This is a genomic window from Niveispirillum sp. KHB5.9, assembly GCF_048066115.1.
Classification (GTDB): domain Bacteria; phylum Pseudomonadota; class Alphaproteobacteria; order Azospirillales; family Azospirillaceae; genus Niveispirillum.
The window spans coordinates 1-112,197 of sequence record NZ_JBLTYX010000011.1 but is presented as its reverse complement, the minus strand read 5'-3'; the positions used below and the strand labels follow the sequence as shown (position 1 = coordinate 112,197).

The 112,197-nt window shown below is 65.8% G+C and carries 103 protein-coding genes, 1 tRNA gene, 1 pseudogene and 1 riboswitch (1 of these 106 only partly in view); of the genes and pseudogenes, 42 read left to right on the top strand and 63 right to left on the bottom strand.

Annotated elements, in window-relative coordinates:
- Positions 1-143 carry the 3' end of a flagellar protein export ATPase FliI gene (gene fliI, locus ACM9HJ_RS18320; RefSeq protein WP_416573204.1) on the top strand. It extends 1,183 nt beyond the left edge of the window, so 143 of the gene's 1,326 nt are visible here — the last part of the coding sequence; its start codon lies beyond the left edge, outside the window; its stop codon occupies positions 141-143.
- Positions 143-583 carry a hypothetical protein gene (locus ACM9HJ_RS18315; protein WP_416573203.1) on the top strand — a complete coding sequence of 147 codons (441 nt, stop codon included), beginning with the start codon at positions 143-145 and terminating at the stop codon, positions 581-583. Before fliI ends, ACM9HJ_RS18315 begins: the two co-directional genes overlap by 1 nt.
- A gap of 141 nt (positions 584-724) precedes the next feature.
- On the opposite strand, the gene ACM9HJ_RS18310 is transcribed toward ACM9HJ_RS18315, so the two are convergent.
- Entirely contained in the window at positions 725-1,642 is a 918-nt protein-coding gene (locus tag ACM9HJ_RS18310; protein ID WP_416573202.1) for an SRPBCC domain-containing protein, read from the bottom strand.
- Positions 1,639-1,995, bottom strand: coding sequence for an ArsR/SmtB family transcription factor (locus tag ACM9HJ_RS18305; protein WP_416573201.1), 357 nt, complete (start codon positions 1,993-1,995; stop codon positions 1,639-1,641). Before ACM9HJ_RS18305 ends, ACM9HJ_RS18310 begins: the two co-directional genes overlap by 4 nt.
- 122 nt (positions 1,996-2,117) lie before the next feature.
- On the opposite strand from ACM9HJ_RS18305, the gene ACM9HJ_RS18300 reads away from it, so the two are divergent.
- Positions 2,118-3,347, top strand: coding sequence for an SLC13 family permease (locus ACM9HJ_RS18300; protein WP_416573200.1), 1,230 nt, complete (start codon positions 2,118-2,120; stop codon positions 3,345-3,347).
- A 74-nt stretch (positions 3,348-3,421) separates the two neighbouring features.
- Here ACM9HJ_RS18300 and ACM9HJ_RS18295 read toward each other — a convergent pair whose 3' ends face one another.
- The 3 genes from ACM9HJ_RS18295 to ACM9HJ_RS18285 form a co-directional block, all read right to left on the bottom strand.
- Entirely contained in the window at positions 3,422-4,693 is a 1,272-nt protein-coding gene (locus tag ACM9HJ_RS18295) for a CobW family GTP-binding protein (protein WP_416573199.1), read from the bottom strand.
- 84 nt (positions 4,694-4,777) lie between these two features.
- On the bottom strand, positions 4,778-5,275 hold the full coding sequence (locus tag ACM9HJ_RS18290) for a Fur family transcriptional regulator (protein ID WP_416573198.1): 498 nt from the start codon (positions 5,273-5,275) through the stop codon (positions 4,778-4,780).
- A gap of 69 nt (positions 5,276-5,344) precedes the next feature.
- The gene (locus ACM9HJ_RS18285; protein WP_416573197.1) at positions 5,345-5,893 is read right to left on the bottom strand and encodes a UbiX family flavin prenyltransferase; all 549 of its coding nucleotides are present in this window, start codon (positions 5,891-5,893) and stop codon (positions 5,345-5,347) included.
- A 294-nt stretch (positions 5,894-6,187) separates the two neighbouring features.
- Between ACM9HJ_RS18285 and ACM9HJ_RS18280 the strand changes: the two genes are divergently transcribed.
- Positions 6,188-6,355, top strand: a complete 168-nt coding sequence (locus ACM9HJ_RS18280; protein WP_416573196.1) for a YdcH family protein — start codon at positions 6,188-6,190, stop codon at positions 6,353-6,355.
- Positions 6,356-6,423: 68 nt separating this feature from the next.
- Here the strand turns inward: ACM9HJ_RS18280 and thiC are convergent, their stop codons facing one another.
- The 5 genes from thiC to lspA form a co-directional block, all read right to left on the bottom strand.
- On the bottom strand, positions 6,424-8,265 hold the full coding sequence (thiC, locus tag ACM9HJ_RS18275) for a phosphomethylpyrimidine synthase ThiC (protein ID WP_416573195.1): 1,842 nt from the start codon (positions 8,263-8,265) through the stop codon (positions 6,424-6,426).
- Positions 8,266-8,332: 67 nt separating this feature from the next.
- Positions 8,333-8,461, bottom strand: a riboswitch (TPP riboswitch).
- Between the two features lie 150 nt (positions 8,462-8,611).
- On the bottom strand, positions 8,612-10,159 hold the full coding sequence (gene ubiB / locus ACM9HJ_RS18270; protein WP_416573194.1) for a 2-polyprenylphenol 6-hydroxylase: 1,548 nt from the start codon (positions 10,157-10,159) through the stop codon (positions 8,612-8,614).
- A 2-nt stretch (positions 10,160-10,161) separates the two neighbouring features.
- Positions 10,162-10,965, bottom strand: coding sequence for a class I SAM-dependent methyltransferase (locus ACM9HJ_RS18265; RefSeq protein ID WP_416573193.1), 804 nt, complete (start codon positions 10,963-10,965; stop codon positions 10,162-10,164).
- Between the two features lie 183 nt (positions 10,966-11,148).
- Positions 11,149-11,652, bottom strand: a complete 504-nt coding sequence (locus tag ACM9HJ_RS18260) for a DUF3035 domain-containing protein (RefSeq protein WP_416573192.1) — start codon at positions 11,650-11,652, stop codon at positions 11,149-11,151.
- Between the two features lie 86 nt (positions 11,653-11,738).
- Positions 11,739-12,290, bottom strand: a complete 552-nt coding sequence (gene lspA, locus ACM9HJ_RS18255) for a signal peptidase II (protein WP_416573191.1) — start codon at positions 12,288-12,290, stop codon at positions 11,739-11,741.
- Between the two features lie 214 nt (positions 12,291-12,504).
- Here lspA and efp point away from each other — a divergent pair, with 214 nt between their 5' ends.
- Together efp and ACM9HJ_RS18245 are read left to right on the top strand one after the other, a co-directional pair.
- On the top strand, positions 12,505-13,071 hold the full coding sequence (efp, locus tag ACM9HJ_RS18250) for an elongation factor P (RefSeq protein ID WP_416573190.1): 567 nt from the start codon (positions 12,505-12,507) through the stop codon (positions 13,069-13,071).
- Positions 13,072-13,189: 118 nt separating this feature from the next.
- Positions 13,190-14,023: an inositol monophosphatase family protein gene (locus tag ACM9HJ_RS18245; protein ID WP_416573189.1), complete on the top strand. Its 834-nt coding sequence runs from the start codon at positions 13,190-13,192 to the stop codon at positions 14,021-14,023.
- A 55-nt stretch (positions 14,024-14,078) separates the two neighbouring features.
- Here the strand turns inward: ACM9HJ_RS18245 and glcF are convergent, their stop codons facing one another.
- From glcF to ACM9HJ_RS18230, 3 genes are read right to left on the bottom strand one after another with little or no spacing between them, the layout of a single operon-like run.
- Positions 14,079-15,362 (bottom strand): glycolate oxidase subunit GlcF, encoded by a 1,284-nt coding sequence (gene glcF, locus ACM9HJ_RS18240; RefSeq protein WP_416573188.1) that lies wholly within the window; start codon positions 15,360-15,362, stop codon positions 14,079-14,081.
- Positions 15,362-16,540: an FAD-binding protein gene (locus ACM9HJ_RS18235; RefSeq protein WP_416573187.1), complete on the bottom strand. Its 1,179-nt coding sequence runs from the start codon at positions 16,538-16,540 to the stop codon at positions 15,362-15,364. The genes glcF and ACM9HJ_RS18235 overlap by 1 nt, the downstream gene beginning before the upstream one ends.
- Before the next feature lie 17 nt (positions 16,541-16,557).
- On the bottom strand, positions 16,558-17,220 hold the full coding sequence (locus tag ACM9HJ_RS18230; RefSeq protein WP_416573186.1) for an alpha/beta hydrolase: 663 nt from the start codon (positions 17,218-17,220) through the stop codon (positions 16,558-16,560).
- Positions 17,221-17,532: 312 nt separating this feature from the next.
- On the opposite strand from ACM9HJ_RS18230, the gene ACM9HJ_RS18225 reads away from it, so the two are divergent.
- Together ACM9HJ_RS18225 and ACM9HJ_RS18220 are read left to right on the top strand one after the other, a co-directional pair.
- A complete protein-coding gene (locus ACM9HJ_RS18225) occupies positions 17,533-18,642 on the top strand; it encodes a cysteine desulfurase family protein (protein WP_416573185.1) in 1,110 nt (369 codons plus the stop codon).
- 5 nt (positions 18,643-18,647) lie between these two features.
- Positions 18,648-19,199: a hypothetical protein gene (locus tag ACM9HJ_RS18220; RefSeq protein WP_416573184.1), complete on the top strand. Its 552-nt coding sequence runs from the start codon at positions 18,648-18,650 to the stop codon at positions 19,197-19,199.
- 56 nt (positions 19,200-19,255) lie between these two features.
- On the opposite strand, the gene ggt is transcribed toward ACM9HJ_RS18220, so the two are convergent.
- Together ggt and ACM9HJ_RS18210 are read right to left on the bottom strand one after the other, a co-directional pair.
- Positions 19,256-21,022, bottom strand: coding sequence for a gamma-glutamyltransferase (gene ggt, locus ACM9HJ_RS18215; RefSeq protein WP_416573183.1), 1,767 nt, complete (start codon positions 21,020-21,022; stop codon positions 19,256-19,258).
- 218 nt (positions 21,023-21,240) lie between these two features.
- Positions 21,241-21,864 (bottom strand): cold-shock protein, encoded by a 624-nt coding sequence (locus ACM9HJ_RS18210; RefSeq protein ID WP_416573182.1) that lies wholly within the window; start codon positions 21,862-21,864, stop codon positions 21,241-21,243.
- A gap of 473 nt (positions 21,865-22,337) precedes the next feature.
- On the opposite strand from ACM9HJ_RS18210, the gene ACM9HJ_RS18205 reads away from it, so the two are divergent.
- From ACM9HJ_RS18205 to ACM9HJ_RS18160, 10 genes and pseudogenes are all read left to right on the top strand, one after another.
- A complete protein-coding gene (locus ACM9HJ_RS18205; RefSeq protein WP_416573181.1) occupies positions 22,338-23,279 on the top strand; it encodes an SAM-dependent methyltransferase in 942 nt (313 codons plus the stop codon).
- A 138-nt stretch (positions 23,280-23,417) separates the two neighbouring features.
- A complete protein-coding gene (gene ykgO / locus ACM9HJ_RS18200) occupies positions 23,418-23,543 on the top strand; it encodes a type B 50S ribosomal protein L36 (protein ID WP_029014073.1) in 126 nt (41 codons plus the stop codon).
- A 156-nt stretch (positions 23,544-23,699) separates the two neighbouring features.
- Positions 23,700-25,178 carry an FAD-linked oxidase C-terminal domain-containing protein gene (locus ACM9HJ_RS18195; RefSeq protein WP_416573282.1) on the top strand — a complete coding sequence of 493 codons (1,479 nt, stop codon included), beginning with the start codon at positions 23,700-23,702 and terminating at the stop codon, positions 25,176-25,178.
- A 150-nt stretch (positions 25,179-25,328) separates the two neighbouring features.
- Positions 25,329-26,909, top strand: coding sequence for an ABC transporter substrate-binding protein (locus ACM9HJ_RS18190; RefSeq protein WP_416573180.1), 1,581 nt, complete (start codon positions 25,329-25,331; stop codon positions 26,907-26,909).
- A gap of 58 nt (positions 26,910-26,967) precedes the next feature.
- Entirely contained in the window at positions 26,968-27,978 is a 1,011-nt protein-coding gene (locus tag ACM9HJ_RS18185; protein WP_416573179.1) for an ABC transporter permease subunit, read from the top strand.
- Positions 27,975-28,860 (top strand): annotated as a pseudogene (locus tag ACM9HJ_RS18180) (ABC transporter permease subunit). The gene ACM9HJ_RS18185 and the pseudogene ACM9HJ_RS18180 overlap by 4 nt, the downstream one beginning before the upstream one ends.
- A gap of 8 nt (positions 28,861-28,868) precedes the next feature.
- Positions 28,869-29,828 carry an ABC transporter ATP-binding protein gene (locus ACM9HJ_RS18175; RefSeq protein WP_416573178.1) on the top strand — a complete coding sequence of 320 codons (960 nt, stop codon included), beginning with the start codon at positions 28,869-28,871 and terminating at the stop codon, positions 29,826-29,828.
- Positions 29,828-30,793: a dipeptide ABC transporter ATP-binding protein gene (locus ACM9HJ_RS18170; protein WP_416573177.1), complete on the top strand. Its 966-nt coding sequence runs from the start codon at positions 29,828-29,830 to the stop codon at positions 30,791-30,793. The genes ACM9HJ_RS18175 and ACM9HJ_RS18170 overlap by 1 nt, the downstream gene beginning before the upstream one ends.
- Positions 30,794-31,178: 385 nt before the next feature.
- Positions 31,179-32,060, top strand: coding sequence for an SPFH domain-containing protein (locus ACM9HJ_RS18165; protein WP_416573176.1), 882 nt, complete (start codon positions 31,179-31,181; stop codon positions 32,058-32,060).
- A 106-nt stretch (positions 32,061-32,166) separates the two neighbouring features.
- Positions 32,167-32,352: an Arc family DNA binding domain-containing protein gene (locus tag ACM9HJ_RS18160; RefSeq protein ID WP_416573175.1), complete on the top strand. Its 186-nt coding sequence runs from the start codon at positions 32,167-32,169 to the stop codon at positions 32,350-32,352.
- A 47-nt stretch (positions 32,353-32,399) separates the two neighbouring features.
- Here ACM9HJ_RS18160 and ACM9HJ_RS18155 read toward each other — a convergent pair whose 3' ends face one another.
- From ACM9HJ_RS18155 to rplU, 12 genes are all read right to left on the bottom strand, one after another.
- Entirely contained in the window at positions 32,400-34,088 is a 1,689-nt protein-coding gene (locus ACM9HJ_RS18155; RefSeq protein WP_416573174.1) for a methyl-accepting chemotaxis protein, read from the bottom strand.
- Between the two features lie 153 nt (positions 34,089-34,241).
- A complete protein-coding gene (trmB, locus tag ACM9HJ_RS18150; RefSeq protein ID WP_416573173.1) occupies positions 34,242-34,952 on the bottom strand; it encodes a tRNA (guanine(46)-N(7))-methyltransferase TrmB in 711 nt (236 codons plus the stop codon).
- Positions 34,953-35,049: 97 nt separating this feature from the next.
- Positions 35,050-36,219, bottom strand: coding sequence for a methionine adenosyltransferase (gene metK, locus ACM9HJ_RS18145; RefSeq protein ID WP_416573172.1), 1,170 nt, complete (start codon positions 36,217-36,219; stop codon positions 35,050-35,052).
- A 259-nt stretch (positions 36,220-36,478) separates the two neighbouring features.
- Entirely contained in the window at positions 36,479-36,928 is a 450-nt protein-coding gene (locus tag ACM9HJ_RS18140) for a helix-turn-helix domain-containing protein (protein WP_094457220.1), read from the bottom strand.
- A 162-nt stretch (positions 36,929-37,090) separates the two neighbouring features.
- Positions 37,091-38,686, bottom strand: coding sequence for an apolipoprotein N-acyltransferase (gene lnt / locus ACM9HJ_RS18135; protein WP_416573171.1), 1,596 nt, complete (start codon positions 38,684-38,686; stop codon positions 37,091-37,093).
- 75 nt (positions 38,687-38,761) lie between these two features.
- On the bottom strand, positions 38,762-39,694 hold the full coding sequence (locus ACM9HJ_RS18130; protein ID WP_416573170.1) for a hemolysin family protein: 933 nt from the start codon (positions 39,692-39,694) through the stop codon (positions 38,762-38,764).
- Entirely contained in the window at positions 39,694-40,371 is a 678-nt protein-coding gene (gene ybeY / locus ACM9HJ_RS18125; protein ID WP_416573169.1) for an rRNA maturation RNase YbeY, read from the bottom strand. The genes ACM9HJ_RS18130 and ybeY overlap by 1 nt, the downstream gene beginning before the upstream one ends.
- Before the next feature lie 3 nt (positions 40,372-40,374).
- A complete protein-coding gene (locus tag ACM9HJ_RS18120) occupies positions 40,375-41,361 on the bottom strand; it encodes a PhoH family protein (protein WP_416573168.1) in 987 nt (328 codons plus the stop codon).
- Positions 41,358-42,755, bottom strand: coding sequence for a tRNA (N6-isopentenyl adenosine(37)-C2)-methylthiotransferase MiaB (miaB, locus tag ACM9HJ_RS18115; RefSeq protein WP_416573167.1), 1,398 nt, complete (start codon positions 42,753-42,755; stop codon positions 41,358-41,360). The genes ACM9HJ_RS18120 and miaB overlap by 4 nt, the downstream gene beginning before the upstream one ends.
- 239 nt (positions 42,756-42,994) lie before the next feature.
- Positions 42,995-44,050: a GTPase ObgE gene (gene obgE, locus ACM9HJ_RS18110; RefSeq protein ID WP_416573166.1), complete on the bottom strand. Its 1,056-nt coding sequence runs from the start codon at positions 44,048-44,050 to the stop codon at positions 42,995-42,997.
- Positions 44,051-44,271: 221 nt separating this feature from the next.
- Positions 44,272-44,556, bottom strand: a complete 285-nt coding sequence (gene rpmA / locus ACM9HJ_RS18105; RefSeq protein ID WP_416573165.1) for a 50S ribosomal protein L27 — start codon at positions 44,554-44,556, stop codon at positions 44,272-44,274.
- 35 nt (positions 44,557-44,591) lie between these two features.
- Positions 44,592-44,903, bottom strand: a complete 312-nt coding sequence (gene rplU / locus ACM9HJ_RS18100; protein ID WP_416573164.1) for a 50S ribosomal protein L21 — start codon at positions 44,901-44,903, stop codon at positions 44,592-44,594.
- Between the two features lie 345 nt (positions 44,904-45,248).
- On the opposite strand from rplU, the gene ACM9HJ_RS18095 reads away from it, so the two are divergent.
- Positions 45,249-45,338 (top strand) — tRNA-Ser (locus ACM9HJ_RS18095).
- Between the two features lie 177 nt (positions 45,339-45,515).
- Here the strand turns inward: ACM9HJ_RS18095 and ACM9HJ_RS18090 are convergent.
- Both ACM9HJ_RS18090 and ACM9HJ_RS18085 read right to left on the bottom strand, forming a co-directional pair.
- Complete coding sequence (locus ACM9HJ_RS18090; RefSeq protein ID WP_416573163.1) at positions 45,516-45,785, bottom strand: hypothetical protein; 270 nt, start codon at positions 45,783-45,785, stop codon at positions 45,516-45,518.
- 256 nt (positions 45,786-46,041) lie between these two features.
- The gene (locus tag ACM9HJ_RS18085; RefSeq protein WP_416573162.1) at positions 46,042-46,473 is read right to left on the bottom strand and encodes a hypothetical protein; all 432 of its coding nucleotides are present in this window, start codon (positions 46,471-46,473) and stop codon (positions 46,042-46,044) included.
- Positions 46,474-46,532: 59 nt separating this feature from the next.
- Between ACM9HJ_RS18085 and ACM9HJ_RS18080 the strand changes: the two genes are divergently transcribed.
- Positions 46,533-47,069, top strand: coding sequence for a hypothetical protein (locus ACM9HJ_RS18080; protein WP_416573161.1), 537 nt, complete (start codon positions 46,533-46,535; stop codon positions 47,067-47,069).
- 44 nt (positions 47,070-47,113) lie between these two features.
- Here the strand turns inward: ACM9HJ_RS18080 and hslU are convergent, their stop codons facing one another.
- Positions 47,114-48,436: an ATP-dependent protease ATPase subunit HslU gene (hslU, locus tag ACM9HJ_RS18075; protein ID WP_416573160.1), complete on the bottom strand. Its 1,323-nt coding sequence runs from the start codon at positions 48,434-48,436 to the stop codon at positions 47,114-47,116.
- On the bottom strand, positions 48,436-48,996 hold the full coding sequence (gene hslV, locus ACM9HJ_RS18070; RefSeq protein WP_416573159.1) for an ATP-dependent protease subunit HslV: 561 nt from the start codon (positions 48,994-48,996) through the stop codon (positions 48,436-48,438). Before hslV ends, hslU begins: the two co-directional genes overlap by 1 nt.
- Before the next feature lie 110 nt (positions 48,997-49,106).
- Between hslV and ACM9HJ_RS18065 the strand changes: the two genes are divergently transcribed.
- Positions 49,107-51,584 (top strand): ATP-binding protein, encoded by a 2,478-nt coding sequence (locus ACM9HJ_RS18065; RefSeq protein ID WP_416573158.1) that lies wholly within the window; start codon positions 49,107-49,109, stop codon positions 51,582-51,584.
- Positions 51,585-51,683: 99 nt separating this feature from the next.
- Here the strand turns inward: ACM9HJ_RS18065 and ACM9HJ_RS18060 are convergent, their stop codons facing one another.
- The gene (locus ACM9HJ_RS18060; protein ID WP_416573157.1) at positions 51,684-52,583 is read right to left on the bottom strand and encodes an NAD(P)/FAD-dependent oxidoreductase; all 900 of its coding nucleotides are present in this window, start codon (positions 52,581-52,583) and stop codon (positions 51,684-51,686) included.
- Positions 52,584-52,684: 101 nt separating this feature from the next.
- Between ACM9HJ_RS18060 and ACM9HJ_RS18055 the strand changes: the two genes are divergently transcribed.
- Positions 52,685-53,131, top strand: coding sequence for an Rrf2 family transcriptional regulator (locus ACM9HJ_RS18055; protein ID WP_416573156.1), 447 nt, complete (start codon positions 52,685-52,687; stop codon positions 53,129-53,131).
- A 176-nt stretch (positions 53,132-53,307) separates the two neighbouring features.
- The gene (locus ACM9HJ_RS18050; RefSeq protein WP_416573155.1) at positions 53,308-53,931 is read left to right on the top strand and encodes a Smr/MutS family protein; all 624 of its coding nucleotides are present in this window, start codon (positions 53,308-53,310) and stop codon (positions 53,929-53,931) included.
- On the opposite strand, the gene ACM9HJ_RS18045 is transcribed toward ACM9HJ_RS18050, so the two are convergent.
- The 3 genes from ACM9HJ_RS18045 to ACM9HJ_RS18035 form a co-directional block, all read right to left on the bottom strand.
- Positions 53,932-54,726: a lysophospholipid acyltransferase family protein gene (locus tag ACM9HJ_RS18045; protein ID WP_416573154.1), complete on the bottom strand. Its 795-nt coding sequence runs from the start codon at positions 54,724-54,726 to the stop codon at positions 53,932-53,934.
- Positions 54,727-54,759: 33 nt separating this feature from the next.
- Positions 54,760-55,578, bottom strand: a complete 819-nt coding sequence (locus ACM9HJ_RS18040; protein ID WP_416573153.1) for a GNAT family N-acetyltransferase — start codon at positions 55,576-55,578, stop codon at positions 54,760-54,762.
- 348 nt (positions 55,579-55,926) lie between these two features.
- Positions 55,927-56,349 carry a MucR family transcriptional regulator gene (locus ACM9HJ_RS18035; RefSeq protein ID WP_416573152.1) on the bottom strand — a complete coding sequence of 141 codons (423 nt, stop codon included), beginning with the start codon at positions 56,347-56,349 and terminating at the stop codon, positions 55,927-55,929.
- A 55-nt stretch (positions 56,350-56,404) separates the two neighbouring features.
- On the opposite strand from ACM9HJ_RS18035, the gene ACM9HJ_RS18030 reads away from it, so the two are divergent.
- Positions 56,405-56,695: a sulfurtransferase TusA family protein gene (locus ACM9HJ_RS18030; RefSeq protein WP_416573151.1), complete on the top strand. Its 291-nt coding sequence runs from the start codon at positions 56,405-56,407 to the stop codon at positions 56,693-56,695.
- A 10-nt stretch (positions 56,696-56,705) separates the two neighbouring features.
- Here the strand turns inward: ACM9HJ_RS18030 and ACM9HJ_RS18025 are convergent, their stop codons facing one another.
- On the bottom strand, positions 56,706-57,188 hold the full coding sequence (locus ACM9HJ_RS18025) for a GNAT family N-acetyltransferase (protein ID WP_416573150.1): 483 nt from the start codon (positions 57,186-57,188) through the stop codon (positions 56,706-56,708).
- Between the two features lie 5 nt (positions 57,189-57,193).
- Positions 57,194-57,886 (bottom strand): tRNA (adenosine(37)-N6)-threonylcarbamoyltransferase complex dimerization subunit type 1 TsaB, encoded by a 693-nt coding sequence (gene tsaB / locus ACM9HJ_RS18020; protein ID WP_416573149.1) that lies wholly within the window; start codon positions 57,884-57,886, stop codon positions 57,194-57,196.
- A 170-nt stretch (positions 57,887-58,056) separates the two neighbouring features.
- On the opposite strand from tsaB, the gene ddpX reads away from it, so the two are divergent.
- On the top strand, positions 58,057-58,632 hold the full coding sequence (ddpX, locus tag ACM9HJ_RS18015) for a D-alanyl-D-alanine dipeptidase (RefSeq protein ID WP_416573148.1): 576 nt from the start codon (positions 58,057-58,059) through the stop codon (positions 58,630-58,632).
- On the opposite strand, the gene truA is transcribed toward ddpX, so the two are convergent.
- The 5 genes from truA to ACM9HJ_RS17990 all read right to left on the bottom strand — a co-directional run bounded on the left by truA (position 58,563) and on the right by ACM9HJ_RS17990 (position 62,279).
- The gene (truA, locus tag ACM9HJ_RS18010) at positions 58,563-59,366 is read right to left on the bottom strand and encodes a tRNA pseudouridine(38-40) synthase TruA (RefSeq protein WP_416573147.1); all 804 of its coding nucleotides are present in this window, start codon (positions 59,364-59,366) and stop codon (positions 58,563-58,565) included. The two genes, ddpX and truA, sit on opposite strands and share 70 nt — an antisense overlap.
- Positions 59,367-59,368: 2 nt before the next feature.
- Positions 59,369-60,193 (bottom strand): carbon-nitrogen hydrolase family protein, encoded by an 825-nt coding sequence (locus ACM9HJ_RS18005; RefSeq protein WP_416573146.1) that lies wholly within the window; start codon positions 60,191-60,193, stop codon positions 59,369-59,371.
- Positions 60,194-60,198: 5 nt separating this feature from the next.
- A complete protein-coding gene (gene grxC, locus ACM9HJ_RS18000) occupies positions 60,199-60,468 on the bottom strand; it encodes a glutaredoxin 3 (protein ID WP_416573145.1) in 270 nt (89 codons plus the stop codon).
- Between the two features lie 129 nt (positions 60,469-60,597).
- A complete protein-coding gene (locus ACM9HJ_RS17995) occupies positions 60,598-61,407 on the bottom strand; it encodes a double zinc ribbon domain-containing protein (RefSeq protein ID WP_416573144.1) in 810 nt (269 codons plus the stop codon).
- Positions 61,404-62,279, bottom strand: coding sequence for a hypothetical protein (locus ACM9HJ_RS17990; protein WP_416573143.1), 876 nt, complete (start codon positions 62,277-62,279; stop codon positions 61,404-61,406). The genes ACM9HJ_RS17995 and ACM9HJ_RS17990 overlap by 4 nt, the downstream gene beginning before the upstream one ends.
- 147 nt (positions 62,280-62,426) lie before the next feature.
- On the opposite strand from ACM9HJ_RS17990, the gene ACM9HJ_RS17985 reads away from it, so the two are divergent.
- Positions 62,427-63,086 (top strand): glutathione S-transferase family protein, encoded by a 660-nt coding sequence (locus ACM9HJ_RS17985; protein ID WP_416573142.1) that lies wholly within the window; start codon positions 62,427-62,429, stop codon positions 63,084-63,086.
- 4 nt (positions 63,087-63,090) lie between these two features.
- Here ACM9HJ_RS17985 and ACM9HJ_RS17980 read toward each other — a convergent pair whose 3' ends face one another.
- Both ACM9HJ_RS17980 and ACM9HJ_RS17975 read right to left on the bottom strand, forming a co-directional pair.
- Entirely contained in the window at positions 63,091-63,705 is a 615-nt protein-coding gene (locus ACM9HJ_RS17980; RefSeq protein ID WP_416573141.1) for a GNAT family N-acetyltransferase, read from the bottom strand.
- 329 nt (positions 63,706-64,034) lie between these two features.
- Positions 64,035-67,238, bottom strand: coding sequence for a glycoside hydrolase family 15 protein (locus tag ACM9HJ_RS17975; RefSeq protein ID WP_416573140.1), 3,204 nt, complete (start codon positions 67,236-67,238; stop codon positions 64,035-64,037).
- A gap of 73 nt (positions 67,239-67,311) precedes the next feature.
- On the opposite strand from ACM9HJ_RS17975, the gene malQ reads away from it, so the two are divergent.
- Positions 67,312-68,889, top strand: coding sequence for a 4-alpha-glucanotransferase (malQ, locus tag ACM9HJ_RS17970; protein ID WP_416573139.1), 1,578 nt, complete (start codon positions 67,312-67,314; stop codon positions 68,887-68,889).
- Positions 68,890-68,900: 11 nt separating this feature from the next.
- Here the strand turns inward: malQ and ACM9HJ_RS17965 are convergent, their stop codons facing one another.
- A complete protein-coding gene (locus tag ACM9HJ_RS17965) occupies positions 68,901-69,866 on the bottom strand; it encodes a pseudouridine-5'-phosphate glycosidase (protein ID WP_416573138.1) in 966 nt (321 codons plus the stop codon).
- Positions 69,867-70,063: 197 nt separating this feature from the next.
- On the opposite strand from ACM9HJ_RS17965, the gene ACM9HJ_RS17960 reads away from it, so the two are divergent.
- Together ACM9HJ_RS17960 and ACM9HJ_RS17955 are read left to right on the top strand one after the other, a co-directional pair.
- The gene (locus ACM9HJ_RS17960) at positions 70,064-71,029 is read left to right on the top strand and encodes an NAD(P)H-dependent flavin oxidoreductase (protein ID WP_416573137.1); all 966 of its coding nucleotides are present in this window, start codon (positions 70,064-70,066) and stop codon (positions 71,027-71,029) included.
- Between the two features lie 130 nt (positions 71,030-71,159).
- Complete coding sequence (locus ACM9HJ_RS17955) at positions 71,160-71,831, top strand: sensor histidine kinase (protein WP_416573136.1); 672 nt, start codon at positions 71,160-71,162, stop codon at positions 71,829-71,831.
- Positions 71,832-71,874: 43 nt separating this feature from the next.
- Here the strand turns inward: ACM9HJ_RS17955 and ACM9HJ_RS17950 are convergent, their stop codons facing one another.
- Positions 71,875-72,342 carry an OsmC family protein gene (locus ACM9HJ_RS17950; protein ID WP_416573135.1) on the bottom strand — a complete coding sequence of 156 codons (468 nt, stop codon included), beginning with the start codon at positions 72,340-72,342 and terminating at the stop codon, positions 71,875-71,877.
- A 109-nt stretch (positions 72,343-72,451) separates the two neighbouring features.
- Positions 72,452-73,291: a substrate-binding periplasmic protein gene (locus tag ACM9HJ_RS17945; protein ID WP_416573134.1), complete on the bottom strand. Its 840-nt coding sequence runs from the start codon at positions 73,289-73,291 to the stop codon at positions 72,452-72,454.
- A gap of 180 nt (positions 73,292-73,471) precedes the next feature.
- Here ACM9HJ_RS17945 and pyrC point away from each other — a divergent pair, with 180 nt between their 5' ends.
- Positions 73,472-74,524, top strand: coding sequence for a dihydroorotase (gene pyrC / locus ACM9HJ_RS17940; RefSeq protein WP_416573133.1), 1,053 nt, complete (start codon positions 73,472-73,474; stop codon positions 74,522-74,524).
- A 71-nt stretch (positions 74,525-74,595) separates the two neighbouring features.
- Complete coding sequence (locus tag ACM9HJ_RS17935) at positions 74,596-75,270, top strand: orotate phosphoribosyltransferase (protein ID WP_416573132.1); 675 nt, start codon at positions 74,596-74,598, stop codon at positions 75,268-75,270.
- Between the two features lie 94 nt (positions 75,271-75,364).
- Here the strand turns inward: ACM9HJ_RS17935 and ACM9HJ_RS17930 are convergent, their stop codons facing one another.
- Both ACM9HJ_RS17930 and ACM9HJ_RS17925 read right to left on the bottom strand, forming a co-directional pair.
- Positions 75,365-75,988: a hypothetical protein gene (locus ACM9HJ_RS17930; RefSeq protein WP_416573131.1), complete on the bottom strand. Its 624-nt coding sequence runs from the start codon at positions 75,986-75,988 to the stop codon at positions 75,365-75,367.
- A 437-nt stretch (positions 75,989-76,425) separates the two neighbouring features.
- Entirely contained in the window at positions 76,426-78,147 is a 1,722-nt protein-coding gene (locus ACM9HJ_RS17925) for a methyl-accepting chemotaxis protein (RefSeq protein ID WP_416573130.1), read from the bottom strand.
- Between the two features lie 477 nt (positions 78,148-78,624).
- Here ACM9HJ_RS17925 and ACM9HJ_RS17920 point away from each other — a divergent pair, with 477 nt between their 5' ends.
- Positions 78,625-78,939 carry a hypothetical protein gene (locus tag ACM9HJ_RS17920; protein ID WP_416573129.1) on the top strand — a complete coding sequence of 105 codons (315 nt, stop codon included), beginning with the start codon at positions 78,625-78,627 and terminating at the stop codon, positions 78,937-78,939.
- A gap of 61 nt (positions 78,940-79,000) precedes the next feature.
- Here ACM9HJ_RS17920 and ACM9HJ_RS17915 read toward each other — a convergent pair whose 3' ends face one another.
- Together ACM9HJ_RS17915 and ACM9HJ_RS17910 are read right to left on the bottom strand one after the other, a co-directional pair.
- On the bottom strand, positions 79,001-80,275 hold the full coding sequence (locus tag ACM9HJ_RS17915) for a serine hydrolase domain-containing protein (RefSeq protein WP_416573128.1): 1,275 nt from the start codon (positions 80,273-80,275) through the stop codon (positions 79,001-79,003).
- 32 nt (positions 80,276-80,307) lie between these two features.
- Positions 80,308-80,730 (bottom strand): RT0821/Lpp0805 family surface protein, encoded by a 423-nt coding sequence (locus tag ACM9HJ_RS17910; RefSeq protein WP_416573127.1) that lies wholly within the window; start codon positions 80,728-80,730, stop codon positions 80,308-80,310.
- A 302-nt stretch (positions 80,731-81,032) separates the two neighbouring features.
- Here ACM9HJ_RS17910 and ychF point away from each other — a divergent pair, with 302 nt between their 5' ends.
- The 3 genes from ychF (at position 81,033) to ACM9HJ_RS17895 (ending at position 86,053) form a co-directional block, all read left to right on the top strand.
- Positions 81,033-82,130 (top strand): redox-regulated ATPase YchF, encoded by a 1,098-nt coding sequence (gene ychF / locus ACM9HJ_RS17905; RefSeq protein WP_416573126.1) that lies wholly within the window; start codon positions 81,033-81,035, stop codon positions 82,128-82,130.
- 437 nt (positions 82,131-82,567) lie between these two features.
- Positions 82,568-83,839, top strand: a complete 1,272-nt coding sequence (locus ACM9HJ_RS17900) for a hypothetical protein (protein WP_416573125.1) — start codon at positions 82,568-82,570, stop codon at positions 83,837-83,839.
- A 339-nt stretch (positions 83,840-84,178) separates the two neighbouring features.
- Complete coding sequence (locus ACM9HJ_RS17895; RefSeq protein WP_416573124.1) at positions 84,179-86,053, top strand: autotransporter domain-containing protein; 1,875 nt, start codon at positions 84,179-84,181, stop codon at positions 86,051-86,053.
- Between the two features lie 69 nt (positions 86,054-86,122).
- Here the strand turns inward: ACM9HJ_RS17895 and ACM9HJ_RS17890 are convergent, their stop codons facing one another.
- The 7 genes from ACM9HJ_RS17890 to ACM9HJ_RS17860 all read right to left on the bottom strand — a co-directional run bounded on the left by ACM9HJ_RS17890 (position 86,123) and on the right by ACM9HJ_RS17860 (position 98,408).
- A complete protein-coding gene (locus ACM9HJ_RS17890; protein ID WP_416573123.1) occupies positions 86,123-87,010 on the bottom strand; it encodes a hypothetical protein in 888 nt (295 codons plus the stop codon).
- Complete coding sequence (locus ACM9HJ_RS17885) at positions 87,007-87,924, bottom strand: hypothetical protein (protein WP_416573122.1); 918 nt, start codon at positions 87,922-87,924, stop codon at positions 87,007-87,009. Before ACM9HJ_RS17885 ends, ACM9HJ_RS17890 begins: the two co-directional genes overlap by 4 nt.
- A 143-nt stretch (positions 87,925-88,067) precedes the next feature.
- Positions 88,068-90,440, bottom strand: a complete 2,373-nt coding sequence (locus ACM9HJ_RS17880) for an efflux RND transporter permease subunit (RefSeq protein ID WP_416573121.1) — start codon at positions 90,438-90,440, stop codon at positions 88,068-88,070.
- Positions 90,441-90,493: 53 nt separating this feature from the next.
- Positions 90,494-91,468: a WD40/YVTN/BNR-like repeat-containing protein gene (locus tag ACM9HJ_RS17875; protein WP_416573120.1), complete on the bottom strand. Its 975-nt coding sequence runs from the start codon at positions 91,466-91,468 to the stop codon at positions 90,494-90,496.
- Between the two features lie 91 nt (positions 91,469-91,559).
- The gene (locus tag ACM9HJ_RS17870; RefSeq protein WP_416573119.1) at positions 91,560-92,897 is read right to left on the bottom strand and encodes a DUF1329 domain-containing protein; all 1,338 of its coding nucleotides are present in this window, start codon (positions 92,895-92,897) and stop codon (positions 91,560-91,562) included.
- A 46-nt stretch (positions 92,898-92,943) separates the two neighbouring features.
- Positions 92,944-95,178 (bottom strand): DUF1302 domain-containing protein, encoded by a 2,235-nt coding sequence (locus ACM9HJ_RS17865; RefSeq protein ID WP_416573118.1) that lies wholly within the window; start codon positions 95,176-95,178, stop codon positions 92,944-92,946.
- 329 nt (positions 95,179-95,507) lie between these two features.
- Positions 95,508-98,408 (bottom strand): EAL domain-containing protein, encoded by a 2,901-nt coding sequence (locus ACM9HJ_RS17860; protein WP_416573117.1) that lies wholly within the window; start codon positions 98,406-98,408, stop codon positions 95,508-95,510.
- 290 nt (positions 98,409-98,698) lie between these two features.
- Between ACM9HJ_RS17860 and ACM9HJ_RS17855 the strand changes: the two genes are divergently transcribed.
- The 5 genes from ACM9HJ_RS17855 to ACM9HJ_RS17835 all read left to right on the top strand — a co-directional run bounded on the left by ACM9HJ_RS17855 (position 98,699) and on the right by ACM9HJ_RS17835 (position 103,654).
- The gene (locus ACM9HJ_RS17855; protein WP_416573116.1) at positions 98,699-99,619 is read left to right on the top strand and encodes a ketopantoate reductase family protein; all 921 of its coding nucleotides are present in this window, start codon (positions 98,699-98,701) and stop codon (positions 99,617-99,619) included.
- Positions 99,620-99,861: 242 nt separating this feature from the next.
- Positions 99,862-100,791, top strand: a complete 930-nt coding sequence (locus tag ACM9HJ_RS17850) for an ABC transporter permease subunit (protein ID WP_416573115.1) — start codon at positions 99,862-99,864, stop codon at positions 100,789-100,791.
- A gap of 3 nt (positions 100,792-100,794) precedes the next feature.
- The gene (gene livM / locus ACM9HJ_RS17845; RefSeq protein ID WP_416573114.1) at positions 100,795-102,087 is read left to right on the top strand and encodes a high-affinity branched-chain amino acid ABC transporter permease LivM; all 1,293 of its coding nucleotides are present in this window, start codon (positions 100,795-100,797) and stop codon (positions 102,085-102,087) included.
- Complete coding sequence (livG, locus tag ACM9HJ_RS17840; protein WP_416573113.1) at positions 102,084-102,938, top strand: high-affinity branched-chain amino acid ABC transporter ATP-binding protein LivG; 855 nt, start codon at positions 102,084-102,086, stop codon at positions 102,936-102,938. Before livM ends, livG begins: the two co-directional genes overlap by 4 nt.
- Before the next feature lie 2 nt (positions 102,939-102,940).
- Positions 102,941-103,654: an ABC transporter ATP-binding protein gene (locus ACM9HJ_RS17835; RefSeq protein WP_416573281.1), complete on the top strand. Its 714-nt coding sequence runs from the start codon at positions 102,941-102,943 to the stop codon at positions 103,652-103,654.
- Between the two features lie 47 nt (positions 103,655-103,701).
- On the opposite strand, the gene ACM9HJ_RS17830 is transcribed toward ACM9HJ_RS17835, so the two are convergent.
- Together ACM9HJ_RS17830 and ACM9HJ_RS17825 are read right to left on the bottom strand one after the other, a co-directional pair.
- Complete coding sequence (locus tag ACM9HJ_RS17830) at positions 103,702-104,067, bottom strand: hypothetical protein (RefSeq protein ID WP_416573112.1); 366 nt, start codon at positions 104,065-104,067, stop codon at positions 103,702-103,704.
- A 34-nt stretch (positions 104,068-104,101) separates the two neighbouring features.
- Positions 104,102-105,013 (bottom strand): SDR family oxidoreductase, encoded by a 912-nt coding sequence (locus ACM9HJ_RS17825; protein ID WP_416573111.1) that lies wholly within the window; start codon positions 105,011-105,013, stop codon positions 104,102-104,104.
- A 76-nt stretch (positions 105,014-105,089) separates the two neighbouring features.
- Here ACM9HJ_RS17825 and ACM9HJ_RS17820 point away from each other — a divergent pair, with 76 nt between their 5' ends.
- Positions 105,090-105,692: a TetR/AcrR family transcriptional regulator gene (locus tag ACM9HJ_RS17820; protein WP_416573110.1), complete on the top strand. Its 603-nt coding sequence runs from the start codon at positions 105,090-105,092 to the stop codon at positions 105,690-105,692.
- Between the two features lie 132 nt (positions 105,693-105,824).
- Here the strand turns inward: ACM9HJ_RS17820 and ACM9HJ_RS17815 are convergent, their stop codons facing one another.
- From ACM9HJ_RS17815 to ACM9HJ_RS17805, 3 genes are all read right to left on the bottom strand, one after another.
- Entirely contained in the window at positions 105,825-108,473 is a 2,649-nt protein-coding gene (locus ACM9HJ_RS17815; protein WP_416573109.1) for a TonB-dependent receptor, read from the bottom strand.
- A 283-nt stretch (positions 108,474-108,756) separates the two neighbouring features.
- Positions 108,757-109,401: a class I SAM-dependent methyltransferase gene (locus ACM9HJ_RS17810; protein WP_416573108.1), complete on the bottom strand. Its 645-nt coding sequence runs from the start codon at positions 109,399-109,401 to the stop codon at positions 108,757-108,759.
- Between the two features lie 29 nt (positions 109,402-109,430).
- The gene (locus ACM9HJ_RS17805; RefSeq protein WP_416573107.1) at positions 109,431-110,924 is read right to left on the bottom strand and encodes a hypothetical protein; all 1,494 of its coding nucleotides are present in this window, start codon (positions 110,922-110,924) and stop codon (positions 109,431-109,433) included.
- 247 nt (positions 110,925-111,171) lie between these two features.
- Here ACM9HJ_RS17805 and ACM9HJ_RS17800 point away from each other — a divergent pair, with 247 nt between their 5' ends.
- Positions 111,172-112,194, top strand: coding sequence for a glycoside hydrolase family 3 N-terminal domain-containing protein (locus tag ACM9HJ_RS17800; RefSeq protein WP_416573106.1), 1,023 nt, complete (start codon positions 111,172-111,174; stop codon positions 112,192-112,194).
- The last annotated feature ends 3 nt before the right edge of the window (positions 112,195-112,197 follow it).

The window sequence follows — 112,197 nt, the reverse complement described above, 5'->3', positions numbered from 1 at the left end:
GCAAGGGCAACGACCCGCAGGTGGACGAGGCCATCCACTATAATCCGGCGATCGAGGCCTTCCTGCGCCAGGGCAAGGGGGAGCGCAGCACGCTTGACCAGGGCTATGCCGAACTGGCCGCCATCCTGGGTAGTGCCGGCTGATGCAGGACCTGAAGCCGCTCATCCGCCTGAACCAGCGCGAGGTGGACCAGCGCCGCCGCGTGCTGGTGCAGTTGCAGGAGGCTTTGGCCAAGCTGCTGGAGGAGCGCGAGGCGTTCGAGCGCCAGGTGGTGGCGGAACGTGAACTGGCCTTCACCGACCTGATGCTGGCCCGCTCCTACCCCGCCTTCGCCCGGCTGGCGGAGATGAAGCGCGAGGAATATGAACGCCGGGCCGCCACCCTGCGCCTGGAGGCCGAACGCGCCGAGGAAGCGGTGGCCGAGGCGTTTCGCGAGCTGAAAAAGTTCGAACAGGTCCAGGAACAGCGCGACCAGGCCGCCAAGGCCGCCCGCAAATACCGCGAAACCCAGATGTTCGACGAGGTCGCCTCCATCCGCTTCTCCCGCCAGCAGGGTGCGGCGGAGGAAGAGGGGGAGGGGTAGTTCGTTCCCGTAAAACTCTGGCCCGTAAAAGTCTGGGCCGTGAGGTTTCCAGCAATATCCACCGTCACCCCGGCTTCCGCCGGGGTGACGGTAGAGAGTGGAAAACCCTCTCAGCCCAAACTCACGCAGGGATGCTTTCCCTCACCCCCACCCCTTTGCCGCCTCCACCAGCTGATCGATCGCCGTCGACCAGCCATCATAGAAGCCCATCTCCGCATGGCTGCTCGCCCCGGCCGCGTCCAGGTGCATGGCGCGGGCCGTATAGCGCGTACCGCCCAGATGGTCCTCGAACGTGATGTCGGCGGTAAAGGCCAGGAAGCCCGGCGCCACCGGCCGAAAGCCCGGCGCCATGGTGTTGGTGAAGACCAGCCGCTTGCCCTCCTCCACCAGCAGATAGATGCCGGGATTGTCCGACACCCCGCCATCGGGCCCTTCCATGCGCGTATAGAATTCCCCGCCGGCCCGCAGGTCCATGCGGACCTCCTTGGTCGCCCAAGGGCGCGGGCACCACCATTGCTTCAGATGCTCCGGGCTGGTCCAGGCCTTCCACACCAGGGCGCGCGGCACGTCCAGAATGCGCGTGATCCCCAGGTCGCGGTCGGCGAACAGCACCCGCTGCTCCAGCCTGGCCAGGGTCTGGTTGCCGCCGGCTTCCGCCCCCATCTTGCGCTTTTCGGCCAGATCCTCGGCACTTTGCAGGATCATGGTCAGCGTCACCTGGGTCTTGTCCGTTCCCACCTCCTCCAGCCGGATGGAGGCATTGAACAGGCAATGGTCGGGATCGTCGCCGCCATGCTCGTACTCCAGCAAGGCCGGCGCCTGCACGGTGCGATAGCGGATCCAGTTCTCGAAATCCTGGCCCCATCCATGCATCGTGTAGCGCCAGGTGCCCCCCACCCGCACATCCATCTCATGCACGGTGGTGGAGAACCCGTCCGGTCCCCAGAAGAACGGCACATGCCGTGGATCGGTCAGCACCTTCCACACCATCGGGCGCGGGGCGTTCAAGGTACGGGTGATCACCATGCTGCGATCGGCGGGCGGCGGGGTATGGATCATGGCTTCTGTTCCTCCTCATTCTTCAAGATCTGCAAATAGGCATCCAGCCGGTCGAAGCGGGCCTCCCATACGGCGCGCTGCCGGGCGATCCATTCGCTGGCGGCGTCCATGGCGTGCGGCTCCAACCGGCAAGTCCGCACCCGCCCCACCTTCTCCGTCCGGATCAGGCCGCAACCTTCCAGCATCCGCAGATGCTGCATCAGGCTGGGCAGAGCCATGGAGAACGGCCGGGCCAGCTCCCCGACACTGGCCGGCCCCTCCGCCAGCCGCTCCAGCACTGCGCGGCGCGACGGATCGGCCAGGGCCAGGAACATGCGGTCGAGATCGGGTGGGGGGGCGTGAATATTAGGCATAAGCCTAAGTATCAGGGTGGCAGGGTGGTGACAAGTGGATAGTTTGGCAAAAGCCTAACTATTGCATCGGCATAAACCGCGTTGTACGCCATCAGAGAATACCCACCTGCTGGTCCGCCCCCATGACCCTCCTGATCCTCACCATCTTCGTGCTGGTCTATCTGGGCATGGCCGTGGGCCGGTTCCCCGGATTGCAGATCGACCGCACCGGCATCGCCCTGCTGGGCGCCGTCATCCTGGCCCTGGCCGGTGCCATGCCGGGCGATGCGCTGGCCGGCGCCATCGATTACCCGACCCTGTTCATCCTGCTGGGCCTGATGATCCTGTCGGCACAGTTCGAACTAGCGGGATTCTATGGCTGGTGCGCGGTACGCCTGGCCCAGGCCGCCTACAGCCCCACCGCCCTGCTGGGTCTGGTCGTGGTGGTGGGCGGGGCCTTGTCGGCGGTGCTGGCCAATGACGTGGTGGTCTTCGCCATGACGCCCCTGCTCTGTGCCGGGCTGGTGGCACGCGGATTGGATGCGCGGCCCTATCTGATCGCGCTCGCCGGGTCTGCCAACGCCGGATCGGCGTCCACCATCATCGGCAACCCACAGAACATCCTGATCGGGCAGCTGGGCGGGCTGGAATTCTGGCCCTTCCTGGCCGCCTGCCTGGTCCCGGCCCTGCTGGGCATGGGGTGCGTCTTCGCCACCGTCGCCATCGTCTGGCGCGGCCGCCTGGAAATCCCTGACGCTCCGCCTTTGCCGCTCGCCCCGCCCGACCTGGATCTCTGGCACCTGAAGAAGGCCCTGTTCGCCACGGCTGCCCTGTTGATCTTCTTCGCCACCCCGCTGCCGCAGGAGGAAGGGGTGCTGGCCGTGGCCGCCGCCATGCTGGTCAGCCGCCGCTTCGCCAGCCGGCGCATGCTGGGGCTTGTCGATTGGCACCTGCTGGTGCTGTTCGCCGCCCTGTTCGTGGTGACGGCCGCACTCGCCCGTACCGGCCTGCCGGGCGAAATGGTCACCGCCCTGGCCAGCAGCGGCTGGCCCATCGACCGGCTGTCGGTGCTGGCCCCCCTGTCGCTAGCCGCCAGCAACAGTATCGGCAATGTGCCGGCCGTGCTGCTGCTGATGCAGGTCTGGCCCAACCCGTCGGAAGGCGCACTTTATGCCTTGGCCGTGCTGTCCACGCTGTCGGGCAATCTGCTGCTGCTGGGTAGCCTCGCCAACCTGATCGTCGTCGAACGCGCCGCCGCCAGTGGCGTCACCCTGGGCTTTGCCGAGCATGCGAAGTGCGGTGTGCCGATGACGCTGGCCTCACTGGTCCTGGCCATCGGATGGCTGTGGGCGATGGGTTATGTGGGATGGTGACGCCTGTCTCTATCGTCATCCCCTACCCCGTCGTCCCGGCGTTCGCCGGGATGACGGAAAGAGAGGTGACGAAATTACGCCGCGTTCACGCCCACCACACTGTCGAACAGCTCCTGCACCGTCTCGCGCTTCAAATCCTTGACGATGAACACGATGCGGGTGCTGTGGTCGGCCGTCGGCCAGGCGTCCAGCTGGACCGGCGGGTGGAACAGGTGCTGGACGCCATGGATGACGATGGGGCGCTCGGCCTCCTCGACATTCAGCAGGCCCTTCACGCGCAGGATATTGTCGCCCTGCGCCTTGGCCACCGTCTCGAAGAAGGTGACCAGCCCGTCCCAGGGCAGCGGCTTGTCCGACCGGATCACGAAGGACGAGATCTTGTCGTTATGGCGGTTCACGTCATGGTGATGGTGGCCATGCCCATGCGCGTGATCATGGCCATGGTCATGATCGCAGTGCCCATGATCATGGTCGCAATGGGCGTGGTCGTGATCATGCCCATGATCGTGCCCGTGGGCGTCATCATGGTGGTGATGGTCATGCCCGTGGTCGTGCGCATGATGCTCGTGCCCGTGATCATGATGGCAATGACCATGGTCATGGTCGCAATGGGCATGGTCGTGATCATGGTGATGATCGTGCCCACCCTCATACGCCTCGGCCTTCAGCCAGCGCTGCACGTCCAGCGACTTGGTGTTGGGGTTGTACAGGCCGGCATCGAACAGCAGCACCGGCAGCCCCTCATCCTTCTGCGCATCCACATGGGTGGCACCGGGATTCAGGTCATGCAGGCGGCGGCGCAGCGCATCCACCGTGGCGCCATCGGCGATGTCGGTCTTGGTGAGCACCACGCGGTCGGCCACGGCCGCCTGCTTCAAACTCTCTTCATGCTCGTCCAGCTGGCCCATGCCATGGACGCTGTCGATGGTAGTGACCACCCCGTCCAGACGGAAGCGCGACGCGATCAGCGGATCGGTCATCAGCGTGTGCAGGATGGGTGCGGGATCGGCCAGACCGGTGGTCTCGATCACCACCCGGTCGAACTCCGGAATGTCGCCGCGCATGCGCTTCATGTACAGGTCGCGCAGGGTCTCGGCCAGGTCGGACCGGATGGTGCAGCATAGGCAGCCGCTATCCATCAGCACCATGTTCTCGTCCGACTGCTCGACCAGCAGATGGTCCAGCCCGACCTCACCGAATTCATTGATGACGACGGCGGTGCGCACCATGGCCGGGTCGCGGATCAGGCGCGACAGCAGCGTGGTCTTGCCGCTGCCCAGAAACCCGGTCAGGACGGAGATGGGCAGGCGGGGCGGCGGGCTGGGCGGGGTCTGTTGCGTGGACAAGGCAGGATTCCTAAGGCGTGGAATGGTGGGGCCGGGTCTCCCGGCATGCATGGGGCAACATGTGGGGCGGCAATGCCCCCCTCGTCAATGGTCGCGGCAATCGGGGCAGATGCCCGTTACCTCCACCGTCTGGCGCTGAACGGTGAAGCCCTGGGCCGCCGCACTCTCGGCGATGGTCGCGGCGATGGACGGGTCGGTCAGTTCCTGGGCATTGCCGCAGCAGGAGCAGACCAGGAACTGGCCCGTATGGAGGGTGCCCGGATCGGGGCAGCCGACAAAGGCGTTCTGGCTTTCGATGCGGTGGATCAGCCCCTGTTCCAGCAGGAAATCCAGCGCGCGATAGACGGTCAGGGGCGCCACCCGCTTCCCGTCGGCCGACAGGTCTTCCAGGATGGCATAGGCGCCGCGCGGCTTGTGGCTGGACCAGACCAGCTCCAGCACGCGGGCCCGCTGCGCCGTCAACCGCACGCCGCGTTCGGCGCACAGCGCATCGGCGCGGCCCAGCGCATCCTTGACGCAGGCGCCATGGTCGTGGCGCACCGCATGGTCATGGGAATGGTCGTGATGGTGATGGGCGGACATCGGGGCCGGGCCTTCGGGGAACGACAGCGCCAATGTAGGGATGCGGGCGGGGAAAGGAAAGCGGCCCCGTCACTCGCCCCAGCGCCGCACCAGCCCGGTATCGATGTCGAACAGGTCCAGCACCCGGCCGATACTATGGTCGACCATGTCGTCCAGGCTCTGCGGCATGGCGTAGAAGGCGGGGACCGGCGGATAGACCACGGCCCCCATCTCCGTCACCGCCGCCATGCTGCGGATATGGCCCAGATGCAGCGGCGTCTCGCGCAGCATCAGCACCAGCCGGCGTCGCTCCTTCAGCACCACGTCGGCGGCGCGGGTCAGCAGCGTGCTGGTGACCCCCGTCGCGATCTCCGACATCGACCGCACCGAACAGGGTGCGACGATCATGCCCATGGTGCGGAAGCTGCCGGACGCGATGGCCGCACCGATATCGGCAGGGGCATAGACCGTATGGGCTATCGCCTTTATATCGGCGGGCTTCAGCCCCGACTCGTGCGCACAGGTCACCTCTGCAGACCTGCTCATTACGAGGTGGGATTCGATGCCAAGCCGGCGTAACGTTTCCAGCAGGCGTATGCCGTAAACAACGCCCGATGCCCCGCTGATCCCGACGATCATCCGTCGGGGCGGTGGTACCAAAGGGTGCTGGTCAGGACCGGATGAACCGGCCGGCTGTGGGAGGTGATCTGCCATGGAGGTGATGTAACGCCCCCGATGGTTTTCGTCCAGGGTGGTAGTCCGCCCCTCGAAAAACCCGTTCGACCTATCCATATGCGTAGCACGGGCGTGACGATTCCATGTCAGGATCGTGACCCCGTGGTTAACGGATTTAAGGAAGGCCCCAGCCGCGTTTCAGGTACCAACAACCTAGACTGGTCAGTTGTTCCATCGCAGAATCGAAGGAGAGGCCGTATGTTGTTCCCCGAGCGTGTTGAATCCCTGCGTAGCAAGCACGAGACCCTGGATCGGGAGGTGCGGATGGAATCTCGCCGTCCCCTGCCGGACACAACGACCCTGACCCGCCTGAAAATGGAAAAATTGCGCGTGAAGGAGGAGATGGATCGTCTGGCCCGCGCCTGACGGCATCTCCGGCCTGATCGGCCTTGGGAAAGGCCCCCGTCCGCACGCCGGACGGGGGCTTTTTCGTCTCAGTGATGATCTTCCGGGATCGGCTTGTCCGACAGGTAAACCTGCCCACCGGCCTCCTTGAACTGGGCCGACATCGCAGCCATCCCCTCCTGGGCGGCGGCATAATCCCGCACTTCCTGCGTGATCTTCATGGAGCAGAATTTCGGGCCGCACATGGAGCAGAAATGGGCCAGCTTCGCCCCTTCCGCTGGCAGGGTCTGGTCGTGGTATTTCTCCGCCGTCTCCGGGTCCAAAGACAGGTTGAACTGGTCCCGCCAGCGGAACTCGAACCGCGCCCGGCTTAGGGCGTCGTCCCGCTCCTGTGCCCCCGGATGGCCCTTGGCCAGATCGGCGGCATGGGCGGCCAGCTTGTAGGTGATGACCCCGACCTTCACATCGTCGCGGTCGGGCAGGCCCAGATGTTCCTTGGGCGTGACATAGCAGAGCATGGAAGTGCCGAACCAGCCGATCATGGCCGCACCGATGCCGCTGGTGATGTGGTCGTACCCCGGCGCGATGTCGGTGGTCAGCGGCCCCAGCGTATAGAAGGGGGCCTCGCCGCAGACCTTCAGCTGCTTGTCCATGTTGGCCTTGATCTTGTGCATGGGCACATGGCCCGGCCCCTCGATCATCACCTGCACGTCATGCTTCCAGGCGATCTGGGTCAGCTCGCCCAGCGTGTCCAGCTCCGCGAACTGCGCGGCGTCATTGGCATCGGCGATGCTGCCGGGCCGCAATCCGTCACCCAGCGAGAAGGCGATGTCATACGCCTTCATGATCTCGCAGATCTCCTCGAAATGGGTGTAGAGGAAATTCTCCTTGTGATGGGCCAGGCACCATTTGGCCATGATGGAGCCGCCACGGCTGACGATACCCGTCACGCGCTTGGCGGTCAGCGGGATATGGGCCAGGCGTACGCCGGCATGGATGGTGAAATAATCCACCCCCTGCTCCGCCTGCTCGATCAGCGTGTCGCGGAACAGCTCCCAGGTCAGGTCCTCGGCCTTGCCATTGACCTTCTCCAGCGCCTGATAGATCGGTACGGTGCCGATGGGCACGGGGCTGTTGCGGATGATCCATTCGCGGATCGTGTGGATATTGCGGCCGGTGGACAGGTCCATCACCGTATCCGCACCCCAGCGGATGGCCCAGACCAGCTTGTCCACCTCGTCGGCGACCGAGGAGGTGACGGCCGAATTGCCGATATTGGCGTTGATCTTCACCAGGAAGTTCCGGCCGATGATCATCGGCTCCGTCTCCGGGTGGTTGATATTGTTGGGGATGATGGCCCGGCCGCGCGCGATCTCCTCCCGCACGAATTCCGGGGTCACGTAATCGGGAATGCTGGCCCCGAAATCCTCTCCATCCCGGACCGCCTGCTCCGCCATCCGCTTACGGCCCAGATTCTCGCGGATGGCGACATACTCCATCTCCGCGGTGATGATGCCCTGGCGGGCATAATGCAGCTGGCTGACATTGGCCCCCGGCCGGGCCCGCAGCGGCCGGCGGCCGGCACGGTCGAACAGCGGCACGGGGCTCTCCTGCCCCTCGCGCAGCCCATTATCCTCCGGCTTCACCTCGCGGCCCTCATAGGCCTCGACATCGTTGCGCCCCACCACCCAGAAGCGGCGCAACTCGGGCAGGCCCAGGCGGATATCGGTGCGCACGGCGGGGTCGGTATAGGGGCCGGACGGATCATAGACCCGCACCGGCGCCTCGTTGGCGCTGGGTGAAAGGTCGATCTCGCGCATGGCCACGCGGATGCCGGGGAATTGCTCCCCGGCCACATGGATCTTGCGGCTGGCCGGCAGCGGGCCGGTGGTGACCCGGAATTCGGGATCGGTAATGTTGGTATCTGGCATCTGGACCTCCCTTGATATGGAGATCCGGGCATGCGCACGGGGTGCGGCGGCACGAGCGGGGCAGATCAGGCCCCTATGCTTCCATCCCTACGCCGGTACGACCCGGATCAGGTTCGAAGGGTTCCCGCGCCGGTGCCGCCTGCTGGCGGTCCATGCGGTGTCTCAGCCCCTTGCCGGGGTTCCCCTTGGACGGGAGGGAAGGTGCGTGTGAAGGGGGTGGCGTGTCAAGCCGGATGGTTCGCCAGGACGGCCTACAGCCGTCCTGGCGGCGACCGCCGCCGCGCCGCTCGTGCGGCGTAAGCCAAGCCCACGGATGTGGGCGCCGGCGATTGAGGAATACGAAAAACTAAAGAAGGGCGGCCATCAGACCGGCCGCCGCCAGCAGCAGCCCAGCCCAGCCCAGCCGGCGCCAGCGGCGGCCTTCCCGCTCGCGCGATGCGGCCAGAACCGCCACCGACTCGGGATGTAGGCGCATGCCGCCGCCTTCGACCAGCACGTTGGCCGCATGCTCCAGGTCGCGGACCAGAGTGGGCAACCGCCGCGCGATGCCGGCGACATTGGTCAGCAGGTCGGCGACGCGCGCCTCCGGCCCCCTATTCTCGATCATCCAGCTGGTGATCAGGGGTCGGGCCAGTTCCCACATGTTCACATGCGGGTTCAGGACGCGGCCCATGCCTTCCGCCGTCAGCATGCTTTTCTGCAGCAGCAGCAGCTGGGGCTGCGTCTCCATCTGGAACTTCTCGGTGACGGCGAACATCTGGGCCAGCAACCGGCCAACCGAGATGTCGGACAGGGGGCGTCCATGCAGCGGTTCGCCGATGGAGCGGACAGCCTGCTTGAACAGTTCCTGGTCCTGGCTGGCCGGCACGAAGCCGGCATCGAAATGCACCTTGGCCACCAGGTCATAATCGCGGTTCAGGAAGCCGATCAGCATGTCGGCCAGATAGAGCCGCGTCTGCCGGTCGATCCGGCCCATGATGCCGAAATCGACCGCGATCAGCCTTCCTTGCTCTGTCACGAACATGTTGCCGGGATGCATGTCCGCATGGAAGAAGCCGTCGCGGAACACTTGGTTGAAGAAGGCGTCCGCCGCATGGGCCAGCAGCCGATCCGCCTGCAGCCCGGCCGCCCTGATCTCTTCCACCCGGTCGATGGAAAAGCCGATGACGCGCTCCTGGGTCATCACCCGCCGGGCCGTGCGGTCCCAGTCGATGGCGGGCACGCCGAACGTTTGGTCGCCCTTGAAATTCTCCGCCAGTTCGGACGCGGCCGCCGCCTCCATCCTGAGATCCATCTCCAGCGCCACGGTGCGGGCGAAGGTCTCCACCACCGCCACCGGCTTCAGCCGGCGCAGCTTGGGCTGCACCCGCACGGCCCAGCCGGCCAGCCACAGCAGCAGGTCGATATCCCGCTGGAACGCCGCCTCGATCCCCGGCCGCAGCACCTTCACCGCGACAAGGCGGCCATCATGGGTCTCGGCGAAATGCACTTGGGCGATGCTGGCCGCCGCCACGGCATTGTCGTCGAAGCGGGCGTAAAGCTCGGCGATGGTCCGGGCCAGTTCCGCCTCGATGATGGCGCGGGCATCGGCGCCGGGAAAGGCCGGCAACCGGTCGCGCAGTTCGGCCAGATCCTCGGCCACCTGATCGCCCACCAGATCGGCGCGGATGGACAGAACCTGACCCAGCTTGATGAAGCTGGGTCCCAGCGCTTGAAGGGCGGCCGCCAGACGCTGGCCCGGACGGCCCGGCACTTTGCTGCGGTTCAGGCAGCCCATGACCAGGGCCAGGAACGGGCTGGCGTCACGGAACAGCTCGACCGGCAGGGCACCATGGCGGCCCAGGGTGCGGCCGATGCCGGCCAGGCGCAGCAGATTGCGGGTGGCGCGCAGCATGCCTAGACGCGCCAGCCGGAATGGATGCAGGCGATGCCGCCCGACAGGTTGCGCGCCTTGGCCCCGGTGAAGCCCGCCGCCTCGATCCGGGCGCACAAAGCCTGCTGCTCGGGGAAGCGGCGGATGCTTTCCACCAGATACTGGTAGCTGGAACGATCGCCGGCCACCATGCCGCCCAGCCGGGGCAGCAGGTGGAAGGAATAGCTGTCATAGATCTCCCGCACGACGGGGATCACCACATGGCTGAATTCCAGGCAGAAGAAGCGTCCGCCGGGCTTCAGCACGCGCCGCGCCTCGGCCAGCGCCTTGTCGATGCGCGTGACGTTGCGCAGGCCGAAGGCGATCGTATAGGCGTCCATGGACCGGGACGGGAACGGCAGATCCTCGGCATTACCGACCGTCCAGTCGATACCGGTCAGCACGCCGTCATCGATGCCGCGGTCACGCCCCACCCGCACCATGGACAGGGTCAGGTCGCAGACGGTGACATTGGCGCCGGGTGCGCGCTTCTTCAGACGGAAGGCGATGTCGCCCGTGCCGCCGGCCACATCCAGCAGCGCCTCACCCTCGCGCGGGCGGACCAGATCGACGAAGGCATCCTTCCACAGCCGGTGGATGCCCATCGACATCAGGTCGTTCATCAGGTCGTACTTGCCGGCCACGCTGCCGAACACGCCCTGGACCAGGGGCGCCTTCTCCGTCGGGTCGATCTCCCGGAAGCCGAAGAAACGCCCCTCCTCCCCGGCGGGGGGACGCGGGGGAATGCCCTGAGGGGCGGCGGTCGGGGTCTGGCGTGCGTCGGTCATGGCCGGAACATAGGCCGGACGGGGACGGTTGGGAAGCGGGTGCGATGCCTTGTCCCAACATGCGTGCCCCCGAAATGACGAAGCCCCGCCGGTAAGGGCAGGGCTTCGATCAACACAGAGGCGATGTCCTTGGACATCGCAGGCCGGCGACTGCCGGCCCGGCGCCTGAGGGAACTCAAAAACTTACTTCCCGCTCTCGCGCGTCGTGGACAGCGTGCCGCCGGGCGGGGGCAGAACTTCCGGGTTCTGCTCGTCCTTCCAGAACATCAGCTTGTCCAGGAAGCCGGGCGTGCCGACGACGACGCCGGGATTCTCCCGGTCGACGATGGCGCGGATGTCGGGGCTGGCCTGATCGGCGCCGGCCTGGGCCAGCAGGGCGCCTTCGCCGTTGGACTGCTGCGGGCTGGTGCGCGGGTCGATCAGGGCGCCGCTGCCGGCAGCACTGGCGCCGAACACGCTGGACTGCGAGCGGGTGTCACGCTCCATCTCCTGCGGGCGCGGACTGCCGGGCTGCGGCGGGCGCAGCGAGAAGTCGGGCGGCACTTCCAGCGGCGCGCGGGCCACGACCATGAACTCATCCGGCGCATCATGGCCGCCGAACAGGCCGCAGCCCGACAGCAGGCCGCCCATGGCGATAATGGTGATGGCCGGCACGGCCGCCTTGCGCACTTGCTTCAACACACCCATGGTCCGATCCGTACCCTTTGAACGAGGAGCAGAGTCTCAATACCGCGATTCAGTGTTCAAACGACCTCGTTCGAACCGACCGCACTCTAGCGCCGCTCCGCCCCGGAGAACAGCCCGTCGATCAACAACAGGCACACTCCGACGACGATGCAGCAATCCGCCACGTTGAATGCCGGCCAGTGCCAGCCCGCGACATGAAAGTCAAGGAAATCGGCGACGGCCCCGAAACGGAACCGGTCGATGACATTGCCGACGGCGCCCCCCACGACCATGCCGGTGGCCAACGCCACCAGCCCCTTGTCATTGTGACGGCCCCACCAGAGCAGCCCGGCGCAGATGATCACGGCCAGCAGGCTGAGGGCCAGGGGCATCAGGTCATGCTCGCTGTAGAACATCGAGAAACTGACCCCGAAGTTCCAGGCCACCACCATGTTGAAGAAGCCCGTGACCTCGATGAAGGGCGAATTCACCGCGCAGCCGGGACCCGGCGGCCCCGACAGGCAGGGCAGCAGGCTGGTCAACACCCATTGCTTGCTCACCTGGTCCAGGACCAGGGCAAACAGGGCGACGATGCCCGTCACCATGCGCAGCTTCTTCACCATGGCCACCGGAGCGGCCCCCTCACCCACAACCATCATCCATCCGCGTCTTCGGCCCGATCAACGCTGCCTTATAACCCAAACACGGCCAAATGGCGGCAAATGGTCGGGCTTCATGCTAAAATTCCGTCACGCGGCCCTTGCACGGCCCGCCGGTTGCCTATGCGGCGGGCGGGGACACGGGGCATTTGCCTCAGACCGGGCAACCTGTTAGGTTCCGCGCCGCTCGATTCCTGAAAGTTTGAGAAGCGTCATGAAGGTCAATGCGAACACCATGCGCAAGGGTCATATCCTTGAGCATAACGGCCGTCTCTATGTCATCACCGGCACCCAGATCGTGCAGCCCGGCAAGGGCGGCGCCTTCATCCAGCTGGAAATGAAGGACGTGAAGTCGGGCAACAAGAATATCGAGCGCTTCCGCACCGGCGAAGCGGTCGAGCGTGCCCGTCTGGACGATCATGAGATGACGTTCCTGTTCGCTGAAGATGACAATTTCACCTTCATGGACAAGGAGACCTTCGAACAGGTCACCATCTCCGGCGACATCATCGGCGACGGCAAGATCTTCCTGCAGGACGGCATGGAAGTCGTCGTGCAGTCCTTCGAAGGCTCGCCCCTGTCGGTCGAACTGCCGCAGTCCGTGGTCCTGATGATCACCGAGGCTGATCCGGTGGTGAAGGGCCAGACGGCCTCTTCCTCCTACAAGCCGGCCGTTCTGGAAAATGGCGCCCGCGTCCTGGTTCCGCCGCACATCGAGGCCGGCACCAAGATCGTCGTCAATATCGAGACCGGCGAGTATATGGAGCGGTACAAGGACTGATCTGTCCCTGACCTTCCCGCTTTCGAGCGCCCGCGCGGATCGACACGCGCGGGCGTTTCGCTTTTAAATAGGCGGGCTTCGATCCCGCGGTTTCTTCGTCATTGTGGAGTGTTCAACCATGGCAGCCCGTTCGGCCATCCTGAACGTCATGACCCGTGCGGCCGAGAAGGCCGGCAAGGCCATCCTGCGCGATTTCGGCGAGGTCGAGCATTTGCAGGTGTCCCGCAAGGGCCCGTCGGACTTCGTCTCCGCCGCCGACCAGAAGGCCGAGCGTATCGTGCGCGAGGAACTGTCCAAGGCCCGCCCCGATTTCGGCTTCCTGATGGAAGAATCGGGTGAGATCAAAGGCAAGGACGCCTCCCACCGCTTCATCGTCGATCCGCTGGACGGCACCACCAATTTCCTGCACGGCTTGCCGCATTGGGCCGTTTCCATCGCGCTGGAGCGCGAGGGCGAGATCATCGCCGGCGTCATCTACGAACCCGTGCATGACGAGATGTTCTGGGCGGAAAAGGGTGCGGGCGCCTTCCTGAACCATACCCGCCTGCGCGTTTCCTCCCGCCGCGCGCTGGCCGACAGCCTGATCGCCACCGGCATCCCCTTCAAGGGCCATGGCAACGCGCCGGTGTTCCTGCAGCAGCTGGAGGCCCTGATGGGCCAGGTGGCGGGCACGCGCCGCTGGGGTGCGGCATCGCTGGATCTGGCCTATACGGCGGCCGGCCGCTTCGACGGTTTCTTCGAAGCCGACCTGAAGCCCTGGGACATGGCCGCCGGCCTGCTGCTGGTCACCGAAGCCGGCGGCTTCGTCAGCGAGATCGGCCCCGGCAAGTCGCCGCTGGCCAGCGGTTCCATCCTGGCCGCCAACGCCAACCTGCATTCCCATCTGGCCATGGTCCTGCGCAATGCCGGCAAGCCCAAGGTGGCCTCCCCGGCGGAAAAGCCCAAGGCGTAAGGTTTGGACCTGAATGTCGAAGAAGGCCGCATGGTGCTGAACCGCGCGGCCTTTTTCATGTCAGCCCGTCGGGCGTCGGCCCACCCGTGGCCCAGTCCAGAAGCTGCACCGTATGCACGATGGGTAAAGGCGTGCCCGACCCGATCTGGGTCATGCAGCCGATATTGCCGGCGGCGATGATATCGGGCCGGGTGCTCTCGATCGCCGCCACCTTGGCATCGCGCAACTGCCCGGCCATCTCCGGCTGCAGTAGATTATAGGTGCCGGCCGATCCGCAGCACAGATGCCCGTCCGGCACGTCCAGCAATGTGAAGCCCGCCGCCCGCAGCAGATCGCGCGGCGGTTCCTTCACCTTCTGCCCATGCTGAAGCGAGCAGGCGGCATGATAGGCCACGCGCAGCGGCCGGGGCGCCTGGGTCCCCGCCGGCAGGCCCAGCATGGACAGCACCTCCGTCACGTCGCGCGCCAGGGCCGACACCTTGGCCGCCGGGGCCGCCATGTCCGCATCTTCGCGGAACATGTAGCCGTAATCCTTCACGGTGGTGCCGCAACCGCTGGCCGTGACGATGATGGCGTCCAGCCCCGCCCCTTCCAATTCCGCCATCCAGGCTTGGATATTGGCCGTCGCGAATCCGTGCCCGTCATGGCCCATATGATGGGTCAGCGCTCCGCAGCAGCCCACGCCCTTGGCCACCACCACCTCGGCCCCCAGCCGGTTCAGCAGGCGGATCGCCGCCGCGTTGATGGCGGGGTCGAGTGCCGGCTGCACGCAACCGGGCAGCAGGGCCACGCGCATCCGCCGCTGCCCCTGCGCCGGAAATGTCGCCGGTCCCTCCTGCGCACTGCGCGGATGCACGCGGTCGGGCGCCAGGTCCAGCATGGCCCGCAGGTCGGGCGGCAACAGGGCGCGGAAGGGCCTTGCCGCCTTCGCCAGCCCCATCGCCGCCCGGAACCGCCCCGCATGCGGCAGCATCAGGCGCAGGGCCAACCGCTTCAGCTGTACCTTCACAGGCCGCTTGCCCGTACGTTCGATATGGGCGCGGGCATGGTCGACCAGATGCATGTAATGCACGCCCGACGGGCAGGTGGTCATACAGGACAGGCACGACAGGCAGCGATCGATATGGTGGGTCTCTACCTCTCCCGCCGGCCGGCCCTTCTCCAGCATGTCCTTGATCAGATAGATGCGGCCCCGTGGGCTGTCGCGCTCATCCCCCGTCAGACGATAGGTGGGGCAGGTCGCCGTGCAGAAGCCGCAATGCACGCACGTGCGCAGGATCTTCTCCGCCTCTGCCGTGCCACTGTCGGCCAGTTGCGTCAGGGTAAAATGGGTCTGCATCAGCCCCCCATGATCCCGGGATTGAGGATGCCGGCCGGATCGAACTGAGCCCGCACCCGTTGCGACAGAGCCGCCACCGCCGCCGGCTGCGGATGGAAGACGGGGATCACCGCTTTCACCGCATCGGGTGCCCGCATCAGCGTGGCATGTCCATCGCCGCCCACCGCCGCCCGCACCACGCCAGCCCAGGCATCCGCCATACCACCCGGCACGCCCACCCAGACCAGCCCTCCACCCCAATCCAGCCAGCCCAGCGCCCGCGGGATCGCCGCCCTGACGGAAGCCAGCACCCCCATCCCCGCCATCGGCGGCACAGACAGGCGCCAGACATCCAGGTCGGGCCGCTCCGCCAGCGGCGTGGCATCGCGCAGACAGGCCCAGAGTGCCGCCGATTCGTCCCCGTCCAGCACCGCCATGGCCGCCCGCCCGCCCAGCAGGCTTTCCAGAGCCGACAGCCGCTCCGCCACCGACACGGCCACCCCCTCCAGCCGCAGCAGCACGCAGGGCGTACGGTCGGGCAGCAACCCATCCAGCGGCAGGTATGACGGGGTCCAGGCCGCCGCCCCCACCTCCGCCGCCGATCCCAGCGCATCGGCCAGGGCCCGGCTCGCGTCCTCCCCCTCGATCCCCGCCAGGACCAGGGTCTTGGAGACAGGCGGCGCCGGCAGCACCTTCAGCACGATCTCCGTCATGATGCCCAGCGTGCCATGGGCGCCGGTCAGCAGCTTGGGCAGGTCGAAGCCGGTGACATTCTTCACCACCTTGCCGCCCGACCGGAACAGCCGCCCGTCGCCCGACAGGGCCGTCATGCCCAGCACATGATCCCGCACCGCACCCGCCCGCACCCGCGCTGGCCCCGACAGGCCCGTGGCCACGGTGCCGCCGACGGTGCCGCCGCCAGCGGGCCGGCCATAGAGCGGCCCCAGGTCCGGCGGCTCGAACGCCAGTGCCTGCCCTTTGGTGGCCAGTAGAACCTGTGCCTCGACCAGGGGCAGGCCGGGTTCGGCCACCAGGATCAGTTCGGAGGGATCGTAGGAGATGACGCGCGACAGGGGGGCCAGCGACAGCGGTGCCCCCGTGACGGCATGGCCCAGGCCGGGCTTGCTGCCGCCCGCCGTCAGGCGCAAGGGCTGCCCGGCGCGCACGGCGTCGATGAGGGGGGCGAGCGTGCTATCCACCACTCTACCCACCGCTCTTAAACCGCGTTCGGCCCCATCGGCTTGGTCAGGGCCACATCCAGATAGTCGTCAACGATCTTGCCCAGGTCATCGGCCTTCTCGTTGAAGAAATGGTTGGCCCCTTCCAGACGGCGATAGTCGATCTTGATGTCCTTTTGCGAGGACAGTTTGTTGACCAGACGGGTCACCGACGCCTCGGGCACGATCTCGTCCCGGTCGCCATGCACGATCAGGCCAGAGGCCGGGCACGGGGCCAGGAAGCTGAAATCGAACATGTTGGCCGGCGGGGCGATGGACAGGAACCCGTCCAGTTCCGGCCGGCGCATCAGCAGCTGCATGCCGATCCAGGCGCCAAAGCTGAACCCGCCGATCCAGCAGGCCGACGCGTTGGGATTGTAGGTCTGCAACCAGTCCAGCGCGCTGGCCGCATCGGACAGTTCGCCCTCACCCCGGTCATAGGTGCCCTGACTGCGGCCCACCCCGCGGAAATTGAAGCGCAGCGAGGAGAAGCCCCGCTTGGTGAAGGCGTGGAACAGCGTATAGACGATGCGGTTATTCATCGTCCCGCCATGCTGCGGATGCGGATGCAGCAGCAGGGCAATGGGCGCGTTCGGCACTTTGCTGTGGGAGTAGCGACCTTCCAGACGGCCGGCGGGGCCGTTCATGATCACGTCAGGCATGGATTCACCGGTCCCGATCAGACATGCGTGGGGCGAGCGTCAACAGGCGGGCGGCAGCGACGATAAAACGACCCAGGGCCGGGCGGCCATGGGCGGGGGGCGATTCTTGACCGTCCATCCCTGTCATTCTATAGGACTGCCTCAGGCGTTGTGGGCCGTCGGACCGCACCCGGAACGGGCACGCCCCGCCGTCCACGGGACTGTCCCGTCGCGTTAACCGCGATGGGACGGGGGCGGACTATATCACAGCGCCCATATTCGTATTCAAGCCTCTTCGCAGGGAAATTCAAGCCTTTGGCGGAAAAGCAGCCCATGCGCACCCCACTTTACCTCGACTGGAACGCCACTTCCCCCCTGCGGGCACCGGCGCGCGACGCCATGGTGAACGCCCTGGATGTACTGGGCAACCCGTCCTCCATCCATGGTTTCGGCCGCAAGGCCCGCCGTCTGGTGGAGGATGCCCGCGAGCAGGTGGCCGCCTTGGCCGGCTCAACCGCCGCCCAGGTCACCTTCACCGGCGGCGGGACGGAGGCCAACAACCAGGCGCTTTCCCTGGCTGCTCACCATGGCCGCCGCCTGCTGCTGGGTGCCACGGAGCACCCGTCGGTGCTGGAATGCATCGGGCCGGGGGCCGGGATCATCCCGGTCGGCCATGACGGGTGGATCGACCTGACGGCCTTGGAAAGCCTTCTGGCGGAAGGCCCCGCCCTGGTCAGCGTGCAAGCGGTGAACAGCGAGACGGGGATCATCCAGCCACTGGCGGAGATCGCAGCGCTGGTCCACCGGCATGGCGGTTGGCTGCATAGCGACGCGGTGCAGGCGGTGGGGCGCATTCCCTTCGACATGGCGGCACTCGGCCTCGACCTCGTCACCCTGTCGGCGCACAAGCTCGGCGGACCACAGGGTGTGGGTGCCCTGCTGGCCGCCCCCTCGGTGCCGCTGGCCCCGCTGCTGCGTGGCGGCGGGCAGGAGCGGCGGATGCGGGCGGGAACAGAGAATGTCGCCGGCATCGCCGGATTCGGGGCCGCATCCCAGGCGGCCAAGCAAGGGTTGGAAGGTTATGCCACCATCGCCAATCTGCGTGACCGGCTGGAGGCAGCGGTACGACAGGCCGCCCCGCATGTGCGGATCATCGGCGCCGACGCCCAGCGCGTGGCCAATACCAGCTGCCTCGCCCTGCCCGGCATCGGTGCCAACAGCCAGTTGATGGCCTTCGATCTGGCCGGCATCGCCGTCAGCGCCGGATCGGCCTGTTCATCGGGCAAGGTCAAGGCTTCGCCCGTCCTGACCGCCATGGGGTATGGGGAGGATGTGGCGGGATCGGCGATCCGCGTCAGCCTGGGTTGGGACAGTGCCGAGGCCGATATCGACCGGTTCCTGGCCTGCTATCTGCCGCTCGCCGCCCGCGCCGTGAAGGAATGATGTCCATGGAAACCACCCTGCCCTGCTGGCATTGCGCCGGTGCCGTTTCCCCCCGCGCCCTGTTCTGCCATGGCTGCGGGTCGATCCAGCCGCCGGGGGATGTCGATCCCTTCACCCGCCTGGGTCTGGGAGCATCGTTCGAGCTGGATCTGGCCGCCATCGACCGGCAGTTGGCCGGATTCGCCCGCATCCTGGCGCCCGCCCGGTTCCAGGCCAAGGGGGAGAGGGCGGTGGAACTGGCCCAGGCCCACCGCACAGCGCAGGAAAAGGCGGCCGCCACCCTGCGCGATCCGGCGGCCCGCGCCCGTGCCCTGCTGGAACTGGCGGAAGCCGCCCCGGCACGCCCCACCAATGGCGGACAATGGGAGATCGCCATCGCCGCCGCACCCGTCACCACCCACGCCCGCGCGGTGAAGGGCGTGAAAGATGAGATGGCGGCGGAACTGCGCCTGCTGCTGGACGCGTTCCGTCTGGGTGACCTGACCCTGGCCGCCACGCGCCTGTCGCGGGTGGAAGCCATGGCCGTGGCTGTCGAGGCTGCACGGAAACTGGGATGATTTTTGGGTTGCCGTGCGATTCACGGTCCAAACGGAACGGTTTGAACCGATCGCACTCAATCCCCCATCGCCACCCCGTCGCGGCGGGGATCGGCGCCGCCCTGGATGCCGGTGGGCGTGATGCGGATGGCGTGGATGCCGCTGTTCACCGCGTCGCGCTTCACCTCATGCCCCATGGCGGCCAAGGCGCTGGCCAGCCCGTCGGCGGCGGGGCTGGATTCGATCTGGGTGGCGCCGTTGCGGTTCAACAGGATGGGCAGGCTGACGGCGGCCTGTGGGTCCAGGTCCCAGTCCAGCATGGCCACCAGGGCTTCGGCCACATAGCCGATGATGGCGGTGCCGCCGGGGGAGCCAACGGCCAGCACGGGGCGACCGTCCTTGTCGAACACCACGGTGGGCGCCATGGAGGAACGCGGGCGCTTGCCCGGTGCTGGGGCGTTGGCCACCAGCTTGCCATCCTTGGTCGGCACGAAGGTGAAATCGGTCATCTGGTTGTTCAGGACGAATCCACCGGCGATCAGGCCGGAGCCGAAGGCGAATTCCACCGAACTGGTCATCGACACCATCCGCCCGTCATCATCGACGATGGAGAAATGGGTGGTCGAGGGCACATCCGGCCCGTCGGCGGCGGGGAACAAGGCACCCGTGCGGAAGGGCGGCTCGCCCGGTGGTACCGGGCCGGTGGCGGCGCGGGCCGGATCGATACCGGCGGCACGGGATGCGATATAGCCGCCATCGATCAGGCCACGGGTCGGCACCGCCACCTTGTCCGGATCGCCGACATGCGCCTCCCGGTCGGCATGGGCGCGGCGGCTGGCCTCCATCAGCAGATGCCAAGCCTTGGGATCATCCTTGCCCATGGCGCGCAGGTCATACTGGGACAGCATGCCCAGGATCTGGAGGATCGCCACGCCGCCGGCCGAGGGCGGGGCCATGCCGCAAACCTTCCAGACGCGATAGGGCACGCAGATGCCGTCACGCTCCACGGCCCGGTAATTCGCCATATCCTCCAGGGTCAGCACCGGCGTGCCGCTATCACCCGCCGCTTGGCTCAACCGGGTGACAATGGCCTTGGCGATGGGGCCACGATAAAAGGCGTCGGGACCGGCAGCCGCCAGCAGGCGCAGGCTGACCGCCTGTTCCGGCATGGGTACGCGTTCTCCCAAGGCCGGCGGCCCGGCACCGTCGCGGTAATAGACATGGTTCATGTCCGCCGACTTGCCCAGCATGCGGCGCCAGTCGGTCAGCACCCCCACCATGCGCGGCCAGGCGGGTACCCCGGCATCAGCCAGATCGATGGCGGGTTTGAACAGCCCGGCCCAGGGCAGCTTGCCATGGGCGGCATGGGCCTGGGCCAGCATGGCCACCACGCCCGGTACGCCCACGGCGCGGCCCTGGGGCAAGGTGTCCAGGAAACCCATGGGCTTGCCGTCGGCACCGATGAACAGGTTGGGCGTCACGGCGGCGCCCGCCACCTCCCGCCCGTCATAGGTGGTCAGTTTGCCGCCCGGTTCGGCCAGCAGCATGAAGGCGCCGCCCGCCATGCCGGACGATTGCGGTTCCGCCAGCCCCAGCACCGCCTGCACCGCCACTGCGGCGTCCACGGCATTGCCGCCCTGGCGCAGCACATCCAGCCCCGCCTGCACGGCCAGCGGATTGGCGGCCACCACCATGTGGCGCCGCGCGGTGACCAGTTGCTTGGCCTTGGCCGCCGATGCAGGTTCCGGTGCCTGCTGGGCCGGAACGGCGGGAACTGCCAGACACAGGGTCAGCAGACCCGCGGCAAGGCGGCGGGAAATCGTTGGGATATGGGGGGATCGCATTGCCTGTCCGGGGCCTCATGTTTTTCACATGGTCGCCCGGTGGAATAGAAGATGGCAAGGCTTGATTGGCAGGACAGCCCCAGAAGCCCCTGCAATCGGCGAATCGCCAGAAACATTGACGCAGAAAAAAGAAAGGCGACGCCGCCCGTTGGGGCAACGTCGCCAAACTTTCAACCACGTGACGCAAGAGCAGCGTCAGGACAAACGCGGATCAGAGATCAGAGGATCTCGACGCGGTTGGCCTGCGGGCCCTTCTGACCCATGCTGGTCTGCAGACGCACGCGCTGCTCCGGGGTCAGCGCACGGACGCCCGAACGCTCCAGGGCGGTGATGTGGACGAACACGTCCTTGCCACCGCCATCGGGGGTCACGAAGCCAAAGCCCTTGTCGGCGCTGAAGAACTTGACCACGCCCTCGATCGTCTCCGTCGGGCCGTTGTCGAAGCTGCGCGCAACGCGCGGGGCGCGGGGGGCGTCACCATAGCGGTCGCCACCGAAGCGGTCCCCACCGCCGAAGCGGTCGCCGCCGCCACCAAAGCGGTCACCACCGCCCGGGCCACCCGGGCCACGGCGGGCCGGCTGAGCCGTCGAGGTGTCGACGCTGTGGATCGAAGCAACCTGCGGACCCTTCTGACCCTGCGACAGATCGCAGACGATGGTCGTGCCATCGGCCAGGGCGTCATGACCGACGGCCTGAACGACCGAGGCATGCAGGAAGGCATCGGGCGACCCGTCGGACAGGGTCACGAAGCCGAAGCCCTTCGTGGGGTTGTACCATTTGACCGTGGCGGTGACGCTGCGGCGGGTGATCTGCGGGCTCTGCGGAGAACGGCGCTCGTACATGTGGTCTCGAACTCGACTGTCATAGTGTAGGGAACTTCACCGGTGGGACCGGCTGCAAGGACAGTACCCGGTTCTGCGCCACGCGGAAAGCATATCCGCGAGGTGCCGGTCCAGCAGCCATCCCAACATGACCCTACACTGGATATTGGCGGGATGCACTATCAAAGCCGTGGATTGTTACCAAATGATAGCAGGGCTGAGGGCCCGCCCACGCACGCAACGCATGGCGCGAAGGGGGCAAATACCCCGTCACAACGCGGCATTTCTCCATGTTTGGAATGGAGAATACCAGGGCTGGTGGCTGACCTTGCTATGGGCAGCTATTAGGGCCGCATTATTCAGGATGCATATTCCGTGCGAGATGTCTCATGCAAGACTGTTTCCCCTGAAACGCATAAGAGGTAATCTCCACGACGTCGCAACATGGACAGCGCCTTATCGATCGCATGGCCGCTACCCGCAGCACCGATGACGTGTCCGCCCCCCCTCCGACGCTCAAGGATCGATTCCTGGCGTGGTGGGAAGGTATCGACGTCCAACGCCGCGCCGGCGAAGCCGGCGAGGATGCGTATGCGTCCCATGCAGGCGTCGGTGGTGGTGGTAGCGCCCAGGGCGACGCCAAGCACCTGAACCGCCGCGGCAAGCCGCTCTGGACCGCTACCCGGATCGAGGTGGTGGAGAAAATCTGGGGTCCCGGCTTCTCGTCACCCGGCGGGGACGAGTTCATTCCCACCATCGTGAAGCCCCTGGGCCTGAACCCGGCGATGAGCGTGCTGGATATCGGCGCCGGGCTGGGCGGGGCCACCCGCGCCATGGCCAAGCAATACGGCACCTGGGTGACGGGGGTGGAGGGCAATCCCGTGCTGGCTGAGGCCGGGATGTTCCGGTCGCAGAAGTCGGGTCTGGCCCGGCAATCGCCGATCCTGTCCACGGATTTGGAGAATTTCGCCTGGAGCAAGCGGGTGGATGCCATCTTCTCCAAGGAGACCTTCTATAATATCCGCAACAAGGACCGGTTGATCGACGGTATCGAGGCGGTGCTGAAGCCCAAGGGCCAGCTGCTGTTCACCGATTACGTGATCGATCCCGGCCATGCCCGCGGCCGCGATTTCGACGGCTGGATCCATGCAGAGCCGGTGGAGCCCTCGCCCTGGACGGTGGAGCAATATGTGGGCGCGCTGGCCCAGCGCAACCTGGATATCCGCATCACCGAGGATAATACCGACAACCACCGCGCCCTGATCCTGAACGCCATCCAGGAACTGGTGAAGCATCTGGAAACGGTCAGCATGGATCACGACACCAAGCTGGCCGTGGTGGAGGAGGTGGAGATGTGGGCACGACGGGTCGCAGCCCTGTCATCGGGCCTGCGTTACTACCGATTCTATGCCCTGAAGCCCGCTGAGTTGAGCTGATTAGGCTTCAGAATCGGGCTTTCAGCGGCGCGGGTGGGGGTTGCATGGCGGAAAAGCGCCTGTCCGGTTGACAGGGGGGCAACCCGCGACTATGTTCCGCGCCTCGCAAAGAACGCCTCCAGCGCCAGAGTGCTTATCATGAAGATCGTGAATTCGCTGAAGTCGATGAAGACCCGCCACAAGGCTTGCCGCGTCATCCGCCGCAAGGGCCGTGTCTACGTCATCAACAAGCTGAACCCGCGTTTCAAGGCCCGCCAGGGCTGAGTTACCGGTAAGGTTTGGCCGGGGCGGTTTCGTCCCGGCAGGCAGGAACCGCGCCTCTGGGCGCGGTTTTCGCATTTGGGGGTTCCGCATCCCCCTTGCTTTGCCGCATGGTTGGCGCCTGTTGCCCCCATCCGGTGAAGTGCACCCATGCCGACCATGCCCCCGCCCGACCCGACAGCCTTCACCAAACGGGGTGAATTGCTGCGCCGGCTGAAGGGGGCAATTCCCGGCGGCGTCATCGCCGACGAAGCGTCGCTGCGCGCCTATGACACCGACGCCCTGGCCGCCTATCGCCAGATGCCGATGCTGGTTGTCCTGCCCCGCAATACCAGGGAGGTCGCAACGGCTTTGCGTATCTGCCACGAGATGGGGGTGAAGGTCGTGCCGCGCGGGGCCGGTACGGGCTTGTCGGGCGGTGCCCTGCCGCTGGCCGACGGGGTGCTGCTGGTCCTGTCCAAACTGTCGCGCATCCTCGACATCGATTACGACAACCGCGCCGTCGTGGTGCAGCCCGGCGTCACCAACCTGGCCATCAGCCAGGCGGTGGGCGAGCGCGGCTTCTATTACGCCCCCGATCCGTCATCCCAGATCGCCTGCTCCATCGGCGGCAATGTCGCGGAGAATTCCGGCGGCGTGCATTGCCTTAAATATGGTGTCACCGCCAACAACCTGCTGGGCATCGAGTTCGTCACCATGGCGGGCGAGGTGCTGCGCCTGGGCGGCAAGCATCTCGATTCGGGTGGCTACGACCTGCTGGGCGTGGTCACCGGATCGGAGGGGCTGCTGGGTGTGGTGACGGAGGTGACGGTGCGCATCCTGCCAAGGCCACAGGTGGCGCGCGCCCTGCTGGTCGGGTTCGACTGCACCGTCGATGCCGGTGACGCCGTGGCCGCCATCATCGCCGCCGGCATCATCCCGGCCGGGATGGAGATGATGGACCGGCCGGCCATCCATGCGGCGGAGGATTTCGTCCAGGTGGGCTATCCGCGCGATGTCGAGGCGCTGCTGATCGTGGAACTGGACGGGCCGGCGACGGAGGTCGATGCGCTGATCGCCCAGGTCGCGGAGATCACCACATCCCACCGTGGCCGCCCGCCGCGCATATCGACCAACGAATCCGAACGGCTGGCCTTCTGGGCCGGGCGCAAGGCCGCCTTCCCCGCCGTGGGCCGGATCAGTGCCGACTATATGTGCATGGATGGCACCATCCCGCGAAAGGCCCTGCCCCGGGTCCTGTCCCGCATGGCGGAGATGGAGGGGGAATTTGGGCTGCGGGTCGCCAATGTCTTCCATGCCGGTGATGGCAATCTTCATCCCCTGATCCTTTTCGATGCCAACAAGCCGGGCGAACTGGAGCGGGTGGAGGCGTTCGGGGCCGCCATCCTGCGCCTGTGCGTGGAGGTCGGTGGGGTGCTGACCGGCGAGCATGGGGTGGGGATCGAAAAGCGCGACCTGATGCCGGACCAGTTCAGCGAAGCCGACCTGGAACAGCAGACGCGGCTGAAATGCGCCTTCGACCCCGATGGGCTGCTGAATCCCGGCAAGCTGTTCCCCACGCTGCATCGCTGTGCCGACAGCGGCTGGATGCGGGTCGGCGGTGGGCAACTGCCCTTCGCGGAGCTTCCCAGGTTCTGACCCCTAAGGTTCTGACCATTGACCCCTGCCCTGCCCCCTGTTCTACTGCACCGCAATGCACGGCGCGCAGGGCGGACATTCCCTGACGACGCCACACAATAAATATGGCGGACGGGGTTCAGCATGGGTCGTATGGCGTGGCGGACAGCCATGGTTGCGTGCGCGTTGGCGGGTTTCGGGGCCGTGCCGGCCCTGGCGGCGCCCAAGACACTGGTCTATTGCGCCGAAGGCAGCCCGGAGAATTTCAACGCGGCGCTGAACACCTCGGGCACCACCTTCGATGCCACCCGCCCCCTCTATGATGGGCTGGTGAAGTTCGAACGGGGGACGACCAAGATCGTGCCCGCACTGGCCGAGCGCTGGGAAATCTCGCCTGACGGGCTGGTCTATACCTTCTTCCTGCGCAAGGGCGTGAAGTGGCAATCCTTCAAGGATTACAAGCCCACGCGCGATTTCAACGCCGATGACGTGCTGTTCAGCCTGAACCGGCAATGGAAGGCGGACCATCCCTTCCATTCCGTCTCCGGCGGCGGCTATGCCTTCTTCAAGAGCATGGGGCTGGGCGACCTGCTGAAAGCCGTGGAGAAGCTGGACGACTATACCGTCCGCGTCACGCTCGCCAAGCCTGAAGCCCCCTTCCTGGCCGATCTGGGCATGGACTTCGCCAACATCACGTCGGCCGAATATGCCGACTTCCTGAAGAAGAAGGGCACGCCGGAACGGTATGATCAGGACCCGGTCGGCACCGGCCCCTTCCGCTTCGTCACCTATCAGAAGGATGCCCAGGTCCGGTATCGCCGCTTCGACGAACATTGGGGCGGCAAGACCCCGCTGGACAATCTGGTCTTCGCCATCACGCCCGATGCGGCCGTACGCTATGCCAAGCTGAAGGCCGGGGAATGCCACATCATCCCCTATCCCAACCCGCCCGACCTGCCCGCCATTGCCAAGGACCCGGCCCTGACCCTGATGGAGCAGGAGGGGTTGAATGTCGGCTATCTGGCCTTCCAGACCCAGAAGAAGCCGTTCGATGACAAGCGGGTGCGCCAGGCGCTGAACATGGCCATCGACCGCAAGGCCATCCTGGACCAGGTCTTCCAGGGCAGCGGCAAACCGGCGAAGAATCCCATCCCACCGGGCGTGTTCGGCTATCTGGCCGACAACAAGGAATATCCCTACGACCCCGCCAAGGCTAAGGCGCTGCTGGCCGAGGCCGGGTTCCCCAACGGGTTCGAGAGCGACCTGTACGCCATGCCCGTCCAGCGCCCCTACAACCCCAATGCCCGGCGCATGGCGGAGATCATCCAGGCCGATCTGGCCAAGGTCGGCGTGCGGGTCAAGATCGTCAGCTTCGAATGGGGCGAATATCGCAAGCGCATCCAGGACGGCGACCATCAGATGGCGCTCTATGGCTGGACGGGCGACAATGGCGACCCGGACAATTTCATGTACAACCTTCTGGGCTGCGCGGCGGCCAGGACCAGCGGCAGCAACATCGCCAAATGGTGCCACCAGCCCTATGAGGATCTGGTCCTGAAGGCCAAGCAGGTGCCCGACCAGGCGGCCCGCGCCAAGCTTTATGAACAGGCCCAGCGCGTCTTCAAGGAAGAGGCCCCCTGGGTCACCATCGCCCATTCGGTGGTGTTCGAGCCGGTGTCGAAGAAGGTCGTCGGCTATAAGCAGAGCCCGTTCAACCGGCATCAGTTCGATGGGGTGGATATGGTGGAGTGAGCCCCGACCCCCGTTCCGCAACCCGTCCCCCCCAGGGTTTGGAAGCTGCAGCCATTCCATGCTGAAATTTATCGCGACCCGCATCGCCCTGCTGATCCCCACCTTCTTAGGCGTGACGCTGCTGGCCTTTTTCCTGATCCGTCTCGTCCCCGGCGACCCGATCGAGGTGCGGCTGGGCGAGCGCGGAATCGATCCGGCGCGGCTGGAGGAGCTGCGGGCGCAACTGGGTCTGAACAAGCCGTTGCTGGAACAATATGGCGACTATCTGGGCGGCGTGCTGACCGGTGACCTGGGAAAGTCGCTGATCACCCAGACGCCGATCCTGCATGAATTCGCCGAGCTGTTCCCCGCCACCATCGAGCTTTCGCTCTGCGCCATCCTGTTCGCGCTGGTCATCGGGCTGCCGGCCGGGGTGCTGGCGGCGGTGAAGCGGGGCGGGCCGCTGGATCATGGGGTGATGGCGGCCAGCCTGACCGGATATTCCATGCCCATCTTCTGGTGGGGCCTGCTGCTGATCCTGTTCTTCTCCGTCATCCTGGGCTGGACGCCGGTCAGCGGCCGGCTGTCGGCCGCCTATTATGTGGAACCGGTGACCGGGTTCCTGCTGATCGACAGCCTGATGTCGGAGGAGGAAGGGGCGTTCCTGGATGCGCTGCATCATCTGGTCCTGCCATCCATCGTCCTGGGCACCATCCCGCTGGCCGTCATCGCCCGCATGACGCGGTCATCGATGCTGGAGGTGCTGGGTGAGGATTATATCCGTACCGCGCGGGCCAAGGGGCTGGGTCTGGGCCGGGTGGTAGGGATACATGCGCTGCGCAACGCCATGATCCCCGTGGTCACCGTCATCGGTTTGCAGGTCGGCACCCTGCTGGCCGGGGCCATTTTGACGGAGACCATCTTCGCCTGGCCCGGCATCGGCAAATGGCTGATTGAAAGCATCAACCGGCGTGATTATCCGGCCCTGCAGGGCGGCATCCTGCTGGTGGCCGGGGTGGTCATGCTGGTCAATCTGGCCGTCGATCTGCTGTACGGCCTGCTCAACCCCCGCATCCGGCACGCGAAATGACCGATATCGTCCTGAAGGCACCGCCGGGTCCATGGCCCGAGTTCTGGTCCCATTTCCGCCGCAACCGGGGGGCCGTGCTGGGGCTGTTCATCGTCCTGCTCCTGTCCATCACCGCCATCTTCGCCGAGCTGGTGGCCCCGCATCCGCCGGCCGAGCAGTTCCGCGATTTCGTGCTGCTGCCCCCGGCCTGGATCGAGGGTGGAAGCTGGGCCTTCCCGCTGGGCACCGATGATATCGGGCGGGACATGCTGTCCCGGCTGATCCATGGGGCCCGGCTGTCCTTGTTCATCGGGTTGCTGGTCGTCACCCTGTCGCTGGCGGTGGGGGTGGCGCTGGGGCTGGTCGCCGGGTTTTATGGCGGGGCGTTGGATACGCTGATCGCGCGGTTCATGGATATCCTTCTCTCCCTGCCCTCCCTGCTGCTGGCCATCGTGGTGGCGGCGATCCTGGGACCGGGGCTGGTGAATGCGGCGGTTGCCGTGTCGGTGGTCATCGTCCCGCATTATGCCCGCCTGACCCGGGCGTCGGTGATGGCGGAACGGAACCGGGAATATGTGACGGCGGCGCGATTGGCCGGGGCCAGCGATAGAAGGCTTATGCTGGTCACCATCCTGCCCAACTGTGCGGCCCCGCTGATCGTGCAGGCCACTTTGGGCTTTTCCACCGCCATCCCTGGATGCGGCGGCCCTGGGTTTCCTGGGGCTGGGGGCGCAGCCGCCGACGCCGGAATGGGGTACCATGCTGTCATCCTCTCTCCAGTTCCTGCAGCGCGCCTGGTGGGTGGTGACCTTTCCGGGGCTGGCCATCCTGATCACGGTGCTGGCCTTCAACCTGATGGGCGACGGGTTGCGCGACGCGCTTGACCCCAAGCTGAAGCGCTGAGGACGCCCATGCCGCTTCTCGACATCAAGGACCTGTCGGTCACCTTCGCCACCGGGCGCGGCCCCTTCCGTGCCGTGGATGGCATCGACCTTTCCATAGAGCCCGGCGAGGTGCTGGGCATCGTGGGGGAAAGCGGGTCGGGCAAATCCGTCACCTCCCTGGCCGTGTTGGGCCTGCTGGCCGACAATGCCAGCGTCACCGCCCGGACCATGGCGTTCGACGGGCAGGATTTGCTGACCCTGCACCCCAAGACCCGACGCCGCCTGAATGGCGGGCAGGTGGCCATGATCTTCCAGGAACCGATGAGCAGCCTGAACCCCTGCTTCACGGTCGGGTTCCAGATCGGCGAGACCCTGGCCCAGCATGAAGGCTTGTCGGGCAAGGCGCTGCGCAAACGGTCCATCGACCTTTTGGAACAGGTGGGTATCCCCGCCCCGGAAACCCGCCTGTCGGCCTTCCCGCACCAGCTGTCTGGCGGGATGAGCCAGCGGGTGATGATCGCCATGGCCATCGCCTGCAACCCGCGCCTGCTGATCGCCGATGAACCGACCACGGCCCTGGACGTCACCATCCAGCGCCAGATCCTGGACCTCTTGCGCGATCTTCAGCGCCAGCGCGGCATGGCCATGATCCTGATCACCCATGACATGGGCGTCGTCGCCGAATGCGCCCACCGGGTACAGGTGATGTATGCCGGCCAGGTGGTGGAGAACCGGCCGGCGGACCAGCTGTTCGACCAGCCCCGCCACCCCTATACGGCGGCCCTGCTGGACGCGCTGCCCGAGCGGGCGGTGGGGCGGCGGCGCCTGCCCACCATTGCCGGCACCGTGCCCGGCGTGGGCGACCGGCCCGCGGGCTGTTTGTTCCAGCCGCGCTGTACCCTGGCGGAGGATCGCTGCGGGACGCGGCCGGCGGTGGTCCCCGACGGGGCGGGCTGGACACGCTGCGTGCGAGCGGAGGTCGCGTGATGAACCGGAACAAGACCATCCTGGAAGCCCACGCGCTGCGCCGCCATTACCAGGTCAAACGCGGCCTGTTCCGCGCGCCCGCCATCGTGAAGGCCGTGGATGGCGCCAGCTTCACCGTCACGGCCGGCAGGACCCTGGCCGTGGTGGGCGAGAGCGGATGCGGCAAGTCCACCCTGGCCCGCCTCTTGACCCGGATCGAGGCGCCAACCGACGGCGCCCTGCTGTTTGCGGGACGCGACGTCACCGCCGTGCCCAAGACGCAGGAAAAGGCCCTGCGCCGGGCCGTGCAGATGGTGTTCCAGAACCCCTACGGATCGCTGAACCCCCGCCAGAAGGTGGCGGATATCCTGGCCGAACCGCTGCTGATCAATACCGGGATGCCCAGGGCGGAACGCCGCGACCGGGCCGTCGCCATGATGGCGAAGGTCGGCCTGCGCCCCGATCAGGCCGACCGCTATCCGCACATGTTCAGCGGCGGGCAGCGCCAGCGCATCGCCATCGCCCGCGCCCTGATGCTGGACCCGCGCGTCGTGGTGGCGGACGAGCCGGTATCGGCACTCGACATCTCCATCCAGGCCCAGGTGCTGAACCTGATGATGGACCTTCAGGACGAGCTGGGCCTGGCCTATGTCTTCATCAGCCACGACCTGTCCGTCGTCCGCCATATCGCCGACGAGGTGATGGTGATGTATCTGGGCCGGCCCGTCGAACAGGGACCCAAGGACGCCATCTTCGCCGATCCGCGCCATCCCTATACAAAGGCCCTGCTGGCCGCGATGCCCCGCGTCCACCGGGGCGGGGCGCCGGAGGTCACGCCGCTGACCGGCGAGTTGCCCAGCCCCATGGACCCGCCACCCGGCTGCACCTTCCACAAGCGCTGCCCCCTGGCACAACCGCGCTGCGCGGCGGAAGTGCCGGAAGCACGGGCGCTGGACGGGCGGGTGGTGGCCTGCCATCTGGCGTAAATGCCGTAGGTCAGGTCGAGCCGTAGGCGAGCCCTGACAGATAAAGCTTTCAATCCATTGCTGTCAGGGCTCGGCTCACGCCTCGACCTGACCTACGTGACGCCGCCTGTGAAACGCCATGCGACATGAAATCGCCGGCGTTTCAGAGCGCCCGGGGGCAGTCGCTCCGAATGGGTCGGCCGCCGCGCAACATCGTGCAACGCAAACACGCCCCTGTTTCGGAGCCGGGGCAATGTCGGCTCCGACCCGGTGCGGGCATGGCAGTGGCTTGATTGGAACCAGCATAACAGGCTGCCGGCCGGATTTACAGAATCACGAATCCCCTTGCGTCGTCGCCTCAATATGATATCAAAATTATATCACTTTGAAGCATGGGAGGGTCAGGATGCAAAAACCACAACAGATCGGTGACCGGGCCGTAACGCCGCGCAGCGGCCTGGCGATGCTGGGTATCGGGTTCATCATCGCCATTCTGGGCATCGCGCTGACCATCATGAGCTTCAAGGCCGGCAACGGTATCGTGTCGCTGCTCTGGGTGCTGCTGGTCCCGGTGGGCCTGTTCGCGATGCTGGGCCTGTTCATCGTGCAGCCCAACCAGGCGGTGGCGCTGACCCTGTTCGGCGATTACCGGGGCACGGTGACCGCACCCGGCCTGCGCTGGGTCAACCCGTTCTACAGCAAGCACCGCGTCTCGCTGCGGGTGCACAATTTCGAGACGGGAACGTTGAAGGTGAATGACGCCGATGGCAGCCCCATCGAGATCGGCGCCATCATCGTCTGGCAGGTGACGGACGCCGCCGAGGCGCTGTTCAATGTCGAGGATTACAAGGGCTATGTGGCGATCCAGGCCGAATCGGCCCTGCGCCTGATCGCGACATCATATCCCTATGACGATCATGGCGGCGAGGTCATCTCACTGCGCGGCAATGGCGAGGAGATTTCCAACCATCTGCAGGTGGCCGTGCAGGAGCGGCTGGCCCAGGCCGGTATCCGGGTGATCGAGGCGCGGATCAGCCACCTGGCCTATGCGCCGGAAATCGCCGGCGCCATGTTGCAGCGCCAGCAGGCCAACGCCGTCGTCGCCGCCCGCGCCAAGATCGTGGAAGGGGCCGTGGGCATGGTGGAAATGGCCCTGGACCAGCTGGCCGCGCGCGCCGTGGTGCATCTGGACGATGAGCGCAAGGCGCACATGGTGTCCAACCTGCTGGTCGTGCTCTGTGCCGACCGGGCGACGCAGCCGGTGGTGAATACGGGGTCGTTGTATTGATGTTTCTGTCGTAGGTCAGGTCGAGCCGAAGGCGAGCCCTGACAAACGATGGTGCCAATGAATGTCAGGGCTCGCCTTCGGCTCGACCTGACCTACGGGAAGTAGAATGGCAGAGAAGAAGGCATATCCCCTGCGCATCGGCGCGGACGTGCTGGAGGCCATGCAGCGCTGGGCCGATGATGATCTGCGCAGCCTGAATGCCCAGATCGAGTACGTGCTGCGGGCCCAGCTGCGCCAGGCGGGACGGTTGAAACCGCCCGGCCCGACGCCGGCGGTGGAGGAAAAAGAATAAGGGGCGGACCGGCACATACCAGCCCGCCCCTTACCCTCACAACGCTATCACGCCGCGATGATGGTCTTCACGAACAGGTCGACCTCGGTGTTCAGCACCACGGACTGGCGCGTCACGTCCGATGCCGTGCCATGCACGGTGCTGGCGGCACCGCCGGTATTGGCGGCGGCCTGGCTGACGCCCTGGACCGCGTTGCACACGGCCTGGGTGCCGTTGGCCACGTCCTGGACGGTGCGGGCGATCTCGTTGGTGCTGGCCTGCTGTTCCTCAATGGCCGCGGCCAGGGCCGTGGTGATCTCCCCGATCTTGTCGATGGTGTTGGCGATGCGGGCGATGGCGGTGACGGCGGCCGTGGTCTCGCGCTGGATGCTGCCGACCTGGGAGGTGATGTCCTCCGTCGCCTTGCCGGTCTGCATGGCCAGGGCCTTCACCTCCGACGCCACGACGGCGAAGCCCTTGCCGGCCTCCCCGGCGCGCGCCGCCTCGATCGTGGCGTTCAGGGCCAACAGGTTGGTCTGGGCGGCGATACCCTGGATCAGGCCCACGACCTCGGAAATGCGGCTGGCCGCACTCTGCAGCCCGTCCATGGTGCGGCTGGTCTCGCCAGCATCCTCCACCGCGGCACGGGCGACATTGTTGGCCTCCACCACCTGGCGGGCGATTTCGGAGATCGACGCGTTGATCTCCTCCGTCGCGGCGGCAACGCTCTGCACGCCGGCCGCACTCTCATCCGAGGCATTGGCCACTTCGGCGGCCTGGCTGGCGGCGGCCTTGGCGGCACCGGTCAGCCCCTCCGCACTGTCGCGCATATCCTGGGCCGAACGGGCGAGCGCGGTGGACACGGCACCCAGCTTGCCGGCGAAATCGGCGGTCAGCTTCTCCAGCCGGCGCTGGCGTTCCTCCTTGGCGGCCTGTTCGGCCTTCTGTACGGCCTCCAGGCGCTTGGCCTCCAGCAGGCCGCGCTTGAACATTTCCAGCGCCTGGGCGATCTGCCCGATCTCATCGGCGCGGTTGGTCTCCGGAATGGCCACTTCCAGCTTGCCGTCGGCCATCTGGCGCACGGTGCCCGTCACCGCGGCCAGCGGGCTGGTCACCCGCTGCGACACCAGCCAGACGGCGAAGCCCACCGACAGCAGGATGCCCAGCACGGCAACGGTCATCATGATCATCTGCTGGCGCTGACCGAAACTATCCATCTCCTGGATGCCCTTCAGCACCTCGCCCACCTGCAGGGCCGACAGCTTGACCATGACGTCGTTGAAGGCCTTGCGGTTGGCGCGGTTGGCGTCATTGTCGCCGATCACGCGGGCGGCAGCGGCACCCTCGGCCCGGCCGGCATTCATCATGTCGGTGCGGAAGGTGATGAATTCGCGCCCGCGCTTCACCGCGTCGCGCATGTCGGCCGCCACGGCGGGATCGACCACCGCTTCATACTCATCCAGCCGCTTGCCCAGCAGATCCAGGCTGGTGGTCATGGTCTTGGCGAACTTCTCCAGTTCGGCAGCGTCGCGGGCCATGTAGATGCCGCGGCTGTCCATGACGACGGCGTTGATCAGGCCATTGATCTGTTCGGAGAGCACGGCGCGCTTCGTGTCCTGGCCCATCTCCTCCACCTTGGTCTGATAGACCGACATGGCGGACAGGCCCATCACCGCCATGACGATTGCGACGACGGCCAGCATGCCCATGGCAAGGTTGACCTTCATACCGATGCGCAGATCACGGAGCTTCACCATTCATCCCTCCCCTTCCGCATTCGCGGGCTCCGGGCACCGTTTCACCCGGAACGGAAATCATAAGGTTGGAATGATGGCGCGAAGCCCCGCGATTTTGGCGAGTGCAAAGGGTTAGGTACCGTTAAAATCGCCTATGCTGGTGTGTTCAAAAGATCAGGCCGGCCGCGACTTGCGAATGAAGCGCAGAAACATGGGCACACGACCCGCTTCCAGTGCTTTCATCTCATATCGGGTCTGCGGCCAGTCTTCGGGACGCACGCGCCAATCTTCGGCCACCCTTGCCGTCCATTCGAAATCCGGATGGCGCCAGGTATGTTCCAGCATCCAGCGCTGCAACTGCGGATCGTCGGACGCGATACGCAGTTCCGCCCCGTCCTTCAGCACACGGGCGAGGCGCGGCAGGTTGACGGGCCCGATGAACCGGCGGAAGGCGTGGCGTGCCTTGGGCCAGGGGTCGGGGAACAGCACGAAGGCGCGGCCGACGCTGGCATCGGGCAGCGCGTCCAGGATGGGGCGCGCATCATCGGGCACGACGCGGATATTGGTCTGCCCCCCCTCCTCCACATGCTTCAGCAGGGAGGAGACGCCGTTGACGAAGGGCTCGCACCCGATGAAGCCGATATCGGGATTGCGCGATGCCTGCCAGGCCAGATGCTCACCCCCGCCGAACCCGACCTCGAACCACAGGTCGCGCTTGGGGGCGTCGAACAGGGAGGCGGGGTCCAGCCGCCCGTCTTCCGCCGGGGCCGTCAGCTTCATCTTCGGCAACAGCGTATCCATCACCTCCTGCCGGTGCTTGCGCAGCGGCCGGCCGTGACGGCGGCCATAGAGAACCTTGCGATGGGGAATGCTGTCGTCGGACATGGGAGCGACTCGGGAGCTGAACGGGAATGACAAACGGCCCGCCGGTGAGGCGGGCCGTCGCTTCAGTTGGTCGGGCGGCAGGCCGCCCGGGGCGGGATCAGGCGCCGAAGGCCGACTTCAGGTCGGCGACCAGATCGGTCTTTTCCCAGCTGAAGCCACCATCCGCATCCGGGTCGCGGCCGAAATGGCCATAGGCGGCGGTGCGGGCATAGATGGCGCGGTTCAGCTTCAGATGCTCACGGATGCCGCGGGGCGACAGGTTCATCAGCTGGCGCAGCACGTCGGACAGCTTGTCCTCGTCCACGCGGCCGGTGCCGGCCGTGTCGATATAGACCGACAGCGGGTGGGAGACGCCGATGGCGTAGCTGAGCTGGATCGTGCACTTATCGGCCAGGCCGGCGGCGACGACATTCTTGGCCAGATAGCGCGCGGCATAGGCGGCCGAACGGTCGACCTTGGTCGGGTCCTTGCCGGAGAAGGCGCCGCCGCCATGCGGGGCGGCACCGCCATAGGTGTCGACGATGATCTTGCGGCCGGTCAGGCCGGCATCGCCATCGGGGCCGCCGATGACGAAACGACCGGTCGGGTTCACATAGAACGCCTCTTCCGGGCACATCCAGCCTTCCGGCAGGAAGGACAGCACGTGGCGGCGCGCCGTCTCGCGGATCTCTTCCTGGGCCACGCTCTCGCTATGCTGGGTGGACAGCACGATGGAGGTGGCGCCCACGGGCTTGCCGTCGCGGTACTGGAGCGAGAACTGGCTCTTGGCGTCGGGGCCCAGCCACGGGGTGGCGCCGGAATGGCGCACTTCCGCCAGGCTCTTCAGCAGCTTGTGGCTGTAATAGATCGGGGCCGGCATCAGGGCCGGGGTTTCCGTGCAGGCATAACCGAACATGATGCCCTGGTCGCCAGCACCCTCGTCCTTGTTGCCGGCGGCGTCGACGCCGACGGCGATGTCGGCGGACTGGGCATGCAGATGGACCGCGACCTCGGCATTCTTCCAGTGGAAGCCGTCCTGCTCGTAGCCGATATCCTTCACGGCGGCACGGGCCACATCCTCGACCTGCGCCAGCAGGCCGGCCGGGCCGCGCACTTCACCGGCGATGACGATGCGGTTGGTCGTGGCCAGCGTCTCGCACGCCACGCGGGCATAGGGATCCTGGGCCAGGTACAAATCGACGACGGCGTCGGAGATACGGTCGCACACCTTGTCCGGATGGCCTTCGGACACGGACTCGGACGTGAAGACGTAGTTCGATTTGGCCACTTGGATCGCCTCGGCTGAACGGTTGTAAAAAGCAAAACACGCCGCCCCCGTTTTCACCGGGGCAGCGTGTTTGTCGCAATCTTTTCCTACAGGGTCAAGCACGGCGCATGCGAAATACGGCCCACGAATGGCTGTATTCCGCCCACCGCTGATCTTCGCCCGCCCTCAGGCGCCGGGCGCCGCCCTCCGGCGGCTTGGCTTGCGCGCCACGAGGTGCCGGGCCGGCCGTCGCCGGCCCGCAACGGCCGTAATGCCGTTGTTACGCCGCGTCGGCCGGACCAGCCACAGCCTTCGTCAACTCGAAGATGCGCTTGCGCACGGCCGGGTCGGTGATGCGGTAATAGGCGCGCACCAGCTCTAGCGTCTCGCGCTTGGCCATCGGGTCGGGCTCACCCGCCTCCGGCACCGGCGTCGGGGCCGGGTTGGGCGAGCCGTCGGGATGCGGCATGTCGTCGAAGAAGAAGGAGACCGGCACGTCCAGAACGCGGGACAGGTCGAACAGGCGGGACGCACCGATGCGGTTGGCCCCACGCTCGTATTTCTGCACCTGCTGGAAGGTCAGGCCGATCGCCTCCCCCAGCTTTTCCTGGCTCATGCCCAGCAGGGTGCGGCGCAGCCGGACACGCGTACCGACATGAACATCGATGGGATTCGGCTTACCCAGCTTTGGGCGGCCGCCACCACGACGGCCACGGGTCTCGGTTTGCATAAGGACAACCTCCAGAATGGCTCTGGCATGATCCTGCGACATACGTTTGCATGTCGTCAAGCGATTTGCCGCTATTCTTTGGTATGGATAAGCATCCACCTATGCATCCACAAGGATACATGACCCGATCAAGGTCGGCAGGCGAACAGCGGCTTGCAGCCGTCAAGTGGGTCGGGGACGGAATGCGGCGATCCCCAACAACAGCGCCAGCCAGATCACGACCGGAACCGCATCTCCATAGTCTGCATACAATGGCACGGTTTCAGCGCGTTGCGGTAGTGAAATATCAAGGTTTCCGCTATCGCCAAGCGGTAAAGCACCCCTCACCCGCCCGTAGGCGTCGATGACACCGGAAATGCCGGTATTGGCCGCGCGTACCAGCGGCACGCCTTCCTCCACCGCGCGCACAGCGGTGATGGCGAAATGCTGGTGCGGGCCGGCCGTCTGTCCGTACCAGGCATCGTTGGTGAGGTTCAAAAGCCAGTGCGGGCGCTCCCCTTCGCGCGGCATGACGGCACCGGGGAAGATCACCTCGTAACAGATCAGCGGGCTGGCGGCCGGCGCACCCGGCAGGGACACCGCCCGCGGACCGGGGCCGGCGGAGAAGTCGGCGGCCGCGGCCACGGCCTTCACCCCCTTGGGCAGCAGACCGCGCAAGGGCAGATACTCGCCGAACGGCACCAGATGCGCCTTGTCGAAACTGGCCACCACCGTGCCACCTTGGGTCAGGGCGAACAGGCTGTTGAAATAGATATAGTCGCCAGCTTCGTTCGTGGCCAGCCGGTTGGCGCCGGTGATCAGGGCGCCGCCGGGCGGGGCGATCTGGGTCAGCAGGCGGGTCAGGGGCGCCTGATCGGGATTGTCGCTGTCCGACGACAGGAAATAGGGCACGGCGGTTTCCGGCCAGATGACATGGGTGACGCGATCCCAGCCTTCGGCCCCCGACATGTCGATCAGGCGGCGCAGATTGTTGATCTTCGCCTCCTCCTTCCATTTCAGCGCCTGGGGGATGTTGGGCTGCACGATGCGCAGCCGCACGTCCGGCACGTCGCCCAGACCCTGGCCCGCCATGCGCCAGCCGCCCCACCCGGCCAGCAGCGCCAGACCCAGCAGGCCAGCCAGGGCCGGACGCCAGGACGGTTTGGTTGCGACCAGTGTCGCCGGCAGAGCCGCCGCCAGCACGGTCAGCAGCGACAGGCCGTAGATGCCGATGACGGACACGGTCTGCAGCACCGGCAGGACGGGCACCCAGCCATAGCCGATCAGGTTCCAGGGAAAGCCGGTGAACATGTGCCCGCGCGCATATTCAACCGCCACCCAAGCGAGTGCCAAACCCGCTGCCTCCACCCAGCCGGTCAGGCCCCAGCGCCGCCTTGCCCAGCCATAGGCGACGGTGCCTACGCCCAGGAACAGGCCCAGCACCGCCGGCAGCCCCAGCAAGGATGCCGGCAGCATGAACCAGAAGCGGCCGATATCGGTGAACAGGGCGGCACTGATCCAGTAGAGGCCCGGCACATGATGGCCGATGGCGAAGGCCAGGCCGATGGTGAAGTCGGTCTTCGGCCGGTCCGACCCGCGCAGCAGCCAGACCAGGGCGGGAAAGGCCACCCAGAGCAGTGGCAGCGCATGCAGCGGCGGCAGCGACAGGGTCGCCAGGGCCCCCGCCAGGGCCGCCAGACCCAGCCGCTTCCACCCGCGCGCGGTGACGAGCCGTCCGGCCAGACTGGCGAGGCGGGGGAAGACGGCTTGATCGGTCATGAAGGGGCGGTCCTGGCGGTTCCGGTTCGGATGGCGTGCCATCCTTGAACGCGTGTCACCGCCAGGGCAAGGGTATTACCCCACGGCCCGCTGCGGCTCGTCCGTATCCTCGCCGTTGTTCATGACGAGATTATGGACGCGCAGGGTTTTGATGCGGCGGGGATCGGCGTCGAGGATTTCGAATGCCAGACCGCTCGGGTGCTTCAGCACCTCGCCGGCGGCCGGCACGCGGCCGGCCATGGCGAAGACCAGGCCGCCCAGCGTATCGACATCTTCCAGTTCCTCAGGCCCGAAATAATTGCCCAGCTGGGCCTCGAACGCCTCCACCGGGATGCGGGCATCAACCTCGATCGTGCCGTCGGCCTGGGGGGCCAGCGCGCTGGCCTCCTCCTCGTCATGCTCGTCCTCGATCTCGCCGACGATCTCTTCCACCAGATCCTCGATGGAGACCAGACCGTCGATGCCGCCGAACTCATCCACCACCAGGGCCAGATGCTGGCGCTTCTGGCGCATCTTCAGCAGCAGGTCCAACACCTTCATGGAGGGGGCGACGATCATCACCTCCCGCGTGATGGCCTCAAGATTGTAATCGCGGGCACCGGCCACGCAGGACAGCACATCCTTGATATGGACCATGCCGACCACGTCATCCAGCTCCTCCCGATAGACGGGCATGCGGCTGTGCGCCTCTTCGGAGAAACGCTTGATCAGGTCGGGCAGGGAAATACCCAGCGGCACGCCGACAATATCGGCACGCGGCACCATGGCGTCGGCCACGGTGCGGTGGCGCAGCTTCAGGATATTGGCTAGCAATGCCCGCTCCCCCTCCGCCATGGAGGGTTCGGTGGGACCATTCTCCTCGATCAATTCCTCGATCGTGTCGCGCAGCGTGTCGCCGCCGCGTACCCCGAGGATCGACCGCAGCCAGCCACGCAGGTGCTGGGCGAGGGTCCCTTGTTCTTCGGCCCCGTCTTCGCGGGGCGATCGACTGTCGCTGAGGTCGGCCATCATCTTTCTGGGGTTGTGGAGACAGGTCCCGCGGCGGAACCGCCAGGATCATCAGGCGCGCGGTATCCTTCCGACGGATCGCGCCCGGCATAGGGGTCGGCGATGCCGAGCCCCGACAGGATCTGGGTTTCCAGCCGTTCCATCTGTTCGGCCTCGGAATCCTCAATATGGTCGTAACCCAACAGGTGCAGAACGCCATGGGTCACGAGGTGGGTGAGATGGTCGGCAAAGGGCTTGCGCTGTTCGCGCGCCTCGCGTTCCACCGTTTCAAACGCCAGAATCACATCGCCCAATATTACAGGAACCGGGGCCTCTGACGACAGGAATTCCATATTCCTTTCGTCATCCTCCGCGTCGGCCTCGTCCGCTTCATCTTCGGCCCAGTCGCCCTCTTCTTCACCCTCTTCCCCGCTGCCATCGGCGTAGAGCGCGAAGGACAGGACATTGGTGGGCTTGTCCTTGCCGCGATAGTTGCGGTTCAACTCCTGCACCGTGCCATCATCGGCCAGGACCAGCGACATTTCCACCGGCCCCTGCGGCAGCCAGTCCGGGTCCTGGCCATGGGCGGCAACCAGCGCCGACCGCGCCGCCCGCTCGCACAGCAGTTCCACGTCGGAAACATTGGTTTCCCAACGATCATCCTCGATGGACAGGGCGATATCGACGCGATCGGGCATGGTTCAGGCCTCTCCGGCGATTTTGCGCGCCCGGTCGGCGGCGTCATAGGCGCGCACGATGCGGCCGACCAGCGGATGGCGCACGACATCCTGGTCGGTGAATTCCACGAAGGACACGCCCTCCACCCCGCGCAGGATGGACAGGGCCTCACGCAGGCCGGATTTCTGCCCCGACGGCAGGTCGATCTGGGTGACGTCGCCCGTCACCACCATGCGGCTGCCCTCACCCAGGCGGGTCAGGAACATCTTCATCTGCATGGGCGTGGTGTTCTGCGCCTCGTCCAGGATGACGAACGCATGGGCAAGCGTGCGGCCGCGCATGAAGGCCAGGGGGGCGACCTCGATCACCCCCGTTTCCAGCCGCTTGGTCACCTGGTCACCGGGCAGCATGTCATGCAGCGCGTCATAGAGCGGGCGGAGATAGGGGTCGACCTTCTCCTTCATGTCGCCGGGCAGGAAGCCCAGGCGCTCGCCCGCCTCCACCGCCGGACGCGACAGGATGATGCGTTCGATCGTGCCCTGCATCAGCAGGCTGACCGCCTGCGCCACGGCCAGATAGGTCTTGCCGGTACCAGCCGGGCCCAGGCCGAACACCAGCTCGCTCTCGGCCAGCGCCTCCAGATACCGGGCCTGCGTGGCGCTGCGCGGGGTGATGGTGCGGCGCTTGGTCTTCAAGCCGGCGCGCGGGTCGGACATCTGGGCGAGCGCATTGCCGCTGGTCTGCACATCGGCACTGATCGCCAGACGAGCGGCGGCATCCACCTCCCCCGGGCCCACCGGCATGCCGGCCTTCACCCGGTCCCACAGGGCCAGGATGGCGGCGCGGGCGGCCTGTGCCGCCTCATCTTCCCCGGCGATCGACACGATATTGCCACGCGAGACGAGGCGCGCACCCGTCTGCTTCTCCAGCCGGGTCAGGAACTGGCCATGTTCCCCGAACAGCAGCGGCAGCAGACGGTTATCGTCGAACGACAGTTCCAGATTGGTCAAGCGTAGGCCTCCACCGCCTTCGGTGCGGCGGCATGGGTGTGTGTTTCGCCGATCAGGACATGACCGGACAGGCTGTTGGCATAGGCACCCTCGACGGCCACGTCGACGATCTGCCCCATCAGGCGGGCGGGCGCCTGGACATAGACAGACTGCATGAAGGGGCTGCGGCCCAGCAACTGGCCTTCCAGCTTGCCCACGCGGTCGAACAAAACCGGCAGGGTCTTGCCCACCAGCGTCTGGTTGAAGGCGACCTGCTGGGCGTTCAGCAGCTGCTGCACCGCCTGCAACCGGTCGTCCTTGACCTTCTCATCCACCTGGCGGCCTTCCAGCCCGGCGGCCGGAGTACCGGGGCGGGCGGAATATTTGAAGCTGTAGGCCTGGGCATAACCGATATCGGTGATCAGGCGCAGCGTATCGGCAAAATCCTGGTCGGTCTCTCCGGGGAAGCCGGTGATGAAATCCGATGACAGTGCCAGATCGGGCTGGCCTTTGCGCAGCCGGTCGATCAGGCGGCGATAATCATCGCCCGTATGCTTGCGGTTCATCGCCGCCAGGATGCGGTCGCTGCCCGACTGCACCGGCAGATGCAGGAAGGGCATCAGTTGCGGCACGCTGCCATGGGCGGCGATCAGATCGTCATCCATGTCGCGCGGATGGCTGGTCGTGTAGCGGATGCGGGCCAGCCCGTCGATCTCCGCCAGCGCCCGGATCAGGCGACCCAGGCCCCAGACCTTGCCGTCCGGCCCGTCGCCATGGAAGGCGTTGACGTTCTGACCCAGGAGCGTGATCTCCTTCACGCCATGGCCGATCAGACGCTTGGCCTCGGCCATCACCTGCGCCACCGGGCGGCTGTACTCCGACCCGCGGGTATAGGGAACGACGCAGAAGGTGCAGAACTTGTCGCAACCCTCCTGCACCGACAGGAAGGCGGCCGGGCCCTGCGGCTTCGCACTTTCCTCCGGCAGCAGGTCGAACTTGCTCTCGACGGGGAAGTCGGTATTGACCACGCCGCCGGCACCGCGCACGGCGCGCGTCACCATTTCCGGCAGCTGGTGATAGGTCTGCGGCCCGAACACCATGTCGACATGCGGGGCGCGCATCATGATCTCCGCCCCCTCCGCCTGCGCCACGCAGCCGGCCACGGCGACGACCATGCGCCCGCCCTCCGCCGCCCGGTCATTCTGCAGGTGACGGATGCGGCCCAGTTCGGAATAGACCTTTTCCGACGCCTTCTCGCGGATATGGCAGGTGTTCAGGATCACCATGTCGGCGCCGTCGGGCTGGTCCGTCGGCTCGTAACCCAGCGGCGCCAGGACATCGGCCATGCGGTCGCTGTCATAGACATTCATCTGGCAGCCATAGGTCTTGATGAACAGCTTCTTCTTCAACGCCATTCCCCGGTGACGGGGCCTTTCCGCATGACAACAGGCTCCGGCGGCAAGGGCCGACGGCTTAACCGGTGCAAGATAGGGATGTGGGCGGTTTAGTCAACGGCGGTCGCATAAAGAGGGCTCATGCATATGCCGTAGGTCAGGTCGAGCCGAAGGCGAGCCCTGACATCTTGAAGGCACTGTCGCTTGTCAGGGCTCGGGCTGAAGCCCTCGACCTGACCTACGGCCCTTCTGTTACCGCCTCACTCCTCGATCGGCCGATAGCGCGCCCGGTAGGCGGCCTCTTCCGCCGCCATGCCTTCTTCGGCGCGGCTTTCCTTGATGATGTTCAGCAGCGCGTAGAGCACTTCCTGCACCCCCTCGCCTGCCGCGCCCGACATGACCAGCACCGGCTTCTTGGCCGAGCGGCGCAGCTTGGTGCGCTTGAACTCGATCTCTTCCTCGGTCAGGGCGTCGACCTTGTTCAGCACCACGATTTCCGGCTTGTCGGCCAGGCCGCCGCCATACATGCGCAGTTCGCGCCGGATGGTGCGGTAGGCCAGCTGGACATCCTCCTGCGTGCCGTCGATCAGGTGCAGCAGCACGCGGGTACGCTCGACATGGCCCAGGAAGCGGGTGCCCAGGCCGTGGCCCTCATGCGCGCCCTCGATCAGGCCGGGGATGTCGGCGATGACGAATTCCTCCTCACCGGCGCGCACCACGCCCAGATTGGGCACAAGCGTCGTGAAGGGATAGTCGGCGATCTTCGGCCGGGCGCGGCTGACAGCGGCCAGGAAGGTGCTCTTGCCGGCATTGGGCAGGCCCAGCAGGCCGGCATCGGCGATCAGCTTCAGGCGCAGCCAGACCCAGCGCTCCTCTCCCGGCCAGCCGGGGCCGAAATTGCGGGGGGCACGGTTGGTGGAGGTCTTGAAATGCTCGTTGCCGAATCCGCCATCACCGCCCTTCAGCAGCACGATGCGCTGACCGGCCTCGGTCATGTCGGCAATCACCGTCTCCTGGTCCTCGTCCAGCACCTGGGTGCCGACGGGCACGCGCAGCACGGCATCGTCACCGCGCGCACCGTGGCGGGACGAACCCATGCCGTGATTGCCGCGCTTGGCCTTGAAATGCTGCTGGTAGCGATAATCGATCAGGGTGTTCAGGCCGTCCACCGCCTCGATCACCACATCGCCGCCACGCCCGCCATTGCCGCCATCGGGACCGCCGAAGGGGATGAACTTCTCACGCCGGAACGCCACGGCACCGGGGCCACCATCACCGCTCTTCAGGTAGATCTTGCACTGGTCGAGAAACTTCATGGCGGCACCGGCTTAATAACAGAAACGGGAGGCACCCCAGGCCGGCGACTGCCGGCCCGCGCCCCCATGGGCGCGTAAGCCAAGGGCGCGGATGCGCCCGCCCGGCGCCTGAGGGAACTGAAAAGAGCGCAAACAAAACTCAAACAAAATCGGGGGAACGGTTGCCCGCTCCCCCGATCCGTCACATTCCTTGGACGCCGGCCGAAGCCGGCGGACAGGATTTACTCGGCAGCCGCAGCGGCCTCTTCAACGAGGATCTCGTTGACGCCGACAAAGGTGCGGCCCTTCAGGCCGGTCTTGAACTCGACATTGCCGTCGACCAGGGCGAACAGCGTGTGGTCCTTGCCGATGCCGACATTGGCGCCCGCATGGAACTTGGTGCCGCGCTGACGGACCAGGATGTTGCCGGCCAGAACCAGCTCACCGCCGAAGCGCTTCACGCCCAGACGACGACCAGCGGTATCGCGACCATTGCGGGACGAGCCGCCTGCCTTTTTATGTGCCATGGATCTTACTCCTTACCAATGCTTCAAAAAGGCGCTCAGGCCTGGATACCGGTGATGCGCAGCACCGTCACTTCCTGACGATGGCCGTTCTTCCGGCGGTAGTTCTGGCGGCGCTTCTTCTTGAAGATGATGATCTTGTCGTTGCGGTCCTGGGCGACGACGTCAGCCGTCACGACCGCATTGGCGACCAGGGGCGAACCGACGGTGGTGGTGCCCTCGTTGCTGACCAGCAGGACTTCGTCCAGCTTCAGGGAGGCACCGGCCTCACCGGCCAGCTTCTCGACCCGAATGACGTCGCCGGCCGCGACCTTGTACTGCTTACCGCCGGTGCGGATGACTGCGAACATTCTAACCACCACTTCTTAAAGATCCGGGAACCCCCGCCAATGGGGTGGCCCCTTCCATTCTGCCGCAAAAAGGAATACGGCAGCCCGAGAGGCTCCGTTCCCAGAGGCGGCGGAATATACCTGTCCGCGACGGAGTGTCAACCGGGAACAGACTCTTTTCCTTGAGCTTTCGCCCCACGCCGCCTGCAAGGGTGGGGCCCATCCGCCGCATGGGCATGCTTATATAATGTATGACGGCGATGAAAAAGGACTGTTGCATCGGCACCGGGCTTTGTGTAGGTTCCCGGCCACTTCGCCAGGGCGCCCCGGATTGACCCCCGGACATGACAGCGCGGCGAGGTCAGCGGAGAGGTGGCGGAGTGGTCGAACGCGTCGGTCTCGAAAACCGAAGTACCCGCAAGGGTACCGTGGGTTCGAATCCCACCCTCTCCGCCATTTATTCCAGACGACACGTCTCCACTGCCACCTTTGACCCGATATATCCCGACATTTCAGTGGGTTGGCAGCGCCATTGGCCGTGATTCTGGCCCCGAATGGCGCCCCTGACACCCGCTCCCTCTCGCCCCGACACGGCATTTTCTCCGGCGGACGAGGGGACGGTTCCCTTTGCCTTCAGACGGGTTCAGGGAACCCCAGGACATGCCGCTGCGCTTGCCAATCGTCCGGCAGGTCGGTGGATGTCAGCACCGTGAGGGTCAGTTCCCGCGGCTGTCCGCCGCGCAGGATCGCCTCGGTGATGTCCGGGGCCAGGAAGGCCAGCCGGAGAATGCGGCGGACCAGCACGAAACTGGAGTGCCAGTATATCCCGGAGCAGCCAATTTTAAGAGCATCGGCCAGCAAGCCATGAAAGCAGTGCTGGCAGCAAATACTCCCGAAATCCAAGCAATGAATGCCATGCACACAACATCTGGTGTGATCTACTCCCGCGCCTGCGGGGAGCCTCCCCCTTCATTTTTGATAATATTCACTTGCCGAAGATTCTGTGCGAGTGTTATCGCAACATAACACCTATTACAATATCCGGAATGGATATACACTCCCTGGCTGAAGTCCTGAAGGACGTTCGCTGGAAAGACCCGTTCCCGGACGGGGCCGGGCCCATTCACCTGTTCAGGGCGTGAGCATCGTCATTCCAACTTCACTGGCCACAGCCGATCATGGTGCCCGACGGGGTGATCGTGCAGCGGTTGCCCATCGTGTCCGTCGAGTGGCATCCCGCCGAATCACACCAGCTGCGGATGGAATAGCTGTTGCCTTGACTGTCTTGGGACGTCACCTCATGGCCGCCGCCCGGCAGTGTGCGGGTGCGGGTGTCCAGGCTGTAGCTGTTGCCCTGGCTGTCCTGGGAGCGGACGGAGAGATCGCCGTTGGGCGATTGCGTGGACCGGGTGGTGGTGGAATAGGTGCTGCCGTCCGGGCCGGTCGCACGCACATCGATATTACCCTTCACATCCGTCGTCGTGGTCACACAGGTCGCCCCATAACATTTATGGGTGGTGCCCTGTGCCCAGCCGCCCGTGACGGGCAATCCCGACAGCAGAACGCAGACCAAGATCGCCCGCAAACGCATTTCATTCCCCCACAGCGTGAAACCTTGCATGATCTTATAAATCTTGACGGGAGAAAGTTATGCGAAAAATCACCCTTGGCGCCGGCATTGCCGCAGGACTGGTCCTGCTGGTGGGTGCCGCCAATTTCTTTTCCGCCACATTGCCCGTATCCCGTGCCATCGGCGGTGACGATCGCAATGGCGGCATCAGCGCCTATGGCTATCACCAATATCTGCTGCTACCGGGAACCCTGGTATTCGACGTACGGGATGTAGGTGGCGGCGTCAGCCCGCTGGACATGACCCGCGCCCTGCTGCAAACCGCGTCGGCGATGAAGGGGCGGCGCTTCGAGAAGGTCATACTGGCCTATCGCGGCAGCACCCGGTACGTGATGAGCGGTTCCTATTTCCAGGAACTGGGGCGCAACTTCAACGCGGGCGAGAACCCGCTCTACCTGATGCGGACATTGCCCCAGAATCTGCGGAAGCCCGATGGCCGGGACGCGTTCAGTACCTGGACGGGGGGTGTCCTGGGCGTGCTGACCCAGCAGATGGACGATTTTTCCGATTTCCACAAACAATGGTGGATGTTCGAAGCGGCCGCGCGGCGGGGATAGGCCCGACCGGCGGTCCGGGACCGTTCCCGGACCGCCGGCCCCGGTTACAAGATGAACTTCGACAGATCGGTATTCTGCGACAGCCCGTCCAACTGGGCCCGCACATAGGCTGCATCCACCGTGATCACCTCCCCGCCCTTCTCGGTCGCGGCGAAGCTGATCTCCTCCAGCAGGCGTTCCATCACCGTGTGCAGGCGCCGCGCGCCGATATTCTCCACCGTGCGGTTGATGTCGGCGGCCAGGCGGGCCAGTTCGTCGATGGCATCGTCGGTGAAGACCAGTTCCACCTCCTCCGTCTTCAGCAAGGCCACATATTGCTTGATCAGGCTGCACTCCGGTTCCGTCAGGATGCGGCGGAAATCGGCCTGGGTCAGGGGCTGGAGGTTGACGCGGATGGGCAGGCGGCCCTGCAATTCGGGCAACAGGTCGCTGGGCTTGGCGATGTGGAAGGCGCCCGACGCGATGAACAGGATATGGTCGGTCTTCACCGGGCCGTGCTTGGTGGACACCACCGTGCCCTCGATCAGAGGCAGCAGGTCGCGCTGCACGCCCTCGCGGGACACGTCGCCGCCGCGATGCTCCTGGCGGGCGCAGATCTTGTCGATCTCATCCAGGAAGACGATGCCGTTCTGTTCCACGGCATGGATGGCCTCTTCCACCACCTTCTCATTGTCCAGAAGCTTGTCGCTCTCCTCCGCCATCAGCACTTCATAGCTTTCGGAGACGCTCATCTTGCGGGTCTTGGTGCGGCCGCCACCGAAGGCCTTGCCGAAAATGTCACCCAGATTGACCATGCCCATCTGGGCGCCCGGCATGCCCGGCACGTCGAAGGTCGGCATGCCGCCGGGGACGCCATTATCGGCCACCTGGATTTCGATCTCCCGGTCGTTCAGCGTGCCTTCCCGCAGCTGCTTGCGGAACTTGGCGCGCGTCTCCGCACTGGAATTCTCGCCCACCAGGGCGTTCAGCACGCGTTCCTCGGCATGCAGTTCGGCCTTGGCCGTCACCTCCCGGCGCAGGCGGGTGCGGGCCATGGCGATGGCGGCTTCCACCAGATCGCGGATGATCTGTTCCACGTCGCGGCCGACATAGCCGACCTCGGTGAACTTGGTGGCTTCCACCTTCACGAACGGGGCCTGGGCCAGCTTGGCCAGGCGCCGCGCGATCTCCGTCTTGCCCACGCCGGTGGGGCCGATCATCAGGATGTTCTTGGGATACACTTCCTCACGCATCTGGCCCGACAGCTGCTGGCGCCGCCAGCGGTTGCGCAAGGCGATGGCGACGGCGCGCTTGGCCTCGTTCTGGCCGACGATAAAACGATCCAGTTCCGAAACGATCTCGCGCGGGGAGAAGGCGGTGGCACTCATCACATCTTCTCCAGCGTAACGGAATGGTTGGTATAGACGCAGATGTCGGCGGCCACTTTCATGGCGCGACGCGCGATCTTTTCGGCATCGAAACCATCGATATCGACCAGGGCACGGGCCGCGGCCAGGGCATAGGAGCCGCCGGAACCGATGCCGATGATCCCGTCTTCCGGCTCCAGCACGTCACCATTGCCGGTGATGACCAGGGACACATCCTTGTCGGCCACGGCCATCAGCGCTTCCAGCCGGCGCAGATAGCGGTCGGTGCGCCAGTCCTTGGCCATTTCCACCGCCGCACGGGTCAACTGGCCCGGATGCTGTTCCAGCTTGGCTTCCAGCCGTTCGAACAGGGCGAAGGCATCGGCCGTGGCACCGGCGAAACCGGCCATGACCGAACCGCCGGCCAGCCGGCGCACCTTGCGGGCGTTGGACTTCATCACCGTCTGGCCCATCGACACCTGGCCATCGCCGGCGATCACCACCTCGCCGCCCTTGCGGACGGACAGGATGGTGGTGCCATGCCACTGGATGGGATCGTGGGGGTTTGAATTGCCGCTCATCGGGATCACTCGGGTGGGCTTTCGGAAAGATGAAATGCTATGTGGGGAGGGTCGCAACACAGTCAAGCGCGGGATGTAGCGCCCTCATCGCAAGGTGAGGCCACCGCCCCTTGCTTTTCAATGATTTCACCTTCTACACTCTGCGCACCGTGAAGCCCGCTTTCGCCCATGTCATCGCCATCGCCGCCGCGGCCCTGCTGGGTCTGGCCGGGATCGGCTGGATGTTGCTTCCCATCCTGTGGGAGGCGCAATCCCCCGTGCTCGGCCTGCTGACGCTGGCCCTGCTGCTGACCGTCGCGTCGCTGTTCGTGCGCCTGCTGGCCTGGTGCCGGGGCCGCGACCTGGACCTGGTGGAGTCCAAGGCGGAAAACGCCCGTCTGCTGGCCCTGCTGGATGCATCGCCCGATCCCTGGTTCGCGCAGGGCGTGACGGGTGACCTGGCCCTGTCGCCCGGTTTCGCCGGCCTGCTGGGGCTGGACCAGGTGCGCCGGCTGGATGATGTCGAACAGGCGCTGGCGCCCAGCGATGCCGCGGCCCTGCACGGGTCCTTCCGGCATCTGGTGGATAGCGGTCAGCCCTTCCAGATCAATGTGCGGCTGGCCGACGGGTCGAAATTCTTCCAGGCCAGCGGACGGCGGGGCGGGGGACCGGAAGGAGCCTGCCTGCACCTGCTCTGGCTGCGCGACATCACCGTGCAGGGCCAGGACCAGTTGCGGCGGCAGGAACTGCACATGATGCAGACGGCGGAGCTGGAGCGGCTGCGCACGCTGCTGTCGTCCCTGCCCATCCCGCTGTGGCGGCGCGGGGCATCGCTGGACCTGGACTGGTGCAACGCGGCCTATGCCCATCTGCTGGACAGCACGCCGGAACGGGTGCTGGAGGGCGGACGGGAATTGCCGGGCGGCGGCCTGTTCGGGGGGCCGCGCGACCTGGCCATGCGGGCGCGCGATGCGGGCGCGGCCCAGGAGGAGGAAAGGTTCCTGGTGGTGGATGGCGACCGCCGCCTGTTCCACCTGACCGAGATCCCCCTGCCCCAGGGCGGCATGATCGGCATGGCCGTGGACCGCACCACCGAACGCGGCCTGAAGGACGAGCTGACCCGCCATATCGACGCGCATGGCGAGGTGCTGCACCAGATGGGCTCCGCCATCGCCATCTATGGCCCCGACATGCGCATCAAGTTCCACAACCACGCCTATGCCCGGCTGTGGGACATGGATACGGGCTGGCTGGCGGACGAGCCGACCTATGGCGAGGTGCTGGAGGATTTGCGGGCGCGGCGCAAGCTGACCGAGGAGGCGGATTTCCCGCGCTGGAAGAAGCAGCAGCTGGGCCTGTTCACCTCGCTGATCGAGCCGATGGAGGAACTGATCCATCTGCCCGACGGGCGGACGCTCCGCGCCCTGTCGGTGCCGCATCCGTTCGGCGGGCTGATGTTCGTGACCGAGGATGTGACCCATACGCTGGCGCTGGAAAGCTCCTACAACACGCTGATGGCCGTGCAGCAGGAGACGCTGGACAATCTGGCCGAGGGTGTAGCGGTGTTCGGCGGCGACGGCCGCCTGAAACTGTGCAACCCGGCCTTCCAGCGCCTGTGGGCCGTGGGGTCGGAGCAGGTGCGGGGCGAGCCGCATGCCAGCGGCGTGGTCGATCTGGTCCGCCCCCTGCTGGACCAGGGCGGGGATTGGGAGCAGGAGCGGGTGCGGCTGGTCGGGCGGCTGCTGGAGCGGGCGGCCGATGCCGGCATCATGCGCCGGGTGGACGGGTCGGTGCTGCGCTATGCCCTGGTGCCACTGCCCGACGGCGCCGTGCTGTTCTCCTGCCTGGATGTCACCGACAGCGACCGGGTGGAGACGGCGCTGCGGTCATCGAACGAGGCGCTGGAGGCCGCCGACCGGCTGAAGGCGGAATTCATCGCCAACGTGTCGTACCAGCTGCGCACGCCGCTGAACGCCATCATGGGCTTCGCGGAGATCCTGCATAACCAGTATTTCGGGCCGCTGAACAATCGCCAGCAAGAATATGCCAAGGGCGTGCTGGAGGCGAGCCGGCGGTTGCTGTCGCTGGTCAACGACATTCTGGATCTGGCGACCATCGAGGCCGGGTTCATGGTGCTGGAGCATGAGCGGTTCGACATTCCGCAGCTGCTGCATTCCGTGGCCGGCCTGACCCGCGACTGGGCCCGCAAGCAGGGGCTGGACCTGCGGGTGGATGTGCCGGAGCACACGGGCGCCATGGAGGGCGACGAGAAGCGGCTGAAACAGGCCCTGTTCAACCTGGTGTCCAACGCCATCAAGTTCACCCCGGCCGGCGGGCGCATCACCCTGTCGGCGGAACGGCGCGGCGACCGGGTGGTGCTGGCGGTCAGCGATACCGGCCTGGGCATCGCCAGCGACGAGCAGAGCCGGGTGTTCGAACGGTTCGAGCGCGGGTCCGCCGGGGCGGCGGGGTCCACCGGGGCGGGCCTGGGCTTGTCGCTGGTCAAGAGCTTCATCGAGCTGCATGGCGGCAGCGTGGAGATCGACAGCGACGGCCAGACCGGCAGCACCATCCGCTGCTGCCTGCCCGCGGCGTTGAGCACGCTGTGATGCGCCCTCAGGCGCCGGGCGCCGCCATCCGGCATGGCTTACGCCGCATTTGGGCTGGCCGGCGGACGCCGGCCTCCAGGGGCATTGCATGCCCCTGGCTTAATCCCACCCCAGCAGCGACCGGTGCGCGCCGACACCCGCCAGCGTGCCCGACGCGGCCGCCAGGGGAGCACTGTGCATGCCCATGGTGGCATCGCCGGCCCCATAGACGCCCGGCACGCTGGTCTGCTTGAACGCGTCGACGCGCAGGGTGGGGCCGCTATGCCCGTCCTCGAACGCACAACCCAGTTGTTCGGCCAGCGGACTGGCCATGCTGGTCTGCGGGCCGACGAACAGGGCGGTCAGGGGCAGCACCCTTCCATCGGCCAGCCGCACCGCCGACAGGTCGGGCGCATCACCCAACAGTTCCACGATGGGCGATATCTCCACCGTCACGCCGCGTGCAGCCAGCTTTGCGGCCATCTCCGGCTCCGGCGTGAAGCGCCCTTGCGTGAACAGGGTGGCGGGGCCCCAATCGGCGATCAGCAGCGCCTTCTGATCGGCACCAGCCTGCGTGGCCAGGACACCCAGAGGCCGGTCCGCCACCTCATAGCCATGGCAATAGGGGCAATGCAGCGCGCTGACGCCCCAGCGTTCCGCCAGACCCGGCAGGGCCGGCAGTTCATCCCGCACGCCGGTGGCCAGGATCAGGCGGCGGCCGGTATGGATGGCGCCGGAGCGCAGGGCGATGGTGAAAAGGTCGGACGCCCCCTCCACCCCTTCCGCAAGGTCATCGGCGAAAGCGACCGTTGGATAGACACCAAGCTGGCGGCGACCCAGGGCCACGATGTCGGCCGGGGGAACACCGTCCTGACCCAGGAAATTGTGGGAATGGCTGGCGAAGCGGTTGCGCGGACGGCCGGCATCGACCAGCAGCACCCGGCGGCGGGCACGGGCCAGCGGCAGGGCGGCGGACAGGCCGGCGAAGCTGCCGCCGATGATGATCACGTCGTGAATCATGATAGGCCTCTTTCATGTAACTTTATAAATTACATGAAACACAGATCGTCGGGTTTCGCAACTCCGCTTGTTACGTGACTGGCGCTGCGCTATGCAGAGGCATGCGCCATGACAGCCGCCTTTCCCGCATGCTGCACGCCCTGGTCCATATGGACCGGCTGGCGGGGGCGGCGACGTCGGAGATGCTGGCCCGGATGCTGAACACCAACCCGGTGGTCGTGCGGCGGACCATGGGTGGCCTGCGCCGGCACGGGCTGGTCCGGTCGGAAAAGGGGCATGGCGGCGGCTGGGTGCTGGCGCGTACGCTGGACGAGATCAGCCTGCTGGACATCTATCGCGCCCTGGACGAACCGCAGCTGTTCGCGCTGGGCCCGTCAGTCGACAATCCCGACTGCCTGGTGGAACAGGCGGTCAATGGCGCACTGGATATGGCACTGGTGGAGGCCAAGGCCGTGCTGCTGGCGCGGTTGGAGAAGGTGACCCTGGGTGATCTGGGCCGGCATTTCACGGAGAAGCTGGGCGCCCTGCCCCGGCAGTTGCAGCCCTGAGCAGGCTTCTGTTTTCCCCCAGCGGATGGAACCCATGTCCCGGCTTCCATTGCCCGGCGGGGCCATGGATGCTACCTGCTGCCGATCCTCCTGTCCTGTGAAGGCCCTGACTTGTTCCGCCGACCGCCCCCATATGCCGATGATGGCGCGCCCCCCCAGGGCGCGGCGGGTGCACCATGAGCGGACGCCGTCCCAAACTGCCGACGGCGGACGAACTGGCGCTGTGGCATAATGTGGTCCGCGATGCGGCCCCTCTCGTCTCCAAGAACCGCAAGACGCCACCGCCCAAGAAAGTGCCTGCCGCAGCCCCTGTCGCGCCGGCACCGGCGCCCGCCCCACGGGCAATGGAAGCGGCCCCCGCCATCAAGGTGCCGGCTGAGCGGCTGGCCGAACTGCTGCGCGCCGTGCCGGTGGCGGAAAAGGCACGGGTCAATGTGCAACTGGCTCCCTCCCCCCTGGGCCGGGTGGCCGGGGTGGACAAGCGCACGGACGAGAAGGTGCGCAAGGGCCGCATGGGCATCGATGCGCGCGTCGACCTGCACGGCATGACCCAGAGCGAAGCGCATGACGCGCTGATCGGCTTCATCCGCCGGTCGCATGCCGCCGGGCGGCGCATGGTGCTGGTGATCACCGGCAAGGGGCAGATGCCGCGCGGCGAGGGCGTGCTGCGCCTGTCCGTGCCGCGCTGGCTGCGCGAGGCGGAGGTGGGGCGGCTGGTGCTGTCCGTGCATCAGGCGCAGCCCCAGCATGGCGGCGGGGGGGCCTATTATGTGCTGCTGAAACGGCGGCGCGAGGGGTGATCAGGCGGCACGCCCGGTAACGGCGCGTTCCACGCCGCCGGCCACCGACTGCCAGCAGATCTCCGCCAGGGCCTTGCGCGAACCGGCCGTTTCCAGCGACTGGGCCGGGTGGAATTCCACGGTCACGCGCAGCCGGCCGGCGCGCACCGCACGCCACAGATGCGGCGGCAGTTCCATGTCGCCATACCAGGCATAGAGCTGGCGCCAGACATGGCCCAGGGGAATGCCGTCCAGATGCGTGGCGGTGACGCTGACCGGCTGTACCGTCAGGGGCCTTTCCGCGATGCGGGTGGAGGCGACGGCGAACAGGGCCGTCTTGAACGGCAGGGTGCGGTTGCCGTCGCTGCTGGTCCCTTCCGGGAACAGCACCAGATTGTCACCGGATTGCAGCCTTCCCTGGATCGTGTCGCGCTGTTCATCGGCCTTGTGCCGGGCCGTGCGGTCCACGAACACCGTGCGCTGCAGCCGTGCCAGCAGGCCGAACCCGGCCCAGCCACTGACCTCCGCCTTGGCGATGAAGCTGACCGGCAGGACGGAACCCAGGACGGGGATGTCCAGATAGGAGGAATGGTTGGCGATGAACAGCACCGACCTTCCGTCGGCCGGCACACCCCTGACCACCACCTCCAGCCCCAGGATGCGGCAGCAGACCCGGTGATAGAAGCGGGGAAAGCGCGTGGCCCCCGCCTGCGGCGACAGGCGCAGCAGCACAATCTGCACCGGGATCAGAGCCAGGGTGAACAGCGCATAGACCGTCAACCGCGACAGTCCCAGCAGCGTCGAGCCGATATCCATGCCTAGCCGCCCGTCGCTCCGCAGTTCCTGGGATCAGATCAGCGACGAACCCCGGCGCTCGTAATGGCGCAGGTACTTGTCGGTGATCATGTCGGTCTTCACGACGATGGAGACGTCGGTGGTGTTGAACTGATGGTCGACCACCGCCCCCTCGCCCACGAAACCACCCACCCGCAGGTACCCCTTGATCAGGGCCGGCACCTCGTTGATGCCGCGGCGGGGGTCGATGTCATGTTCGTCCATCATCGCCATCTCGACATAGCGGTGCGGCAGCGCCACGGGGCGCAGGGCCGGCGGCGCCAGATGATGGTAGTAGAGGTAAGAAAGCGGCAGGGCCAGGGCCTTGGGGTCGGTGCCCGGCAGGCTGGCACAGCCGAACATCAGCTTGATGTCGTAATGCGCGGAATAGGCGGCGATGCCGCGCCACAGCAGCTGCATCGTGCCGCGGCTGCGATAGGCCAGGTCGACGCAGGACCGGCCCAGTTCCAGCACCTCACCCGGATATTCCTCGATCCGGGAGATGTCGTATTCGTCGGACGAGTAGAAGGAGCCGGCGCGGGCCGCGGTGGCGCGACGGATCAGGCGATAGGTGCCGACCACGGCATCGACGCCGCCACCCAGGCTGTGGTCGATGACCAGCAGGTGATCGCACAACCCGTCGAACATATCGAAGTCGCGCCGCTGGGCCGCCATCTCCGGCGTGGGCTTGGCCGCCATCTCCTCATAGAAGACACGGTAGCGCAGGCGCTGGGCGGCAGCGACCTCGGCGGCGGTATCCGCCAGACGAACCTCCAGATTGCCGGCACGAAGTTCGCCGGAAATCAGGGCATCGGTGGAAATGATGTCAGCCATGCTCTCACATATTCTGGGTAGCCGGCACGGGGGAACGCCCGCAACCATCCCCGTCCCCTGTCCCGTCTTTCACGGGTTCATCGGGCGTGACGGTCGCCGCCTTCGACCATTGGCATAACACGAACTGCTGCAGGCGGGTCAACCCACTGTGTCACAATGCGCGGGTCGATCACGAAAGTTTCATGCCCATGTCCCGCAACTTTCAAAGACCTAGGGGGTCTGCGGGTAGGTATGAAGCGGTGCCATGCACAAATCACATTGGTTGAGGGGCTCCAAACGAGAAAGGGGGCGACCCGTTGGCCGCCCCCTTCCCCCTCAACCCAACCCGCCCGATGGCGGGATAGAAACTTACTCGTCCTCACCGGCGCGGCGGGCGCGGGTACCCAGACCGATCTGCTTGGCCAGACGCGAACGCTGCTTGGCATAGTTCGGCGCGACCATCGGATAATCCGGCGGCAGGCCCCAACGGTCGCGGTATTCTTCCGGCGACATGTTGTAGGCGGTCTTCAGATGGCGCTTCAGCATTTTCAGCTTCTTCCCATCTTCCAGACAGATAATATATTCGGGGGTCACCGACTTCTTGATGGCGACGGCCGGCTGCGGCTTCTCGCTCTGCACCACCGGCTCTGTGCCGATGTTGGCCAACGTGCGGTAAACCTGCTCAATCAACGACGCAAGATCGTTGATTGCGACTGTATTGTTGGAAACATGGGCCGCGACGATTTCGGTCGTGAGAGACAAAAGTTCGGGCGAGGAGGATGCGTTGCTCATGTATCATTGCTCCAACCAAGAAACTCGATCGTGATATAAGTCGTATTTCAACACCATGCAATATCGATTTGGTACGATATCAAAGGAATCGATCATCGTGACAAACATACCAGACCAGTTCCTTGACATAACCACTCTTGTCTGTCCCATGACATTCGTCCGCACAAAACTTGCCGTCGAGCGGATGCATTCCGGGCAAACCATTGAAGTACGAATGAATTTTGGCGAGCCCTCTCGCAATGTTCCGGCTTCCCTACGTGAACACGGCTACATCGTTGCCGATCCGCAACCGGAGAATCCCGCGAGTCCGGAGGGGGTTCAGCGGCTTTTGGTCAAGAAGCCTTAACCAATCCGGGCTACGCCAGATCAGTCACCATGACGTCCGCGTCAATCGATTGTTCACGATGTCGATAATAACCGCGCCGCCTTCCGGCATTCGTGAAGCCTGCGGAAGCATAGACTCGGATCGCGGCTGTATTTGTAACCGCGACTTCTAGGAAGACCCGGGTCACGCCCAGCCCCGCCAGATGCGCCAGGCCATGGCGCAGCAGAGTGCCGCCCAGCCCCCGGCCGCGCGCGTCGGGGATGGCGCCGATGGTCAGCAGCTCCGCCTCGTCCAGCACATGGCGCCAGAGCGACAGGGCCACGGGCTCCCCTTCCAGGGTCAGGATGAAGCCTTCCACCCCCGGCGTGGCCAGCAGCGACGCGAAGGCACCTTCGTCCCAGGCGGGGCCCGACAAGGCCGGGTCGGCAAAAGCCACCGCGTGCAGGGCCGCCAGCACACGCGCATGGGCCAGACCGGCGGGAAGGATGTCCACCATGTCCACCATGTCCGCCATGCCCCTCACCCCTGCTTGGGCAGGGTGACGTCGGGCGGACGCAGATAGAAGGGATCGGCCACGCGCGCCGCGATGCCGGCCGCATCCTGAGCCGCCGCGATGCGGGCGGTGGCCAGGGCTTCCGCCGCACCCGTCGTTTCCACCACCTGCACATCCCCCGCCCAGGCACCCAGGGCCGCCGCCGCGCGGGCGGCCGCGTCGCCGACGATCAGCAGGGGGCCGGCGGGCAGGTGGGCCGCCGCATAGGCGGGCAGGTCGGGGGGCAGCACGTCCGCTGGCTCCGCCAGCGGCGACAGGCCGGCGGCAAAGGGCTGCAGGAACAGGTCGTCCCGCCGGCTTTCGATGGCGGCCAGCAGGGTGCGGCCGCTCCGGGCATGCTCGTCCAGGCCGGTAGTGGCGGCCTCCAGCGTCGTCACCCCCACCAGGGGGCAACCGGCAGCCAGCGCGAAGCCGCGTGCGGCGGCCAGACCGATACGCAGGCCGGTGAAGGTGCCCGGCCCCACGGTGACGCCGATGCGCGACAGTTGCGCGAAGCTGACCCCGGCTTCCGCCAGCGTGTCCTGCACCATTGGCACCAGCTTTTCCGCCAGGCCGCGCTGCATGGTTTCCGCGCGCACGGCCAGGGTCCGGCCCGATGCGGCGTCCCACAGGGCAACGGCACAGGCGCTGGTCGCCGTATCCAGGCCAAGCGTGATCATTGGCGTATTCCGCTTCGCTTCATGTTCCCTCAAACGCCGGGCGCCGCCATCCGGCGGCTTGGCTTGTGCGACCACGTGGTCGCGGGCCGGCAGTCGCCGGCCTCCAACAGCACGAGCCGAAGTCTCATGCTGTTGGTATAAGGTCTCGACAGCAACAACAAGGGTTCCCCATGCGGTTCGTGACCATCGCCCCGCCGGATTTCGATGTCGATCTCGACCTTCGCTATGCCACGGCCGACAATCTGACGGGAAGGCCGATCTTCGCGCGGCCGCTCTGCCTGCTGCATCCCGAGGCCGCCGCGGCACTGGCACGGTCGATCCGGCTGGCGGCGGCACAGGGGTTGCGGCTGCGCATCTTCGACGGCTATCGGCCACCGGCGGCGCAATGGGCGCTGTGGAACGCCCTGCCCGACCCGACCTTCATCGCCGATCCGCGCATCGGGTCCAGCCATGGACGCGGCGTGGCCGTGGACCTGACCCTGGCATTACCCGATGGCACAATGCTGGAGATGGGCACCGATTTCGACGATATGCGGCCCATCGCCTTCCATGCCGACACGACCATTCCGGTGGAGGCCCAGCGCAACCGGTCGCTGCTGCTGGGCATCATGGCGGCAGCGGGCTGGCAGCATTACGCCTTCGAATGGTGGCACTACCAGCTGCCGGGCGCTGCCACCTATCCGCTGGTGGAGGATGGGGCACTGGGGCCGTCGGTCATGGGCTCAGGGAACTCGTCACCGGGATAATAGGCGCGGGTGAAATAGAGCCCATCCGACGGCGCCGTCTGGCCGGCGGCGGCGCGGTTGCGCGCCTCCAGGGCGGCCGACACATCGTCGGCGGTCCAGCGCCCCTCCCCCACCATCTTCAGGGTGCCGACCATGTTGCGCACCTGATGGTGCAGGAAGGACCGGGCGCGGGCGATGATCCGCACCTCCTCCCCCTCCCGACTGACCGACAGTTCGGCCAGGGTCTTCACCGGGCTGGCCGCCTGGCAGAGCGAGGCGCGGAAGCTGCTGAAATCATGTTTGCCGATCAGGCGCTGGGCGGCCATGTGCATGGCGTCGGCATCCAGCGGGTGGGAGACCAGCCAGGACCGGCCGGCATCCAGCGCCAACGGAGATCGGCGGTTGGTGATGCGGTAGAGATAGGAGCGGCCAATGCAGGTGAAACGGGCGTGGAAATCACCCTCCATCGCTTCGGCCTTCAGCACGGCGATGGGGTTGGGCTTCAGGTGATAGTTCAGCGCGTCGCGCACCTTGTCGGCGCTGACCGGCTTTTCCAGGTCGAAGCTGGCCACCATGCCGGTGGCATGCACGCCGCTGTCGGTGCGGCCGGCGGCATGCACCGTCACCTTCTCCTGCGAAAACCGCGTCACCGCCTCTTCCAGGCAACCCTGGACGGAAGGGCCATGGTCCTGGCGCTGCCAGCCCAGGAAGGGCGTGCCATTGAACTCGACGGTGATTTTCCAGCGCTGAGCCAAGATCACGGACCCGCGAAGCTGCGGTCATGACCCAGGCTTGGCACCATGCGGCGGGCCTCTTGCACCTTGGACAGGTCCAGGTCGGCGATCACCACGCCCGGTTCCTCCCCGGCATCGGCCAGCACCTCGCCCCAGGGGCTGATGATCACGGAATGGCCATAGGTGCCACGGCCGCCATCATGGGTTCCGGTCTGGGCCGGGGCCAGGATGAAGCACCCCGTCTCGATGGCGCGGGCGCGCAGCAGCACATGCCAATGCGCCCGACCCGTGGGCACGGTGAAGGCGGCGGGAACGGTGATCAGACTGGCGCCGGCCTTGGCCAGGGCGCGGTAGAGATAGGCGAAGCGCACATCGTAACAGATGCTCATCCCCAGCCCGCCCCAGGGCGTGGGGGCGACCACCGCCTGTTCACCGGGGCGGTAGGTGGCGCTTTCGCGATAGCTTTCGCCACCGGCCAGATCCACGTCGAACATGTGGATCTTGTCATACCGGGCGGTGATCTCGCCTTCCGGGCTGATCACGAAGGCGCGGTTGGCCACGCGCCCGTCGGGCAACAGGCATCCCAAGGTACCGGTCATGATCCAGGCGCCGGTTTCCCGCGCCAGATCGCGGAAGAAGGGCACGCCGGGATGGGTATCCTCCGGCTTCACCCTGGCCAGGATCTTCTCCCGCCCCTGCGCCATCAGGGAAACATTCTCGGGCAGGCAGACCAGTTGCGCACCCTGCGCCACGGCCTGGCGGACGAAGATGCCGGCCTGTTCCAGATTGGGCAGAATCTCCGGCCCGGCATTGACCTGGACCAGGGCGGCGCGCAGCGTGTCGGTCATGCGGGTCAGGCCCCGATGCCCAGCATGGAGTCCAGCTTGCCGGCGCGGTCCAGGGCATGGGTATCGTCGCAGCCGCCGATATGCTGCCCGTCGATGAAGACCTGCGGCACGCTGGTGCGGCCACCGGCGCGGTCGGTCATCTCCGACCGGCGGGCCGGTTCGGCCATCACGTCGATCTCGATATAATCCACGCCCTTGCGGTCCAGCAGGCTCTTGGCGCGGGTGCAGTAGCCGCACCAGGGGCTGGTATAGATCTCGACCTTGGGCGCGGACATGGTGCTGGGTTCCCTCGCATGAGTGACGGTTCGCTGACCATAATATGAACATGCCGGGGCATGTGGCAAAGATCGAAGCGTTGCAGGGCACCCTTGCCCGGCGCTCAGCGCCCTGGGGACAGGGTTGGATCAGCCAGCTTCGCCCACCTCATCCAGAATCACCGGCCGCACCACACGGGCCAGGGTCAGCACATCCACCGCCCGCACCCCGCCCCGGCGAAGCGCGCGGGCGCATTCGCCCACGGTGGCACCCGTAGTGAAGACGTCATCGACCAGCAGGATGCGGGCATCCTTCGCCTTGTCGCGCCAGCGTGGGTTCAGGACGAAGGCGCCCTCCACATTGCGGGCCCGGCCCTTGGCCGTCAGCCCGCCCTGGCTGGGCGTGGCGCGGCGGCGGATCAGCAGGTCGGGCAGCACGGGCCGGCCCGTCAGCCGCCCCAGTTCCAGCGCCAGCAGGGCCGACTGGTTGTACCGCCGCTTCAACAGGCGCCAGCGATGCAGCGGCACCGGGGCGATGATCACGTCGCCATCGGCCAGCAGACCCGCCCCGGCCCGCGCCAGCCATTGCGCGAAGGCTGGCGCGCAATCGGTGCGGTCGCCATGCTTGAACCCCAGCAGCAGCGACCGGCTGGCATCGTCATAGGCGAAAACCGAGCGGCAGCGGTCGAAGTTCGGCGGCCTTGCCAGACAGGCGCCGCAGACCAGATTGCCCGTCCCCTCCCCCGTCGGGTCGTAATCGAAGGGCAGGCCGCAGCGGGCACAATGCGGGGCGGCGATGAAGGAAATCCCCTGCCAGCAGCCGGCGCACAGCGCACCCGCCACCCCCACCTCTTCCCCGCAGGACAAGCAACGCGGCGGCAGGACAAGGTCCAGCAGGCGCCGGGCGCCATCGCGCAGGGGGGAGACGAACCGGAAGCCGCCCGGCAAAGACAGGCTCATTGCTTTGCGTCCCCGGCCGTTTCGACCAGGCGGCGGGCAATCTGCCGGCGCTGGCGATCGGCGTCGGCGCCAACCGGAGCCGTATAAAGCTCACGCAGCAGGGCCCGGTCCCAGTCGGTCATCGCCATGGGGCGGAACCCGCCCGGCTGGAACAGGTTCAGCACGCTGGGCACGGGTGTGCGCTCCGTCTCATCGATGCGGCCCAGCAGGCGCAGGGCCACATGGTCGGCCACGGCCTCCAGCGGCAGACCGCGCAGGCCCTTTTCATCCAGCACCACCAGGGAGCGGAACATATCGGCCCGCGTGGCCATGCCGATGCGCGAGGCGTTGCCCGGCGCCACCCGCATCAGGCTGGCGACCGAAGTGCCGGACACGTCCATGATGTCCGGCGTATTGCCCTGGGCATTGTTGGAAATGGTCAGGTACCAGAAACGCGCCGCCCCGCCGCGACCCAGGTCCCTGCGCACCGCCGACAGGGGGGCGGGGGCGAATATCCGGGCATGCTTGACCAGCATCAGATCGACCAGCCGGTCGGGATCGTTGGTCAGCAGGACGATGACATTGGGCCGGCAGCCGGCGGGCGCCTGTTCCAGACCCGCGATGGCGGCGGCCTCCTGCAGGCGCCGGGCGAAACGCTGCTCCTGGCCGCCGACAAAACCGCGCAGCGTGGCGCAGATCGGCCGGTGCCAGCGGGCCAGCTGCTTCTTGTGGCTATGCGACAGCGCCTCGCCCACGAACCCCTGCAGCTGCGCCTCGCCGGGTGCCTCCACCACGATCTCGGGCAACAGATCGGGGATCGTCTCCTGCGCCAGGGCATGCGCCGCCGGGGGCAGCAGCAGGGCCAGGGACAAGGCCAGCCAGCGACCGATCATCTGCGCCTCCTGCGACGGGGTTCAGGGAAGGGTCCTGCAATTTTGCGGATATGTAAACCTGTCCGATGTGCGGGGTGAGGCACCGGCGGGGTTTGACGCCGGCGCCGGGAGGGGCATGATGGGACAAAGACCATCGGGAGAGATGCCATGATCGACCTCTACACCGCCGCCACGCCCAACGGGCACAAGGCCTCCTGCACGCTGGAGGAGCTGGAGCTGCCCTACAACGTCCATCTCGTGTCGCTGTCGAAGAATGAGCAGAAGGAACCCTGGTTCCTGGCCATGAATCCCAATGGCCGCATCCCGGTGATCGTGGACCGGGCCGAAGACTTCACCGTGTTCGAATCGGGCGCCATCATGATCTATCTGGCGGAAAAGACCGGCCGCCTGATGCCGGCCGACGCCAAGGGCCGGTCCCGCGTGCTGCAATGGCTGATGTTCCAGATGGGCGGCGTGGGGCCGATGATGGGCCAAGCCAACGTCTTCCACCGCTACTTCCCGGAAAAGATCCAGCCGGCCATCGATCGGTACCAGAAGGAGGCCAAGCGCCTGCTGACCGTGCTGGACGGGCATTTGAAGGAGCATGAGTTCCTGGCCGGCGATTTCTCCATCGCCGATATCGCCAACTGGTGCTGGGCCCGCACCCATGACTGGTCGGGCGTGCCCATCGACGATCTGCCCCACCTGTCGCGCTGGATCGCGCAGCTGGACGCGCGGCCGGGCTGTGCGGCGGGGCTGCAGAAGCCGCCCAAGAACATCAGTGCGGCGGAGCTGGTGCAGTCGGCGCAGACGATCGTGGTGCGGTAGGGGGTTACGCCCCCGCCAGCCGCTCCCGCACCGACGGCCATTCGCTGTCGGTGATGGAGAAATAGACGCTGTGGCGCAGGCTGCCATCGGCGCGGACGACATGGTTGCGGAAGGTGCCTTCCTCCACCGCGCCGATGCCGGCCAGCGCCGTGCGCGACTGGATATTGTTGCTGTCGGTCTTGAACTCCACCCGGATGCAGCCCCAGGCGTCGAACGCGTGGGACAGCATCAGAAGCTTGGCGTCGCGGTTGACACCGGAACGCTGGAACCCCTTGCCCAGCCAGGTGAAGCCGATCTCCACATGCCGGTTGGCGCGGTCGATGGCGAGGTATCGGGTGGAGCCGGCCACAAGGCCCGTCGCCTGTTCGATGGTGACGAAGGGCAACATGCGGCCCGCCTGCTGTTCGGCCAGCGCGAAACCGATCCAGGCCGCCATCTCGTCCCGGCTGCGCACCGGCGTGGGATACCAGCGGAAGATATCGCCCTCCAGCCCCACCGCGCACAGTGCATCCAGATGCCCCATGCCCAGCGGTTCCAGCCTTGCGGCGGTGCCGGTCAGGGTGACGGGGGCGGTGTCGATGCGGTTGAAGGTGTGGACGGGGTAGACGAGGGCGGTCATCAGGGCACCGGGATGGGGAAGGCTGTACAGAGCTTTCCCCGACGGCCAGGCGCCCGGTCAATCAAGGCATTGTCGCGGAGACGAGATTTCCGGGCACCAACAAAACTCCCCGTCACCCCGGCGAAGGCCCATGGGCGCTAAGTTAAGGGATTTGCACTGCCGTAGAAGCCCCTTCTACCGTCACCCCGGCGAAGGCCGGGGCCCAAGTGATAAGCGCCTTGCTCTACGATCTGGGCCCCGGCCTTCGCCGGAGTGACGGTAGTAAGAATGGCAACGATGGTGCCCAAGAGTTTCGCAGAGGTCCCGCAAGCGGGAGAGGACGCATACCCCTACGCCGCGTCCGGCACCGCCCCTTGCAGCCCCGCCAGCACCAGCGCACTCACCGCGAAATGCTCCGCCGCCTTCACCGGCGACAAATTGTAAAAGCCCTTCCAGGCCGCCGCCCCGTTGGGATCGCCCTGACCGGCATGCAGCTGCTGCCAGTGGCGGGCCACGGCGGTGGCGATGATGCGGTCGGTGGAGATCAGGCCGGGCAGGCGGACGGTGCTATCCACCAGCAGCATCTCCGACACGGCCCACAGCGCCTCCACCGTCAACTGCCGGTATTCGGGGTTCATGATGCGGTCCAGCCGCGCCTCCACCTCGCGCGCGAAGTCGCGCTCGCCCGGCGTGCGATCGGCGCGCAGCGTGGCGCTGTCCAGGCGCATTTCCTGATGGCTGGGATCGGCGATGATCAACCCGTCGCCGTGGCGCAGCAGTTCCCAGACCCGGCGGAAGAAGGCCTCGGGCACGGGCAGCAGCGTGCCCGTGGTATCGCGCCAGCCCCACCAGTCGCCGCCGATCAGCATGGGGGCGGTCCAGTAATCCCCCTCCATGGCGAATTCCAGATTGCCCACGGCACTGCCGCGCGACAGCACGGGCAGGCAGAAATCCCCGGTCATGCCGGGACAGCGGGAGATCAGGCGGCGCAGCCGGGTCAGGATGGCGTGCGGCCCTTCGGCCTTCAGCACCTCCAAAGCCGCCGCATCCGACAGGCCGCGCTGCCGCCCCACGCTGCGGACCAGCAGGCCCAGCAGGTCGGCGGGGCGCAGGGAGAGGGTGTAGCGGAACAGTTCCGGGCTGGCCTTGATCAGCGTGCCGGAGAACAGCAGCATCTCCTCGCGCAGCATCAAGGTGGCGGGGTCGCCGCCGATGGTGGCCAGGCGGTTGGAGATGTCGGCATTGGCCAGCGGCCGATCCACGGTGCTGGCGCCCAGGATCACATGCTTCTGCCGGACCACGATCTCCTTCACCGCGTCCTGCAGCCGCTCGTCATGGCGGTTCAGCAGCCAGGCCAGCGGGCGCACGATGTCCCAGCGGCCGGCATGGCCGGCGGCACGGTACAGGTCCTCCGCCCGCTGCCACAGCGGCACGCCGCCATCGGTGATGAAGTCCATGCCCTGCCGGTCCCAGAGCAGGGTCAGCATCAGCAGGTGCCAGTCGGCCCGGCGTTCGCCCGCCAGCGACTTGGCCAGCCAGGGCGTGTCCCCCTCCTCCACATACCGCCGCTCCTCTCCGCTGGGGGCGGTGGCCTTGAAGTCGAAGGCATCGTCGCCGGCCCAGGCGCGCACGGGCCGGGCGGTGACGGGGCACGACGGCGCGATCTCGTCGAACCCGACGATGCGGGCACCGGCATAGGCATCGATCAGGTCGCTGCCGCGCACCACCAGATCGGGCACGCGCCCGCCCACCAGATCGGCGAGCGTCTTCGCCAGTTCCGCGAAGCCTTCGCCCGCCGCCATGCCCTTGGACACGGGGAAGACCAGCAAGGGCGGCTTTGTGAAGGTCCAGGTGCGGTTGATATAGGCGATTTCAGACAGCAAGCGATCGACCAGGAACCGGTGATCATAGGTGAAATAGAAACCGTCCTGTTCATCCACGAAGGTCGGCACGATCACGGCTGGCTGGCCCGCGAAGCGGAAGCCGCAGGCGGTGATCAAGGTACCCAGCCGGCGCGGCGGCCGGCCCGACAGGCCCAAGGCCTCGCACCGTCCCAGTTCGGCAAGCGCACCGACCAGCACATCGACATGGCAGATATTGATCGACCCGCCGGCCTGGGCCAGGGTCTGGCAGGAAACACCCTGTTCCTTCAGCTGGGCGCGGACCTTGTCATCCTCCGCCAACACCACCAGCCGCAGGGGCACCGGCGGCTTGGGCTTCAGCTTGGCGCGGCGGTTCAGCGGGTCCACGTCGCCGGCGGCCAGGAACCCTTCATCCAGCAGCAGGCCCATGATGAACAGGCTCTGCGCCCACAAGAGCGGCACATTCTCGTTGGGTACGCGCTTCTGGCTGCCGGGGTTGGCGCGTTCGGCCTCCACCGCCTCTTCCGGGACGATGAACAGTTCCGGCAGCAGGGCGTCGCCACCGCGTTCCACCAGCAGCCATTCCAGCTTTTCCCGCCAGGCGGCGGCATCGCGGGCGTCACCGGTCAAAAGCGCGGTGACGTAGAAATAGGTGTAGAACAGCGGCCATTCGCTCTCGATGCCGCGGAACCGCTCCAGCTCGCCCGCCTCGTAATGCAGGCGGGTATGATCCTCCATCACCGTCTGGTGCCCGTCGGTCAGGAAGCGCTTGCAGCCATAGGGGCCGGCCAGCTTGGTCAGGATCTCGTTGCGGGTGCGCTCCACCAGATCGGGGGCGTCGACCGCGAAGGCCGGCCACCCGATGATGCCCAGCGTGGCCGCGTCCACTTCCTTCGATCCGGATTCGCGGGGCAGCAAAGCCTCAACGGTGGCGCGGGCCCGCGCGATCTCGTCCGGGACGGCCTGGATGACGGCGACACGTCCGCCATCCTCCCCGAACAGGTCCAGGCCCTGCATCGCCTCCATCGCGGCCTTGGCCATGCCGATGGAGCTGGCGTTCAGTTCGACGGCGCCGTCATTGATCTTGCGTCCGCGTTCCCAGATGCCGAAATCAGCGATGCGATAGGCGGGGCCGATATAATGCACCAGGTTCTGGACGAAATTGACCTCATCCATCGTGTAGATGACCGACATGCCCGACCGCGTCATCTGCGCCAGCATCAGCAGGAACAGGGATGTGGCATCGATCTGCAAATGGCCCCAGCCATCGTCGGCCGCCACCGCCTCTCCGGTGCTGGCGGAATAGATGGCGTGCAGGCTGTCCAGCGGGGCCTGGGTCTGCTTGAACCGCTCCACCTTGTTCGCCTGGCGCATCATGGCCTGCAACAGGCCGCGCATGGTCTTCACCACGCTCTGTTCCAGCAGGCGGGCGCGGGCCACGCTGTCGCCCCGGCGGCGATAGGCCAGCGACAGGGCCCAGGGGCCGATGATCGAATAGACGTTATCGCGCACCCAGGCATGGGTATAGTTGCCATGGACGGTGACGGCGGTGCTGGCCGGCAGCAGGCCGGTGATCGGGTGCTGGCGCGCCAGGATCACCCGGTTCACATGGTCGAACAACCGGTCCAGCGCGGTCTTCACCGCCTGTCCACCCTGCTTGCCAATCCCCCTTGGCAGCGGCGATTCCGGCATCTGGCACCCCGTGAGAATGTACACAAGGAGAGAGTAACAGCCCTGTGTCCGCGCGCAACTGTTGCAATGCAACATGGCTTGCGAAATCATAGCGCCGCACGGCCCCTTGCGGCCCCATGGAAAGACCCGCCCGACCATGAATATCCAGCGCGCCAGCGGCCTTCTGTTGCACCCGACCTCGCTGCCCGGCGGGCATGGCATCGGCGACATGGGGCCGGCGACCCGTGCCTTCCTGGAACAGGTGCAGGCGGCGGGGCAGAGCGTGTGGCAGATCCTGCCGCTGGCCCCCACCAGCCTGGGCAACAGCCCCTATTCCGCCCTGTCCAGCTTCGCCGGCAACCCGCTGCTGATCAGCTTCGACGATCTGGTGGCGGACGGGTTCGCGGATGAAGTCCTGCTGGAACGGTTGCCGGGGAACGAGGCGGAGCGGGTGGATTATGACGGGGTCGCGGCGGCGAAGCTGGCGGCCCTGGACATCGTCGCCGGCGATTTCCTGAAGCGCCCGTCCAGCGATGATGAATGGGGCGATTTCGAGCTGTTCAGGGCGCGCAACGATGCCGAATGGCTGGATGATTACGCGCTCTACACCGTGTTGAAAGCCAAGCATGGCGGGGCGGCCTGGCTGGACTGGAATGCGCTTTATGCCAGCCGCGATCCGATCGGCATCGGGGAGGCGCGGCACACCTTGTCCTTCGAAATCAAGAAGGTGAAGGTGCAGCAGTTCCTGTTCTTCCGGCAATGGATGGCGCTGAAGAAGGATGCGAACGGGCGCGGCATCCGCATCATGGGCGACATCCCGATCTTCGTGGCCGGTGACAGTGCCGATGTCTGGTCGCGCCGCGACCTGTTCGAACTGGACGGATCGGGCCGGCCGACCATCGTCGCCGGCGTGCCACCCGATTATTTCAGTGCGACGGGCCAGCGCTGGGGCAACCCGCTCTATCGCTGGGACGCGCATCGGGCCGACGGTTTCGCCTGGTGGCACCGGCGCATCGCCAAGACGCTGGAAAGTGTCGACATGGTCCGCATCGACCATTTCCGGGGGTTCGAGGCCTATTGGGAAATACCGGCGCATGAGGAAACGGCGATCAATGGCCGCTGGGTGCCGGCACCGGGGTATGAGCTGTTCCAGTCACTGCGCGACAAGTTCGGGGAACTGCCGATCATCGCCGAGGATCTGGGCGTGATCACGCCGGAGGTGGAACGGCTGCGCGACCATTTCGGCTTCCCCGGCATGCGGGTGCTGCCCTTCGAATGGGGCGACCATTTCGAGCCCTGGCATTACGATCCGGGCCGGTATTCAGCGCATTCCGTGTTCTATACGGGCACGCATGACAATGACACGATCCTGGGCTGGGTCGCCTCGCGCGGCGGGCTGGACGGGGAGCTGGGGCAGCGCATCCGGTCGTATCTGAACAGTGACGGGCGCGAGCTGCACTGGGATTTCATCCGCTTCGCCCTGGGGGTGAATTCCGAACTGGTGGTCACACCGGTGCAGGATGTGCTGGGCATGGGCACGGAAGGCCGCATGAACGTCCCCGGCCTGCCCGACGGCAACTGGGGCTGGCGCCTGAAGCCGGGTCAGTGGCGGGACGAGGATGCGGAGCGGCTGCGCGATCTGACGGCGGCGGCGGGGCGGGTGGCGGGGTAACCCCGCCACCCTCAATACCCCGGCGGACGCTTGGCCGTGACCACCTTCTTGGGCAGGACGAACTCGCCCTTCTGCCGCGCATAGGCCACGGCGATGCGTGCCCCCACCTGGGCGTTGTTCAGCAGCAGGGCGCGGTTGGCGGCCAGGCTGGCACCACCGGTCAGTTCCTCCATCCGCTTCAGCAGGAAGGGCGTCAGCGCCTTGCCGCGCACGTCCTTGGCCTGGGCCTCGCCCACCGCCTGGGCGATGGCGGCTTCAACCGCTTCGGCGTCCAGCGCCGCATCATCCGGGATCGGCACGCCGATGACCACGCCACCACCCAGGCCCAGCTGCCACTTGGCACGGAGCACGCGCGCGACCTCGTCGGCCGAATCGCAGCGGCCATCGACCGGCAGGGGCAGGCTGGCGGTGTAGAAGGCGGGGAAGCGGTCGGTGCCGAAACCGATGACCGGCACGCCCTTGGTTTCCAGATATTCCAGCGTGCGCGGCAGGTCCAGGATGGCCTTGGCCCCGGCACAGACCACGGCCACGTCGGTGGCGGCCAGTTCCTCCAGGTCAGCGGAGATGTCCAAGGTCGTCTCCACCCCGCGATGCACGCCGCCGATGCCGCCGGTGGCGAACACCGAAATGCCGGCGAGCGCCGCACCGATCATGGTGGCGGCCACCGTCGTGGCGCCATCGGCACCCTGGGCCAATGCTACCGGCAGGTCGCGGCGGCTGACCTTGCGCACGCCGGGCTGGGCCAGCCGTTCGATGTCATCGGCGTCCAGGCCCACACGGATGCGGCCATCCAGCACGGCGATGGTGGCGGGCACCGCCCCCTCCGCCCGGATCGCGGCTTCCAGGGCGTTGGCCGTCTCCACATTGGCGGGATAGGGCAGGCCATGGCTGATCACGGTCGATTCCAGCGCCACGACGGCCTTGCCGGCCTTCAGCGCCGCCGCCACTTCGGGATGGATGGAGAGGAAGTCCTGCATGGGTCCGGCCCTTGGCATCAAAGTTGGGCGGAGAATGCAACGCCCGCCCCGCCCGGCGCAACGCCAACCGAAGCAGGGGCGGCCATGCGCACGCCACCGGGCCTACCACCGGGGTTGTGGAAGCGCGCGAACGAGCGTGCTAAAAATGCGGACGAAACAATCCGCCGCGAAGGCGCTGCCAGGAGGAATGACCGAAGATGCCGATCCCCAGCCTGTTTTCTGGAAAGCTGTCGCTGCCCGTCATCGCCTCGCCGATGTTCATCGTCAGCTATCCCGATCTGGTGCTGGCCGAATGCAAGGCCGGGATCGTCGGCACCTTCCCCAGCCTGAATGCCCGCCAGGCCGAACAGCTGGATGAATGGCTGGGCCGGATCACCGCCGAACTGGTCGACCATGCCGCCGCCCATCCGGGCAAGCCGGTGGCACCGTTCGGCGTCAACCTGATCGTCCACCGCTCCAACACCCGCCTGCAGGGTGACGTGGAACTGCTGGTCAAGCACAAGGTGCCGCTGGCCATCACCTCGGTCGGTGCCCCCGTCGGCATCGTCGATGCCATCCATTCCTATGGCGGTCTGGTCTTCCACGACGTCACCAATATCCGCCACGCCAAAAAGGCGATCGAGGCGGGGGTGGACGGGCTGATCCTGGTAGCGGCCGGTGCCGGCGGCCATGCCGGCACCACCTCTCCCTTCGCGCTTTTGTCGGAGGTGCGGGAATTCTTCGACGGGCCGATCGTGCTGGCCGGTGCCATCTCGTCCGGCGCGCAGGTGCGCGCGGCGGAGGTGATGGGGGCCGATTTCGCCTATGTCGGCACCCGCTTCATCGCGACCGCGGAGGGCAATGCCCCGGCGGAATACAAGCAGATGCTGATCGACCATGCCGCCGTCGACATCGTCTATACGCCGATGTTCAGCGGCATCCCCGGCAACTATCTGGGCCCCAGCGTCGCCGCCAACGGCATTGACGTGAATGCCATTTCCGGCGGGGCCGCCGATCCCAACCTGTCGATCGAGGATTGGTCGAAGAAGAAGGCCTGGAAGGATATCTGGTCGGCCGGCCAGGGCATCGGCACCATCCATGACGCGCCCCCGGTGGCCGACCTGGTGGCGCGCATGAAGGAGGAATACCGGGCGGCGGCGGCGAAACCGGCGTCGTTCGTGTGAGGTCTTTTTTGACGGGCCGGGAGCGATCCCGGTCTGTGACCTATCGGTCCCCTCAACCAAGCCCATGGACGCCGGCGTTAAAGCCAGCCACTTTCCTGCATCGACCGTTCGACAGGAAAACCGTCCACCCATGAACGCCCCCGCCCCCATCGATCCCGTCCGCCTGCTCTCTTCCGTCGGGCATGATTTGCGCCAGCCTTTCCAGGCCATGCGGCTGTTCCTGAACCTGTTGCAGATGAAGCTTCAGGAACCCAAGCAGGTGGAACTGGCCGGGCGGCTGGAGGAGGCGCTGGAGGTCGGGGCAGCGCAGATGGATCAGGTGCTGACCCTGGCGGCGCTGGGTGCCGGCACGGCGCGGGTGCGGGCGGAGAATGTGCCGCTGGGCCCGCTGCTGGCGCGCGTCGTGGGGGAAATGGTGGAAAAGGCCGCGAAGGCCGGCAAGCGGATCAAGCTGGTGCCCACCAGCCTGTCGGTGGAAACCGATCCGGTGATGCTGGACCGGGTGCTGCGCGCCCTGATCGATAATGCCCTGACCCATGCCACGCCCGGCCGCCGCGTGCTGGTGGGTGTGCGCCGCGCCGGTGGGCCGGCACTGCTGGTGGCCGATGACGGGCCGGGCATCCAGCCCGCCAACCGGGCCCTGGTGCTGGAACCCGGCGGGCGGCTGGAACGGGTGGGTATCGCGCTGCGCGGCCTGGGGCTGGGTCTGGCGCTCTGCCACCAGATCGCCCACAGGCTGGGCCATGAACTGGAGCTGGGCGGCACAAAGGGGCTGGTGGTGAGGTTCGGCTTCAGCCGCTGACAAACTCGGGCTCCGCCACTCAAACAAACTCCGGCTCCGCCACTCAAACAAACTCCGGCTCCGCCTCGACGGGGAAATTCACCGACCGGGCGATGAAGCACATCTCGTGCGCCGTATGGTGCAGGTGGGCGGCCTTTTCCACATCCGCGTCGGCCGCCAGGGTGACGCGCGGGCGGAGCAGGACGCGGGTGAACTGGCCGGCACCGCCCGCCTCCTCCACCATCCAGCCTTCGGCCCGGTCCTCATATGCCGTCACCACGATGCCGGCCCCGGCGCACAGGCCCAGGTACCAGAGCTTATGACAAGCGGACAGCGACGCGACCAGCAGCTCCTCCGGGTTCCAGCGCGCGGGATCGCCGCGGAAGGACGGGTCCGACGAACCTTGGATGGCGGGCTTGGTCCCGGCATTGATCAGGTGGTCGCGGCTATAGGCGCGATAGGCGCTGGTGCCGGCGCCCTGGTTGCCGGTCCAGGTGATGGTGACGGGATAGTGATGTTCCTTGCCGGACATGATCGCTGAAATCCCTTTTCGTGGATCAACGGCGGGCATTCTAGGCCTGGTTACAGCGCAAACGGAGGCGGTGTTTGCGCCGGGCAGCGCCGCGACGAACGGGCTTGCGCTATCGGCCGGCGGGGAACTGATGGCCGCGCGCGGCAACTTCCGTCCGCATGTCCGGGAAAGGTTTATTGCGGGCCAGGATGTCGGCGTAGATTTTGTCCGCCAGCAGCGACTCGTACGCCATTTCGAACATGCGGCGTTCCAGGCTGGCCGCGAACGGCTTGGAAAAGCCCATATAGGATCGCTGCACCGACAAGGGCTTGCCCACGGGCAGGAACCGGACGCCGGGATGGTCATCCTGGAACCGGGCCACCGCGCGGGCATGCACCGCCGCCGCGTCCAGCCGGCCGGACAGGATCAGGGTCAGGGCGATATCGGCCGTGCGCACCTGTTCCAGGCTGATGCCCGGCCGCTTCTCCAACCCGCCGCCCACGGCCCAGCCCAGCGGCACCCCGACATGGGCGATCCCCGCCTCTCCCGGCATGGCACCGCCATCGGTGGGCACGGGGCGGAACAGCCACATCTGGTCGACATAGAAATGTTCGCGGCTGAATTCCATCCAGGCTTCACGTTCCGGCGTGCGGAACGGGCCGACCAGGATGTCGGCCTGGCGCATCTCCACCTCCTTCTGGGCGCGCGGCCAGGGGAATTGCTGGAAACTGCATTTCAAGCCGGCCCGGTCGCAGGCCGCCCGCGCCAGTTCGGCACCGATCCCGCGCTCGCAATCGGCCCCGTCGGAGACGAAGGGCAAGGGACCGCAAACCACGGTGACATTGTTGGAAGCGGTGACAGCCGGGTTGTCCCCCACCCTGGCCCCGGCATCATGGGCCGGCAGCAGCAGCGGTACCGCCAGCAGGGCGGCCAGAAGATGCCGCCTAAGGCGGCGGGGGAAACGCGTCAACAATATCTGCCCGAAAGGAACGGCGGCTGCCGATGGAACAGCCTATGCCCCCCTCGCAAGCCGGGTCAATCACCATCGCCCCCCGACACGGGCGCAGGCCCGGGCTTCCGCAGCGGCGCTTGAGCCGGCGCGGCTTTGGCCCTAGACATCGCTCACCTGGCCCGAGGGGACCCGCCGATCATGACCCAGAATCCGCAACGCCTGACCATCCGCCGCCCGGACGACTGGCACCTGCATCTGCGCACCGGCGCCATGCTGCGCGCCGTGCTGGGGCATTCGGCGGCACAGCTGGGCCGGGCCATCGTCATGCCCAACCTGGTGCCCCCGGTGATCACGGCGGCCCAGGCCGAAACCTACCGGGCGGAGATCGTCGGCGCCCTGCCCGAAGGCAGCCGGTTCCAGCCGCTGATGACCGCGTACCTGACCGACGGCACCGATCCGGACGATCTGGCCAAGGGCAAGGAAGCGGGCATCTTCACCGCCGTGAAGATGTATCCCGCCCATGCCACCACCAATTCCGCCCATGGCGTCACCGACTTGGACAAGGTCGCACCCTGCCTGGACCGGATGGCCAAGGTCGGGCTGCCGCTGCTGGTGCATGGCGAGGTCACGGACCAGAAGGTCGACATCTTCGACCGCGAGGCGGTGTTCATCGACACCGTCCTGCCGACACTGCGCGAACGCCACCCGGACCTGAAGATCGTGCTGGAACATATCACCACGGCCGAGGGGGTCGCGGTGGTGCGCAAGTTCGGGCCGACGGGCAAGCTGGCCGCCACCATCACCGCCCATCATCTGATGATCAACCGGTCGAACATCTTCGCCGGCGGCATCCGCCCGCATCTCTATTGCCTGCCCATCGCCAAGCGCGAGACGCACCGGCTGGCGCTGCGCGAGGCGGCGACGTCGGGGGAGCCCTGGTTCTTCTTCGGCACCGACAGCGCCCCGCACCCGATCGGCGCTAAGGAAACCGCCTGCGGCTGCGCCGGCATCTATACCGCCACCACCGCCGTCGAACTCTATACCCAGGTGTTCGATGAGGAGGGGGCGCTGGACAGGCTGGAGGCCTTCGCCAGCCTGAACGGCCCCGCCTATTACGGGCTGGAGCCCAATGAAGACACCATCACGCTGGAGAAAAGCGGTCTGATCGTGCCCGACATCCTGGATGTCGATGGCAAGGCCGCAATCATGCCCTTCCGGTCCGGTGAGCGCCTGGACTGGAAACTGGTTTGATATGAATGTCAGGACTCGCCTCCGGCTCGACCTGACCTACGCCTCCCACCCTTAAGCGCAGGGACCATGCCATGATCGACGCCGCCACCGCCGCCACCCAGACGGCCCGCATCCTGATCGAGACCAAGTCGGTCCTGTTCAATGCGGAAAAGCCGTTCATCTTCACCTCGGGTCGCGCCAGCCCCGTCTATATCGACTGCCGCAAGCTGATCAGCTTCCCGCGCGCGCGGCGCTTCCTGATCCAGGCCGCGAAGGACCAGCTGTGCCGCGAGGCCGGGTTCGAGGCGTTCGATGCCGTGGCCGGTGGCGAGACGGCGGGCATCCCCTATGCCGCCTTCGTGTCGGACGCGCTGGACCTGCCCATGCTCTATGTCCGCAAGAAACCCAAGGGCTTCGGCCGCAACGCCCAGATCGAAGGGCAACTGCTGGAAGGCCAGCGCGTGCTGCTGGTCGAGGATCTGGCCAGCGAGGGCGGCTCGAAGATCAATTTCGTCAATGCGCTGCGCGATGCCGGCGCCATTGTCGAACATATCTGGGTGGTCTTCCATTACGGCATCTTCCCGCAATCGGAAGCCACTATGGCCGATATGGGCGTGAAGCTGCACGCGCTGGCCACCTGGTGGGACGTGCTGCGCACGGCGCGCGAGGGCAATTATTTCGACGCCCACACGCTGGGCGAGGTGGAAAAGTTCCTGCACGCGCCGGAAGTCTGGTCCGCCAGCAATGGCGGCAACGAGAAGGCTTGATGCCGTAGGTCGGGGTGAGCGATAGCGAACCCCGACAAGCGACGGTGCAATGGGTGTCGGGGTTCGCTATCGCTCACCCCGACCTACGCCTGCGTTAATCCCGCTGCAGGGCCGCCAGATTGAAGTTGGCGCAGAGTACGCCCAGTTGCTTCCCATCGACGGGATCGACCAGCAGCACGCTGGCCAGCACGACATAATCGTCGGCTGATTCGTCGTAGGCGGCGTTCTCCACATGCACCATGCCGGGGGCAGTGGTGGCAGGGATCATGTATTTGGCCTCGTCCGACTGGTCGTAATCGCTGGGGATACGGGTGGCCCCGGCCAGCAGGCCACGATCATCGGTCAGGATCAGGTCGGTCAGCACCGCCTGGCGCGGGAAGCGCATCAGCGCCAGACGCTGCGACAGGGTCCCGCCCATCCCCACATCCAGCAGCGTCCCCCGCCCCCTCTTGGCCTGCAGGCGCCAGGCGATGTCGCGCTGGATGATCGTGTCGATCGACACGGTGTCATTGTCGCGGCTGGCCTGGCGCAACGCCGCCAGCATCACCGGATCGGCCAGCATTTCCGTGGTCAGGTCGTGCATCACGGTGCCGATGCGGGGATTGTCCTCCGCCCGGCGGGAGGTGGCGGATATCACCGCCCCATCCTCGTCCCAAGGCAGAGCCAGCGCCGGGAGCGGTGCGGCCAGCAAGAGTAACCAGATCAAAGCCAACCGCATCTGCCCAGGCACCCCTGTCGGCCCCACCATTCGTTAACCAATCCTAGCAAGTCGGGCGGGCCTTCTCCAGGTGCAGCGAAGCGATCTCGGTGAATATATCGGCATTGACTTGGCGCTATCCTATTTTCGCGGAGCCTCTCGAAACTCTTGGGCACCATCACTGCCACACTCTCCACCGTCACCCCGGCGAAGGCCGGGGCCCAAGTGACAAGCGCTTCGCTCTACGACCTGGGCCCCGGCCTTCGCCGGGGTGACGGTGGATTTATCGGAACCCTCACGGCCCAGACTTTCGCAGAGGTCTCTCGAAAGTGGAGAAGTCAAATAGAGAAGAATGTTCCTGCCTCCAAAACGCAAAGCCCCCGTCCGGATGGACGGGGGCCTGCGGTAGGACAGTAGCTTGAACGCTTTCTGAACTCAGGCGCTGCGCACCCTTGACCTTAGGCGCTGCGCACCTGGGCCAGGAAGCGGTCCACGGTGTCGCCCAGTTCGCCGGACTGGCGGGCCATGTTGCGGGCGGCACCCAGCATGTCGGTGGCAGAGGAACCGGTCTGGTGTGCGACCTGCTCCAGGCTCTCGATGTTGCGGGTAACCTCCATCGTGCCCATGGAGGCCTGCTGCACGTTGCGGGCGATCTCCTTGGTGGCGGCGTCCTGCTCCTCGACAGCACCGGCGACCATTTCGGAGATGTCGTTGATCTCCGCGATGGTACGGCTGATGGTGACGATGGCGTCGACGGCCTCCTTGGTGGCGTCCTGCATCGTGGTGATCTGGCTGGCGATCTCTTCCGTGGCCTTGGCCGTCTGATTGGCCAGCGACTTCACTTCCGAGGCCACGACGGCGAAGCCCTTGCCGGCTTCACCGGCGCGGGCCGCTTCGATCGTGGCGTTCAGGGCCAGCAGGTTGGTCTGGCTGGCGATGTCGCTGATCAGCTTCACCACGTCGCCGATCGACTGGGCGCGCTGGGCCAGCGACTGCACGGTGCCGTTGGTCTTCTCGGCGGTCTTGGCGGCATCGCGGGCGATGCGGGCCGAGGTGTTGACCTGGTTGGAAATCTCGGCCAGCGAGCCGGCCAGTTCCTCGGTGGCGCTGGCCACCGACTGCACGTTCGCACTGGCCTGCTGGGTGGCGGCGGCGACGGCGCTGGTCTGCGCACGGCTTTCCTCGGCCGATGCGGACAGCCCCTCGGCGGTCGACTGCACCTGGCTGGAGGCGCCCGACAACTCGGCCACCACGCCCTTCACCGAATTCTCGAAGTCGGACGCCAGCTTCTGCATGGAGGCCTTCTTCTCCACGGCAGCCTGACGCTCGGCCTCTTCCTGGCGGCGGCGCAGGTTTTCAACCTCAAGGGCATTGTCCTTGAAGACCTGCACCGACTGCGCCATGGCGCCGATCTCGTCCCCGCGGCCCAGGCCGGTGACGGCCACGGACAGATCACCGCCGGCCAGCTTGGACATGGCGGACTGCATGTCCTTCAGCGGCGCGCCGACGATCTTGTGCAGCAGGAAGACCAGCAGACCGATCAGCACGGCCAGCACGATGGCGGCGATCAGCAGGTTGCCCCACACGGCGGTGGAGATCGACGATTGCACGTTGGCGCGGCTCCAGGCCACGGTCAGCGTGCCCACCTGGTCACGGTTGGCACCGGCGCGCACCGGGGCCTGGGCGATCAGGAAGTCACCCAGATCCTGCACCTTCACGTCGGCCACGGTCTTGTCGATCTTGGCCTTGGCGAAGTCGAAGCCCGCCATGCCGGCCGGCAGCGGCTTTTCCTTGGTGGGATATTCGTTCAGCACCTCGCCATCGGCATCCACCACCTTCACGGCGGCCAGGCTGGTGCCCTTGGCGGTGGCGAGGTCGTTGTAGCTGTCGGCCACGGCGTCGGAATTCTTGAAGCGCACGGCGGCGGCCATCTGGGCCGCCATCATCTCCGTGACCTGGCTTTCGGACCGCTGGGAAAGGTCCAGCATCGCGTCGCTCATCGACGAGGCGCTGAGGCCGATCACGGCACCCAGGCCGATGATGACCGGCACGGCGATCGAAAAGGTGATCTTGCGACTGATGGACCAGTTGCCGAAAAGGGCGCCCAGACCGCCGGCGGAACCGGCAGCAGCCGGCGCAGCCTTGCCGGTCGGGCGCATGGTCCGATTGATAGTGCTCATCTCGCTGAACCTCTCCTGTCCTTTACCGCACGCGTGACTTTGACCAACCGCAAATTCCGCACAAGCGAAAAACCGCTTTAACGAACGACCGTGCCGTACATTTTTAACGACACATTACCGAACCCCGCGAACAGGGCGCGTTAACCACTACACGCGATGGAATGAGTAGTTAATTGGGACATTTTTATTAAAACCCACTCCATCATCGGATCGACGGGAATGTCCCTTGCCGACCCCCCAGACTTTCGCATAGGTATAACCGAGCTTGTAACGAAAATGTAGGCGTATCTACCGCAAGGGCGGCGGATTCGGAGGATGCGGCCCGGCCGCAAACATCTATTAAGAATTTACCGATAAAATCGGTCGCGTAAGCCCTGTAGGGAGGGGCGCCGGCGGGACGTCATCACCCACCGACAAAAAGCCAAATGAAGTCGAAGTGCGTAAACGATAAGTGGCGATGAACAAGGGGCTTTTACGATGAAGAAAATGGTTGCGGCCGCGCTTGCCGTGGCGGCGTTCGGGTTTGTCGGTGCCGCCCATGCGGAATGCACGTTGAAGGATGCGCCGGTCCTGCCCGACGGGGCGACGGCGGCGGAAGCCGACATGGTCGCCGCCCAGCAGGCGGTGAAGGCCTATGTCGCCGAGACCCAGGAATATCTGGCCTGCCTGGAATTCGAAGGCAAGGGCCGCGCGGGTGGTGACTGGACCAAGAAATACAACGACGCCTCCACCCGCATGGAGAAGCTGGCGGCCGACTTCAACAAGCAGTTGCGCGCCTTTAAATCCAAGTAACGGCTGAAGAAAAGGCCTGTACGTCCCCGCCGGGCCCTTGTCTGGCCGGCGGGGCGAAACCTTACTTGCTGCCCGGCGGCGGGCCAAGCGGTTCCACCGTGACCTTCGGCACGGGCGGCGGCTTGGTGATGGGTGGCATTTCAACCTGCCCGTTCAGATCGCGCGCCCGGCCAACTTTCATGCCGTTCTTCGACCGGAATTCCGCCGGCGGGGTGGTCAGCGACCGCGACACCAGATTGGGCAGGGCCGATTCGTCCCAATCCGCCACCGCCGGCCCCAGGCGCAGCACCACCAGATCACGCCCCTTCGACACATAAAGCCGTGCACCATCGGCACCGGACAGGAAGATCGTGTCGCCATCGGCGAACGGCTTCTTCGCACCATTGCCGTTCTTCGCCTCGAACGGCCAGCCCAGGCGCACCCGCCAGCCATCATGGCGGGTCAGACCGTTGGGCCGTTCCATCTGGTCCAGCCAGGGGGTGGGCACCAGCTGCGTCGCCCCCACCACGCCGCCTTCCAGCAGCAGCAGGCCCGGCCGCAGCCAGTCGCGCGCGGTCGCCCTCACGCAGCAATGGAGATAGGCCGCCCCGTCATTGCCGCCGGCCGACACTTGGCCCGGCCGGGCCCCCAAGCGCCGCCACAGTTTTTCCGACAGCAGATCGGCCGCCGGCACACCCGCGGCGCGCGACAGGACCAGACCCAGCACCTGCGCCTCGAAATCATTGGGGGCGAAGCGGCTGCCCGGTTCGAAATCCAGCTTGGCCGACAGGGTCCAGGCGATGGCATCTCCAGCCGGGGGCGTGGTGGGAATGGTGATGCCCGAGGTGCCGGCCAGCAGCTGGCGCACAGTGATGCGGCCGCGATCGTCGCCCGCCCATTCCGGCAACCACTTGCCGATGCCGGTCTCCAGCCCCGGCAGCGCCCCGTCGCGCAGCGCCTGACCGGTCAGCAGGGCCATGATGGCCGGCATCAGCCCGGTGCCATCCAGCAGGTCGCCGGCCTGGACATCGGGGGCATAGCGTTCCAGCTGCAGGGCACCAGCGTGCCAGACCAGCAGGGCGCGGCTGTTGGAGGCGGTGAAGAAGGCGTCGATCTCCTTCAGCCCCTTTTCCGACAGCACGCCCTGGTCCGGGTCGGCCACGGGCAACACAGTGCCGGGGCCCGACACCAGCGGCTTGTCCACCAGCACCGGGCCCTCCGGCTTCACCGGGATCAGGATGCCGGCCGGATCGTTGCGCGCGCCCTGCTTGTCGCTGCCCCCCAGCCACCAGACCGCACCCAGGGCGGTTCCCAGCAGCAGGGCAGAGGTGGCGGCAATGACGATCGGACGACGCATGAACAATCCCCAGGTGAGCAGTCCCGACCCCGTCAGGAGCCGTGGCGGTAGAGGGGATAGTCCTTGGCCTGCACCACCTCCCAGGCGCCGTCGGGCTGACGGCAGAGGAAGCCGGTCGCATGCTGGTACATCTCCTCCAGGATGACGACGGAATGGAACTCGCGGCAGGGACGGTTCTGGCCGTCATAGCCGTCGCGCAGGACCTTCACGGCCCCGCGCTTGCCGGTGATGGGATTGGCCCAACCCACGGGAACGTCGATCCCCTTGGTCCCCAGTTCGCGCAAGGCACCCTGGAAGCCGGCCAGATCGCTGTCCTCCATGGTGATGACGCGCGGCTTGGGCGGGGCCGGCGGCGGTGGGGCTTCCACCACCGGCGGCGGGGCCGGCGGCGGCTTCGTCTGGCACCCGGCCACGACCAGCATCAGGCACATCAAACCCAGGCTGCGCTTCATCATTCTCTTTCCCAAGCCGCTTCGACCCTTGATCGGTGGCTCTCTAGTGCCAAACCGCCGGGGGCCAAGGCAAGGACGAACCCCTTCCCGATGCGATTTGGCCGGGCAATCTTGGCGGCAGCGTGGCGCGGGCGGAGCCATGTTGTGACATGGTCACATCGGGAAACGCGGTTTGTGACCATCCGTTCCATAGCTCTTGCCGGCCAAATGACGGGGGCGCCCTGCACCCCCGTCATTTGCATTCCGGCCCCGGATCGCCCATAACCGGGACCAATCCTTGAACCTTTTCGGCAAAGCATCGTCCCATGGGATTCAATTGCGGTATCGTCGGCCTGCCCAATGTCGGCAAGTCCACCCTGTTCAACGCGCTGACCAGCACGGCGGCGGCCGAGGCCGCGAACTATCCGTTCTGCACGATCGAGCCGAATGTCGGCCGCGTCGGCGTGCCCGACCCGCGCCTGGACAAGCTGGCCGAGATCGCCAAGTCGCAGAAGATCATCGCCACGCAGCTTGAATTCGTCGACATCGCCGGTCTGGTGCGCGGTGCGTCGAAGGGCGAGGGCCTGGGCAACCAGTTCCTGGCCAATATCCGCGAGGTCGATGCCATCGTCCACGTCCTGCGCTGCTTCGAGGATGGCGACATCACCCATGTCGAAGGCTCCATCGAACCGGTCCGCGATGCGGAGACGGTGGAGACGGAACTGATGCTGGCCGACATGGACAGCTTGGAAAAGCGCTTGCCGCCGTTGCAGAAGAAGGGCAAGGCTGGCGACAAGGATGCCAAGGCCCTGTCGGAACTGATGGAACGCGTGCTGGTGGCGCTGCGCGACGGCAAGCCGGCCCGGTCGGTGGAGATCAGCAACGAAGAACGTGACATGTTCAAGCAGATGGCCCTGCTGACCGGCAAGCCCGTGCTCTATGTCTGCAACGTCGAAGAGGCGTCGGCCGGCACCGGCAATGCGCTCTCCGCCAAGGTGGCCGAGATGGCCGCCCGCCAGGGTGCCGCCAGCGTCGTCATCTCCGCCGCCATCGAGGCCGAGCTGTCGCAGCTGCCCGACGAGGACAAGCTGGAATATTTGTCCTCGCTGGGGCTGGAGGAGCCGGGCCTGAACCGGGTGATCCGCGCCGGCTACGGTCTGCTGGGCCTGCTGACCTTCTTCACCGTCGGCCCGAAGGAAGCCCGCGCCTGGACCGTGCGCAAGGGGGCCAAGGCCCCTGAAGCCGCCGGCGTCATCCATACCGATTTCGAGCGCGGCTTCATCAAGGCCGAAACCGTCGATTACACCAGCTACACCACGCTGGGCGGCGAAGCCGGGTGCAAGGAAGCCGGCAAGATGCGCATGGAAGGCAAGGAATACCTGGTCCAGGACGGCGACATCTTCCATTTCCGGTTTAATGTATAAGTCCCTCAGGCGCTGGGCGCCCGCATCCGCGGGCTTGGCTTACGCGATCACGTGATCGCGGGCCGGCAGTCGCCGGCCTGAGGTACCAACACAGAAAAAGGCCCCGCCCACCCCGGCGGGGCCTTTTTCATTGCACCCCGGAAACGATTGAAACAATTGACGCAATGCGTCCTTTTCCGCGAGTCGCACCCGATTTCACGCAGCAGCCTCTGCACGGGGGTCGGGCAGGTCCCGGCGTTAATCATGGATATTGAGCAATTCCAACGGGGTACCACAATCCCCTGTACAGTGATGCCGTATTTCGTGGTTCCGAATTAAGCAACTTATTGACCCCCTTTCGGGACGGGGTTATCCAATTGTCACCGGGGCTGGCAATTAGGCGGTGAACGGTTCGCGCCCAAGCGGAACCTGCCGCCACAATAAGAGGCATGCGTGCGATGAGTTCGCAGATTCTCACCTTCGACAAGTCTGGTCTGACCCTGCGGTCGCTGACCGGCATGTCCATCCCCCTGCCGGGGGTCGACACCAATGGCGTCAATGCCGTCGTGGCCGGCGACCTGTCTTCGGACGGTGTGGCCGATGTCGTGGTCGGCCGTGACGACGGCACCTTCTCCTGGTTCGACGGCCAGCCGGGCGGCGAAAAGCCGGTCGAGCACAAGCTGGAACTGCCGCTGCCCACGCCCCGCATGTTCGGGGTGGAGCGCGTGACGGAACTGGCCGGCATCGCCGACGCCAACGGCGATGGCCGCAACGACGTGATCTTCACGTCGTACCTACTGTACAGTGACACGCCCAACGTCATCGTCGATCCGAACCCCGAGGGCGAATTCCACATCCTGCCCTACCCGTACCCCATCCCCTACGGCGATGACGGTCTGGTGGCGCCGCGCCCGTCGGGCGCGCCGGCGGAGATCGAGCCGATCTCCACCATCGCGCAGCCGACCGCGCTGACCGCCCCCTGGGGTACGCTGGACCTGTCCAACATCTCGGTCGAGTTGCGCGGCGTCATCATGAATACCGCCGGCGAAGTGCTGGTGCCGGGCGTCAACACCAGCCAGGGCATCGCCGTGGGTGAGCCCCACCCCGACAATGGCCGCTTCGCCGAGCCGGCCAAGCAGATCTATGGCCTGGATACGCAGACGGGCAATGTCTACGTGATCTGGGACAACCAGGACCGCAACAACGAGTTCGTGAGCCTGGCGAACCTGGATGGCCGTGGCGGTACCGACGTGCTGTTCAAGGACAAGGCGACCGGCGACCTGTTCGTCAAGATCGACTATTCCGACAAGTACTTCGTCAGCTCCATCACCCAGGACCCGAACATCACGGTCGCGGCGGTCGGGGAGTTCAACGGTAACGATTATATCGACGAGATCCTGTTCTTCAACGCGGAGAGCCGGGAATTCATCGTCTGGCACAACCCGCCGTTCGATCCCGCCACCACCTATATGGCCGGCGTCGACTATTTCGAGACCGTGTTCAAGCTGGATTTCGGCTGGGACTTCGTCGGCACCCAGGATCTGGATGGCGACGGGATCGAGGACATCATCGTCGCGGCGGTGGGCGACTTCGCCCCTTACACGCCGGGTTCGATCGCGCCCGTGTCCTATTTCAGCTCCGCCAGCCAGGAGCTGGTGGAACTGGGCAGCTTCGACCCGTTCACGCTGAAGGGCGTGGGCAATTATTTCGACGGCCCTTCCATTCTTTAAGACCGTCGAGACTTGTGAGGCACTTCTCAGTCTGTTCCTTGACGGGCGGTCCTTCGCGGCCGCCTGTTTTTTATTATTTTAATCCTTGCGCCCTCAAGCGCCAGGCGCCGGCAGTCGCCGGCCTGCCAACAGCAGGGAATCGCATGCCGTTGGCATTACCCCGATTGCCGTAGCGACTGACATGGTTGTGTCATCAAGGCCGCAATCGCCGGAATAATGCATATGGCCCTGCCCCTTCCGTAACGTCACCCCCTTCCGTGACCCGCCGGCTTTGGCTACCGTCTTTCCCGTGCTGAATCGGGCATCAAACAAAAGCCCGACCATGGGAGGAACATATTGATGAGCAAGAAGCTTCTGGGCGGCACTGCCCTTGCCGCCGTGCTGTCCCTGTCCGCCATCGCCATGGACGCCCCGGCGGCCAAGGCCCAGGGCCTGGACATCTCCTCGCTGGTCGTGTTCGGCGACAGCCTGAGCGATACCGACAATCTGAAGAACCTGAACCCGGCCAGCCGGCCCGGCACGCCCTATGTCAATGGCCGCTTCTCCAACGGCCCGGTGTGGCTGGAGAACCTGGGCACCCTGACCGGCATCACCACCAGCAGCCGTGCCTATGGCGGTGCCCGTGCCACCCGCACCACCGCCATCGACCTGACGGCCCAGGTCGACGCCTATCTGACCGGCGGCACCAGCATTCCGGCCAGCCGCGCCGTGGGCATCTGGATCGGCGGCAATGATTACATCGCCGTGCTGACCACGCCGCAGGCCAACCCCACTGCCGCCGCGCAGACCGCCATCGCCGCCACCACGGGGGCCATCACCGCCCAGGCCGGCCGCCTGTATGCCGCCGGTGCCCGCCAGTTCGTGCTGTTCAACCTGCCGCCGCTGGGCTCCATCCCACTGACCAGCAGCCTGTCGGCCGCCGACAAGGCCAGCGCCAACACCGTGTCCGACCTGCACACCCAGGCCATCAAGGCCTCGGCCGCCACGCTGCGCGCCCAGGGTGCCACCGTGACGGTGGTGGATGTGCAGACCCTGTTCCAGGGCCTGGTCGCGTCGCCCTCGACCTATGGTTTCACCAACGTCACCACCCCCTGCTATGCCCCGATCGGGCCAGGCGGGTCGCTGGTGGCCACGGGCGTGTGCGCCACGGCGGCGGGTGCCGCCGGCACCGTGTTCTTCGACGCGCTGCACCCCACCACCGCCGCCCACCAGATGATCGCCCAGTACGCCTATGGCACCATGTCCGCCACCTATGAGGCGCCGGCGGCCCTGGCCATCAGCACCGATGCCGCCCAGCGCCTGCTGGACCTGGCGAACGAGGGCGTGTCGGCCCGCATGGCCGGTGCGCGCACCGGCCAGGGTTCGGTGAATGTCATCGGCGCGCAGGCGGGCCAGGATGACCGTTTCGGCATGTTCGTCTTCGGCTCCTATGTCGATGGCGACCGGGATGAGGTGCGGGGCCAGTTCGGCTATGAATATGACGGGTTCAATGCCGGCCTGGGCTTCGACTATCAGGTCGACCAGCATGTGGTCGCCGGCCTGGCCTTCAGCTATGGCAACCTGAATGTCGACACCGACGACGCCTATGCCAAGCTGGACGCCACCGCCTATAACCTGACCGCCTATATCACCGCGGCGGCGGATGATTTCTGGATGGACACGACCCTGTCCTACAGCTTCGACGACTACAAGTCGGACCGCACCACGCGCTTCACCCCGTTCGCCAATGCCCATGGCGATTACAAGGGCAACACCTACGCGCTGGGCACGACGGTCGGCTTCACGCCGGTCGCCGGTTCCTTCGCCATGGGCCCGGTCATCGGCCTGCGCTATGCCAAGAGCCGGGTGGAGGGTTTCGCGGACGAGGGTGCGGGCCCGCTGGCCCTGACCTGGGACGATTTCGACGCCGAAAGCCTGCTGGGCAGCGTCGGCGGCCAGATCAGCGGCGTGGGCACCAGCTTCGTGCCGCAGGTCCGCGTGGCCTATGAATACGAATTCAAGAATGACAGCCGCGCCATCACCGGCCGCTTCGCCAATGGCGAACTGGCCTGGACCGATCCGGGTGCGGGCAAGCGCGGCCGTCTGGCCGTGGGCGCCGGCCTGGTGCATGAGACGGCGGAGAATGTCGCGGTGGCGGTCAGCTATAATGGCCATTTCGCCGGCGGCGATCGCACCGACCATGCCCTGACCGCCCATATGAAGATCGGGTTCTGATTGAATGTCCCCCGGGTACCGGGGGGCGCATAAGGGAAAGGCCGCGACGGGTGACCGTCGCGGCCTTTTTCATGCCGACAGTTCGTCCTGCATCGGGAACTTGGTCCCCACATAGGACATGAAGGTATTGCCGTGATGCTGGATTTCCAGGAAGGCGGCATTGTCCATGTGCGGCTTGTAGGTCTGGAAGGTCCGCATGACGCCGAAGGTCGCGGCACTTTCCAGGGGCCCGAAGAAGCTGGTCTCATAATCCAGGAAGGACGTGCGGCCCATCCAGTATTCCAACTGTCCCGCCGTCAGGAAATAGGCACCGGCATGCGGGTTGCGGGCCCGGACCAGCCGGACATCGACATCCAGGAAATTGGCTTTCAGCTCCGTCTCCTGCTCCCGGGGCAGGAACTGGCGGACGAAGGTTTCGCTGAAATCACCGTCCAGATACAGCTTGTGCAGCGGCCCGCCGGCGATTTCGAACCGGTTGGGCTGCAACAGCGCCCCCGCGCCCGCATGGCGCTGGAACCAGGCCAGCTTGGCCAGGAACCAGGGGTCGGTGACGATCAGATCGTCTTCCATATAGGCGTACCAGTCGTAGCGGCCGGCGCGTTCCTTCATCGCACGCTGGCACTCATAGCCCAGCAGCATGGGATCGGCGATGCCGGTGCGCTCCTGGCTGAACAGACCCTCCAGTCCGGCCAGCAGATGGTTGTCGCCGGCCGTGCAGACCACGATGTCCAGTTCGACCCGCTGCACCGGCCGGACGGGATGGGTGACGCGGTCACCCACCTGGATCACCGCCTGGCGCGACCCCAGCGACTGGTGCAGCGCGGTGATGCAGCGGCGGATGGCGTTCACCCGATGGGCGGCCTTCTCCCGGCCCGATCCGTAGCGGCTGTCCGACCCTTCCTTGAAGAAATGCGGGATGGTCACCAGCAGGCGGGGAACCCGCGCTTGCACGCTCATATCACCGGATCGTCGCGCCAGGGGAATTTCCCGCCGATATGGCGCATGAAGGCGTGGCCATAATGCTGGACCTCAAGGAAGGCGGCATTGCCGACATGCGGCTTGAAGACCTGAAAGGTGCGCAGGATGCCGCAGGTGGCGGCACTTTCCAAAGGCCCCAGGAAACTGGAATCGCGGTTCAGGAAACGGGGCTGCTGCAGCCAATGCTGCATCTGCACGGACGATAGCATGAACATGCCCGAATGCGGATTGAGGGCGCGGACCATGCGGATTTCCAGGTCCAGGAAATGGCCCTTCAGTTCGGCCTCCGGCCCGTTGGGCAGTATCTGCCTGACCATGCCCTCCTTCAGGTCGCCGTCGATATAGACCTTCTGCGGCGGCCCGCCGGCGACTTCGAAGCGATTGGGCTGCAACACCTTCATCGGGCCGCAATATTTCTGGAACCAGGCGCATTTGACCAGGAACCAGGGGTCGGAAATGACCAGGTCATCTTCCATGAAGGCGTACCAGTCATAGGCACCGAACCGTTCCTTGAGCACCCGATGACATTCGAAGCCCAGAAACATCGGGTCTGGAATATCCGTCGGTTCATGTGTGAACAGGTCGTCGCCCAGCGCCAATTCGCCGATCAGATGATCCTCACCCGCGGTGCAGATGACGATATCGATCTCCACCCCCTGCTGGGGGATGATGGGATGGGCCGTCTCCGTGCTGATCTGGATGATGGCGTGGCGGCTTCCCAGCGACTGGTGCAGCGCGGTGATGCAGCGCCGCAATCCGTGAATGCGCGCCTCCGCCTTGTCGCGGCCCGATCCGTAGCGGCTGTTGCTGCCCTGCCTGTAATAATGCGGGATGGTCACCAGCAGGCGGGGCGTGCGGGGAGCCGGCGGAGCCCCTGCTTGAGTATCGGACATGGGCCAGGACTTCTGCGCTTGTCATTCGAAGGGGCGGGTGACGGCCAAGAAGTCGCAATATCACCCGGCCGGCGTCAAGGTTGGAATGGCGCCCCTGGAACATCCGATCCGGTGGCGCCCCCGCCACCGGATCGGGTTATGGATCAATGCACCGCGAAGGTCCGCTGCGACGCGCGGCGCACTTCCGCCTCGTACAGCTTGGGGAACAGCTTGTAGAGCAGCGCCGCCACGGCCGGCAGCAGGACGATGGCGCCGATCATGTTGGCCAGGAAGATGAAGGTCAGCAGCACGCCCATGTCGGCCTGGAACTTCAGGTCGGAGAAGATCCAGGTCGCCGTGGCCACCGCCAGCGTCAGGCCGGTGAACAGCACGGAGCTGCCGGTTTCCTGGAGCGTGCGGTAATAGGCCTCCGCGAAGTTCAGGCCGTGCTTCAGGTAGGATTGCAGCCGGTTGAAGATGTAGAGGCCGTAATCCACGCCGATGCCCACGCCCAGGGCCGCTGCCGGCAGGGTGGAGATCTTCAGCCCGATGCCCAGCCAGGTCATCAGCGCGTTGCACAGGATCGACACCACGATCAGCGGCAGCACCGTGGCCAGCGAGCCGACGATGGAGCGGAAGGTGACCAGGCAGAACAGGATGACAGCGGCATAGACCAGCAGCAGCATGGGCTTTTCCGCCGTCGTCACCGCCTGGTTGGTGGCGGCCATCACGCCGACATTGCCCGTGGCCAGGTTGAAGCTGACCGTATCGGACGGATTGTCCTTCTTATAGCCTTCCACCGCGTCCACGATGCGCTGGATCGTCTCCGCCTTGTGATCCTTGGTGAAGATCATCACCGGCATGACCGAGCAGTTGGAATTCAGCAGGCCGGTGGAGGTTTCGATCGGGGTCACGGTGCGGACCAGGACCTGGGAATTGCGCGGCAGCACGCGCCAGTTCAGGTTGCCCTCGTTCCAGCCGGCATTGACCGTGCGCATGGCCGTGGCCATGGACATGGTGGATTGCACGCCATCGACATTGGAAATGGCCCAGGTGAAATCATCCACCTGCTTGATGACATTATAGTCGATACAGCCATCGGCCTTGGTTTCCACGATGACCTGGATGATATCCACGCCGATGGCGAAGCGGTCGACGATCAGCTGGGCATCGCGGTTATAGCGGCTGTCGGGCCACAATTCGGGCACGCCGGCTTCGGTATCGCCCACGGTCATGTGGCGCTGTTCCCAGGCTGAAATGCCGAACACGCCCAGGCCGATCAGCACCATGATGATGGCACCCTTGGGCCGGGCGAAGACGGCCAGCCAGCCCCAGACCCGGTCGAACCGGTCCACCTGCCCCGACACGCGGGCCCGGTACTTGTCGCCCAGCGGCAGGAAGGACAGGGCCACCGGCAGCACCCACAGATGGGTGATGATGATGATCAGCATGCCGATGGACGCCGACACCGCCAGTTCCTGGATCATCTGGATCTGGATGATGGCGATGGTGACGAAGGCCAAGGCGTCGGCACCCAGGGCCGAGGCGCCGGGGATCAGCAACCGTTCGAAGCTGATGCGCGCCGCGGTGAAGGCATCCGCCCCCTTGCCGATCTCCTGCGTCATCGTGCCGACATTCTGCACACCGTGCGAAATGGCGATGGCGAAGACCAGGAATGGCACCAGGATCGACAAGGGATCGATGCCGTAGCCCAGCAGCACCAGCAGGCCGAATTGCCAGACCACGGTGCAGAGCGAGATGCCCAGCATCGTGAAGGTCATCAGCCAGCTTTTGCCGTAACCATAGACCAGCACAGCGGTGATGACGAAGGCGATGGCGAAGAACAACACCACGCTCTTGGCCCCATCGGCGATGTCACCCATGGCCTTGGCGAAGCCGATGACATGCACCTGGATCTTGTCATCCTCGAACTTGGTGCGGATGGCCTCCAGCTGCTGGGCCACCGCCATGTAGTCCAGCTTCTGGCCCGTGCGCGGGTCCTTCTCCACCAGCTGCACGCTAACCAATGCTGCCGTGAAATCCTCCGCCACCAGGCGTCCCACCTGGCCGGATTTCAGGACATTCTCACGGACGATGGGCAGCCATTGCTCATTGGGCTGGAATTCCGCCGGGATGACGTTGCCGCCGGCGAACCCGTCCTCGACGATGTCGATGAAGCGCACATTGGGCGTGAAGATGCTGGTGACGCTGGCGCGGTCGACGCCGGGGACGAAGAACACCTCATCCGTCACTTGCTTCAGCCGGGTCATGAATTCCGGCGTGTAGATGTCGCCTTCCTTCACCGACAATGCCACCAGCACGCGGTTCGCCCCGCCGAATTCCTTCATATGCTTGGTGAAGGTCTGCATATAGGGATGTTCAAGCGGCAGGGTCTTCTCGAACCCGGCAACGACGCGCAGCTTCGACCCCTGCCAGCCCATGAGGGCGGTCAGGATCGCGAACACCACCAGGATCAGGACCCGGTTGCGGAAGGTCCAATGTTCGAGGCGGGACGGAAGGGACGGAGACTGGGACATGTCGGTTCGCCTTGGATATCAAGGGATCGGGGCTGCGCGGGCAGAAGCTCGCGTCAGGGCTGGTTGGCGATCGGTCCGCTTTCGCCCAGCAGGATGACGCTGCCGTCGGCCGCCTGGATGGCATCGGCCAGCGCCACGCGGTCGGCACGGCGGGTGGAGGCGAAGGTGCGGCCGCCATCGCCGCTGGTCAGCACGGACCCTTGCGCCCCCACCAGCACCACCGACCCGTTGGCCAGCACCGCACCGCCCATCAGGCCGGCCTTGGTGGAACTGTCGATGGCGGTCCAGCTCTTGCCGCCATCATCGGTGCGCAGGATGTTGCCCTGCAGCCCATAGGCCAGGAAGCTTTGCGGCCCCAGCGCCAGCGCGTCGAAGAACGACCCGCCATAGGGGCTTTCCAGCTTGGCCCAGGTGGTGCCGGCATCGGCGCTGTACAGGATGGTCCCCGCCTCGCCCACGATCAGGCGCGTTTCCGGCGTGGGCGCCAGCACCGCGTTGAAATGGAAATCATCCTCGCTGATATGCCGGCCGGTCCAGGTGGCACCGCCATCGGCGGTCTCCAGATACAGGCCATAGGCACCGACCGCGATGCCGTGCTGGCCATCGGCGTTGAACAGCACATCCATCAGCGGCTGTTCCAGTTCCGGGTCGGCATGCTGGATCTTCCAGCTCTCGCCACCATCCTCGCTATGCAGGATCACCGCGTCATGGCCCACGGCCCATCCGCGCTTGGCGTCGGCGAAATGCACGCCGGTCAGGGCGACATTGGCCGGCACCGGCACCTGGCGCCAGGATTTGCCGTTATCATCGGACAGCAGGATATGCCCCCGCTCACCCACGGCCACCAGCCGGTCGCCGGCGCGGGTGGCGCCCAGCATCAGGGAATGGCTGGCCAGGGGGGCGATCACCGCCGGACGCAGGGTCACGGCGGGTGCCGCAGCCTCCTGCGCTGCCACGGGCAGGGACCCCAGCGCCAGCAGGCAGAGGCCTGTAGCCAGGGGACGGAGGGCGGAGGAGGAAGGGAACATCGGATCACCGGGGAGGTTTGGTTAACACAGCCCAAGAGACGGAAAAGGGCCGGCCGGTTCGCCACCGGCCGGCCCGTTGCCGCATCGCCGATCAGCGCACGCCGGCGCGGCGCAAGCTGTCGGGAGAGAAGTCGGCGTCGGTGTATTTGGCCTCGAACTTGTACGGCGCTTCCTGGTTGTCCAGGCCGATGGCCGTATAGCGACCCGACTGCAGGTCGTAGAGGGCGTCCAGCGTCGACCAGAAGGTCGGCATGGCATAGTAGTTCACCGGATGGCTCTCGGCCACGCGCCACATCTCGCCACGGGCGTCCAGATGGTCGGCGACCACAATCTGCCAGCTATCCTCGTCGATATAGAAGCGGCGCTTGGCATAGATGTGGCTGGTGCCCTGCTTCAGGGTCGCTTCCACGACCCAGACGCGGTGCAGTTCATAGCGCGCCAGGTCCTGGTTGATATGGCCCGGCTTGATGATATCGGCGTACTTGGTGTCCTTGGAATGCAGCTTGTAGGAATTGTACGGGACGTACATTTCCTTCTTGCCAATCAGCTTCCAGTCGTAACGGTCGGGCGCACCGGAATAGACATCGAAATTGTCGGTGGTGCGCAGGCCGTCCGACGCCGTGCCCGGATTGTCATAGGCGACGTTGGGGGCGCGGCGGACGCGGCGCTGACCGGGATTGTAGGTCCAGGCCGAACGCGGCTCCTTCACCTGGTTGATCGTCTCGTGCACCAGCAGGATTTCACCCGCCAGGCGGGCCGGGCTGGTCACTTCCTGCAGGAAGTAGAGCGAGGTGTTGGCCGGCGCCCCGCCGGGGGCCTGGTACAGGTACTTCACCTGCTCATGCAGCATGATCAGGGTGTAGGAACCGTCGGTCTGCGGGTTCACCTGGCCGACATTGCGCTCCGTGGCCTCGCCGCGATAGCGCAGCAGATGGTTCCAGACGGCTTCCACGCCTTCCTTGGGGATCGGGAAGGGCACGCCCTCCTTCGCCCCTTCCACACCATTGCCGCCATCGACCAGCTTGGCACGGCTGCCGTTGGCGATGGTTTCCTTGTAGATGCGGTCCGGGTACGACGCGCTGCGGCGCGTCGGGTAGACGTTCATCTTGTAGTCGGGATAGCGCTTCAGCAGCGCCTTCAGGCCTTCCGGCAGCTTGGCCTCGTATTGGGCCATGTTGGCGGCGGTGATGGTGAACTGGACCTTGTCCTCGGGGAACGGGTCCACCTCGATCGTGCCGGGCTGCCAGTTGGCGGGCGGCTTGGTGATGCCACCCGTCCATTCCGGGATGGTACCATCGGCATTGCCGGCCTTGACGGCGCCCATCGGGGTCAGGGTCTTGCCCAGGTCGGCGGCGGACTGCGCCAGGGCGGGGAAGCTGAAGGCCAGGGCGACGACGCCACCCAGGAGAGCGGATTTCATACGGAACATGCGTTTCCTCCTCGATCGCTTGCTTCTTGTTCAGTCGGGAATGGCGTCAGAACGAGTATTTGACGCTGGCCGACACGAAGTCGCGATCGTTGATCAGGTTGAACTTCCCGGCCCCGAAATAGTTGGAATAAGACAGGTCGACCGTGATGGTCTCACGCACGATGGCGCGCAGGCCCAGGCTGATGGCCTTGCGATCCTCCACGAAATTGCCCAGCGGCGTCGGCGTCGTGCCGTTCACGTCATGCTGCCAGGAGATGGAGGGATAGAGGTTCACGCCCGGGAAAGCGTTCAGATAGTCGAAGCGGATGGCCGCGCGATAGCCCCAGGAGAAGGCATCGGCGAAGCCGTCGGTGGCCAGGTCGGCCATGCCGCCGCGGCCCACGAAGGCCGGGTTGCCGCCCACGACCGTGCCCGGACCTTCCAGGCGCAGCACGCTCTTGTCCGGCATGTCGGAAATCCAGGTGCCGCCCACTTCGGTCACCACGACCCACTGGTCGGCGCCGAAGGCCCGCTCGAACGCCTTGGTGGCGGTCATCTGGGCCTGGGTGACGTCGAATTCCTCCCAGCCCTGGATGCGCTTGCCGAAGTAACGGGCGGCCAGATCGGCGGTGACGGCGGCGGCCGTCGTGCCCTGGATCACGCCGATCTTGCGGACGATCTGGTTGGTGTTGAACAGGCCGGCGGCGGCCACGGCCGCCTGGTTGGCGCCCGCCGTGGCACCGGCGGTGGCGCCGGCATTCTCGAACGCCAGGCGCGTGCCGCCCGGCGAACCGGGGGCGGCGGCGATACCGGCGCTGATGGCACCTGCCACCGTCGGGTTGATGGCCTGGATCTGTTCGAAGGTGCGACCCGCGAACGGCGCCAGGGCCGGGTTGCTGGCGATGGCGGCGGCGACGGCGCTGTTGAAGGTGGCGCTGCCCTGCGCGCGGCCGGCGGTGGCGCCGGCGGCCTGACCCTGGGCGATGGAGCCCAGGATGGACGGGGCGGCCAGCGTGGCCTGCAGCAGTTCCACGTCATCCAGCTGCAGCGGCTGGTCCTTGCGGAAGCTGACTTCACCCTGGAGCGAGATGCCGAAGGGAATGGTGGTGTTGAAGCTGGCGCCGAACAGCTGGATATCCTCGGGATATTCAGCGCGGTAGCTCGACGCCTGCGTGAAGGTGGAGGAGCTGGCCTGGAACTGGGCCAGCGAGCCGACTTGGCTGCTCAGCACCGGCAGGCGCGAATGCAGGTTGGTGTAGTAGAGGCCGAACTCGGTATTGTTCAGCTCTTCGGAGAAGATGCGCAGCGCCAGGCCGTACTGGCCGCTGTCGCTGGGCGTGTCATCCTTGGCGCGCGGCACGACGGTGCCGAACGGCGTCAGCGACTGCACGCCGCGGAAGCCGTTCAGCAGCGGATTGGGATAGCGGTCCACCGGGAAGACGTTGCCGCCGGCCACCGCACCCTGGTTCGGGTTGTCGGTGAACAGGTAGTTGCCGAAGCCGATGAACAGCTCCCGGCCGCCGGGCGAGGCCGCGTCATTGGTGGAGAAGAAGGAACCCGAAGCCTCCGGCTCCGTATTGTCCCACTTGAACTGGTAGAAGGCCTCCAGCGAGACGTTCTCGTTGAAGGAGAAGCTGATATCGGCGATCGGAACCGGCAGGAAGCCTTCCTTCAGCTCCGAACCCGGCACGCGCAGGGCCGACACGTCGATCGGGTTGATCGAGTTGATGCCGTTCTGGATGAAGGTGCTTTCACCCCAGCTCAGCACCTGCTTGCCCAGGCGGACCGACAGGTTGGAGCTGTCGCCCACGGCGAAGTCGCCATAGATGAACGCGTCCAGCAGGTCGAAGTCGCGGCCGATACGCTCCACCGTGTCGGAATTGAAGGCGAAGCGGTTGGTGCGCGCACCATTGGTCGACGACTTCTTGGCATTCACCATGTCGTAGAAATAGGTGCCGCGGACGAAGGCGCCGATATTGCCGTAATTCAGCTTCAGCTCGTGCGTGGCACGGCCGGCCAGCGACACCAGGCCCTTGTCATAGTTCAGGTTGCCATTGTCGCCATTGATGGAATGGGCGCGACCGCCATTGGCGACGCCGATCAGGTCTGGATCACGGCCCTGGACGCGGAACAGCGCGCCCATGGTCAGGGTCGTGTCGAAGCTGCCGCTCAATTCACCGCGGTTGAAGCTGACGGCCTGGGCGCTGCCCACCGCCAGCATCGGGGCCAGGATGGCCGCTGCACTCACCCCGGCAAGTACCCGGCAGTCCATGCGCACCTGCGGCGTCGATTTGCGTGCCATGCGTTTCCTCCTCGCATCCCATTTTTATCATTCCCCGGCTTCGGGCCGGCGGCCGACCCCATATTCGGAGCCGAGGGAATTTCGCGTAACCTTGTCGTAAAGGCCGCCATGTGGGCACGTCAAGGCTTCTATGCGCCCCATGTCTCCAAAGGGTTCGTTTGATGCCCGGATTGGCAAAAAAGACACATTTTTTGTCCAGTTTCCAATGGCTTGAACGGATTTGAGGCAAGGCGGTCAAACGCCCGTTTTTAAGGCAACGCTCCCGCCATACGGGAAATTTTGCACTTGCGAATGACGAAAATGCCCCTCAACCCCTTGTGACGTTTACGTCAACCTGCGACTTCAAGCACACCATCCGGTTGCAGGAATCGGGTCTCCAGGTCGCCCGGGGGCAGCGGACGGGAGAAGAAGAAGCCCTGCAATTCGTCGCAATGGTGCAGGCGCAGGAATTCCAGCTGCTCTTCCGTCTCGATCCCCTCGGCCACCACCTTCAGGCCCAATTGGCGGCCCATGGCGATGATGGTGGCGGCGATGGCGCCGGTATCGGCATTGGTCGGCGCCTCGTTCACGAAGGAACGATCCACCTTCAGGGTGGTGATGGGCAGGCGGCGCAGATAGGAGAGCGAGGAATAGCCGGTGCCGAAATCGTCGATGGCGATTCGGATGCCACGATCGCGGATCTCGTTCAGCGTATCGGCGATATAGGCCAGGTTGGACATCATCGCTGTCTCGGTGATCTCGATCTCCAGCAATTCCGGCGGCACGCCATATTCCTGGCAGAGCGAGAAGACGCGTTCACCGAACATCGGCGTGGCGATCTGACGGACCGACACGTTGACCGCCACGGGGATGGGGGCGAAGCCGCGCTTGCGCCAATCCTGGATCTGGGCCAGGGCGGCGCGCATCACCCATTCGCCCAGCGGCACGATCAGCCCGGTTTCTTCCGCCACCGGAATGAACTTGCCCGGCGGGATCATGCCGATCTCCGGGTGCTGCCAGCGGATCAGCGCCTCCACACCCACGGCCTGCATGCTGCCCATGGCGATCTTGGGCTGGTAATGCAGGAAGAACTGCCCCAGCTCCAGCGCCTCGCGCAGCGAATGTTCCAGCGACAGGCGGGCCACCGCCGCCTCATTCATCTCCGGCGTGAAGAAGCGGTAGCCATTGCCGCCCGACGCCTTGGCATTGTGCATGGCCGTGTCGGCATCGCGCATCAGCGCATGGAAATCCGCCCCGTCGCCGGGGAACAGGGCGATACCGATGGAGGTGGTGACGAACAGCTGCTGCCCGTCGATGCCGAAGGGGCGCGACAGGGAGACCAGGATGGTCTCCGCCACGCGGGCCGCCATCTGCGGATCGGGCAGATCCTCCGCCACGATGAGGAATTCGTCGGCACCCAGGCGCCCCACCGTGTCGGCGGCACGCACGCAGGAGCTGAGCCGCTGGGCCAATGCCCGCAGCAGCTTGTCACCCGCCTGATGGCCCAGGCTGTCATTGACCAGCTTGAACCGGTCGATATCCAGCAGCAGCACGGCCACCGCCGTGCCCTTGCGCCCGGCATGGGCCAGCGCGTGCTGCAGCCGGTCCTGCACCAGGGTGCGGTTGGGCAGACCGGTCAGCGGATCATGGGTGCTGACATACATCAGCTGTTCCTCGAACCGCTTGCGGTCCGAGACGTCGGTCATGGTGCCGGTGAAGCGCAGGGGCCGGCCGCTATCGTCGCGGATGGCCTGGCCACGCGCCTCGATCCACACCCAGGACCCATCGCGGTGGCGCAGGCGGTAGAGCGACAGGTAATCGCCCACTTCGCCATTCAGATAGCGCTCGATCTGGTTCTGGGCCATGTCCTTGTCGTCGGGATGCAGCAGGCCGTCGAACAGCTTGTTGGCATACATCGCGTCGACCGCGTCGTACCCCAGCATCTCGATGAATTCGGGCGACCACCAATAGGTGCCCTTCGTATAGGAATTGTCGAACACGCCGGACCGGGTGGCGCGCACGGCCAGTTTCAGCCGCTCCTCGCTCTCGCGCAGCGCCTGTTCGCCGCGCTTGCGCTGGGTGATGTCCTGCACAACGCAGATGGCGGTGCGCCGATCGCCCAGGCGCATCTGGCTGACGCCGAAGGCCATGGCGAACACTTCGTTGTTGCGGCGGCGACCCTGGATTTCGGCGCGGTTGTCGGGGCGCTGCTCCTCCTCCGACCGGCGCAGGCAGGCCATCAGGGCCACGGCCACGCGCGTCCAGTCCCGCTCCTCGATCAAGGTGACAAACGGCTGGCCCACCGCTTCCCCGTCGGCATAGCCGAACAGGTCCTCGGCCGCCTGGTTCATTGTCTCGATCCGCAGATCCTCGTCCAGCGTGATGATGCCGTCGGCGACATTGTCCATGATGCCGGACAGGCGCGTCTCACGTTCCCGCAAGGCTTGTTCGGCGCGCACGCGTTCCACCAGCGAATGGTCGAACTGGACCAGCACCTCGTTGATGGTCCGGGCCAGCAGGCCCAACTCGTCATCCTCATGCCGCTTGGGCACGGACAGCAGCTTGTCGGCCGGGTGCCGCGGATTGATCTCCGCGATCACCGACGACATGCGCAGGAATGGCTTGGTCAGGGTGGAATAGAACATCACCACCAGGATCAGGGCCAGCGCCACCGTCCAGATGATACCCGTGGACAGCACCACGCCCGAGCGGCGGAAGAATTCCTGGGCGATCAGGAACCGGTCGATGGAGACCCGCAGTTCGCCGACATTCTGGTTGTGGCGTTCGATGACCAGCGGGATGGAGAAGGTCTTCTCCACCGGCAGCAGCATCTCCGCCAGCCATTTCAGCTGCCCTTCGGCCTGCGGACGCTCGCGCGCGGCCAGCTGGTTGCCGAAATCCTCCAGGATGACGGCGCGGTAGATGGGCTTGTATTCAAACAGGCCGGTGACGACGCGGTCGGCCAAAGCCTGGTCGAAGGAATAGGCGCTCTCCGCCGCCGCCTCGCGCATGATCGACAGGACCTGGCGGACCAGCTGGTCGGATTGCCGCTCCATGTCCAGAAGGTCGATGGTGATCTGGGCCGTGGACAGGACCATGCCCAGCATCAGGGTGACCAGCGCCGTGTTGCGCGCCTGCTTGAACGACAGGCGCTTGCGCAGCGGCACGCGCGCCACCGCAGCCGTCTCCGTGGTCCCGCTGTCCGGCAGGATGTCCGTCTCGGCCTGTTCAGGCGGTAACGTCGCTTTCATCCACACCTTGCGCCCAAACATCCCTGGCCGGGCCCCGCCGCCCTGCCCCGGATACCCCATCCGTGCGCCGGGACGGGCCATTGCCACGGGTCCCCGCACTTCTCGAAAGATAGTCTGCCTTTATGCGATTGGATATGACAATCCCTTTAGCTTGAAAGAGTTCAGAAGTGTAGGTCTCTGCACAGCCAAGGGAAGTCCGGCATTATTCGCCCGTGCCGAAAAAACGGGCAAACCCCGGCCTTGGTGCTGATTTCACGGGATTTACAGTCGAATCGACGGGAGTATGGACGATGCGCATCTTGTTCCTGGGGGCCGGCGGCGTCGGCGGTTATTTCGGCGGCCGGTTGATGGAAGGGGGGGCCAACGTCACCTTCCTGGTGCGCCCCCGCCGCCAGGCGCAGCTGATGGAGAACTGGCTGCGGGTGGAAAGCCCGCATGGCAATATCCGCATCCCCGCCCAGACCGTGACCAAGCCGCGCAAGCCCTATGATCTGGTGATCATGGCCTGCAAGGCCTGGGACCTGGACAATGCCATCGACAGCGTGGCGCCCGCCATGGGACCCGACAGCATCCTGATGCCGCTTCTGAACGGCGTGCGCCATTATGAACGTCTGGACGCGGCCTTCGGGGCCGAACGGGTGATGGGCGGGCTGTGCCATATCCCCATCACCCTGGACGAACAGGGCGTGGTCCGCCACCTGTCGACCATCCACAAGCTGGTGTTCGGCGCCCGCCATGACGGGCAGAACGCGATGGTGGACGCGCTGGCCGAGGCCTTCCGCCCGACAATGGTGGACTGGCACCGCTCCGACAACATCATGCTGGACTTGTGGGAGAAGTTCTTCTTCCTGGCCAGCCTGGCCGGCAGCACCTGCCTGATGCGCGGCACGATCGGGGGCATCAACCGCCAGCCGGGGGGCACGGAATTCATGCGCGCCCTGTTCACCGAATGCGCCGCCGTGGCCGGGGCGGAAGGCTATGCTCCGCGCGCCAGCCTGTTGGCGGAATATGGCGGGCAGCTGACCGACAATGCCAGCAGCGTCAACGCCTCCATGGCCCGCGACGTGGCACGCGGCGGACGGACGGAGGCCGAACATATCCTGGGCGACATGGCGGCGCGGGCCCGGGCGCACGGCCTGTCGACCCCGCTGCTGGACCTGGCCTTGCTGCACCTGCGCGTGCATGAGGAAGCCTTGGCGGCAAAAGGATAATGAGAGCGGCATTTGATCGTAGCCGATCCAATGCCGCTTCATGTTCCCTCAGGCGCCGGGCGCCCGCATCCGCGGGCTTGGCTCACGCGACCACGTGGTCGCGGGCCGGCAGTCGCCGGCCTCCGTGCAGGGTTTTGCGGGCTTGCTGCCCCCCGCCCCCATCCGTTACGGTGGCGCACCTTCGCCGGTAAAAGCTCCCGCAACAAAAATGGGGGCGGCCGGCCAATTCGGACTGGGGGCACATGGACGCGTCAGCGCTGGGGACGTTTCTCCAATACCTCATCAATGGCCTTGCGTTGGGGGCCATTTATGGGTTGATCGCCATCGGATATACGATGGTGTACGGCATCATCCGCATGATCAATTTCGCCCATGGCGAGATTTACATGATTGGCGCCTTCGTGGCGGTCACCACCTTCTCCATATTGGCGGCGGCCGGTGTCACATCGGTGCCGCTGGCACTGCTGCTGGTGCTGGTGATGGCGATTGCGTTTACCGCCGCCTATGGATGGACGGTGGAACGGGTCGCCTACCGCCCCTTGCGCGGGGCGCCCAAGCTGGCGCCGCTGATCAGCGCCATCGGCATGTCGATCCTGTTGCAGAACTACGTCATGCAGACACAGGGTGCCCGGCCCAAGCCGCTGGCGCCGGTCATGAATGGCGGCGTGACGCTGTGGCAGGGTGACGGGTTCGCCGTCAATGTCTCCTACATCCAGCTTTTCATCATTCTGCTGACCCTGGCGCTGATGGTGGGATTCACCCAGCTGATCAACCGCACGGCCCTGGGCCGGGCACAGCGGGCGTGCGAGCAGGACCGGACCATGGCCGGCCTGCTGGGCATCAATGTCGACCGCACCATCAGCCTGACCTTCGTCATGGGCGCGGCATTGGCCGCCGTGGCCGGCGTGCTGGTCACCATGTATTACGGTGTCATCGACTTCTATATCGGCTTCCTGGCCGGGATGAAGGCCTTCACCGCCGCCGTGCTGGGCGGTATCGGCAGCCTGCCGGGCGCCATGCTGGGCGGTCTGCTGATCGGCCTGATCGAGGCGTTCTTCACCGGTTACGTGTCGGGCGCCTACAAGGATGTCGCGTCCTTCTCCGTGCTGATCCTGGTGCTGGTCTTCCGGCCCACGGGCCTGCTGGGCCGCCCCGATATCGAGAAGGTGTGAGCCATGGCGACGCCCATCCAAAACCACATCAAGGGCAGCGTCATCGCCGCCCTGGTTGCCATGGTGCTGGCCGTGCCGTTCATCGGCCTGCACACCATCTCCACCGACCAGGGTCTGGTCGTCCATACACGTTGGGAATGGGTCTTCTGGTCCGGCCTGATCGTACTGGTCGGCAGTTTTCTGCTGACGCTGGCGCGTGAGGCGCTGGCCACCCGCCGCGCCAGGAAGCCTAAACTGGCTGCCGGCACCAAGCCGAAGCGTGACGATGCCCTGACGGCCAGGCTGACCAAGGGCTTCACCATCGGCATCGTGCTGTTCGCCGTCACCCTGCCCTTCATGCCCTTTTCCGACCGCTACATCATGGATGTCGGCACCACGGTGCTGATCTATGTGCTGCTGGGCATGGGGTTGAACGTCACGGTGGGCTTGGCCGGTCTGCTGGATCTGGGTTTCGTGGCGTTCTACGCCATCGGCGCCTACAGCTTCGCCATCCTGTCCACCAGCCTGGGCCTGAATTTCTGGGTCTGCCTGCCACTGTCGGGTTTGATCGCGGCCCTGTTCGGCGTGCTGCTGTCACTGCCCATCCTGCGCCTGCGCGGCGATTACCTGGCCATCGTCACCCTGGGCTTTGGCGAGATCACCCGCATCGTCATTCTGAACTGGCAGGGTTTCACCGGTGGGCCGGCCGGCATTTCCGGCATTCCCCGCCCCACCCTGTTCGGCCTGTCCTTTGACCGCAAACCGCCGGAAGGCCTGACCTCGTTCCATGAGGTCACGGGCATCACGTTCTCCGGCGAACACCGGCTGATCTTCCTCTATTTCATCGCGCTGGTGCTGGTGCTGGTCGCCGCCTGGGTGATCAACCGTCTGCGCGCCCTGCCGGTCGGCCGGGCCTGGGAAGCACTGCGCGAGGATGAGATCGCCTGCCGGTCGCTGGGCATCAATCCGACGGCATCCAAGGTGTCGGCCTATGCCGTGGGCGGCATGCTGGGCGGGTTCGCCGGCTGTTTCTTCGCCGCCCGCCAGGGCTTCGTGTCGCCCGAAAGCTTCGGCTTCATCGAAAGCGCCCTGATCCTGGCCATCGTCGTGCTGGGCGGCATGGGCAGCCAGATCGGCGTGGTCATCGCGGCTTTGTTCATTGTGCTGTTGCCGGAAGTGGGCCGTGAGTTCGCCGATTTCCGCATGATCGTGTTCGGCATCGCCATGATCGCCATCATGGTCTGGCGGCCGGGTGGGCTGCTGTCGCAGCGTGTGCCCACCATCCGCCTCTCCAGCCAGAAGGGAGAAGCGGCATGAGCGCGCCTTTGCTGTCCGTCACCGGCCTGACCATGCGTTTCGGCGGCCTGGTGGCCGTCGATGGCGTCAACCTGACGGCCGAAACCAACAAGATCACCGCCCTGATCGGCCCCAATGGGGCCGGCAAGACCACGATCTTCAACTGCCTCACCGGCTTCTACAAGCCGACGGCAGGTGAGTTGACCCTGAACCGGCCCGGCGAGGCGCCGGTATCCCTGCAGACCCTGGCCGGCTATCAGGTGTCGCGCCATGGCGTGGTGCGCACCTTCCAGAATATCCGCCTTTTCCCGCGCATGACCGTGCTGGAAAACCTGCTGGTCGCCCAGCATGTGGGGCTGATGAAGAAGTCGGCTTTGGGCATCGCCGGCCTGATCGGCCTGAAGGGCTGGCGCGCGGCGGAACGGGAAGCCATCGACCGGGCCCGTTTCTGGATCGAACGCCTTGACCTGACCGCGGTGGCGGATGAGGAGGCGGGCAACCTGTCCTACGGCGTGCAGCGCCGGGTCGAGATTGCGCGGGCCATGAACACCAACCCGCTGCTGCTCTGCCTGGACGAACCCGCTGCCGGCCTGAACCCGAAAGAGACGGGGGCGTTGGGCGACCTGCTGCGCGGCATCCGGGAGCAGTTCGGCATCGGTATCCTGCTGATCGAGCATGATATGGGTCTGGTGATGGGCATTTCCGACCGCATCCATGTGGTCGAATATGGCCGCAAGATCGCCGAGGGCACGCCCGAGCAGATCCGCAACGACGAGCGCGTGATCAAGGCCTATCTGGGCGAACCGGACGAGGAGGAGTTGCCGCCCGTCGTGGCCCAGGACATCGCCGCTGGCGAAGGAGACCGGGCATGAGCCTGCTGCAACTGACTGGGGTCCGCACCAATTACGGCCCCATCGAGGCGCTGCGCGGCGTCGATGTGCGGGTTGAACAGGGCGAGATCGTCACCCTGATCGGCGCCAACGGGGCCGGCAAATCCACCCTGCTGATGACCATCTGCGGCCAGCCCAAGCCCGCATCCGGCACCATCACGTTCGATGGGCAGATCATCAACGACCTGCCCCCGCACGAGACGGCGAAGCTGGGCATCGCGCAGGTGCCGGAGGGCCGGCGGATTTTTCCGCGCATGACGGTGTTTGAGAATTTGCAGCTGGGCGCCACGCTGGGCAATCCAGCGCATTTCGAGGAGGACGCCGCCTGGTGCCTGGACCTGTTCCCCATCCTGGCCAAGCGCCGGGACCAGCGGGCGGGCACCCTGTCGGGCGGGGAGCAGCAGATGCTGGCCATCTCCCGCGCGTTGATGAGCCGGCCGCGCTTGCTGCTGCTGGACGAGCCGTCACTGGGTCTGGCGCCCCTGATCATCCGCCGTATCTTCGATGTCATCGCCGACCTGAACAAGACGCGCGGCATGACCATCCTGCTGGTCGAGCAGAACGCCTACCACGCCCTGAAACTGGCCCACCGCGCCTATGTTCTGGCCCAGGGGCAGGTGGTGATGGAAGGGGCGGGCCAGGAACTGCTGGCCAATCCGGAAGTGCGGGCCGCCTATCTGGAGGGCGGGTCGCACTGATCAGGTGCAGGCGGGGCCGGGTGCAAATCATGCATCCCGGCCCCATCTCACCGCGTGCTTGTGGCGATGGCGGCGATGATGAGCAGGCAGTAGATGCCGACCGCCAGCCTGGGTTCCCGGTACTCCATGAAGAAAAAGGCAAGCGCCAGCCATCCGGCGCCCGCGACCGCCGACAGGACCAGGGCCGGCATCCCGCTGATCAGGTCCAGGGCGCGCCAGGCCACATAGAGGCCCAGAACCCCGAACACCACCTGCCCCAGGGCGAAGGCGGAATTCAGTCCGTAATACAGGGTCGTCTCCGCACCGGGGACCCGCTTTCCCCGCACATACTGCGCCGCCACATCGATGATGAAATGCAAGACGCCGCTGAGGGTCAGCCAGCCGAAGGCCGCGTGGATGATGTATTTCTGCATTCTATGATCCCTGTCGCCGATGACGGACCCGACCTCACAGGGGCGTGCCCGTCATTTCCTCCGATAATGTCCACAGGCGGTTCGTGGCCACAGCGTCCAATGCCTGCGGCGGTATCCTGGCTTCGGCCGGATATCCCCTGGTTTCGCTGAACCGGTCCGGCCCGTAATAGGCGCCGCCCCTGGCCTGCGGTGCGGTTGCCGCGAACAGCGTGGGCAGGGCCCCCTGCGCCGCCGGCTGGAACAGGAACCACAGCAGGCTTCGCGCGATACCGACGGCACTGCGGCGGCCGGGGGCATTGTGCAGCAGATCGGTGCGGGAAATGCCCGGATGCGCGGCGATGCTGGAAAGGCCCCAGCCGCCCGAATCGCTGCGCCGCTGAAGCTCCAGGGCGAACATCAGGCAGGCGAGCTTCGACTGGCTGTAAACCGCCATCGGATTGTAACGTCGCTGCGCATTCAGATCGCCGAAATCGATCGCCCCCTCCCGGGCCGCGACGCTGGACAGCGTTATCACGCGCGCATCCGTCCCCGCCCGCAGCAACGGCAGGAGCGCCGCCGTCAGCGCGAAATGGCCCAGATAGTTGGTCGCCATCTGCAGCTCAAAACCATCCGCCGACACTTGCCGGTGGGGCGGCATCATCACCGCGGCATTGTTGATCAACAGGTCCAGCCTTTCCATCCGGTCCCGCAACCGGGTGCCGAATTCCGCGACGGACCGCAGGCTGGCAAGGTCGAGCGGTTCAAATTGCACCGTTGCGGCCGGCACCTCGGTACGGATCTTGGCGACCGCCGCCGCCCCCTTCTGCGGATTGCGGCCCGCGATGATGACATTCGCACCGGCCCGCGCCAGCGCCAAAGCATCTTCAAACCCCAACCCGCCCGTGCCGGTAACCACGGCCACCCGACCCTTCTGGGCGGGAATGTCCGCCACGGTCCATTTCGTCATGCTGATGTCTTTCCCAAAAATCGCACTTGGTGTAAAATAAATATCGCACTGAGTGTAATTTTTCAAGGGCCATTCCATGACCAGCGTCAGCGATAACGTCACAGCCGGCGAAGGCGTGCGTGAGCGCAAGCGTCGCGAGACCCTGCGGCGCATCACCGATGCGGGCATGTGCCTGTTCATCGAGAAGGGATACGAGGCCACGACCCTTGACGAGATCGCGGCTGAAGCGGGCATCTCCCGCCGGACCTTCTTCTATTATTTCAAATCCAAGGACGAGATCCTGCTGTCCCTGCAGAGCGGCATGGGCGAGATGATCGTCACCCATCTGTTGGAGGCGCCCCGCGACCAGCGCCCGCTGGACGCCGTCCGCGACGCCGTAATCAAGGTCTGTGCGCCGTATCCGGCCGAGGAGATGCTGGCCATCGACCGCATCATGCGGTCGAGCGAGGTGGTCCAGGCCCGCAAGCAGGCCAGCTATATCCAGCATGAAAAGGTGCTGTTCGCCGCCCTGCGCGAATTGTGGCCGGCGCCGGAACGCGAAACCGCCCTGCGGCTTGTCGCCATGATGGCCATCGGCGCCATGCGTCTGGCCTTCGAGGCCCTGAACCGGGAGAATGGGCAGCGCCCCATCGCAGAACTGCTGCACGAAACATTCGATGCGCTGAAGACGGAAATCTGATCCGCCCGGACCTTGCCACCCGGAACCAAAAAAGCCGGCCACCCTTGCGGATGGCCGGACAGTCGGGGAGATGCCTCGATCAAGAAGAGGAACCGGAAGGCGCCGAACCCTGGTGCCTCCCGAAACTCACACTCAGTAGGAGAAGCGGACGCCACCGAAGAAGCGGCGGCCGTTCTTGTAGGCGGCGAACGGGACGTTCCGGTTGCCGACATACTGATACTGCGTCTCGTCCAGCAGGTTCTGGGCCTGGGCCGTCAGCGCGATCTGCTCCGTCACGTTCACGGTCAGCGACGCATCAAGCTGGTTGTAGCCGTCATTGATCACCGAGGTCGCACGGTTGACCTCGCGGAAATACTTGGACCGGTAGGAGTAGGTCACCCGCGCGCTGAACATGTCGTCTTCATAGTACGGCGTCAGCGTGAAGGAATGCTTGGAGCTGAAGGGCAGGGCCACGGAGGCATCGGCCGTCTCGCTGTCGGCAAAGGTGTACGAGGCTTCGATACCGAAATTCTCGTAGATGTCGCCGCGATAGGCCAGTTCGAAGCCCTTGATCTCCGCCGACCCGCCATTGCGCGGACGGCTGACCTCGAAGGCCTGCGGGATGGTGGTGCCACCCGGGTTGGTCAGCGGGTTGGTATCGGTGTTGATCAGCATCTCCGTGCTGGTCGCACGATAGATGTAGGAACCGATATCCTTGTAGAACAGCGTGGCCGACACCAGCGACACCTTGTCGAGATAATACTCAAACGAAGCATCGAAGCTGTTGGCGCGGTACGGGTCCAGGTCCGGATTGCCGCCATTAGCCGTATGCAATGTATTATTGACCTCCAGGAAGGTCGACAGGTCAGCGTAGTTGGCGCGGGCCATAACACGCGACGCGGAGAACCGCAGAATGCTCTTCTCATTCACGTCGAAAGCCAGGTTGAGGCTGGGCAGGAAATCGTCATAGGACTTGTCCAAGGCAACATTCACGATCTGACGCGGCGGCGCAGGCGGATCGCCGGGCGGCGGCGTGAACCCGTCGCCGATGACCCCGCCCAGAAGGTCGCGCGGCCCCCTGCTTGTCTGGTCTGTGTGCACATAGCGCAAGCCGACATTGCCCCGGAAGCCGTCGCCCTCAAAATTGGCCTGCGTATAGCCGGACCAGATTTCCTCTTCGACAGCGAAAATGCTGGGCAGGAAGTCATAGATCGTCAGCGAATTGAACTGGTTGTCCGGGCGGTCCGTGAAGAATTTCTTCAACTTGTCCCTGTCAACGACAACCCAGTTCTTCAAGGCGTCGTTGACATTCAGACCGCTCATGTAGCCGTCCGGCGTCTCTCCGCCGGCGAAGTTCGCGAACGGGTCGGACGCGGTCTTGGCGTTACGGCGCTGGGAGTCCTGCGTGGTCTCATGCTTGCGGTACTTGACGCCGAAGCGGATGGCGTTCAGCAATCCCAAATCCACGTCGCGAGTGACATCGGCCTGGGCATAGGTCTCCTCGTCTGAGGTCGGCTGCTCAACGTAGGGCGCGAAGCCAAGCCCGATACCCTGGGCGCTGGTTGGCGACTTTTCGGGCGTGACCGACGCCAGGCCGTTATTGCCGGAAATGTCAAAGCTGTAGCCGACCAGCTGTTCGAACTCGCCGAAATATTGCTGCTTGGTACCGCCGGTGGACTTGGTATAGCCGCCCTGGAAGCTGGCCTTGAAGGCGTCGCCCGTATAATCGACCTTCAGGTCGGTGGCATAGGTCTCGATGGTGCTTTCACGCGCGATGGCGTCCAGCAGCATCAGGCCCGCCGTCGGCGTTCCGGCATTGGTGTAGGAGCCGGAAACCACCACCCCGTCCTTGACCACGGCGTTGTTCGGCGTGCCCCGGAAATTGTTGAAGTAGTAGCGGCTCTGGTTGAGGTTGTCGTAGGTGCCCTTGACGTAGAGGCCCGTGGCGTTGATTTCCAGGTTGTCGCTGGGCTTGGCCTGGATGGCGAGCGTGCCGCCGGTGCGCTCGCGCTTCTGCTCGAACAGGGCGGAGTTGATGACGTTGGGCATGATGGCCGTGCCGCCGCCCGGCAGGGTCACCGTGGGATAGCCCAGGCTCTCGAACCCGTCGCGACGGATATCCTGTTCCTGGTGCGTGACCGAGGCCAGGACGCCGAAGGTGGAGCTGTCATTGGACCAGGAGAACAGGCCCGACGCGTTGGGCGAGCCCTTTTCCGACCGGTCGTTATAGGCATATTCCAGCGAGGCGTTCAGCGTCAGCGGATCGAGATCCAGCGGACGGCGCGTATGCAGGATGACGGTGCCGCCGATGGAGCCTTCGTCGATGCGGGCTTCCGGCGACTTGTAGACCTCCAGCTGGCCGACCACTTCCGGCGCCAGCATGGCATAGTTGAAGGTGCGGCCGGGCGCATCCAGGATGAACCAGTCGGTCGAGGCCACGGTCTGGCCGTTCAGCAGGGTGCGGTTCAGCGCCGGGTCGGTGCCGCGGATGGCCACGCGCTCGCCTTCGCCGAAATCACGGTCGACCTGCACGCCCGGCAGATGAGACAGCGATTCCGCGACATTCTTGTCGGGGAACTTGCCGATATCCTCGGCCGAGATGGCATCGACGATGGCGTCGGCATTGCGCTTGGTGTTCAGCGACTGCACCAGGCTGGCGCGGATGCCGGTGACCACGATCTCTTCGATCTCGCCACCGCTGCTGCCGGCTGCCGGCGCGCCCTGCGCATGGGCCGTCGCGGCGATGGCCATCATGGCGATCGCGCTGGCGGTGCCGCGCATGAGCATCTTTTTGAACTGCATGACCTGTGCCTCCTCAGTAAGCCCTGTTCGCCTCGTGCCTTCGCGATAGGTCGCTGGCACGGATCTCCGTTGCGGGTGCCCCGAACGTGTCGGGTTGGTCCCGGCTGGTGGGCTTCAGGAAAGCGGAATGCGGGATTTCCGAAAGGTCGGTTCCGGCAGAACGCCGAAAATGACGGAAAAATACGGAATTTTGTTTCTGATTCTCGATTGGAACTGTAACATTACATTGCTTCTATTGGAGTCGCGCCCATGGATGGCGATTGGCGGCAACCCGTCACACGCCTCACCCCTTCGTGAAGAAGTATTTTTCCTTGTAGCACTGGACCGTCACGGCGTTGGCGTTGGCGAAATCGGCCACGGCCCGCAGAACCTCCGGCGCCACGAAATCATCACCCAGCAGCACACCGCCGGGACGCACCAGCGGCCAATATTGCTGTATGTCGTTCAGCGCTTCCCGATAGCTGTGTCCGGCATCGACATAGACCAGATCGGCCTGGATGTTCTTCTGGGTCAGATATTGGGCGGCGGCATCGCTGCTGATCGGGAAGGGCGTGATGTAGTTCTGCATTCCCGTATGGCAGACATTGGCCAGGAACTGATAGTAGAGCGTCGGATATCCATGCCTGTGATTCAGCGATTTATAGCAATCCGGGTCCGTCCATTGTTCGACCGAGCCCAGGAACGTGTCGACGCACACAACCTCGCCCTCGATACCGAGATTTCGCATGATCAGCGCCATCGTGATGGCGGAACGCCCCTTCCAGGTCCCGACCTCGATGATGGTCCTGGGCCGGTTGGTGACCATAAGGTGCTGGAATATCGGGTTTTCCTCACCCCATCCCTGGATGTCCATGGGATAGGCCTGATGGTCGAACCCTTCATAGGGGTCGCCGGGATAGAGCAGCCTGGAAACCGGCGGGCGGGACATGCTTGGTTGCTCCCTGGACATGATGATGGTCAGACCCGTTCCACCTGGCGCAGATGCTGTTTCATCCGGCCCAGAGCCGCCGCCAGCGCCTCACGCTCGGCCGGCGGCTCACCGCAATGGCGCAGCACATATTCGGCCGTGCGCACCACATCGCGCCAGCGCGGGTTGCGGGGCAGCGTCTCCACCAGCAGATACTTGTCCAGCGTGCGGGTCTGCAGCGAGGAACGGTCCATATAGACGCGCCACAGGCCGCTTTCCTCCGCCAGCTCGATCTTGCCCTTGCGCTTGGCCTTCTGCCAATAATCCAGGGCCAGGGTCATCACATCGACGATGCAGCGGCGGTACCCTTCATCGGCATCCAGGGCGGCGGCATGGTCGCCCTCTTCGGCCTGTTCATGATGCTCCGCCTCCTCCGCCACCGGAACCGGTGCCGGTATGGCGGGGGCCGGTTCGGCCCGTTCGGGGGTCGGCACAGGCACCAGCAGCGGCGGGGCCACATCCAGCGGCGCCGAGGGGCCGATGGGCAGGGTGGCCGGCTCCGGGACGGGTACCGGATCACGGAAGGCGCGCAGGAACAGGGCGATGGCGCCGGCACCGGCCAGCAGCAGCAGCCACTTCATATAAGAGAGGCCACCCGCCAGCACGCCGCCATCGGACAGCACCATGTAGCGCCATCCGCCATCCGCCAGCATGCTGGCATCCTGCCGGGCCCAGCCTTTCAGCCGGTCCGCGGCCGGCGCGCTGGTCACCATGTTGCCCGCGGGGTCCAGCAGGGCGAAACCGATCCCGTCCTGGGTGATGCGGGCCAGCCGCTCCTGCACCGCGGCGATGGGCAGGCGGAAAGCCACCACCCCTTCCACCGTGCCATGACGGACCACGGGCCGGCCCAGCAGCATGCCATGGCCCTGGTCCAGCGGTAGCGGCTGGGTCAGTACCATCACCTGCTCAGGGCTCTGCGCCTGGGGAATACGCCCCATCACCTCGCGGAACAGGCCGCCCAGGGCTGAGTCCCGCTGGCGGGCCGACGCAAGGTCGGCACCGAAGGCGGCATCCTTGCGCAAGGAATAGACGACGCGCCCGAACCGGTCGATCAGATAGAGGTCGTCGAAAACGGTGGAGGCCAGCAGGTCGCGGAAACTGGCATGGAACCGGTCATGCACGGCGGCATAGGCGGTCAGGGCGGCGGGGATGTCGGCCGGGGCCGCGTCGCCCGGCGGATATGCGGCGCGCAGGATGGAGGCCGCGCGCTCCGGATCAGGCGAAATCTGCTGGAAGGCCGACGCGAAGCCATAATAGCGGCCCACCGAATAGCCGATGAAACTGGTGGAAGCGAAGGCCGAGCTTTGGCTGCGGGCATTCTGGACCAGGGTACCCAACTCGCGTTCAACGGTGCGGTTGGCATTGGCGATCTGAATATCGACCTTGTCATCAATCGCCAGCGCCATGAAAAACAGCGCCGCCACCAGCACAGCGACAAGGGGTCCGCCAAGTTTCAGGGCCGCCTTTACATCGGGTCTGGACAATCCCACCTTGCATGCCCCCTGGCGTCTTTTGCGCGCCTTGTGCTGTTCCATGGTTTTGGTGTGTTCACCAGGGACAATCGATGACATCCCCCGCACATGCACGTCACCATACCGTCAATATCGTTGATCCGGCAAGGAGGGCTTGATCGGATCGGCGGGGCGGATCAAGGCTTTGCGCGCGGGCCGGGCATTCGCGCAACAGTCGCCGGCCGGGCCGCTCCCCAGGACAATATGCAAGGCAGGCATCATGGCTTCCCCCGCTTCGTCGCGGCCGCTGGCCGTCATTTTCGGCGCCCCCGATCCGGTCCTGAACGCCGACCAGAAGGCCTTCTACCGCGATGCCAACCCGCTGGGCCTGATCCTGTTCAAGCGCAATTGCGAGACCCCGGACCAGGTGCGCCGCCTGTGCGATGATTTCCGCAACGCCGTGGGCCGCGCCGACGCCCCCATCCTGATCGATTTCGAAGGTGGCGAGCATCAGCGCATGGAACCGCCGGTCTGGCCCGCCTTCCCCGCCCCCGCCGCCTTCGGCCGACTCTATGCCAAGGATGCGCTGGCCGGATTGCGCGCCACCCGCCTGAACGGGGCCGCCATCGGCAGCCTGCTGCGCCAGCATGGCGTGACGGTCGATTGCGCGCCGCTGGCCGACGTGCCGGTGGCGGGTGCCGACCCGGTGATCGGCGAGCGTGCCTTCGGGACCGATCCGGAGACGGTGACGGTGCTGGCCCGTGCCTTCATGGATGGCATGGCGTCCGTCGGCGTCACGCCGATCATCAAGCATATTCCCGGCCATGGCCGCGCCCTGGTGGACAGCCACAAGGACCGGCCCTTCGTGGACACGGACCTGGGCGAGCTGGATCGCACGGATTTCCTGCCCTTCGCCCGCCTGAACCGCACGGCCCCTTGGGCCATGGTCGCCCATGTCGTCTATACGGGCGTGGATGCGGAGAACCCGGCTACCATTTCCAAGGATGCCGTGCGCAAGATCATCCGCGAGCGCATCGGCTTCGACGGCGTCCTGATCTCCGACTGCATCTATATGGAAAGCCTGGGGGGAACCCTGGCCGAACGCGCCGCCGCCGTGCAGGGGGCGGGCGTGGATATCGTGCTGTCCAGCCATGGCGATGTCGATGAATGGACGCCGATCGCGGCGGCCGTGAAACCGCTGACCGATGCGGCGACGGCCCGGCTGGCCAAGCCGTTGCCGCCGGCAGGCGCGCTGGTCGATGTGGAAGCGGCGTTGGAAGAAATCACCGCGCTGCTGGGCTAAACC

What these genes read in the sequence shown, in the direction of transcription:
- ACM9HJ_RS18315 (WP_416573203.1), top strand. Translation starts at nt 143, where the DNA reads ATGCAGGACCTGAAGCCGCTCATCCGCCTGAACCAGCGCGAGGTGGAC.
- ACM9HJ_RS18310 (WP_416573202.1), bottom strand. Translation starts at nt 1,642, where the DNA reads ATGATCCATACCCCGCCGCCCGCCGATCGCAGCATGGTGATCACCCGT.
- ACM9HJ_RS18305 (WP_416573201.1), bottom strand. Translation starts at nt 1,995, where the DNA reads ATGCCTAATATTCACGCCCCCCCACCCGATCTCGACCGCATGTTCCTG.
- ACM9HJ_RS18300 (WP_416573200.1), top strand. Translation starts at nt 2,118, where the DNA reads ATGACCCTCCTGATCCTCACCATCTTCGTGCTGGTCTATCTGGGCATG.
- ACM9HJ_RS18290 (WP_416573198.1), bottom strand. Translation starts at nt 5,275, where the DNA reads ATGTCCGCCCATCACCATCACGACCATTCCCATGACCATGCGGTGCGC.
- ACM9HJ_RS18285 (WP_416573197.1), bottom strand. Translation starts at nt 5,893, where the DNA reads ATGATCGTCGGGATCAGCGGGGCATCGGGCGTTGTTTACGGCATACGC.
- ACM9HJ_RS18280 (WP_416573196.1), top strand. Translation starts at nt 6,188, where the DNA reads ATGTTGTTCCCCGAGCGTGTTGAATCCCTGCGTAGCAAGCACGAGACC.
- thiC (WP_416573195.1), bottom strand. Translation starts at nt 8,265, where the DNA reads ATGCCAGATACCAACATTACCGATCCCGAATTCCGGGTCACCACCGGC.
- ubiB (WP_416573194.1), bottom strand. Translation starts at nt 10,159, where the DNA reads ATGCTGCGCGCCACCCGCAATCTGCTGCGCCTGGCCGGCATCGGCCGC.
- ACM9HJ_RS18265 (WP_416573193.1), bottom strand. Translation starts at nt 10,965, where the DNA reads ATGACCGACGCACGCCAGACCCCGACCGCCGCCCCTCAGGGCATTCCC.
- ACM9HJ_RS18260 (WP_416573192.1), bottom strand. Translation starts at nt 11,652, where the DNA reads ATGGGTGTGTTGAAGCAAGTGCGCAAGGCGGCCGTGCCGGCCATCACC.
- lspA (WP_416573191.1), bottom strand. Translation starts at nt 12,290, where the DNA reads ATGATGGTTGTGGGTGAGGGGGCCGCTCCGGTGGCCATGGTGAAGAAG.
- efp (WP_416573190.1), top strand. Translation starts at nt 12,505, where the DNA reads ATGAAGGTCAATGCGAACACCATGCGCAAGGGTCATATCCTTGAGCAT.
- ACM9HJ_RS18245 (WP_416573189.1), top strand. Translation starts at nt 13,190, where the DNA reads ATGGCAGCCCGTTCGGCCATCCTGAACGTCATGACCCGTGCGGCCGAG.
- glcF (WP_416573188.1), bottom strand. Translation starts at nt 15,362, where the DNA reads ATGCAGACCCATTTTACCCTGACGCAACTGGCCGACAGTGGCACGGCA.
- ACM9HJ_RS18230 (WP_416573186.1), bottom strand. Translation starts at nt 17,220, where the DNA reads ATGCCTGACGTGATCATGAACGGCCCCGCCGGCCGTCTGGAAGGTCGC.
- ACM9HJ_RS18225 (WP_416573185.1), top strand. Translation starts at nt 17,533, where the DNA reads ATGCGCACCCCACTTTACCTCGACTGGAACGCCACTTCCCCCCTGCGG.
- ACM9HJ_RS18220 (WP_416573184.1), top strand. Translation starts at nt 18,648, where the DNA reads ATGGAAACCACCCTGCCCTGCTGGCATTGCGCCGGTGCCGTTTCCCCC.
- ggt (WP_416573183.1), bottom strand. Translation starts at nt 21,022, where the DNA reads ATGCGATCCCCCCATATCCCAACGATTTCCCGCCGCCTTGCCGCGGGT.
- ACM9HJ_RS18210 (WP_416573182.1), bottom strand. Translation starts at nt 21,864, where the DNA reads ATGTACGAGCGCCGTTCTCCGCAGAGCCCGCAGATCACCCGCCGCAGC.
- ykgO (WP_029014073.1), top strand. Translation starts at nt 23,418, where the DNA reads ATGAAGATCGTGAATTCGCTGAAGTCGATGAAGACCCGCCACAAGGCT.
- ACM9HJ_RS18195 (WP_416573282.1), top strand. Translation starts at nt 23,700, where the DNA reads ATGCCCCCGCCCGACCCGACAGCCTTCACCAAACGGGGTGAATTGCTG.
- ACM9HJ_RS18190 (WP_416573180.1), top strand. Translation starts at nt 25,329, where the DNA reads ATGGTTGCGTGCGCGTTGGCGGGTTTCGGGGCCGTGCCGGCCCTGGCG.
- ACM9HJ_RS18185 (WP_416573179.1), top strand. Translation starts at nt 26,968, where the DNA reads ATGCTGAAATTTATCGCGACCCGCATCGCCCTGCTGATCCCCACCTTC.
- ACM9HJ_RS18175 (WP_416573178.1), top strand. Translation starts at nt 28,869, where the DNA reads ATGCCGCTTCTCGACATCAAGGACCTGTCGGTCACCTTCGCCACCGGG.
- ACM9HJ_RS18170 (WP_416573177.1), top strand. Translation starts at nt 29,828, where the DNA reads ATGAACCGGAACAAGACCATCCTGGAAGCCCACGCGCTGCGCCGCCAT.
- ACM9HJ_RS18165 (WP_416573176.1), top strand. Translation starts at nt 31,179, where the DNA reads ATGCAAAAACCACAACAGATCGGTGACCGGGCCGTAACGCCGCGCAGC.
- ACM9HJ_RS18160 (WP_416573175.1), top strand. Translation starts at nt 32,167, where the DNA reads ATGGCAGAGAAGAAGGCATATCCCCTGCGCATCGGCGCGGACGTGCTG.
- ACM9HJ_RS18155 (WP_416573174.1), bottom strand. Translation starts at nt 34,088, where the DNA reads ATGGTGAAGCTCCGTGATCTGCGCATCGGTATGAAGGTCAACCTTGCC.
- trmB (WP_416573173.1), bottom strand. Translation starts at nt 34,952, where the DNA reads ATGTCCGACGACAGCATTCCCCATCGCAAGGTTCTCTATGGCCGCCGT.
- ACM9HJ_RS18140 (WP_094457220.1), bottom strand. Translation starts at nt 36,928, where the DNA reads ATGCAAACCGAGACCCGTGGCCGTCGTGGTGGCGGCCGCCCAAAGCTG.
- lnt (WP_416573171.1), bottom strand. Translation starts at nt 38,686, where the DNA reads ATGACCGATCAAGCCGTCTTCCCCCGCCTCGCCAGTCTGGCCGGACGG.
- ACM9HJ_RS18130 (WP_416573170.1), bottom strand. Translation starts at nt 39,694, where the DNA reads ATGGCCGACCTCAGCGACAGTCGATCGCCCCGCGAAGACGGGGCCGAA.
- ybeY (WP_416573169.1), bottom strand. Translation starts at nt 40,371, where the DNA reads ATGCCCGATCGCGTCGATATCGCCCTGTCCATCGAGGATGATCGTTGG.
- miaB (WP_416573167.1), bottom strand. Translation starts at nt 42,755, where the DNA reads ATGGCGTTGAAGAAGAAGCTGTTCATCAAGACCTATGGCTGCCAGATG.
- obgE (WP_416573166.1), bottom strand. Translation starts at nt 44,050, where the DNA reads ATGAAGTTTCTCGACCAGTGCAAGATCTACCTGAAGAGCGGTGATGGT.
- rpmA (WP_416573165.1), bottom strand. Translation starts at nt 44,556, where the DNA reads ATGGCACATAAAAAGGCAGGCGGCTCGTCCCGCAATGGTCGCGATACC.
- rplU (WP_416573164.1), bottom strand. Translation starts at nt 44,903, where the DNA reads ATGTTCGCAGTCATCCGCACCGGCGGTAAGCAGTACAAGGTCGCGGCC.
- ACM9HJ_RS18085 (WP_416573162.1), bottom strand. Translation starts at nt 46,473, where the DNA reads ATGCGTTTGCGGGCGATCTTGGTCTGCGTTCTGCTGTCGGGATTGCCC.
- ACM9HJ_RS18080 (WP_416573161.1), top strand. Translation starts at nt 46,533, where the DNA reads ATGCGAAAAATCACCCTTGGCGCCGGCATTGCCGCAGGACTGGTCCTG.
- hslU (WP_416573160.1), bottom strand. Translation starts at nt 48,436, where the DNA reads ATGAGTGCCACCGCCTTCTCCCCGCGCGAGATCGTTTCGGAACTGGAT.
- hslV (WP_416573159.1), bottom strand. Translation starts at nt 48,996, where the DNA reads ATGAGCGGCAATTCAAACCCCCACGATCCCATCCAGTGGCATGGCACC.
- ACM9HJ_RS18060 (WP_416573157.1), bottom strand. Translation starts at nt 52,583, where the DNA reads ATGATTCACGACGTGATCATCATCGGCGGCAGCTTCGCCGGCCTGTCC.
- ACM9HJ_RS18055 (WP_416573156.1), top strand. Translation starts at nt 52,685, where the DNA reads ATGCGCCATGACAGCCGCCTTTCCCGCATGCTGCACGCCCTGGTCCAT.
- ACM9HJ_RS18050 (WP_416573155.1), top strand. Translation starts at nt 53,308, where the DNA reads ATGAGCGGACGCCGTCCCAAACTGCCGACGGCGGACGAACTGGCGCTG.
- ACM9HJ_RS18045 (WP_416573154.1), bottom strand. Translation starts at nt 54,726, where the DNA reads ATGGATATCGGCTCGACGCTGCTGGGACTGTCGCGGTTGACGGTCTAT.
- ACM9HJ_RS18040 (WP_416573153.1), bottom strand. Translation starts at nt 55,578, where the DNA reads ATGGCTGACATCATTTCCACCGATGCCCTGATTTCCGGCGAACTTCGT.
- ACM9HJ_RS18035 (WP_416573152.1), bottom strand. Translation starts at nt 56,349, where the DNA reads ATGAGCAACGCATCCTCCTCGCCCGAACTTTTGTCTCTCACGACCGAA.
- ACM9HJ_RS18030 (WP_416573151.1), top strand. Translation starts at nt 56,405, where the DNA reads ATGCAATATCGATTTGGTACGATATCAAAGGAATCGATCATCGTGACA.
- ACM9HJ_RS18025 (WP_416573150.1), bottom strand. Translation starts at nt 57,188, where the DNA reads ATGGCGGACATGGTGGACATGGTGGACATCCTTCCCGCCGGTCTGGCC.
- tsaB (WP_416573149.1), bottom strand. Translation starts at nt 57,886, where the DNA reads ATGATCACGCTTGGCCTGGATACGGCGACCAGCGCCTGTGCCGTTGCC.
- ddpX (WP_416573148.1), top strand. Translation starts at nt 58,057, where the DNA reads ATGCGGTTCGTGACCATCGCCCCGCCGGATTTCGATGTCGATCTCGAC.
- ACM9HJ_RS18005 (WP_416573146.1), bottom strand. Translation starts at nt 60,193, where the DNA reads ATGACCGACACGCTGCGCGCCGCCCTGGTCCAGGTCAATGCCGGGCCG.
- grxC (WP_416573145.1), bottom strand. Translation starts at nt 60,468, where the DNA reads ATGTCCGCGCCCAAGGTCGAGATCTATACCAGCCCCTGGTGCGGCTAC.
- ACM9HJ_RS17995 (WP_416573144.1), bottom strand. Translation starts at nt 61,407, where the DNA reads ATGAGCCTGTCTTTGCCGGGCGGCTTCCGGTTCGTCTCCCCCCTGCGC.
- ACM9HJ_RS17990 (WP_416573143.1), bottom strand. Translation starts at nt 62,279, where the DNA reads ATGATCGGTCGCTGGCTGGCCTTGTCCCTGGCCCTGCTGCTGCCCCCG.
- ACM9HJ_RS17985 (WP_416573142.1), top strand. Translation starts at nt 62,427, where the DNA reads ATGATCGACCTCTACACCGCCGCCACGCCCAACGGGCACAAGGCCTCC.
- ACM9HJ_RS17980 (WP_416573141.1), bottom strand. Translation starts at nt 63,705, where the DNA reads ATGACCGCCCTCGTCTACCCCGTCCACACCTTCAACCGCATCGACACC.
- ACM9HJ_RS17975 (WP_416573140.1), bottom strand. Translation starts at nt 67,238, where the DNA reads ATGCCGGAATCGCCGCTGCCAAGGGGGATTGGCAAGCAGGGTGGACAG.
- malQ (WP_416573139.1), top strand. Translation starts at nt 67,312, where the DNA reads ATGGCTTGCGAAATCATAGCGCCGCACGGCCCCTTGCGGCCCCATGGA.
- ACM9HJ_RS17965 (WP_416573138.1), bottom strand. Translation starts at nt 69,866, where the DNA reads ATGCAGGACTTCCTCTCCATCCATCCCGAAGTGGCGGCGGCGCTGAAG.
- ACM9HJ_RS17960 (WP_416573137.1), top strand. Translation starts at nt 70,064, where the DNA reads ATGCCGATCCCCAGCCTGTTTTCTGGAAAGCTGTCGCTGCCCGTCATC.
- ACM9HJ_RS17955 (WP_416573136.1), top strand. Translation starts at nt 71,160, where the DNA reads ATGAACGCCCCCGCCCCCATCGATCCCGTCCGCCTGCTCTCTTCCGTC.
- ACM9HJ_RS17950 (WP_416573135.1), bottom strand. Translation starts at nt 72,342, where the DNA reads ATGTCCGGCAAGGAACATCACTATCCCGTCACCATCACCTGGACCGGC.
- pyrC (WP_416573133.1), top strand. Translation starts at nt 73,472, where the DNA reads ATGACCCAGAATCCGCAACGCCTGACCATCCGCCGCCCGGACGACTGG.
- ACM9HJ_RS17935 (WP_416573132.1), top strand. Translation starts at nt 74,596, where the DNA reads ATGATCGACGCCGCCACCGCCGCCACCCAGACGGCCCGCATCCTGATC.
- ACM9HJ_RS17930 (WP_416573131.1), bottom strand. Translation starts at nt 75,988, where the DNA reads ATGCGGTTGGCTTTGATCTGGTTACTCTTGCTGGCCGCACCGCTCCCG.
- ACM9HJ_RS17925 (WP_416573130.1), bottom strand. Translation starts at nt 78,147, where the DNA reads ATGAGCACTATCAATCGGACCATGCGCCCGACCGGCAAGGCTGCGCCG.
- ACM9HJ_RS17920 (WP_416573129.1), top strand. Translation starts at nt 78,625, where the DNA reads ATGAAGAAAATGGTTGCGGCCGCGCTTGCCGTGGCGGCGTTCGGGTTT.
- ACM9HJ_RS17915 (WP_416573128.1), bottom strand. Translation starts at nt 80,275, where the DNA reads ATGCGTCGTCCGATCGTCATTGCCGCCACCTCTGCCCTGCTGCTGGGA.
- ACM9HJ_RS17910 (WP_416573127.1), bottom strand. Translation starts at nt 80,730, where the DNA reads ATGATGAAGCGCAGCCTGGGTTTGATGTGCCTGATGCTGGTCGTGGCC.
- ychF (WP_416573126.1), top strand. Translation starts at nt 81,033, where the DNA reads ATGGGATTCAATTGCGGTATCGTCGGCCTGCCCAATGTCGGCAAGTCC.
- ACM9HJ_RS17900 (WP_416573125.1), top strand. Translation starts at nt 82,568, where the DNA reads ATGAGTTCGCAGATTCTCACCTTCGACAAGTCTGGTCTGACCCTGCGG.
- ACM9HJ_RS17895 (WP_416573124.1), top strand. Translation starts at nt 84,179, where the DNA reads ATGAGCAAGAAGCTTCTGGGCGGCACTGCCCTTGCCGCCGTGCTGTCC.
- ACM9HJ_RS17890 (WP_416573123.1), bottom strand. Translation starts at nt 87,010, where the DNA reads ATGAGCGTGCAAGCGCGGGTTCCCCGCCTGCTGGTGACCATCCCGCAT.
- ACM9HJ_RS17885 (WP_416573122.1), bottom strand. Translation starts at nt 87,924, where the DNA reads ATGTCCGATACTCAAGCAGGGGCTCCGCCGGCTCCCCGCACGCCCCGC.
- ACM9HJ_RS17880 (WP_416573121.1), bottom strand. Translation starts at nt 90,440, where the DNA reads ATGTCCCAGTCTCCGTCCCTTCCGTCCCGCCTCGAACATTGGACCTTC.
- ACM9HJ_RS17875 (WP_416573120.1), bottom strand. Translation starts at nt 91,468, where the DNA reads ATGTTCCCTTCCTCCTCCGCCCTCCGTCCCCTGGCTACAGGCCTCTGC.
- ACM9HJ_RS17870 (WP_416573119.1), bottom strand. Translation starts at nt 92,897, where the DNA reads ATGTTCCGTATGAAATCCGCTCTCCTGGGTGGCGTCGTCGCCCTGGCC.
- ACM9HJ_RS17865 (WP_416573118.1), bottom strand. Translation starts at nt 95,178, where the DNA reads ATGGCACGCAAATCGACGCCGCAGGTGCGCATGGACTGCCGGGTACTT.
- ACM9HJ_RS17860 (WP_416573117.1), bottom strand. Translation starts at nt 98,408, where the DNA reads ATGAAAGCGACGTTACCGCCTGAACAGGCCGAGACGGACATCCTGCCG.
- ACM9HJ_RS17855 (WP_416573116.1), top strand. Translation starts at nt 98,699, where the DNA reads ATGCGCATCTTGTTCCTGGGGGCCGGCGGCGTCGGCGGTTATTTCGGC.
- ACM9HJ_RS17850 (WP_416573115.1), top strand. Translation starts at nt 99,862, where the DNA reads ATGGACGCGTCAGCGCTGGGGACGTTTCTCCAATACCTCATCAATGGC.
- livM (WP_416573114.1), top strand. Translation starts at nt 100,795, where the DNA reads ATGGCGACGCCCATCCAAAACCACATCAAGGGCAGCGTCATCGCCGCC.
- livG (WP_416573113.1), top strand. Translation starts at nt 102,084, where the DNA reads ATGAGCGCGCCTTTGCTGTCCGTCACCGGCCTGACCATGCGTTTCGGC.
- ACM9HJ_RS17830 (WP_416573112.1), bottom strand. Translation starts at nt 104,067, where the DNA reads ATGCAGAAATACATCATCCACGCGGCCTTCGGCTGGCTGACCCTCAGC.
- ACM9HJ_RS17825 (WP_416573111.1), bottom strand. Translation starts at nt 105,013, where the DNA reads ATGACGAAATGGACCGTGGCGGACATTCCCGCCCAGAAGGGTCGGGTG.
- ACM9HJ_RS17820 (WP_416573110.1), top strand. Translation starts at nt 105,090, where the DNA reads ATGACCAGCGTCAGCGATAACGTCACAGCCGGCGAAGGCGTGCGTGAG.
- ACM9HJ_RS17815 (WP_416573109.1), bottom strand. Translation starts at nt 108,473, where the DNA reads ATGCAGTTCAAAAAGATGCTCATGCGCGGCACCGCCAGCGCGATCGCC.
- ACM9HJ_RS17810 (WP_416573108.1), bottom strand. Translation starts at nt 109,401, where the DNA reads ATGTCCCGCCCGCCGGTTTCCAGGCTGCTCTATCCCGGCGACCCCTAT.
- ACM9HJ_RS17800 (WP_416573106.1), top strand. Translation starts at nt 111,172, where the DNA reads ATGGCTTCCCCCGCTTCGTCGCGGCCGCTGGCCGTCATTTTCGGCGCC.